This window comes from Galbitalea sp. SE-J8, from assembly GCF_030345695.1.
GTDB lineage: Bacteria > Actinomycetota > Actinomycetes > Actinomycetales > Microbacteriaceae > JAUASV01.
On sequence record NZ_JAUASV010000004.1, the window covers coordinates 57,672 to 173,014 of the forward strand.

Here is a 115,343-nt window from a genome sequence, read left to right on the forward strand (position 1 = left end):
GGCGAGCGAGCGCTCCCAGGAACGCCAGCGGCTCTCCGAGGCCGAGGGTCAGATCACGACGTTCCGCGCGCAGCTGCGCGGCGACCTGCGTCGCGGCGCGGTCACCGTCGAGACGGTCACGGTGCTCGCCCGGGGCCTCGCGGCCCTGCGCACCGAGGTGCTCGCGACGCTGCGCACGCCCTCCGCGTGAGCGCGGCTCCTCCCGCCGGTTGAGGAGCGCCCGAGCGCAGCGAAGTCGCGACCCCTCCGCTGGTTGAGGAGCGCCCGAGCGCAGCGAGGTCGCGACCCGAAACCACCCCTCCCCGCGATCAAACCACCATGGTTTCGAGACGCCGGCTCGCTGCGCTCGCGGGCTCCTCAACCAGCGGGACCGCGACGCGGGCTCCTGCGCAACCCGCGTCTCGAAACCACCCCTCACACGATCGAACCACCATGGTTTCGAGACGCCGACTCGCTGCGCTCGCGGGCTCCTCAACCAGCGGGAAGGCGACGCCGGCTCCTCAACCAGCGCGACCACCCAACCCCCGGAAGGCGCAGCGAGGTCGCGACCCGACCGCCGGTTGAGGAGCGCCCGAGCGCAGCGAGGTCGCGTCTCGAAACCACCCCTCCCGCGATCGAACCGTCATGGTTTCGAGACGCCGGCTCGCTGCGCTCGCGGGCTCCTCAACCAGCGGGACCGCGACGCGGGCTCCTCAACCAGCGCGACCGCGACGCGGGCTCCTCAACCAGCGCGACCACCCAACCCCCGGAAGGCGCAGCGAGGTCGCGACCCCTCCCGCCGGTGGAGGAGCGCCCGAGCGCAGCGAGGTCGCGTCTCGAAACCACCCCTCCCCGCGATCAAACCACCATGGTTTCGAGACGCCGGCTCGCTGCGCTCGCGGGCTCCTCAACCAGCGGGACCGCGACGCCGGCTCGCTGCGCTCGCGGGCTCCTCAACCCGTGTGCGGGCCCAGCCCGCGATGGGCGTAGGATCGCCGCTCGTGTCCAGCGATGTGCGGTCACCGAAGCGATGGCTCCTCGGTGAGCCGCTCCCCTCCGAGAAACTCGAGAGCCAACTCCTCCCGAAGCATCTCGCCCTCCCGATCTTCGCGAGCGACCCGCTCTCCTCGGTGGCGTACGCGCCGCAGGAGCTGCTGCTCATCCTCACCCTCGGCGGGCTGAGCTTCCTGACCTTCACGCCGTGGATCGCCGCGGCCGTCGTGGTCCTGCTCATCGTCGTCGTGCTCAGCTACCGCCAGCTCATCAGGGCGTACCCGTCGGGAGGCGGCGACTACGAGGTGGCGCGCACGAACCTGGGCGAGAAGGCGGGGCTCGTGGTGGCATCCGCTCTGCTCGTCGACTACGTGCTCACCGTCGCCGTGTCGGTCGCCTCGGGCGTCGACAACATCATCTCCGCGTTCCCGGCGCTCGGCGGCGTGCGCGTCGAGCTGGCCCTCGGCTTCATCGTGCTGCTCATCGCGATCAACCTGCGCGGCGTCTCCGAGTCGAGCAAGGCGTTCGCCGTGCCGACCTACCTGTTCATCGCGTCGGTCGCCGTCATGGTCGTCGTCGGGCTCGTGCGCACGGCCGCGGGCGCGGCGCCCGTGGCGTCGAGCGCGCACTACACGGTCGCGCACGAGGACGTCGTCGGCGCGGGCGTGCTGCTGCTCCTGCTCCGCGCGTTCGCGAGCGGATGCTCCGCCCTGACCGGCGTGGAGGCGATCGCGAACGGCGTGCAGGCGTTCCGCACGCCGAAGATCCGGAACGCGCAGCTCACCCTCTCCGCGATGGGCCTCATCGCGATCTGCCTGTTCGCGGGCGTCACGGCGCTCGCCCTCATCTCGGGCGTGCACTACGCGGAGAACGCGTGCCACCTCATCGGCTTCGCGCACTGCGCGACGGCACCGCAGCCGAGCGTCATGTCGCAGATCGCAGCGGCCGTGTTCGGCGGCAGCACGACCATCCCGTTCTACATCGTCCAGGTCGCGACGGCCGCGGTGCTGCTGCTCGCCGCGAACACCGCCTTCAACGGCTTCCCGCTGCTCGGCAGCGTGCTCAGCCGCGACACGTACGCGCCGAAGTCGCTGTCGACCCGCGGTGACCGCCTCGTCTACTCGAACGGCGTGCTCTCGCTCGGCGCCGCGGCGGCCGTGCTCATCGTGATCTACCAGGCGAGCCTGACGAACCTCATCCAGCTGTACATCATCGGCGTCTTCGTGAGCTTCACGCTCGGTCAGACCGGCATGGTCGTGCACTGGACCACGCTGCTCCGCGACGGCACTCCGGATCGCGGGGCCGTCATCCGCTCGCGCATCATCAACACGTTCGGCGCCGCACTCACCCTCACCGTGCTGGTGATCGTGACGATCACGAAGTTCACCCACGGCGCCTGGCTCGTGTTCGCGATCATGCCCGTGATCTTCGTGGTGCTGCTCAAGACGAACCGCTACTACCAGCGGGTCGAGCAGGACATCGCCGCGGATGAGACGGTGCAGTTCGGCGCGAACGCCGACCACGCGATCGTGCTCGTCGGCCGCCTGCAGAAGCCCATCCTCAAGGCCCTCGACTACGCGATCGCCGCTCGCCACGACTCGCTCGAGGCGATCCACGTCAACATCGACGACGAGGCGAGCGCGCGGCTCGAACACGACTGGGCCGCATCCGCCATCGGCATCCCGCTGCGCATCGTCGAGTCGCCGTACCGCGACATCTCGATGCCGCTCATCGCCTACATCAAGCACCACCGCGAGGAGCACGGCAGCGAGGTCATCACGGTGTACACGCCGCAGTTCCTCTACGGGCACTGGTGGGAGGGCATCTTCCACAACCACAAGGCGCGCCGCATCCGGCACAAGCTCATGCTGTGCCCGGGCGTCACGGTCGCCCTCGTGCCGTGGCTGCTCGACTCCACGCGCGCGCTCTACACGCGCACCGAGCGGCCGTTCCCCGGCCAGGACCGGCGCGGCGAGCCCGTGCGGCGCCAGCCGCTGCCGCGAGCGACCGCGCGGCCCGGACGGCGCTAGCCTGCTGCGGTGAGGGAGTTCGCCGCGGTCGTCGTCGGCGCCGCCCTCGGCACGGGCGCCCGCCTCGGACTCGACACGCTCGTGCCGCACGCCGGAACGCAGTTCCCCGTCTCGACCTTCGTCATCAACCTGGTCGGCTCGTCCCTGCTCGGCGTCGTCGTCGCGCGGCTCTGGCCCGTCGCGCCGGCGTGGCTGAGAGCGGGCCTCGGCCCGGGCTTCGTCGGCACGTTCACGACGTTCTCCGCCCTCGCGGTCTCGATCGTCACGATCACGGATGCCGGCGCCGCCCCCGTCGCGATCGCCTACGCGGCGCTGTCGCTCGTCGGCGGACTCGCGGCGGCGTTCGGCGGCCTCGCGGTCGGGCGGCGGGGGCTCGCGAGCGCCGCCGCCCGTCGCATCGGCCCGGACGTTCCGGGGGACGAGTGAGCGGGCCGCTGCTCGTCGCCGCCGTACTGCTCGCGGGCATCGTCGGGGCGCTCGCGCGGTGGCAGGTGTCGCGCGCGCTGGCTCGCCGCGTGCCGTGGGCGGTGCTCGTCGTCAACGTCGCCGGCGCGGGTGTCGCCGGCGCGGTGACCGCGGTCGCACCGGACGACTGGCGGCTCGTGCTCGTCACGGGACTGTGCGGTGGCATCACGACGTTCAGCACGTTCAGCGTCGAGACGGTGCAGCTCGTGCTCGACGGGCGCGTGCGGATCGCCGCGGCATCCGTCGCCCTGAACCTCGTGCTCGGAGTCGGCGCCGCGGCCCTCGGCTACCTGCTGCTCGCGGGCTGACGCCGCGTACGGCGCGCGCGTCAGCGGATGACGAGGCGCGGCGTCACGAGCCGGTGCAGCGGCGCCGAGGCCGCATCCGGACCGACGGTCCCCGGCGCGGGCCGCTCGACGAGCGTCGCACCGGAGGGGCCGAAGAGCAGCTCGAGGGCGCCCGCGGCCACCAGTTCGAGCGGCTGCTCGACGCTCGAGAGACCGAGGGCCGCAGCGACGGGTGTGTCGTCGAACCCGATCACCGGAGTCGGCCGCGCGTCCGGCGCCGGGGGCCCGAGGGCGAGCAGCGCCCCGAGGGCGAGGGAGTCGCTCGCGCAGACGATGCCGTCGAATCCGCCGCCGGTCCGCAGCGTCAGGTCGACCGCGGCGCGGGCCGCCTCGACGGCATCCTCCGCGATGATGGAGAGGTCGGGCGTCTCGACGACTGCGGCGGCCGCGAGCGCGTCGCGCCACCCCCGCCGCCGATCGTCGCCCGTCCCGGAGTGCGACGGCCAGCCCAGGTGGGCGATGCGACGCGCACCGGTCGCGAGCAGGTGCTCGGTCGCCGCCCGCACGCCCGCATACCCGTCGACGTCGACCCACGGATGCGGCGCCGCGTCGACGTCGTCCTCACCCCACGGCCGGCCGAACGTCACGAACGGCACGCCGTTGTCCACGAGCCAGCGCGTGCGCGGATCGTCGTAGAACGTCGACGTGAGCACGAAGGCGTCGACGTCGGCGCCGTCGCGCAGCCGGCGCACCTGGCGCACCTCGTCCGCGGGATCGCTCGCGGTGTAGAGCATGACGCGCAGGCCGCGCGCGTCGGCCTGCGCGGTGAGCGCGTGCAGGAACCGATCGAGCACCGCTCCCGAGATGCCGTCGGCCACCGGATCGAGACGGATGCCGATGGTCGAGCTCGCGCGCATCCGCAGTCGGCGCGCCGAGGCGTGCGGTCGGTAGCCGAGCTCCGCGATCGCGGCCTCGACGCGCGAACGCGTCTCGGGGCGCACGAGGTCGGGCGCGTTGAGCACGTTCGAGACGGTCTGACGCGAGACCCCCGCGGCGCGGCCGACGTCGTCGACGGTGGGCAGTCGCGTCATGGTCACCTCCTCGGCTTCCGCACGTTACCCCAGAGCCGTCACCGCGTCGATTGACACCCGAACGGGGGCGTCACTATCGTGCCGCTTGGGATTTGATCGATCAAACCAGCGCGATGGCGCACTGATTGGAACGTTCATACCCGCAATCGCGCACCGCCCGCGCCGCTTCGGCGCGGCACCCTCGAGGAGAGAAACAATGCAACGACGCATCTCGCGCTGGCTCATGGCCGGCGCCCTCGCCGCATCCGGAACGCTCGCGCTCTCGGCCTGCGGCTCCGGCTTCCAGAACACGCCCTCCGGCGGAGGAGCCACCGCCACGAGCGATCTCACCAGCTCCGACTCGGCCCTCACCGTGCTCATCGGCTCGAGCGGCGACGCCGAGACGCACGCCGTCCAGGCGGCGGTCGACGACTGGAGCCAGGACTCCGGCACCGACGCCAAGGTCGTCGCGGCGAGCGACCTCAACCAGCAGCTGTCGCAGGGCTTCGCGTCGGGCAAGCCCGCCGACGTGTTCTACCTGTCGACGGACGCGCTCGCCGGCTACGCGAGCAACGGCTCCCTGCTGCCCTACGGCGACCTGCTCGCGAACAAGGACGACTTCTACCCGTCGCTCGTCAGGAGCTTCACCTACGACGGCCAGTTCTACTGCGCCCCGAAGGACTTCTCGACGCTGCAGCTCGAGATCAACACCGCCATGTGGAAGGACGCCGGACTCACGGATGCCGACGTGCCGACCACGTGGGACGAGCTCTCGGCCGTCGCCAAGAAGCTCACGACCAAGGACCACGTGGGCCTCGGCATCTCGGGCGAGTACGCGCGCGTCGGCGCCTTCATGGTGCAGGCGGGCGGCAACCTCATGAACGACGACTCGAGCGAGGCGACCGCCGACAGCGACGCCAACGTCGAGGCCCTCACCTACCTGCAGTCATTGCTGAAGGACGGCAGCCTCAGATTCGCCGCCGACCTCGGCGCCGGCTGGGGCGGCGAGGCGTTCGGCACCGGCAAGGCGGCGATGACGATCGAGGGCAATTGGATCACGGGCGGCCTGAAGAGCGACTACCCGGACATCGACTACTCGATCCATGAGCTGCCCGCCGGCCCCGCCGGCAAGGGCACGCTGCAGTTCACCAACTGCTGGGGCATCGCCGCCGACAGCCCCAACCAGGCAGCGGCGCTCGACCTCGTCGAGAAGCTCACGAGCGCGGACGACCAGCTCGCGTTCTCGACCGCGTTCGGCCCGATGCCGTCGATCCAGTCGGCCGCCGACCAGTGGTCGAGCGCCAACCCGGACCTCGTGCCGTTCCTCGCGGGCGCGGACTACGCGAAGGGCGTGCCCACGGCCAAGGGCTCGGCCGACGTCGTGGCGGACTTCAACGGCAAGGTCGGCTCGCTCGCGACCGAGGACCCGAAGGCGATCCTCGCGGCCACGCAGAAGAACCTCGAAGCGCTGCTCGGGTGATGACGACCACCACCGAGCGGCCTCTGCGCGACGGAGGCCATCGCGGCCTCCGTCGCGGGGAGGCCGCCTCGGGGTGGCTCTTCACCGCCCCGATGCTCGTGCTGCTCGGCCTGTTCCTCGTCGTGCCCGTGCTCATGGCGCTCTGGGTGAGCCTGAGCGACTGGGGCGGCCGCGGCAGCCCGTTCTCGGGCGGGGTCGGCTTCGTCGGTCTCAAGAACTATGCGGCCGTGCTGCTCGGCGGCGGCCTCGCGGAGCAGGACTTCGGGATGTCGCTCAAGAACAACGCCTGGTACGTCGTGCTCGTCGTGCCGATCCAGACGGCACTGAGCCTGTTCCTCGCCGTGCTCGTGAACCGGCAGATCCTCAGGGGACGCGGATTCTTCCGCACCGCCTTCTACTTCCCGTCGGTGACGAGCTCGGTGGCGATCACCGTCCTGTTCCTGTTCCTGTTCTCGACGACGGGCGCGATCAACGCCGTGCTCGGCGCGATCGGCATCAACGGGCCGAACTGGGTCAACGACCCGCACGGCATCTTCCACTTCGGCGCGTCCTCCGGCCCCGCGTGGCTCGAGAGCGCGACGGTTCTCGACATCCCGCTCTGGGACTGGATCGGCGGGCCGAGCGTCGCCATGTGCATCTACATCGTGATGGCGATCTTCACGACGAGCGGCACGTTCATGCTGCTGTTCCTGGCCGCGCTGCAGAACCTCGGCGGCGACGTGCAGGAGGCCGCGATGGTGGACGGCGCGAACGGATGGCAGCGCTTCTGGCGCGTGACCCTCCCCCAACTGCGCCCGACGCTGTTCACCGTGCTCACCCTCGGCCTCATCGGCTGCTGGCAGATCTTCGACCAGATCTACACGGGCACGCGCGGCCAACCGGCCAAGACGACCATCACGCCGGCGTACCTGTCGTACACGTCGTCGTTCCAGGACCAGGACTGGGGCCAGGGCGCGGCGATCGCCTTCATCCTGTTCGTCATCATCGTGATCTTCACCCTGTTCCAGCGCTGGGTGCTGCGCGATCGGAGGGTGTCGAGGCGACGGATGCGGATGTATGAGGCCGCCGCGACGCGCGGGAGCGCGCGATGAGTGCCACGGCGACGCAGCAGCGCCGTCCGTCGACGAGTCCGGGGCGCAGCGGGCGGATCGTTGCGTCATCCGTCTTCTACGCCGTGCTCGTCGTGCTCGCGATCGTGTACATCTATCCGTTCCTCATCCAGGTGGTCACGAGCTTCAAGACCGACTCCGAGGCGGCGAGGGATCCGCTGTCCCTCGTGCCGCAGACCTTCACGACGGCCGCCTACACGCGACTGTTCCTCAGCAGCGACTTCCCGACCTGGTTCGGCAACTCCGCGATCGTGACGCTCCTCGTGACCGTCGGGCGCGTGTTCTTCGACTCGCTCGCCGGCTACGCGCTCGCGCGCCTGCGATTCCGGGGGCGCTCCGTCGTCTTCGCGGGCCTCGTCGCGGTCATGAGCGTGCCGACCGTCGTGCTGCTCATCCCGAAGTTCCTCGTGATCAACCAGCTGGGCATCTACGACTCGTACGCGGGCATGGTCCTCCCGCTGCTCGTCGACGCCGCGGGGGTGTTCATCATGAAGAACTTCTTCGAGTCGATCCCGGTGAGCGTCGAGGAGCAGGCGCGCATCGACGGCGCCGGCCCCTTCCGGCTGTTCTGGTCGATCGTGCTGCCGATGGCGCGTCCCGCGGTCGTGACGATCATCATCCTGTCGTTCCAGGGCTCGTGGAACGAGCTCGCGCACTTCATCGTGTCCACGCAGTCCCCCGACCTCACGACGCTCACGAAGGGCGTGGCGCAGCTCGCGAACGGTCAGCTCAGCCAGGGCAGGCAGTACCCGCTCAAGCTCGCCGCGGCGATCATCATGACGATCCCCGTCGCGATCATGTTCTTCGTCTTCCAGCGGCGCATCATGAACGCGAGCGAGGGGGCGGTGAAGGAGTGACCGCGGCCACGCCCACCATCCTCGCGACGTGCGGCGGGCTCGTGCCGGGCGACTGGCGCGAGACCGACTACGGCCCGCTGCTGCTCTACGCGATCGAGCTCGCCGGCGTCTCCGGGCGGGCACCGCGGGTCGCGCACGTCAACACCGCGGGGGGCGACCCGCGCGCGGTCGAGGGCCCCGAGCTCGAGGCGGCACGCGCCGCCGGTGTCGAGGCGAGCCACGTGCGGCTGTTCCCGCATCCTAACCACCCGGACCTGCGCGAGCACGTGCTCTCCCGCGACGTGATCTGGGTCTCGGGCGGCAGTGTCGTCAACCTGCTCGCGCTGTGGCGCGCACACGGGCTCGACGAGCTTCTGCGCGAGGCCTGGCGCGCGGGCGTCGTGCTCGCGGGCGGCTCGGCCGGGGGACTCTGCTGGCACCGCGGCGGCACGACGACGTCCTTCGGGCCCGAGGCATCCGTCGTCGTCGACGGGCTCGGCCTCGTCGACGGCTCGTTCAGCCCGCACGACGACTCTCAGCCGTCGCGGCGCCCCGCGTTCCAGCGCGCGGTCGACGAGGGCGCGCTGCCGCCCGGCGTCGCCGTCGAGGAGGGCGTCGGCGCGCTCTACCTCGGCGAGCGCGCCGTGCTCGCCGAGGTCGTCGCCGAGCGGGCGGACGCCGCAGCCTGGACCATCACGCCCCACCGCCCCGCCGCGCGGCTTCCCGCTCGCGCGCTCTCCTGACCCCACACCGGAGGTCCGCCATGCTCCAGCCCCTCCTTCACGACGAGACCGTCCTGCTGCGCGCCCCCGTGCAGGCCTGGCAGGCCCGCAACGGCACCATCGGCGGACGCGCCATCCACGGCCTCTGGTTCGGCGACGTGCGGATCGTCGCACACTCCTCGATCGCGATCGGCGGACGCGGCGGCGAGCACATCGCGACCCTCGAGCGCTCGGTCGACACGGCGTCGTTCGTGTCCCTGCTGCGGCACCTCGACGACGGCCCGACCGCGGACCCGCACGTGCGCGCCGTGCACACCCGCCAGGTGACGGCGGACGGCGTGCGGGAGACGATCCGGATCGAGAGCGACCTCGATCATCCGCTCTCCACGACCGTCGCGGTGCGGCTCGAGGCCGATCTCGCGAGCATGGACGCCGTCAAGTCCGGTCTGCCGACCCGCAGGGTGCGCATCGCGCACGACGGCGAGTCGGCGACCTGGCACGACTCCGCCGGAGCCGGCGCCGTGCTGCTCGCGCCCGGCGCGATTGCGACGGACGACGGGCCGTCCCTGGTGCTGACGTGGCCCGTCGATGTGCCCGCCCACGGTGTCGACGTGATCGCGTGGACCATCGCCGCGACCGACGAGCGCGCGGTCGTGCACGCCGCGCCGGGACCGGCGCCGTGGACGGCTCCGGCCGTCGAGGGCGACGACCGCCTGCGCCGGTGGGTCGACCGCGCGCTCGACGACCTCGACGCGCTGCGGCTCACCGCCGACCGGGCACCCGGCGAGCAGTTCCTCGCCGCGGGCAGCCCCTGGTTCTTCACGCTGTTCGGACGCGACTCGATCTGGGCCGCGCGCCTGCTGCTGCCGCTCGGCCCGTCGATCGCGGGGTCGACGCTGCGCGCGCTCGCGGCGCTGCAGGGCACGGCATCCGTTCCCGACACCGCGGAGCAGCCCGGCAAGATCATGCACGAGCTGCGGCGCGACACGCTCGAGATCCCGGGCGAGCGGATCGCGCTGCCGCCGCTCTACTACGGCACCGTCGACGCGACGCCGCTGTGGGTGTGCCTGCTGCACGACGCCTGGCGCGCCGGGCTGCCCGACGCCGAGGTCGAGGCGCTGCTGCCGCACCTCGAGAGGGCGCTCGCCTGGATGCGCGACTTCGGCGACAGCGACGGCGACGGCCTGCTCGAATACGTCGACGAGACCGGGCACGGGCTGTCGAACCAGGGCTGGAAGGACTCCGGCGACAGCGTGCAGTGGCGCGACGGCACCCTCGCCGAGGGGCCGATCGCGCTGTGCGAGGTGCAGGCCTACGCGTACGAGGCGGCCGTGCACGGCGCCGATCTGCTCGACGCGTTCGACCGCGACGGCGGCGATGAATGGCGCGACTGGGCGACACGGCTGCGCTCGCGGTTCCACGAGACGTTCTGGGTCGACGACCCCGACGGCGCCTACCCCGCGATCGCGCTGGACGCGACCAAGCGCGCCGTCGACACGGTCACCTCGAACCTGGGCCATCTGCTCGGCACGGGCCTGCTCGACGAGGCGCAGTCGGCGCTCGTCGCGGCCCGGCTGCTGTCGCCCGCGCTCGACTCGGGCTTCGGTCTGCGCACCCTGTCCACGGATGCCGTCGGCTACTGGCCGCTCGGCTACCACCGCGGCGCGGTGTGGGCGCACGACACGGCGATCGCGATCCGCGGGCTCGTCGCGGCGGGACACGACGCCACGTCCCTGGCCACGGGTCTGCTCGCCGCGGCCACGGCGTTCGACTACCGGATGCCCGAGCTGTACGGCGGCGACGGTGCGGACGAGGTGCCCCGCCCCATCCCGTACCCCGCCTCGTGCCGCCCGCAGGCCTGGTCGGCCGCCGCGGCGATCGCGGTCTGGGACGCCCTGCGCTGACGCAGCACGTCGTCGGGCGGACCCGCTCGGGCCGCTCGGCCCGCGGCGTACGACGCGCGCGGCTACGACGCGCTGTTGAACGCGAGCAGAGCGACCGACGCCGACGTCGCGATGAGGGCGATGAGCGCGAGCCAGCGCGGCGGCCCGGCCCAGGCGAGCAGCGCCGTCTCGCCGCCCACGACGCCGCCGACGGCCGGCACGAGCGGCTCGACGCGGTCGAGCGAGCCCGTCGTGGTGAGCACGACGAACGAGATCGCCACGATCGCCGGCAGCCAGACCACGATCGTGAGCGCGAGAAGCCAGCCGGTGCGGCGCCGGGTGAAGATGCGGCCGAGCGCGGCGAAGCCCAGCGCGACCGCGAGCACGGATGCCGCGGCGAGCAGGTAGTACACGCCGTGCCCGACGACGGCCGCGATGCCGAGCGTGCGCACGATCGGCGCGAAGACCGCGCCGACCCCCGCCGCGAGCAGCGCGTGCGTCCACGCCCGCCACTCGGCGATGCGGGCGAACCACGACCCGACGGTGCGGGAGGAGTCGTCGGCGGACGTGTTCATGGTCACGACTGTGCCAGACCGGACGGATGCCGCGCGCCATCCTGCGGGATGACCGTCACCGTGCGTCGTCGTCCGGCTCGACGCGCAGGAGGGCCTCGAACACCGCGAGCGGGTCCTCGTCGACGGGCGCGACGGCCGCATCCTCGCCCGAGCCCGCGGGCGCGACGGCCGCATCCGTGCCCGGGTCGACGCGGTCGGATGCCGCGGGCGCGGGGAGCGCGGCGGTGCCGAGATCCCAGACGAACGGCTCGCCGGCGGCCTCCTCGGAGGCGGCGGCCGCGAAGCCGACGATGTCGAGCGGCTCGCCAGGATCGTCGGCGTGCCCCTGCGCGGGCACGGCGACCGCGTCGCCGAAGTAGTCGAACGGGTCGGGCGTCGGGGCGGATGCGGGCTCGGTCGCGATGATCGGCGGCGTCTCGAAGTACACCGGCTCCTCGGTGCGCCGCTCGCGCGCGAGCCGGCTCAGGGTCGCGATCGCCTGCCGGGCGATCGTACGGCCGGCGCGATTCGCCCCGACCGTCGACGCCTGCGGTCCGTAGCCCGCGAAGAAGACGCGCGGCTCCTTCCACGACGTGCCCGCCGCGACGACGATGCCGCCCTCCCGCTCGCGCAGCTTCAGCGGGGCGAGGTGGCGAAGCTCCGGGCGGAACCCGGTCGCCCAGACGATGGCATCCGCCTCGAGGAACGCGCCGTTCGCCCAGCGCACGCCGTGCTCCTCGATCGAGGCGAACATCGGACGCGCGAGCAGCACGCCGCGCTCGATGCCGGCCTGGATGCGCCGGGTGCGCGGCACCCCGGTGCCGCTCACGATGCTCGGCAGCGCCTTGCCGGCGCGGGCGGCCTCGTCCTGCTGCTCGACCGCGGAGCGGCGGTCCTCGAGGCTCAGCTCGCCGTCGTCGCGCCAGTCGATCTCCCGGCGGCTCACCCAGCTGACCTGTTCCGCCACGCCCTCCAGCTCGAGCAGGAAGCCGATCGCGCTCGTGCCGCCGCCGACGACGACGACGCGCTGACCGGCGAAGTCGGCGGCATCCGTGTAATCGGTGGTGTGCACGTGGCGCCCGGCGAAGTCGCGCATGCCGGGGTACCACGGGATGAACGGCGCACCCCACGTGCCCGTCGCGTTGATGACGACCTCGGTCGTGACCCGCTGCTCGCCGTGGCCGTCGTCGAAGACGACCGCGAGGTGCTCCTGCTCGCGCTCGACGCGCGTGACCGCGGCCGGACGCACCACCTGGAACCCGTAGTGCTGCTCGTAGCGGGCGTAGTAGTCGGCGACGACACCCTTCGCGGGCGCCTTGCGGTCGGCGGTCTCGAAGCTCACGCCGAGCTCGTCCATCCCGGGCAGGTCGTTGATGCGGTGCGCGGAGCCGATGCGCAGCGCCTCCCAGCGGAACTGCCAGGCGCCGCCCGGCCCGGGACCACGGTCGAGCACGACGAACTCGTCGCCCGGGTCGAGACCGAGACGCTTCAGGTAGTAGGACACGGAGAGACCGGCCTGCCCCGCGCCGATCACGACGGCGGAGGTGTCGGTGCCGGCGGATGTCACCCGCCCACGTTACCCAAGGGCCCTGAGCGCGCGGGGTCGGGTGTTAGACTGCCGGTCAATCTTCTACACGTCTGTGCGCTGGACGCCCGTCGCTCCCGCACAACGCCGGACCGCAACTCACGAGGGGGTCATCGCATGGGGCGAGGCCGTCAAAAGGCGAAGCACACCAAGGTCGCCCGGGAGCTGAAGTACTTCAGTCCCGACACGAACTATGGTGCCCTCGAAAAAGAGCTCGGCACGCCGGGCGGGTCGCACTCGGGCGAGTGGCCCGAGTACGAGGACCCGCACGCCGACGAGTACGACGACGACACGGATGAGGACGAGACCGAGTCGGACGACTCGGTTCCGGAGCACCGCACCGCGTAGCTCCTGTGCCACGACACCGGCGTGTCCGCCTAGGATGCCGCACGTGATGTTCCCTCCAGTGCGCCTGTGAAGTCCGCGGATACGGGTGCCGTCCGCGAGTTCAACGCCGCGTTGACGTTGCGCGCGCTGTTCGATTCGGATGCTCCGCTCACGAAGACACGCCTCCACGAGATCACGGGCCTCTCCCGTCGCACGCTCGATTTCATCCTCGCGGACCAGCTCGCCACCGGCTGGGCGCGGGAGGCCGTCGTCGCGAGCCCGACGGCCGGGGCAGGGCGACCGCCCCGCGGCTACGTCTTCCACGCGGCGAACACGCTCATCGCGGGCGTGCACATCGACCACCACGAGGTGCGCGCGGTCGTCGCCGACACTCGGGGCGAGGAACTCGGTGAATGCCGTCGCTCGGTGGCCAACTGGGCGAATCCGCGCCTCACGCTCGCCGAAGCCGCGGCGGCCCTGCACGCCGCGGCCGACGACGGCGGGGTGTCCATCGACGCCGTGCGAGCGGCCGGGATCGCGGTCGGCGGCGTGGTGGACGGGACCGGCCGCATCATCAGCACCTACGAGGGCCCCGGATGGGCGGGTGTCGATGTCGCGGGCGCCTTCGCGAGCCACATCGACGGAGCCGTCATCGTCGACAACGACGTGAACCTGGCCGCGATCGCCGAGCACTGGAAGGGCGCCGCAGCCGACCAATCCAGCTTCGTGTGGCTGCTCGCGGGCAGCCGCACCCGCGCCGGGATCGTGATCGACGGCCGGGCCTTCAGGGGCGCCAGGAGCGCGGCGGGCGAGAGCGTCGACGGCGACGGCTTCAACACGCGCGAGATGCGCCTGAACGAGATCGGCGGCCTGAGCTCGCCCGTCGCCGCGGAACGCGAGGCGGCGACCCTCGTGCTGCGGCGCGCTGAGTCGGGCGACAGCGCCGCGTTGCGCATCGTGGACGACTTCGCATCGTCGGCCAGCGTGCTCGTGCGCGCGCTCACCTGGGTCGTCGATCCGCCCCTCGTCGTGCTCGGCGGCGGCATCGAGCGCGCCGCGGCGCTGCTCGTGCCGCGCATCGAAGCCGCGTTCGCCGAGCGCGCACTTCCGCCGATCGAGATCCGCCCGTCGGCACTCGGCTGGGACGCTCCGCTGCTCGGCGCACTTCGGGTAGCGCAGGAGCACGCCAAGGGTGTGATCTTCGGCTGATCGCGCCATTATGCGCATGAGGTCGCATAACTGCGGCCCGCGGCGCGCCGGCCTCCCGGTCTCCGTCGGGCCCGTTGATTCGGGCCGCGTGTTTCCGCTACGTAACGAATGTCGCCCGTCTATTGCGGGCTAGTTAATTCAAACGTCCTGCGCAAAATTGGCCGCCAAGTCTCCCCTACAGTCCACATCGCGGGGCTGCACGCACCCGTACCCGATCCGGTCCAGCCGGCCGTTCCGTTGAGGAGACAGATGCCCTTCCACCCGTTCCGCGCGTCCGCGATCCGTCGCGGCGCCGTGGTCGCCCTTGCCGCGGCGACCGCGACCGCCCTGCTCGCGGGGTGTTCCTCGTCCGCCGACCCGACATCCGACGACTCGGCCGGGCCGATCGCCGTGAGCTATCAGACCTCGTGGCTTCCCAGCGTCGACTGGGCGGGGTCGTACCTCGCCGACGAGGACGGCTACTTCGCCGATCACGGCCTCGACGTCGACGTGCTCCCCGGCGGCCCGGACATCGCATCGGAGTCGCTCGTCGCCGCGGGCACCGCGACGATCGGCACGAGCGGCGCCGACAACGTGGCCCAGGCGAACGCGCAGGGCGCCGACCTCGTGATCGTCGGCGCCGACTTCCAGGCCAACCCCTTCGAGGTCACGTCGCTCGCGACCGCCCCGCTCGCCGAGCCGAGCGACATGGTGGGCAAGAAGATCGGCGTCGCGACCGGCAACACGGTGCCGTTCCAGGCCTTCCTCACGGCGAACGGCCTCTCCGACAAGGACCTGACGATCGTGCCGGTCGGCTTCGACCTCTCGCCGCTCACGAGCGGCGAGGTCGACGGCATCGTCTCGTTCACCAGCGGGCGCACGGTGACGCTCGCCGGCCAGGGCATCGACGCGGTCGGCATGCGGTTCCAGGACTTCGGAATGCCCATGCTCTCGCACGTGTACTTCACCACCCGGGACGAGCTGAAGAGCCACCGTGACTCGATCGTCGGCTTCATCGCCGCTCAGATTCAGGGTTGGGATGCCGCGATCGCCGACCCGCAGGCGGCCGTCGACCTCACGATGAAGAAGTACGGCACCGATCAGGGGCTCGATGCGACGACCCAGGCCGCGCAGCTGACGTTCGACATCGACTCCATGGCGACCCCGGACGACAAGATCATCTGGATGTCCGACGACGCGATCGCCGACTCCGTCGCCACCCTCTCGTCGCTGGGCATCGACGGCGTGTCCGCCGACCTCTTCGACAACTCGGTCGTCAAGGACGCCTACGCGGAGCTCGGCGACCAGTGAGCGCCACGACCGCCGCCGCCCCGATCGGCGGATCGGGCGAGGGCTTCCGCCTCACCGGGGTCACCAAGACCTACGGGCGGGCCACGGACCGGGTCGCGGCGGTCGATGGGATCGACCTCACGACGGGCCGGGGAACGTTCATCGCGCTCCTCGGCCCGTCCGGCTGCGGCAAGTCGACGCTGTTGCGCATGCTCGCCGACCTGGAAGAGCCGACGAGCGGCACCGTGAGCGTGAACGGCCTGCCGAGTGCCGATCTCCGACGCACCCACCAGATCGGCCTCGCGCTGCAGGACGCGTCGCTGTTCCCGTGGAAGTCGGTGCGCGACAACATCCGCCTTCCCCGCCAGCTCATGCACCTGAACATCCCCGAGTCGCGGGTCACGGAGCTCATCGACCTCGTCGGTCTCACCGGCTTCGAGAGGGCCCGGCCCGCGCAGCTGTCCGGCGGCATGCGTCAGCGGGTGGCGATCGCTCGCGCCCTCGTCACCGAGCCGAGCGTGCTCCTGCTCGACGAGCCGTTCGGCGCGCTCGACGAGATCACCCGCCGGCGGCTCAATCTCGAGCTGCAGCGCATCTGGACGGAGCGGCCGAGCACGACCCTGCTCGTGACCCACTCCGTGTCGGAGGCGGCGTTCCTCGCCGACCGCGTCATCGTCATGTCGCCTCGCCCCGGACGCATCGTCGCCGACGTGACCGTGCCCCTCCCGCGCCCGCGCGACGAGTCCGTTCTGCGCGCTCCCGAGTTCCACGCCCTGTGCGACGAGCTGTCGGCCGCGCTGCACCCCGGGGTGCCGGCGTGACCGCTACGAGTGTGGCGCGCATCCGCTCTCTGCCCGGCGCGGGGGTCGCCGTGCCGATCGCCGCCGCTGCCGCACTGCTCGTGCTGTGGCAGGTCGCGGCGGTCACGGTGCTCGCGGGGAAGGGCGTGATCGCGGCTCCCAGCGCGATCATCGGCGAGATCGCCGGGCGACCGGCCGTCTACGCGACGGCCATCGGCGCGACCGTGTCGATCGCCGCGATCGGCTGGCTCGCGGGCAATGCCCTCGCGATCGTGAGCGCGCTCGTCTTCGTGCAGTTCCGCGTCGCCGAGCGCCTGCTGCTCGGCGTCGCAGTCGCCCTGGTGTGCGTCCCGCTCGTCGCGATCATGCCCATCCTGCAGATCGCGTTCGATCCGACCACCACACGAATCGTGCTCGCGGCGATCGCCGCCTACTTCCCGACGCTCATCTCGACGATGGTCGGACTGCGGAGCGCGGACCCGAATCAGCTCACGATGTACTCGTCATGGGGCGCCTCGCGGTTGCAGGCACTGCTCGGCGTGCGCGTGCGCAACGCGCTGCCCGGACTGTTCGCGGGCCTGCAGGTCGCTGCACCAGCGGCGCTGCTCGGCGCGATCCTCGGCGAGTTCATCGGCGCCCGGGCCGGCCTCGGCACGCTCATCGTCACCGGCCTGTTCACGCTCGACCTCGATATGACCTGGGCCGTCGCCGTCATCACGACCGCGATCACGACCACGCTGTTCTGGGCGATCGGCGCGATCGGCCGCCGTCTCACCCCGTGGGCGTCCACGATGTCGACGGGCGCCCCTCCCACCGCCGCGGTCGGCGGCGGCGCGAGGCGCGCACTCGTCGGTCTGGCGTTCGCGCTGGCGTCCATCGCGCTCGTTCTCGCCGCCTGGTGGGGATTCATCGCGGGCTTCGGCCTGAGCCCGTTCTTCGCGAAGACCCCGCTCGACGTGCTCGACTACCTGTTCCGGTCGGCGGGTGCCGCCGACAACCGCGCGATCATCGCCGCTGGGCTGTGCACGACCCTCGTGCACACGTTCGTCGGCTACACCGTCGGACTGGTCGTCGGCATCGTCACGGCGATCGTGTTCGTGGCGACACCGCCCGTCGAGCGCGCCGCCCTGCCTGTGCTCATGATGCTGCGGTCCGTGCCGCTCCCCGTGCTGCTCCCGCTCGTCATCATCGCCTTCGGCCGCGGTCTCGCGGGCGTCGCCGTCATCACCGCGATCGTGACGTTCTTCCCGACGCTCGCGAACACCGCCGCCGGCCTGCACCGCACTCCGCCCGACGCCCTGCTGCTGGCTCGCAGCTACGCGGCCGGGCCGCTGTCCACGTTCTGGCGCGTCCGCCTACCGTTCGCGGTGCCGTCGATGCTCGCCTCGGCGCGGATCGCCGCCCCCGCCGCGGTCCTCGCGTCGACGCTCGCCGAGTGGCTCGCGACCGGCGACGGCCTCGGCCACCTCATGGTGTCCGCACGTGCGAGTCAGCTGTTCAGCCAGCTCTGGTCGGCCGCGGTCGTCCTGACCGTCGTCTCGGTCGTCTTCTACGCGATCGTCTCCCGCGCCGAGCGCACCGTGCTGGCGCGCTTCGGCGCCGCCTGAACGCCGACCCACCCTCCCTCGAATCGAAAGAGCACCACCATGTCCGCACCCTGGTGGCGGGATGCCGTCATCTACCAGATCTATCCCAGCTCGTTCGCCGACTCGACCGGCTCGGGGATCGGCGACCTGCCCGGCATCACCGCGCGGCTCGACGCGATCGCCGAACTCGGCGTCGACGGGATCTGGCTCTCGCCGTTCTACCCCTCGCCGCGCGACGACCACGGCTACGACGTCGCGGACTACTGCGACATCGACCCGGTCTTCGGCACGCTCGCCGACTTCTCGGCACTCGTCGATCGGACGCACGACCTCGGCCTCCGCCTCGTCATCGACATCGTCCCCAACCACACGTCGTCGTCGCATCGCTGGTTCCAGGACGCGCTCGCATCACCGCCGGGCAGCCCGGCGCGAGCCCGGTACTTCTTCCGCGACGGACGCGGCGAGCACGGCGAGCTGCCGCCCAACAACTGGCGATCGGCGTTCGGCGGCGGCGCGTGGACCCGCGTGATCGAAGCGGACGGCAGTGCCGGCCAGTGGTATCTGCACATGTTCGCGCCGAGCCAGCCCGACCTCGACTGGCGCAACGGCGAGGTCGCGGACGAGTTCGACCGCGTGTTCCGGTTCTGGCTCGACCGCGGAGTCGACGGCTTCCGCATCGACGTGGCGCACGGCATGATCAAGGCCGAGGGGTTGCCCGACGAGGTGTTCCGGGACGACACCATGGGTCTCAGCGAGCTCGACGCGTACCACCCCCCGCAGTGGGCGCAGCCCGAGGTGCACGACATCGTGCGTCGCTGGCGTCGCACCGTGGACGAGTATCCCGGGGACCGTCTGCTGTGCGCCGAGGCCTGGCTCAAGCCGATCGCGGCGCTCGCGCAGTGGGCTCGCCCGGACGAGATGCAGCACGCGTTCAACTTCCCCTATCTCACGACCCCGTGGTCGGCATCCGCTCTTCGCGACGTCGTCACGGAGACGCTCGCAGCGTTCGACGCCGTCGGGGCCGCCTCCACGTGGGTGCTCTCCAACCACGACCTCGTGCGCCACGCGACGCGCCTCGCGGTGCCGGGGCCGTTCGTCATGGGCGACGGCATCGGCCCGCGCTCGCCGAACCGCGGCCACGACCCCGCCGAAGGGCTGCGCCGCGCCCGCGCGGCGACCGCGATCATGCTCGCCCTCCCGGGCAGCGCCTACGTCTACCAGGGCGAGGAGCTCGGCCTGCCCGAGGTCATCGATCTGCCCGACGACGCGCGACAGGATCCGACGTTCTTCCGGTCGGGCGGCGCGAGCTACGGACGCGACGGATGCCGCGTGCCGATCCCCTGGGAGGCCGACGCCCCCGGCTACGGCTTCAGCCCGACCGGCGCGTCCTGGTTGCCGCAGCCCGCGGACTGGGCGCCGCACGCCCGCGACGTGCAGCGGGCAGAACCCGACTCGACGCTCCACCTGTACCGGCGACTGCTCGCGGAACGCCGCCGACGATCGCTCGGCACGGCGGAGTTGCGCTGGCTCGACAGCGGCGCGGACGTGCTGGCGTTCACCGTCGGCGCCGTGACCGTGATCGCGAACCTGGGCTCGTCGCCGGTGCCCCTGCCGAACGGTCGTGTGCTCGTGTCGAGCTCCCCCGGGGTCGACGCGGAGCTGCCGCCATCGACCGCGGTGTGGCTGGCGCCCCAGCCGGCGTAGGCGCCTCAGCCGGCGTAAGCGCCGACGAGGCGCACCGCGCCGCCGTCGACGCCCTTCGCTCCCTGCTCGAAGCCGACGAGGTCGCGCGCGGTCGTCGACACCGTTCCCGCGACCCACGCCGGGATGCCGTCGAGCGCGAGCTTCGAGACGATCCCGTCGACCGCGTGCGGGGCGACGACCGCGATCATGCCGATGCCGAGGTTCCAGGTGCCCTCGGCATCCGTCAGCGCCATGCCGCCGAGGCTCGCGAGCACGCGGAACACGGGGCTCGGCGACCACGACGACCGGTCGAGCTCCGCCCACGAGCCGACGGGCAGCACGCGTGCGAGGTTCGCGGCGATGCCGCCGCCGGTCACGTGGGACAGCGCGTGCACCGCGCCGCCGAGCTGCGGGTCGCTGAGCAGGCGCAGCAGCGGGGCGGTGTAGAGCCGGGTGGGCTCGAGCAGCACCTCGCCGACCACGCCGCCGAGCTCCGCGGACGTGTCGCGGTAGCCGAGGCCGCGCTGGGCGAGGATGTGCCGCACGAGCGAGTAGCCGTTCGAGTGCAGCCCCGAGGAACCGAGGGCGACCACGACGTCGCCGTCCGCGACGCGGTCCGGGCCGAGCACCGCATCCGCTTCGACCGCGCCGACCGCGGCGCCCGCGACGTCGTAGTCGTCGGGACCGAGCAGGCCCGGGTGCTCGGCGGTCTCGCCGCCGACGAGCGCGGTGCGCGTCTCGGCACAGGCCCGCGCGATGCCCGCGACGATGTCGGCGATCCGCTCGGGCACGACCTTGCCGCACGCGATGTAGTCGGTCATGAACAGGGGCCTCGCGCCGACCACGACGATGTCGTCGACGACCATGCCGACGAGGTCCTGGCCGATCGTGTCGTGCTTGTCGAGCGCCTGGGCGATCGCGACCTTCGTGCCCACGCCGTCCGTCGACGTCGCGAGGAGCGGGCGGCGGTACGCCCGGAGGGCGCTCGCGTCGAAGAGTCCCGCGAAGCCGCCGACACCGCCGAGCACCTCGGGGCCGTGCGTGCGCCCCACCGCCGACTTCATGAGCTCGACCGCGAGGTCGCCGGCCGCGGTGTCGACCCCGGCATCCGTGTACGGGTTGGCCGGCGGGTTCGCGTTCACGGCGTCCACGCTAGCGGCTGAGCGCCTGCGTGCCGATGACGGCGAGGAGCGCGAGCTTCTCGGCATCCGTCGTCCCCGGCCTGGCGGTGAACACGAGCAGACGCTGCTGCGTCTCGGTGTCGAGGAGCGTCTGGCAGTCGAGCGTCATGATGCCGACCTCCGGATGCTGCAGCCGCTTGGAGAGCGGGTGCTTCTCCGCCACGTCCTGCCGCGCCCACAGTGTCGCGAACTCGGGCGAGCGCGCGAGCAGATCTCCCACGATCTCGCCCGCGCGCGAGGAGCGGCCGGAGCGGGCGTAGACGGACCGGAGCTGGGCGACGAAGGTCGCGCCGCGCTCGTCGTGATCGTCCTCGGGATAGACCTCGCGCGACACCGGGTCGGAGAACCAGGCGTGCACCGTCGAGCGCCCGAGCCCCGCGATCCGCGTGCGATCGCCGAACAGGCTGCGGGCGAGCGGCGTCTGCACGAGCACCTCCCCGAGCTCGGACATCACCTGCGCCGGCGAGTCGACGAGTCGATCGAGGATGCGGAGCATGCCCGGCGAGACGTGGTCCGAGACGCCGAGCCGCTCGGGAGCGGGGTGCCCCGCGAGCCGGAACAGGTGGTCGCGCTCGGCGGCGTCCAGCCGCAGTGCTCGCGCGAGCGCCGAGAGCATCTGGTCGGAGGGCTGCGAGCCGCGCGCCTGCTCGAGCCGGTTGAGGTAGTCGGTCGACATGCCCGCGAGCGCGGCGACCTCCTCGCGCCGCAGCCCACTCGTGCGGCGGCGCGGTCCGCGCGGCAGCCCGACGTCCTCCGGCCGCAGCGCCTCGCGGCGCGCGCGGAGGAAGGCGGCGAGTTCGGGGCGATCCACGCTGCCTATGCTCCGCGCCGCCCGCGCCCGGATCAAGGGAGCGGCGCTCCCCCGATGCGCGCGGCCTGGATGCGCTGCTCGCCGGCGCGCATCGTGGCGGGCATGACCACCATCACCCTCATCACCGGCGGGTCCCGCGGACTCGGCCGCGCATCCGCCCTCGCCCTCGCCGACGCCGGCACGGATGTCGTGCTCACGTACGTCTCGAACGGCGACGCCGCGGCATCCGTCGTCGCCGAGATCGAGGCGCGCGGACGCCGTGCCGTCGCCCTGCCCCTCGACACCACCGCGCCGGAGACGTTCCCGGCGTTCGCGGATGCCCTCCGCGCCGCGCTGTCCGCGACCTGGGGACGCCCCGACCTCGACGCCCTCTTCATGAACGCGGGCTACGCGGGCGACACGACGTTCGGCTCGATCGAGCGCGCCGACATCGACCGGCTCGTCGCCGTGCACTTCACCGGCGTCGTGCTGCTCACGCAGCAGCTCGCCGGCCTGCTCGCCGACGGCGGCCGCATCCTCAACGTCTCGACGGGACTCACGCGCAACCCCGCCAACCCGGCGTACTCGGTGTACGCGGCCGTGAAGACCGCCGTCGAGACGTGGAGCCTCTACCTCGCGAGGCAGCTCGGCGCCCGGCGCATCGCCGTGAACACGATCGCGCCCGGCGCGACCGCGACCGACTTCGCGGGCGGCGGCATCCGCGACAGCGAGGCGTACCGCGGCATGCTGCTGCCGACCGTGGCGATGGGCCGGATCGGCGAGCCCGAGGACATCGGCGCGGCCGTCGCCGCGATCCTCGACCCGCGGATGGCGTGGGTCACCGGCCAACGCATCGAGGCCTCCGGCGGCCAGCGCCTCTGACCCCCGGCGTCAGCCAGCGGGGCGGGTACCCGTGTGCGAGACTGAGACGTACCCGCTGCGGGTACGTCCCCCACTTCTCGGAGAAGCACCCTCCCCATGTGCGGCATCGTCGGCATCGTCTCCACTCAGCCGGCCAATCAGCAGGTCTACGACGCCCTCACCCTCCTGCAGCACCGCGGTCAGGACTCGACCGGCATCGCGACCGCCGAGGGCTCGATGTTCCACGAGCACAAGGTCAAGGGTCAGGTGCGCGAGGCGTACCGCACCCGCGACATGCGCTCGCTGCTCGGCACCATGGGCCTCGGCCACGTGCGCTACGCGACCCGCGGCGACGCCTCGAAGGAGCAGGAGGCGCAGCCGTTCTACGTGAACGCGCCCTACGGCATCGTGCTCGTGCACAACGGCAACCTCACGAACACCCGCGAGCTCACCAAGGAGCTCTTCGAGATCGACCGCCGCCACCTCAACACGAACAGCGACACCGAGCTGCTCGTCAACGTGCTCGCCCATGAGCTGCAGGCGCAGGTGCGCGGCACCGACCTCGACCCCGACCAGGTGTTCGACGCCGTCGCCCGCGTGCACGAGCGCGTCGAGGGCTCCTACGCGTCGATCGCGATGATCGCCGGACACGGGCTGCTCGCCTTCCGGGACCCGTACGGCATCCGTCCGCTCATCCTCGGCCGTCGACCCGCCGGCTTCGCCGGCTTCGACTGGGTCGTCGCGTCCGAGTCGCTCGTGCTCGAGGCGGGCGGCTACGAGGTCGTGCGCGACGTCGCCCCCGGCGAGGCGATCTTCATCACGCAGGGCGGGGAGATGTTCTCGCGCCAGTGCGCACCGCATCCGCGCCTCATCCCGTGCTCGTTCGAGTACGTCTACCTCGCGCGCCCTGACAGCATCATGAACGGCATCAGCGTCTATGACGCGCGCCTGCGCCTCGGCGACCGGCTCGCCGACACGATCGCGGAGTACACCCCCCGCGGCGACATCGACGTCGTCATGCCGATCCCCGACTCGTCGCGTCCCGCCGCGATGCAGGTGGCGCAGAAGCTCGGCGTGGAGTACCGCGAGGGTTTCTACAAGAACCGCTACGTCGGCCGCACGTTCATCATGCCCGGCCAGGAGCAGCGCACGAAGAGCGTCAAGCAGAAGCTCAACGCGATGGGCAGCGAGTTCCGCGGCAAGAACGTGCTCATCGTCGACGACTCGATCGTGCGCGGCACCACCTCGAAGGAGATCGTGCAGATGGCTCGGGACGCCGGAGCCAACAAGGTCACGTTCACGAGCGCCGCGCCGCCGGTGCGCTTCCCGCACGTGTACGGCATCAACATGCCGACCCGCCGTGAGCTCGTCGCCGCCGGCCGCAAGATCCCCGAGATCGCGACCGAGCTCGGCGCCGACTACCTGATCTACCAGGAGATCGCGGACATGAAGGACGCGATCCTCGAGGGCTCCGCGATCACCGACCTCGAGATGAGCTGCTTCGACGGGAACTACGTCACCGGATCGGTCACGCCCGAGTACCTCGCCTGGGTCGAGGCGAACCAGCTCAGCTGAGCGCACACCGCGGCGGCGCGTCATCGCGCGTCGTTCAGAACTCCTGAGAGAACGGCGCGGCGCGTCCGCGTGGGCCCCGACGCGCAGACCCCGCCGCGATTTCTCCGGAGTTCTGAGCGGGGCGGCGGCGTCAGTCCTCGAGCTCGCCCTCGAGCGGGGCAGCCTCCGTCGTCGCGCGCTCGGCGGCGACGGTGCGGGCGCGGCGGCCGGTGACGCGGTCCACGATGATCGCCACGACCGCGCCGACGACGACGCCCGCCGGGATGCCGAAGCACGAGAAGTAGGCGAGCAGCGGGAAGAAGCCGACCGTCTCGTCCGCCGGGAAGAGGCTCGTGAGCACGAGCGTCACGAGGAAGCCGAGCACTCCGCCCACGACGATGAACGCCCCGTACCTCGGCGCGCGCCGCACGCGCACCTCGTCGGTCGAGACGGTGGTCGGGCGCTCGGCGCCGTCGGAAGAGCTCACCCGTCCATTCTCGCCTGCTTCGCTCGCTCGCACCTCTCGCTCGCGGAACGCCTGCGTCACCGGAACACCGGCGTCACCGGGACGCCTGCATCACCGGGACGAACGACCCGAGGTCGGCGCGGGTGCCGGATGCCGCGACCGTCCCGCCGGCGAGCGCGGCGTCCCAGTCCAGGCCGCCGGTCGCGAGGGCGAGCCAGGTGGCGGCATCCGTCTCGACGACGTTCGGCGGGGTGCCGCGGGTGTGGCGCGGCCCCTCGATCGCCTGCACGGCGCCGTACGGCGGCACTCGCACCTCGACGGAGTTTCCGCGGTGCAGCTCGCCGAGCAGCTGCAGGGTGTAGCGCACGGCCATCGCCGTCGTGTCGCGCGGCGCGCTCGTGCCGGCGGCGTGGGCGCCGAGCGCGGCGACCACGGCATCCCGCCCGTCGACGTCGGGGATGCGCGCGCGTGCCACGCCCCCACGGTACGCGCGGTGCCGTGCGGCGCGGATGAGTGGTCGCGATCGGCCGCCGTCCGGCGTCGAGCGGTCCCCATGGGGACCGCCCGGCGGCAGGGCGGCGTCAGGCGTTGTCGCCGCCCGTGTCCGCGCGGCCCGGCCGCACGCCGTCGCCGCCCCACACCCAGCCCGCGACCTCGGGGATGTCCTCGCCGTGCTCGCGCGTGTACTGCCGGGCGCGCACGCGGGCGTCCGCGAACTCCTGGCGCACGCCCGCGTACCGCGCCGCGAGGCCCGGCACCCGGTCGATGACGTCCATGGCGAGGCGGTAGCGGTCGATGTCGTTGAGCATGACCATGTCGAACGGCGTCGTCGTGGTGCCCTCGTCCTTGAACCCGCGCACGTGCAGGTTGGGGTGCCCGGCGCGCTTGTAGGTGAGCCGGTGGATGAGCCACGGGTAGCCGTGGTAGGCGAACACGACCGGCTTGTCGCTCGTGAAGATCGCGTCGAACTCCGCGTCGGCGAGCCCGTGCGGGTGCTCGCCGGCGCTCTCGAGGCGCATCAGGTCGACGACGTTCACCACGCGCACCGAGAGCTCGGGGATGTAGGTCCGGAGCAGGGATGCCGCGGCCAGCGTCTCCATGGTCGGCACGTCGCCGGCGCACGCGAGCACCGCATCCGGCTCCTCGCCCTCGACCTCGGTGCCCGCCCAGGGCAGGATGCCGAGCCCGCGCGTGCAGTGCTCGATCGCCTGCTGCATGGTGAGCCACTGCGGCGCCGGCTGCTTGCCCGCGACGACGACGTTGACGTAGTCGGTGGAGCGCAGCACGTGGTCGTAGGTCGAGAGCAGGGTGTTGGCGTCGAACGGCAGGTAGACCCGCACGACCTCGGGCCGCTTGTTGACGACGTGGTCGATGAAGCCCGGGTCCTGGTGGCTCGCGCCGTTGTGATCCTGCCGCCAGACGTGCGAGCTCAGCAGGTAGTTGAGGGATGAGATGGGTGCGCGCCACGGCAGCTCCCGCGTCGTGTGCAGCCACTTCGCGTGCTGGTTGACCATCGAGTCGACGATGTGGATGAACGCCTCGTACGACGTGAACAGGCCGTGGCGGCCGGTGAGAAGGTAGCCCTCGAGCCAGCCCTCGCACTGGTGCTCGCTGAGCACCTCCATCACCCGGCCGATGCGGGACAGGTGGTTGTCGACGTCGATCGGGAGGTCGGCGGCGTCCCAGCGCTTGCCGGTCACCTCGTAGACCGCCTGCAGGCGGTTCGACGCCGTCTCGTCGGGCCCGAACAGCCGGAACGTCGTCGGGTTGAGGCGGATGACGTCACGCAGCCAGGCGCCGAGCACGGCCGTCGACTCGGCGTTGTGCGCGCCCGGCTCGGTCACCTCGACCGCGTATTCCCGGAAGTCGGGGAGGCGCAGCGGGGTGCGCAGCAGGCCGCCGTTCGCGATCGGGTTGGCGCTCATCCGCCGGTCGCCGTCCGGGGCGATCTCGACGGTCTCGGCCCGCGGCGCCCCGGCGTCGTCGAACAGCTCCTCGGGGCGGTACGACCGTAGCCAGTGCTCGAGGATGTCCCGGTGCGCCTCGCTCTCCCGGGCGCCGTCGAGCGGCACCTGGTGGCTGCGCCAGTTGTTCTCGGTCGGCTTGCCGTCGACCTCCCGCGGGCCCGTCCAGCCCTTCGGGGTGCGCAGGATGATCATCGGATAGGCGGGACGGTCGGTCGCGCCGGCCGCGGCATCCGCCTTGATCTGCGCGATCCGGTCGAACACCGCATCGAGCGTCTCGGCCATGCGCGCGTGCACGAGCATCGGGTCCTCGCCGTCGAAGCCGCCGGCCACGACGAACGGCTCGTAGCCGTAACCGCGCATGAGCTCGAGCAGCTCGCTCTCCGGGATGCGCGCGAGCACGGTCGGGTTGGCGATCTTGTACCCGTTGAGGTGCAGGATCGGCAGCACGATGCCATCCGTCGCGGGGTCGACGAACTTGTTCGAGTGCCAGGCCGTCGCGAGCGGGCCGGTCTCGGCCTCGCCGTCGCCGATGACGCACGTCACGACGAGGTCGGGGTTGTCGAACGCGGCGCCGTAGGCGTGGCTGAGCGCGTAGCCGAGCTCGCCGCCCTCGTGGATCGACCCGGGCGTCTCGGGCGCAGCGTGCGACGGGATGCCGCCGGGGAACGAGAACTGGCGGAACAGCCGCGTCAGTCCCTGCTCGCTGCGGTCGACATCCGAGTAGATCTCGCTGTAGGTGCCGTCCAGGTAGGCGGATGCGACCACGCCCGGCCCGCCGTGGCCGGGGCCCGCGACGAAGATCGAGTTCACGTCGCGCTCGCGGATGATGCGGTTCATGTGCGCGTAGATGAAGTTGAGCCCGGGCGTCGTGCCCCAGTGCCCGAGCAGGCGGGGCTTCACGTGCTCCGCGACGAGCGGCTCGCGCAGCAGCGGGTTGTCGAGCAGGTAGATCTGCCCGACGGAGAGGTAGTTGGCGGCGCGCCACCAGCGGTCGACGGCGTCGAGTGGCGCGGCCGCGCCGTGGTCGGCGGCGGGAGCGGATGCGGTTCGGGGGTCGGCAGCGATCGTGCTCATGCTGCGAGTCAACTCCCCCGGCCGGGGGATGGATAGGGACCTTCGCCCTATCGGGTCGATTCTGCCCTTCCAGGAGAGCGAATCCGCCGCGGCCCTCGCGCACCTCGCCCAGAGCGCGGATCGGCGGCTGGTGTCGTCGTGGCTGCTGCATACCGAGCTGCACTGCGCGACCGGCCGCCGCGGCGGGCTGGGAGCGGAGAGCCTCGCGGCCGTGCTCGCCGCGATCGACCTGGCCGACGTCATCCGCGGCGACCTGATCGCCGCCGGGACCCACGCGCCGTTGCGGGCGAACGACGCGATCCACCTGGCCGTGGCGCTGCGCCTGGGCGCGGACGAGATCGTCACCTACGACGCCGAGCTCGCGGATGCCGCCGCCCGCGCCGGCCTTCGCGTGTCCGCTCCCGGCGGCTGAGCGCATCCGTCGCCCCGGGCCTGGTCGCCGGGCGCCGCGACCCCGCGCTCCGGGCGCTCGGCTACCCTGTAGCGGTGCGCATCCTCGTCCTCGGATCGGGCGCGCGGGAGCACGCCATCGTCACCGCCCTGCTGAGGGAGCGGACGGATGACGGCAGTCCCGTGCACGAGATCACCGCAGCCCCCGGCAACGCCGGCATCGCCCAGGATGTCGCGACCGTGAAGCTCGACGCCTCGAACCCGTCGATCGTGCGGGACTACGCGCGCGACTACGAGGTCGACCTCGTGGTCATCGGCCCCGAGGCGCCGCTCGTCGCGGGCGTCGCGGACAAGCTGCGCGCCGTCGGCATCCCGGTCTTCGGCCCCGACCGCGCGGCCGCCCAGCTCGAGGGATCGAAGGCATTCGCGAAGCGGATCATGGACGCCGCGAACGTGCCGACCGGGCGGGCCGTGCGCGCGACCACGATCGACGAGGCCGTCGCCGCGATCGACGCGTTCGGCGCCCCCTACGTCGTCAAGGCCGACGGGCTCGCCGCCGGCAAGGGCGTCGCCGTGACCGCCGACCGCCGGCACGCGATCGACCACGCGACGTACTGGCTCCAGTACGCGCCGGTGCTCGTCGAGGAGTTCCTCGAGGGGCCGGAGGTGAGCCTCTTCCTGCTCAGCGACGGCCAGGTCGTCGTGCCGCTCAGCCCCGCGCAGGACTTCAAGCGCGTCGGCGACGGCGACACCGGTCCGAACACGGGCGGCATGGGCGCGTACTCGCCGCTGCCCTGGCTCGACCAGCTCGGGCTCGACGGCGACTTCGTCGACACCGTGATCGACACGATCGCGCAGCCCACCATCCGTCAGCTCGCCGCCGAGGGCACGCCGTTCATCGGTCTGCTCTACTGCGGGCTCATCGTCACGCGCACGGGCGTCAAGGTCATCGAGTTCAACGCGCGCTTCGGCGACCCCGAGACGCAGGTCGTGCTTCCCCGTCTCGAGACGCCGCTCGCCGCGCTGCTCCACGCCGCCGCGACGGGCGGCCTGGGGCGGCTGCCGTACCCGCGCTTCACGACCGACACCGCCGTGACGGTCGTGCTCGCGAGCGAGGGCTACCCCGAGGAGCCCGCCACGGGCCGCACCATCTTCGGCCTCGACGAGGCCGCGGCCGTGCGCGGCGTCACGATCGCGCACGCCGCGACCGCGCGCGTCGACGACCGCCTGGTCGCGACCGGCGGGCGCGTGCTCAGCGTCGTCGCGACCGGCGCCGACGTGCACGAGGCGCGCGAGCGCGCGTACGAGGCGATCGGCCGCATCCGTCTCGAGGGCGCGCACTACCGCACCGACATCGCGGCCGCGGCGGACCGCTCGTGACCGTCGTGATCCCGGGCTGGGAGCACGTCTACTCGGGCAAGGTGCGGGACCTGTACCGATCGGATGCCGCTCCCGGCCAGGTGCTCATGGTCGCGAGCGACCGGGTGAGCGCGTTCGACCACGTGCTCGAGCCCGGCATCCCGGACAAGGGCGTGCTGCTCACGACGCTCAGCCGCTGGTGGTTCGACCGGCTCGGGGTGCCCGACCACCTCGTGCAGCCGCAGGTCGTGCCCGCCGAGGTCGAGGGACGGGCGATGCTCGTGCAGGAGCTCGACATGCACCCGATCGAGGCGGTCGTGCGCGGCTACCTCGCCGGGAGCGGCTGGAAGGAGTACCGCGCGACGCGGACGGTGTGCGGCATCCCGCTGCCCGCTGGACTCGCCGACGGCGACCGGCTGCCCGAGCCGATCTACACCCCGGCGTGGAAGGCCCCGCAGGGCGAGCACGACGAGAACATCCCGTTCGAGCGCACCGTCGAGCTCGTCGGCGCCGAGACCGCGGCGGCGATCCGGGACGCCGCCCTCGACGTCTTCGCGCGCGCGTCCGCGATCGCCGAGGAGCGGGGCGTCATCCTCGCCGACACGAAGTTCGAGTTCGGAACGGATGCCGCGGGCACCCTCGTGCTCGCCGACGAGGTGCTCACGAGCGACTCGTCGCGCTACTGGGACGCGGTCGAGTACGCGGCCGGACGCCGGGGGCAGAGCTTCGACAAGCAGATCGTGCGCGACTGGCTCGCCGCGAACTGGGACGGGCGCGGCGCGCCCCCCGAGCTGCCTGCGGACGTCGTCGAGCGCACGGCGGCGCGCTACCGCGAGCTCATCGACCGCCTCACCCGGCGCGACGGCTGAGCGCGGGGGGTCGGGTCGGGTCGGTTCCGCTCGGTCCGGCCCGGCCCCGCCCGGTCCGGCCCGACCCCGCGCGGTCCGGCCCGACCCCGCGCGGTCCTGAGATCCCCGGCGCCCATGTCGGAAATGCAGGAGACCTCGTCAGGGGCGTTCCGGAGTTCGCGAGTATTGCTGGGTCGAGTGACGCCGGCGCTGACATAACGTGCGCGGCATCCTGCATTTGCGACATTGGCCGCGCTGGCACGCCGGCCGCACCCCGCGCCACGCACGCCCGCCCGCACCCGGCACTCACCCCGCACGCGGCACGCCGGCCGACCGGGTCAGGCGGGTTCGGTCGCGGGGACGCGCGGGCGGCGGGCGTAGGCGAACTGGAACGCGATGATCGCGAGCGCCGTGACCACCGCGGCGGCGACCGGGATCCGCTGCGCACCGAGCGCGCCCTGGACGGCGGCGCCGAGCGGCGGCGCGAGCGCGATGCCCGCGTACATCGCGGTCGTGAACCACGAGATCGCGATGCCCGACGTGGGCGGATCGATCGCGACGAGCCGGTGCTGCACGGGCACGACGGAGCCGAACGCGCTCAGCCCCCACAGCACGAAGAGCACGGCGGTGAACAGGAACGAGCCGCTCGCGAGCGGGATGAGCAGGAGCACCACGATCTCCGCGCCGAGAGCGGATGTCGCCACGACCCGGTTGCCGACGCGGTCGGTGAGGGGTCCCGAGAGCGCGTTGCCGACCACGCCGGCGATGCCGTAGCAGAGCAGCAGTCCCGCGAGGAGCGTGCCGTCGCCGCCGGTCGTGCCGCTCGTGACGGCCGAGCTGAAGATGTAGACGATGTTGAATCCCGCGGTGAGCAGCACGTTGGCGACGAGAGCGGCGATGAGGCGCGGCTCGCGCAACGGCGCGAGCCGCGCCGACCAGCCCGCCACGAGGGGCACCGGGATGTCGCGCACCCGCCACAGGATGAGGAGCGCCGTGACGACGCCGATGCCGACCACGATGAGGAGCGGCGTTCGCCATCCCGCGATCGACCCGAGCGCGGTGCCGAGCGGCGACCCGAGCGCCGTCGCGAGGCTGAAGCCGACCGCGACGAACCCGATCGCCCGGCCGCGCTGCTCGGGGCGCGCGATCGCCGCCGCGGCCGCGGTCGCCGCGGGCACGAGGGCGGCTCCGCCGACACCGGCCAGGATGCGGCCCAGCACGAACACGACGAGGGTCGGCGCGAGCGCCGCCAGGAGGCCGCCCAGGGCGAACACGAACAGCCCGCCGGCCATGAGCACGGTGCGGGACAGGCGCGGAAGCAGCATCGCGATCGCCGGGGCGCCGACCGCGACGACGAGCGAGTACCAGGTGATCGCGTAGCTGACCTGGCCGGGCGTCGCATCCAGGTGCCGCGCGATGTCGGGCAGCAGTCCCGCGATGATGAACGCGTTGGTGCCGACCGTGAACAGACCGATCGCGAGGATCGACAGCGGCGGGTAGATCGAGCCGCGGGAGTATGATGGTTCGACGTTCGTCATACCGTCACGATAACACGGTTCGACGCACATCGAACCATTGAAATCGTGATGCCATGACCGACGACTATCCCGCCCCCGCAGCCGACGACATCGAGCTCGTCGAGGTGCTCCGCGCGCTCGGCGACCCGATCCGCCTCGAGATCGTGCGCAAGCTCGCCGACGGCGAGCGACACTGCAAGACCACGGAGGAGTGGGACCTCGGCGTGCAGAAGTCGACGCTCTCGCACCACCTGCGCACGCTGCGCGAGTCGGGCGTGACCCTCACGATCGTCGACGGCCGCATCCACTGGCTGCAGCTGCGCCGCGCCGACCTCGACGCGCGCTTCCCGGGACTGCTCGACGGCGTGCTGACCGGGGTCGGCGACTAGCGAACGGCACACGCGCACGCCACGCCCGGCCGCCACACGCGGCCGCCACGCCCGGCCACAACGCCGCACGCCGCACGCCCCGCGCCCGCGCCTCACTGCGGATCGGGCGACTCGTCCGATCCGTCGGGCTCCGGTTCCGGGGGCGGCGCGAGGCCGTGCTCGCGCGTGAGCTCGACGCGCCGGTGCACGCCGAGCCGGTCGAGGAACCCGTCGTCGTGGCTCACCACGACGAGCGCGCCGCGGTAGCCGGCGAGCGCCTCGACGAGGCGGTCGACGCTCGCGAGGTCGAGGTTGTTCGTCGGCTCGTCGAGCAGCAGCAGCTGCGGCGGCGGGTCCGCGAGCAGCACGCGCGCGAGCGCGACGCGCAGTCGCTCCCCGCCGCTCAGCGTCGCCACGCGCTGCTCCACCGCGCGAGACCGCAGCAGGAAGCGCGCGAGCGCGGCGCGCACCTCGCCGGGTGCGGCATCCGTTCCGGCCCGCACAGCGTCGAGCACCGTCGTCTCGTCGTCGAGGTCGTCGAGCCGCTGGCGCAGGTAGCCCCGCTCGGCGATGACGCGCGCGACGTCGCCGCGGGCGACGCGCTCGAGCAGGGTCGTCTTGCCGACGCCGTTGTCCCCGACGATCGCGACGCGCTCGGGCCCGACGATCTCGAGCCGCCCGCGCTCGCCGTCGTCGACCTCGAGCACCCGGCGCCCGCCCGGCACGGCCGTGCCGGGCAGGTCGATGCGGATGACGTCGTCCTCCCGCACGGCGGCGTCGGCCTCGTCGAGAGCGGCCTGGGCTCCGGCCACCCGGTCGTCGAGCAGACCGCGCATGCGCCCGGCGCTGCCCTCCGCGGCGTTCGCCCGCGCGTTCGCGAGGATCCTCGGCAGCGAGTCGGCGGCCTTCCGCCCGGCGCGGTCCCGCCGGGCGATCTTCGTCTCCGCCTCGAGGCGCTGGCGCTTCTCGACGCGCAGGTCGTGCTCGGCGGAGCGCACCATCCGCTCGGCGGTCTCCTGCTCGGCCGCGATCACGGCCTCGTACCGCGAGTACGGCCCGCCGACGAAACGCAGCCGGTCGCGGTAGAGCTCGGCCGTCGTGTCGACCCGTTCGAGCAGCTCGCGGTCGTGGCTGACCACGAGGAGCGTGCCGCGCCAATCGCCGACGGCGTCGTGCAGCACGCTGCGGGCGCGGCGGTCGAGGTCGTTCGTCGGCTCGTCGAGCAGGGTCACGTCGGCGCGCGCGAGACGGATGCCGGCGAGCGCCGCGAGCATCGTCTCGCCCCCCGAGAGGGTCGACACCGGTCGCGCGAGGTCGGCGACGCGCACGCCGACCGCGTCGAGCTCCGCCGCGGCACGGTCGGCGATGTCCCAGTCGTCCCCGATGGCCTCGAACACGGCCTCGCTCGCGTCCCCCGCCTCGAGCGCGGCGAGCGCGTCGAGCGCCGGGCGGACGCCGAGCAGGTCGGCGACCGTGGCATCCGTTCGCAGGGCGAGGCCCTGGCGCAGGTAGGCGACCCGGCCGGGGACGGCGATCGAGCCGCCGGTGGGGGTGAGCTCGCCCGCGATGAGGCGCAGCAGGGTCGACTTGCCGGCGCCGTTGCGGCCGACGAGCGCCGTGCGCCCGCGGCCGAACGTGGCGGTGACGCCGTCGAGCACGGGCGCGCCGTCGGGCCAGGCGAAGCGGACGTCGACGAGGGTGATGGGGGTGGACGGCATGACGGACCTCGGGATTCAGCGGGATGCGCTGACGGAGGCTCGAAGGGTCGCTCGGACGTCAGCGCGTGGGCGCGGAGACGGAGCTGGTCTTCACCGGTTCACCGATCGTCGGGGACAGGACCCGGCAATGCTGCCACGCGCGCGCCCGCCGAGCAAGCCGACGGTCAGGCGCCGGAGTCGGCGGGCCGGCGGCGGGTGCGCAGCAGGAGCACGGCGAGCACGATCGCCGCGATGATCAGCACGCCCGCGGCGAGGGAGACGATGACGAGCGGGGCGGAGGACTCCGGCTCCGCGTCCTCGCCTCCGGTCGCGGGCGGGGCGGGCGTGTCCGCGGCGCCCGAGGGGGCCCGCGTCGGCGCGGGCGTCGGGTCCGCTCCGACCTTCGCCGCGCACCCCGCCGCCGTGGTCACGGTGAACGAGATCGGGTCGAACGCCGTGCCGGACTCGTAGTTCGGGAAGGCGACGTGCCCGGCATCCGTGAGCGCGGTCGGCACGTCCGATGCCGTGAGGGTCGTGCCGTCCGGGCTCACCCCGACGGTGCCGCCGGCGAGGTCGAGCGTGACGAATTGCACGGCACTCTCATCGATCTGATCGCCGTCCATGGTCGGGCCGCTCACGTCGAGCAGCAGGAGCGCCGTGTTCGCGTCGACGAACTGCAGCTGCGGGTTCGCGACCGTCGTGTCGAGCGCGCCGCCGTGACCCGTGAAGCGGATCGAGCCGGGGAACGAGACGAGCCCGGTGGAGCCGTTGTACGTGCCCGTGCCGCCGCTGAAGCCGAAGTCGGGCGTCGCGTACGTCGCTCCGTCGCCGACCCGCCACTCGCCGTTCGCGATCGTGCCGCTGATGTAGGCACGGAACGACTCCTTGAAGCCCCAGGTGATGCGTGCGGCCGTCACGGCGCACCGGTCGGCGGCGGGAGCGACGACGGTGAGCGGGGCGCCCCGATCGACACTGCCCTGGAGCGTGACGATGTGCGGGCCCGGCTCGAGCGTCGTCGGCAGCGCGCCGGTCCAGGTGACGCGACCGTCGGCATCCGCGGTGAGCGAGGTCGACAGCACGATGGGCCTCGAGTACACGACCGCCGCGATGCCCGCCTCTCCGCGGCCGAACCCGTCGGCTGTGACGCTGATCGAGTCGCCGGCGTGCAGGGTTCCGGGCGTGTCGACGGTCGCGCCCGCGCCGGCCGGCGGCTCGCTCGGCGCGGTGAACGTCGTGCGGTGGTAGGCCGCCGCGGTCGACGCCTGCGGCCGTGCCTTCTCGGGGGCGCCGATGGTGAACGAGATCGGATCCATCGCCGCGCCCACGGGGTAGAAGGCGCTGCCCCCGTACGAGAACGCGCCAGCGCCGGCCGCGGAGAGCGCGACGGGCGCGCCCGTGTACGACACCGCGCCGCGCTTCGTCGACCGTCGCGCCGCGCTCAGGTCGATCGCCGCGAACGGCACGCGCGCCCCGCCGTTCACGCGCAGCAGCAGCGTCGCCGCCCGCGCGTCGTCGACGCGCACGACGGGATCGGAGAGCGTGAGGTCGAGGATGCCGTGGTGGCCCGTGAACCGCACGGCACCCCGATAGGCGGTCGCGCCCGAGCGCTCGGCGTCGTCGTAGCCGCCCGCGCCCTTCTGCCCGAACCAGTACACGCCGCGCCGCTCGTCGGCTCCGCCGCGAAGCGTGATCGCACCCGCGGCGATCGGTCCCGTGACGTAGGAGCGGAACGATGACTTCACGCCCCACAGCAGCGAGCCGGACGCGGCTCCGCGCGAGGTCGGTGCGGGCCTGCCGGCCGACGCGGCGCCCGGAGTCGCGCTCGGGTCCGGCGTCGGCGCGCCGGGGGCGGCCGCCCCCGGAGCGGTCGCGCCGGGGGAGATCGCGCCGGGGGTGGTCGCGCCGGGCGGCGCGGGCGCGGGGGCCCCGGCGACGCTCACGACGAACGGCGTCGGCGCCTTGTCGGCATCGGTGACGGAGCCCGATGAGTACCAGTACGACGACAGTCCGGTGAGCTGGTGCACGTCGACGAACGACTGCGGCCAGGCGCCCCAGCCGGCGACCGAGCGATTCTGCGGTGTCGCACCGGCGGGCACCGCGATCGCGACACCCGCGTAGTCGGGCGCGACGACGAAGCCGTTCACGGCATCCGTCGTCACGCCGTGGAATGTCGCGAGCTGCACGTCCGGCACCGGGGTGATCGGCGCCTTCGCGGACGGGTCGCTGATGCTCGACGCGTACCCGCTCACCGTGACCGTGAGCGCGCCTGTGCCGTCGGCGTTCACGGTGAGCACGGGGTCGGAGAGGGTGAACGGCGCGAGGCCGCCGTAGAAGTTCACCGACCACGAGCCGGTCCACGTCACGACCGCGGAGCCGTCGGCCGCGAACGCGCCCCGCCCGTCACCGACCCGCACGAGCTGGGCAGCGGACCCGCCGGTGCCGACGTGGGCCGCGCGCGTGGCATAGGTCGCCGGGCTCTCGACCCCGGCCGCCGAACGCTGCACGATCGACACCGCCCCGGAGGTCGCGGCGTAGCCCGCCTCGGTGCCGTCCGACGCCCCCGCCGAGAAGTAGTCGCTCCCGCCGAAGAACGGCGCGCCCTGCATCTCGGCGTTGCCGCTCCACTCGAGCGTGAGGCCGTCGATGGACGTCGGCTCGGGGGCGGCGGTCGGCGCGCTCGCCGCGGTCGCCGCGGTCGCCGCGGGGAGCACGCCGACGCCGGCCAGCGCGGCGGCGAGCACGATCGGGAGCAGGCGGCGGGCGGCGAGACGCATGAGCACTTTCGGGGGGCGCGGAGTCCGGGCGGGCATCCGGATGACGCTCCAGGAAAGCAGGTAAGGCTTACCTAAGTCAACCGGATGCGGTCAGGGGACTCGCTTGTCGAGCTCGCGCACGAGCTCCCAGGCGCCGTCCTCATCGTTCGAGAGCACGACCAGGTCGACGTCGGCATCCGGGTAGCGGCGCAGCATCGCGCTCGCGCCGAGGCTCACGCCGTCGGCGTAGAAGGAGCGCACCGAGTCGTCGTCCTCCAGGTCGAAGCTCAGGCCGAACCCGTACGCGGTGTCCTCGTCGACGTCCACCTGCGGCAGCAGCAGCTCCTCGCCGAGCTCGCCCGGGACGAGCCGCCCGGTGAGCAGCGCGTCGAGCAGCCGGAGCAGATCGGGCGCCGTCGCCCACGCCCCCTCCGCGGGCCAGCCGACCTGCGGTGCGACCGCACGCGCCGCGGCGTCGCCCCCGACCGCGATCCGCTCGGGCTCGTCGCGCAGGTCGAGGAACCCCGAGGCGTCCATCCCCGCCTTCGCGAGCACGCTGCGGGCGATCTGCTCCCGGTAGGGCCGGCCGGTCGTCCGCTCGAGCGCGAGCCCGGCGAGCACGTAGCCGGCGTCGGAGTAGGCGACCGTCGTGCCCGGCTCGGCGACCGGCTCCTTCCCGACGAACAGCGGCAGCCAGGCATCCGTCGTCCCGAGGTCCGCGCCGGACCGCGCGGCGAACAGCGCCTCGTAGCTCTCGCCCGCCTCCTCGTCGGCGATGTCGGCGATCCCGCTCGAGTGCGTGAGCAGCTGCAGCAGGTCGACCGCGACCGGGACGCGGGTGCCCGCGAGCGCCGGCACGTAGTGGTGGATGCTGAGCTCGAGATCGAGCGCGCCCTGCTGCGCCTGCTGCAGCACTCCGATCGCGGTCAGCAGCTTCGTGATGCCCGCGATGTCGTAGCGCGTGTCGATCGTGGTCGCGACTCCGGGCCTCGCCTCACCGCGCGCGACGGAGAACACCTCGCGGCGCCCCTCCCGCACTGTCGCGACGCCCGCGAATCCCGTGTCGTCGAGGAAGGCGTCGAGGCCGGAGATGTCCACGTTCCGAGCCTACGGGCCCCTCTCTCCCCGCCTCCCCCGTCCGGTCGAGCTGCGTGCGCGTTCAGAACTCCGGATCGATGCGTCTCCATGACGCCCATTCCGCCCGGAAGCGGCCGCCGCGAGTCGATTGCACAGGAGTTCTGAACGCGCACTCGCCCGTCCCGCCCGCGGGAGCGCGGCCGGTAGACTCGGGGCCGTCCCCACCGCGCCAATCCCGGGAGAGCATCCGTGCCCACCATCGTCGTCGAGGTCATGCCCAAGGCGGAGATCCTCGACCCCCAGGGCAAGGCCGTTCTCGGCGCGCTCGGCCGTCTCGGCAAGACCGGCTACTCGGGCGTGCGCATCGGCAAGCGCTTCGAGCTCACGGTCGACGGCGAGGTGACGGATGCGGTGCTCGCGGAGGTGCGCGAGCTCGCCGACGACATGCTCGCGAACACGGTCATCGAAGACGTCGTGAGCATCGAGGTGCAGCCCTGATGTCGCCGCGCATCGGGGTCATCACGTTCCCCGGATCGCTCGACGACCGCGACGCGCAGCGCGCCATCCGCATCGCGGGCGCCGAGGCCGTCGCGCTGTGGCACCAGGACCACGACCTGCAGGGCGTCGACGCGATCGTGCTGCCCGGCGGGTTCAGCTACGGCGACTACCTGCGCGCCGGCGCCATCGCGAGCCACGCGCCGATCATGGCGGAGGTCGTCGACGCGGCGAACCGCGGCGTGCCCGTGCTCGGCATCTGCAACGGCTTCCAGATGCTCGCCGAGGCGCGCCTCATCGAGGGCGCACACACGCGCAACGAGCACCAGCAGTTCATCCGTCGCGATCAGAAGCTCAGCGTCGAGACCACGGCGACCGCCTGGACGAGCGGATTCGAGGCCGGGCAGGAGATCACCATCCCGCTCAAGAACGCCGACGGCCGCTTCGTCGCCGCGCAGGAGGTCATCGACCGGCTCGAGGGCGAGGGCCAGGTGGTGTTCCGCTACGTCGAGGTCAACCCGAACGGATCGATGAACGACATCGCGGGCGTTTCGAACGCGCGCGGCAACGTCGTGGGCCTCATGCCGCATCCGGAGCACGCGGTCGAGCCGGGCTTCGGCCCCGACACGCGCGCCGCGATGAAGAGCGGCACCGACGGGCTCGTCTTCTTCACGAGCGTCATCGAGGGGCTGCTCGCCCGCGCCCGTTGATCGCTCAGGGGACGCAACCCGTCGGAATAGGGCTGCCTATTCCCGCAGTTTGCGTCCCCTGAGCGTCGGCTTCAGCGCGAGGGCGGCTCAGCGCGCCGGCGGCTCGTCGGGCGTGCCCTGCGTGTCGGGCAGCGGGATCGCCGAGGTGAACGTCTGGGCGCGCTCCTCCGCCTCGGCGGAACCGGTGAACAGACCGCCGGTGTCGGTAGACGGACCGCGCCGGCGCGCCGGGGCCGAGTCGGCGGCGCGCGCCCGCTCCTCGACGAGCTGCACGCGCGTGAGCGGCAGGGCCGCGGCATCCGTCGTGTGCAGCCACTCCACCAGCTGCTCGCGCACGAGGCAGCGCAGGTCGAAGAGCGTCGGCGCGTCCTGCGCCGTGAGCAGGACGCGGATGCGCACGGAGCCGCCGACGGCATCCGTCACCTGCAGCACCTTCGCGCGGCCGTCCCACAGCTCGGTGCCGGCGAGAACCTCGTCGAGCCTGCGGCGCATCTCGGAGGGCGACACCCGCCAGTCGACGTCGAACTCGACGCTGCCGAGCAGCTCGCTCGACCGCCGGGTCCAGTTCTGGAACGGCGTCGTCGTGAAGTACGTCGACGGCAGCACCATGCGCCGGTCGTCCCAGATGTGCACGACGACGTAGGTGAGCGTGATCTCCTCGATCTTGCCCCACTCGGTCTCGACGATCACGACGTCGTCGACGCGCACGGCATCCGTGAACGCGATCTGCAGTCCGGCGATGACGTTCGCGAGCGTCGACTGCGCGGCGAGACCCGCGACGATCGAGACGACGCCGGCGCTCGCGAGCAGCGACGTGCCGACCGCCTGCACCTCCGGGAAGGTGAGCAGCGCGGCCGCGATCGCGATGAGCCAGATCACGACCATGATCAGCCGCCGCACGATCGCGATCTGCGTCTTCGCCCGCCGGGCGACGCGGTTGTCGCGCACGTCGGTGCGGTACCGGCCCATCAGCCGGTTGAGCAGGGCGCCGACGACGGCGCTCACGAACCACGCGGCGAGCACGAGCACGGCGATGACGAGGGCGTGCGCGATGCCGTCGCGCCAGTCCCGGTCGAGCGGCAGCGGACGCACGGCGATCGCGATCCAGACCGCCACGACGACGAGCAGGAAGCGGAACGGATGCCGCGCGCTCGACACGAAAGCCGCCGCACCGTCGTGCCGCCGCGCCGCCCGACGCGCGATCACCGCCACGACGATCATCACGACGATCGCGATGAGGAGGGCGGTGCCCACCGTGATGCCGGAGGCGATCCAACGGTCCCAGTCGTGCCTCATCCGTCGTCCTCCCGAGCGTGCGAACAGCGATCGGTCCAGGCTAGGGACGACGCGGCCGAGCACTCAGGGCGCGCGGAGGTTGACGCGCGCGACCGGTCGCCCCGGGCCCGTGCCCGCGGCCCGCGCGCCGGTAGGCTGGAGGCCGTGACCGACGCCACCACGCCTGCCGTTCTCGACACCGTGGCGAACGCCGCAGCCACCCCCGAGAGGCAGCAGCCGTACGCCGCCCTCGGCCTCAAGCCCGACGAGTACGAGCGCATCAAGGAGATCCTCGGCCGGCGTCCCACGAGCGGCGAGCTCGCGATGTACTCGGTGATGTGGAGCGAGCACTGCTCCTACAAGTCGAGCAAGCCGTACCTGCGCCAGTTCGGGCAGAAGGTCACCCCCGCCATGAAGAAGAACCTCATGGTCGGCATGGGCGAGAACGCGGGCGTCACCGACATCGGCGACGGCTGGGCCGTGACGTTCAAGATCGAGTCGCACAACCATCCGTCGTACATCGAGCCGTTCCAGGGCGCGGCGACCGGCGTCGGCGGGATCGTGCGCGACATCATCTCGATGGGCGCCCGCCCCGTCGCCGTCATGGACGCGTTGCGCTTCGGCCGGATCGACGACCCCGACACGGCGCGCGTCGTGCACGGCGTGGTCGCCGGCATCAGCTTCTACTCGAACTGCCTCGGCCTGCCGAACATCGGCGGCGAGACCTACTTCGACTCCGTCTACCAGGCGAACCCCCTCGTCAACGCGCTCGCGGTCGGCGTGCTGCGCCACGAGGACCTCCATCTCGCGAACGCCCGCGGCGTGGGCAACAGGGTCGTGCTGTTCGGCGCCCGCACGGGCGGCGACGGCATCGGCGGCGCCTCGATCCTCGCGAGCGACACGTTCGCCGAGGGGGGACCCACGAAGCGCCCCGCCGTGCAGGTGGGCGACCCGTTCGCCGAGAAGGTGCTCATCGAGTGCTGCCTCGAGCTGTTCCGTCTCGGGCTCGTCGAGGGCATCCAGGACCTCGGCGCCGCGGGCATCTCGTGCGCGACGAGCGAGCTCGCGTCGAACGGCGACGGCGGCATGTTCATCGAGCTCGACAGCGTGCTGCTGCGCGACCCCACGCTCACGGCCGAGGAGATCCTCATGTCGGAGAGCCAGGAGCGCATGATGGCGGTCGTCGAGCCCGCGAAGCTCGACGCGTTCCTCGAGGTCGTCGCCAAGTGGGACGTCGAGACGAGCGTGCTCGGCGAGGTCACCGACACCGGCCGCCTCGTCATCCAGTGGCACGGCGAGGAGATCGTCAACGTCGACCCGCGCACCGTCGCGGTGGACGGGCCGGTGTACGACCGGCCCGTGGCCTACCCGGCCTGGCTCGACGCCGTGCAGGCGGACACGGCATCCGTTCTCGAGCGTCCCGCGGGCGGCGAGCAGCTCAAGCTGCAGGTGCTGCGCCTGCTCGGCAGCGCGAACCTCGCCGACAAGCGCTGGGTCACCAACCAGTACGACTCGTACGTGCTCGGCAACACGGCGCTCACCTTCCCGGACGACGGCGGCATGGTGCGCGTCGACGAGGAGACCGGCCTCGGCTTCGCCGTCGCGACGGATGCCAACGGCCGCTGGTGCTACCTCGACCCGTACCAGGGCGCGCGGCTCGCGCTCGCCGAGGCGTACCGCAACGTCGCCGTCACCGGTGCGACGCCCGTCGCGGTCTCGGACTGCCTCAACTTCGGCAGCCCGGAGAACCCCGAGGTGATGTGGCAGTTCTCCCGCGCGGTCGCGGGGCTGTCCGACGCCTGCCTCGACCTGGAGATCCCGGTCACGGGCGGCAACGTGTCGTTCTACAACCAGACCGGCGACGTGCCGATCCACCCGACGCCGGTCGTCGCCGTGCTCGGCACGATCGCGGATGTCGCGGAGCGCATCCCGAGCGGCTGGCAGGACGAGGGCCAGAACATCTACCTGCTGGGCGAGACGCGCCTCGAGCTCGACGGCTCGGCCTGGGCCGGCGTCGTGCACCAGCACCTCGGCGGCCTGCCCCCGGCGGTGAACCTCGACCGCGAGCGCGCGCTCGCCGACCTCATCGCCGCGGGCAACGCGCAGAACCTCATCTCGGCCGCGCACGACCTCTCCGACGGCGGACTCATCCAGGCGCTCGCCGAGAGCGTGCTGCGCTTCGGCATCGGCGCGCGGGTGTTCCTCGGCGAGGTGCTGGAGCGCGACGGCGTCGACATCGCGACGGCGCTGTTCAGCGAGTCGACCGGCCGCGTGATCGTGAGCGTGCCGCGCGAGGACGACGTGCGCTTCCGCGGGCTGTGCGAGGGACGCGGCTTCCCCGTCGTGCGCATCGGCGTGACGGATGCCGGCTCGGCGCTCGAGATCCAGGACCAGTTCACGCTCAGCGCCGCCGAGCTCGTCGACGCCCACCGCGCGACGCTCCCGGAGCGCTTCGGCGCGGTCGTCGGCGCCTGACCCGTCCCCGCCCCTGACGGAGGAGGCACGCCGGCGCCGGTCCGCCCCTCGCGGCGCCTACTCCGCCGCGTCACCGCCCGCGAGGCGCTCGTGGTGGTGGATGACCTCCGCGACGACGAAGCCGAACCACTTCTCGGCGAACTCGGGATCGAGGTGCGACTCCTCCGCGAGGCGGCGCAGGCGCGCGACCTGCTCGCGCTCGCGCTCCGGGTCGCTCGCGGCGAGCCCCTCGCGGGCCTTGAGCACGCCGACCTTCTGCGTGAACTTGAACCGTTCGGCGAGCAGGTGGATGAGCGCGGCGTCGATGTTGTCGATGCTCTGCCGCAGCTCGACGAGCTCGGTGTGGGGCGCATCCGGCATGGTCCGAGACTAGCGCGCGGTCAATCCACCCAGACGACGATGCCCGTGATGCCGCTCACGACGGCCGCGATGCCGGCGCGCAGCGCCCGTCCCGCGCGCTCGTCGGTGAACGACGCCGGGTCGTAGTGGCTCGCGTTGCCGAGACCCTCACCACGGAATCCGGCGCCGGTCCAGTCGGCCGCGGTGACGTTGACGGTCGGCTCGGCGAGCTCGGCGCCGACGACGAGGAACTGCTGCGCGAGCACCACGGGCGTGAGCGCCGCGAGCGGATCGACGAGCTGCTCGCCGGCGCTGATGATGAGGTCGGGCTTCTTGTCGATGGCCGCGGTCACGGCGTCGAGCAGCGTCGAGGCCGACGTCGCCGTGACGGTCTCGAGGGCGACGTGCTCGTCGGTCGCCCACGACCGGATCGCGGAGACGAGTGTCGTCGTGGGGGCGTCGTCGCCGAACGTGACCAGCACGACCGAGTAGCCCGCGGGCGGGTGCACGTCGGCCCACGACCCATCGACCGGGTCGAGCGTGCCCTCGGGCGCCGGCGGGTGCGACGGATCCCAGAAGCCCGCGCCGAGCGCACTCGCCGCCGTGGTCGTGGCCGGGGCCGGCGTGTCGCTCGCCGGGATCGACGGCGTGCCCGACGCGCATCCCGCGATCAGCGCGGCGGCGGCAACGGCCACCGCCCCGGCGACGGACGAACGGATGCGGCGGGCACGGCTGATCACGGGGCGGGACTCCGGTTGGTGCTGGTTCGGGGCCGGCGCCGGTTCGGGGTGTGCGGAACGGCGCCCGGCTCGGGCTGCGCCCATCGAAGCACGTCGGCGCGCTCGAAGCCGTCGATCCGGGCGGTGTGCACGGATGCTTTGCCCAGCCGTCGACATCCGTTCACCCCGCGTTCGGGTGACACGAGAACCGTGATCGTGGGCATCCATCCCGCCCACACCCATCACGAAGGACAGGTCTAGTGATCACATCCCGTCCCGATGCCGCCCAGCGGCGTCGACACCTCGGACGCCGCGTCGGCGTCCTCGCACTGAGCGCCTCGCTGCTCGCCTCGGCGGCGGTCGCCGGCGGCGTCGCCACCGCCCAGGCGGTCAGCAGCATCGACACCGAGAAGCCGCTGACCGTGCTGCTCGGCGTGGGCGCCGACGAGTCCCAGCGCATCGCGTCCTGGTACTTCCACGACGGCACCCCGCAGGCGCTCGAGATCGAGAAGACGAGCGACCTCTCCGCGGGCGCGTTCAACGGCAAGAAGCGGGTCATCGCCGCCGCGACGGCCGCGAACACCGCGGCGGATGCCAGCACCGGCGCCAAGCAGGTGGGGTACTACAACTCGCACGCGACGATCGACGGCCTGCAGCCGAACACGACGTACTCGTACCACGTCGGCGCGGCGGACCACTGGTCGCCCACCTACACGATCACGACGAAGAGCTTCTCGGGCGACTACGACTTCCTGTTCTTCGGCGACCCGCAGATCGGCTCGTCGGGCGACGCGGTCGAGGACGGCGTCGGCTGGGCCGCGACCCTCAACTACGCCACGTCGGTCGACCCGCAGGCGGAGCTGCTCGTCTCGGGCGGCGACCAGATCGAGGTCGCCAACAACGAGGACCAGTGGGCGCAGTTCGCCGACCAGACGGACGTGCTCAAGCGCTACCCGTGGGCGTCGACGATCGGCAACCACGACGTGGGCGGCAAGGCCTACGAGCAGCACAACACGCTGCCGAACAACCTCAAGAACGCCGACTACTACCCGGGCGGCGCCACCTCGACGAACTCGGGCGGCGACTACTGGTACTTCTACAAGGACGTGCTGTTCATCGACATCAACTCGAACGCGTACGCGGGCGGGGCGGATGCGGCGCACGTGAACTTCATCAAGGGCGTCGTCGGCAAGGTCGGCCAGCGGGCCAAATGGACGGTGCTCGTGTACCACCACTCGATCTACTCGCCCGCCGACCACGCCAACGACCTCGACAACCAGCAGCGGCGGTACGACTTCACCACCGCGTTCTCGAAGCTCGGGATCGACCTCGTGCTGCAGGGCCACGACCACAGCTACACGCGCAGCTACGCGATCCTCAACGGCCACAAGGCGAACCCGGACGAGCAGCCCGCGCAGCCGGAGGTCTTCTCCGGTCCCGGCGGCGTCATCTACGTCACGGCGAACTCGGCATCCGGCTCGAAGTACTACGACCTGACGAAGCCCGACGCGAGTCAGAGCGACTACGGCCCCGACCCGCTCGACCCCACCGGCCAGCGCCACTGGGCGAACTCGGTCGAGAACCAGGAGCACGTGCGCACGTACGTGCAGGTCGGCGTCACGGACGACAAGCTCAACGTGCAGACCGTGCGCGCGGGTGACTGCGCGGCGCCGAACTCGGCCGTCGAGCTCAACCGGACGACCAAGCCGGGCTGCGGTGTCACGCTCGCGCCGGTCGCGATCGACCCCGTCACCGGCGCGGTCTCCGGTGGCGACGCGGCTCCCGTCGGCTCGCTCGTCGACCACTTCTCGCTGTTCAACGCGCTGCCCGCCAACACGGTGAGCCTCAGCACCTCGACCGACTCGGTCGAGGCCGGCTCGGCCGCGACCGTGACGCTCGCCGCGACCGTGGGTGGCGGCCTCGGCGCGCAGACCGGCTCGGTGACGTTCTACGACGGCGGGACCGTCCTCGGCGCGCTGCCGCTCGCGAACGGCTCGGCGAGCCTCACGATCCCGTCGTCCCTCGCGATCGGCGTGCACGCGCTGACCGCGAAGTTCTCGACGGGCTCGCTCTTCACGGGCGCGGACACCACGTCGGCGGCCGCGGCCCTCACGGTCACCGCCCCGCCGGAGCCCCCGGCCACGACGCCGACCAAGCCGGTCAAGAAGGTCGCGTCGAAGACCACCGTGAAGTGGTCCAAGAGCAAGGTCACCGTGACCGTCAAGGCGACCGGCCAGAAGGTCGCGGGATCGGCGAAGGTCTTCGACGGCTCCAAGAAGGTCAAGACCGTCAAGATCACCAAGGGCAAGGGCACCGCGAAGCTCAAGCTCAAGAAGGGCACGCACAAGCTCAAGGCCACCTTCGTCGCCACGACGAAGATCGCCGCGAGCACGAGCCGGACGATTCGAGTGCGCGCCTTCTGACCGAGACGCGCTAGACCGGGGGCCTCGCGGCAGCACGCCGCGGGGCCCTCGCCCGTTCGGGCGTCGGCGACTCGCGCTGCGCTCCGCCGCGCTGCGCGAGCAGGATGCCCACGATCACGACGATCGCCCCGAGCGGCTCGTGCCACGAGATCGCCTCGTGCAGCACGATGACGCCGAGCACGACGCCGACCACCGGGGTCAGGTAGGTCACGGTCGACGTCGCCGTCGGCCCCCAGGCGGCCATGACGTTGCCGTTCCACACGTACGCGAGGCCCGTGCCGAGGATGCCGAGCGCGAGCAGGGAGCCGACCACCCATCCGTCGAGCCGCACGGGGGTGAGCGCGATCGCGGGCGTGAGCACCGCCATGACGACCCCCGCCGAACCGATCGTGAGCGTCGCGTAGCGCACGCCCGAGACACCGTGCGGCAGGATGAACCGCTTCGCGTACGCCCCCGAGAACCCGTAGCAGAGCGTCGCGCCGAGACACGCGAACTGCCCGAGCAGGTCGCCGCCGAGCTGCGCCTGCCAGGGCGCGATGATCAGGACGACCCCGAGGATGCCGAGCCCCACGCCGAGCAGCTGCGGGGCCGAGACGCGCTCGACGCGGAACACGAGCACCGCCATGATGACCGTCATGATCGGCGTCGTCGCGTTGTAGATGCTCGCGAGCCCGCTCGTCACGTACTGCTCGGCCCAGGAGAACAGCAGGTGCGGGATGACGCAGAACGTCACTCCGAGCACGAGGAAGTGCAGGTAGAGCCGCGGGTTCCGCGGCAGACGGATGCGCGCCACGAGCACGATGACGACGAGGGTGAGCGTGCCGAGCAGCAGGCGCGTCCACGCGACCTGGGCGAACGACAGGCCGCCGAGCGCGACCTTGATGAACAGGAAGCTCGCGCCCCAGGTCACGCCCATCGCGACGAACTGCGCGGCGGTGGACAGGGTGGAGCGAGGCACCCCTCGACGCTAGTGCTCGCCTCCGACGCCGTCCGGCGAGAAACGGACGGGCTCTGCACCGAATCCCGCCAATCGCGCCTCTAGGCCGGCGCGCACCCGCGGCCAGTCGTCGATGATGATCGAGAACACGGCGGTGTCGCGCCAGGTGCCGTCGGCGCGACGCTTGTCGCGCCGCACGAGGCCCTCGAACGTGGCGCCGAGCTTCGCGATCGCGGCCCGGGAGCGGGCGTTGAGCTCGTCCGCCTGGATCTTCACGCGGCCGAACCCCGCGTCGAACGCGGCGCCGAGCAGCAGGAGCTTCGCCTCGGGGTTCACCGCGCTGCCCCAGACGCGGGGGTCGTATGCGGTCCAGCCGATGTGGGCGTGCTCGTTGGGCTCGTCGAAGTCCGCGAGCGTGCTCGTGCCGACGAGCGCGCCGGCATCCGGTCCGCTCGCGAGCCGCACGGCGTAGACGTTGCCGCGACCCCACGAGAAGGCCGTGGCCGCCCACGCGACGAACTCGTCGAGACCGGCGCGGTATCCGGCCGGTCCTCCGCCGAAGCCGCCCGCGAACACCTCGGGGCGGCCGATCGCCGCGTGCAGGGCGGGCAGGTCGGCATCCGTCAGCGCGTCGAGGCGGATGCGGCGGCCGACGAGGGGCGCGGACGGATCGGGGCGAACGGCCGACATCAGCCGATGAGGGGGTGGCGCTCGATGACCGCGTCGCGGCCGGGACCGGTGCCGATGACCGAGATGCGCGTGCCGCTCAGCTGCTCGATCGCGAGCACGTAGTCCCGGGCCGCGGACGGCAGGTCGTCGAACGAGCGGGCGCCCGAGATGTCCTCGCTCCAGCCGGGGAACTCCTCGTAGATCGGCGCCGCGTGGTGGAAGTCGGACTGCGAGACGGGAACCTCGTCGACGCGCTCGCCGTCGACGTCGTACGCGACGCACACCGGGATCCGCTCGAGGCCCGTGAGCACGTCGAGCTTCGTGAGCACGAGGTCGGTGAGGCCGTTGACGCGGCTCGCGTAGCGCACGATCGGCGCGTCGTACCAGCCCGTGCGGCGCGGCCGGCCGGTCGTGGTGCCGAACTCGAAGCCGCGGCTGCGCAGCCACTCCCCGGACTCGTCGTGGAGCTCGGTCGGGAACGGCCCCGCCCCGACGCGCGTCGCGTAGGCCTTCGCGATGCCGATGATGCGGTCCAGGCGCGTCGGCCCGACGCCCGAGCCCGTGGACGCGCCACCCGCGGTCGCGCTCGACGACGTGACGAACGGGTAGGTGCCGTGGTCGACGTCGAGCATGGTCGCCTGGCCGCCCTCGAACAGCACGTTCTCGCCGCGGTCGAGCGCCCGGTTGAGCAGCAGCGCGGCGTCGCCGACCATCGGGCGCAGCCGATCGACGTACGACAGCAGGTCGTCGACGATCTCGTCGACCGCGATGGCCCTCCGGTTGTAGACCTTCACGAGCAGGTGGTTCTTCTGCTCGAGAGCGCCCTCGACCTTCTGGCGCAGGATGTTCTCGTCGAAGAGGTCCTGCATCCGGATGCCGACGCGGTTGATCTTGTCGGCGTACGCCGGTCCGATGCCGCGGCCCGTGGTGCCGATCTGCCGCTTGCCGAGGAAGCGCTCGGTCACCTTGTCGAGCGTGCGGTGGTAGCCCGTGATGACGTGGGCGTTCGCGCTGATCACGAGGCGCGACACGTCGAGGCCGCGCGCGACGAGCGCCTCGAGCTCGTGGAACAGCACCTCGATGTCGACCACGACGCCGTTGCCGATGACGGGCGTGACGCCCGGCGTGAGGATGCCCGAGGGCAGCAGGTGCAGCGCGTACTTCTGGTCGCCGATGACGACGGTGTGTCCGGCGTTGTTGCCGCCGTTGAACTTGACGACGTAGTCGATGCTGCCGCCGAGCAGGTCGGTCGCCTTGCCCTTGCCCTCATCGCCCCACTGGGCGCCGACGATCACGATGCCTGGCATGGCGGAGCCTCTCGTTAGGAAACGGGATTACACCCGATTCTATCGGGCCGGGCACTGAGCACCCTCGGCAGAAAATTGCACACGAGTGTGCAAGATCGGAGTATGCTCGGATGCCATGACCGACACCGCGCGCCCCCGCAGCGATGCCGCCCGCAACCGCGAGCGCATCGTCGAGGCCGCGCGCGTCGAGCTCAACCGCGATCCGGAGGCGTCGCTCGACACCATCGCGACCGCCGCGGGCATCGGCCGCCGCACGCTCTACGGCCACTTCGCCACGCGCGACGCCCTGCTGCAGGAGCTGCTCGACCGCGGTGTCGCCCGCGTGCTCGCCGCGTTCGACGCGGACGCCGTGCGTCCGCATCCGGACCCGGTCCTCGACCTCTGCCTCATCGCCGTGACGCTCTGGCACGAGGTCGAGTCGACGCGCGTCATGACCCTGTTCGCCGTGCGCGGGCCGTTCCGGTCGCAGACCATCGCGGCGCTCGCGCGCGTGCGCGCTCGCGCCCTCGACGACGTGCGCCGCGGACAGGCGGGCGGCGGCATCCGCACCGACATCGACGACCGCACGCTCGCCCACCTGCTCGAGGAGGGCATCCTCACCGTGCTCGACGAGGCCACCACCGAGGGCCTCGACGACGAGACCGTGCACGGCGTGCTGCTGCGCCTCGTGCTCGGCCTGCTCGGCCTGGGCTGGCGCGACGCCGCCGCCCTCATCGACTCCACCCCCGCGCTCACCTGGAGAACCGCATGACCACCCTCGCCCTCACGGCCGTCGCCCTCGGATCGGGCGCCGCCGCCGAAGTGCCGCCGACCACCCTCGGCGCGGTCGACGGCGCCGTCACCGTCGTCGCCGTCGAGACCGACGAGCGGCCCATGCTGCTCTCGCTGCTCGCGGCGGGTCGCATGACCCCCACCGCGGGCACGGTCGCGATCGACGGACGAACGGATGCCGCGCACCTGCGCCGCGCCGTCGCCCTCGTCGACACCCCGTTCGTCGCCGAGCCCGTGCCCGGTGTCGCGCTCGCGACGATCGTGCGCGAGGAGCTCTCGTTCGCGGCACGCCCCACCTCGCGCTCGGCGGTCGACGCCGAGCTGGCCCGCCACGGGCTCGGCGAGCACCGCACGGTGCCCATCCGCGCCCTCGACACGGCCGACCGCATCCGACTGCTCGCGGAGCTCGCGCTGCTGCGACCAGCCGTACGCGCCCTCGTGCTCACCTCGCCCGAACGGCACGGCGGCGATCCGGGCGACTGGTTCGCCGCGCTCGCCGCCATCGCCGAACGGGGCCACGTCGTGCTCGTCGTGACGGATGCGCCCACGCGCGACCGCCTCATCCGTCTCGGCGCGGTCCCCGCGACCGCGCAGCCCTCATCCGCGCAGCCCTCGAACCAGGAGTCGTCGAAGTGAAGATCCTCCCCCTCGTGCGCGGCGAGTTCGCCCGCATCTGGTCCTCGCGCATGGGCCGCCTCTCGCTCGTCGCCCTCATGACGACGCCGCTGTTCTACGGCGGCCTCTACCTGTGGGGCAACCAGGACCCGTACTCCAACCTCGACCGCGTGCCCGCCGCCCTCGTGGTCGCCGACACCGGTACGACCGTCGACGGCTCGGCGGAGAACTACGGCCGCGAGGCGGCCGACGCGCTGCTCGACGACGGCTCGTTCGGCTGGCACGAGGTGAGCGCGACGGATGCCGCTGCGGGCGTCGAGAACGGAACGTACGACTTCGCGCTCGAGTTCCCGGCGGCGTTCTCGACCGACCTCGCGTCGGCCTCGTCGTCGGGCTCGTCGTCGGACTCGGGCTCCGGCTCGTCGTCGGACTCGGGCTCCGGGTCGGCGGCCGCGGACCCGGTACGCGCATCCCTCGTGCTGCGCACCAACGACGCCAACAGCTACCTCTCGACGACCATCGCCAAGCAGGCCGCCGCGACCGTGCGCACCGAGCTGCTCACGCAGGTCGGCTCGGCCGCGACGCAGACGCTGCTCGACTCGATCGGCGAGATCCGCGACGGCGTCGTCGACGCATCCGACGGCGCCGCGAAGCTCGCCACCGGCGCCTCGGACGCCGCCGACGGCGCGTCCTCCCTCGCCGACGGCACCGGGAGGCTCGCCTCGGGCGCGGCCGAGCTCGCCGACGGCACCGCCCGGGTGTCGTCGGGCGCCGCCGACCTCGCGTCGGGCGCGACGAGCCTCTCCGGCGGAGCGAAGAAGCTCGCCTCGAACGCGGCGACGCTCGCCTCCGGCGTGTCGTCGGCCGACCGGGGCGCCGCCGACCTCGCGACCGGAACCGCCCAGCTGTCGACCGGGGCCGCCACTCTGTCGTCGGGCCTGGAGACCATCGACACGTCGGTGGACGGGCTGCCCGCGTCGGCGAGCGCCCTCGCCACCGGCGCCGACCAGGTGTCGACCGGGATCGCGAACGCCGCGACGAGCTCGACGCAGCTCGCGACCGGCGCCGGCCAGGTGAGCTCCGGCCTCGCCGCGTTCCAGTCGGCCGTCGGCGCCGCGCTGCCGCCGTCCGCGCAGACGCAGCTCGCGGCCCTCGTCGCCGGGGCGCGCTCGGCGAGCTCGGGGGCGGCCCAGCTCGCGACCGGGCTCGGCACCCTCTCCGACGGCGCGACCCGGGTGGCGACGGGGGCCGGCGCCCTGTCCGCATCCGCGCCCGCGCTCGCGAGCGGCGTCCACTCGGCCGCGACCGGGGCGTCGGACCTCTCGTCGGGCGCGGCGACAGCCGCATCCGGTGCCGCGAGCCTGCACGCCGGCACGCGGAAGCTCGCCGCGGGCACCACGAAGCTCGCGGCGGGCGCGACGAAGCTCTCCGCGGGGGCATCGGATGCCGCCGACGGCGCGTCGAAGCTCGCGACCGGGGCCGCGTCCGCGGCATCCGGTGCGTCCACGCTGTCGGCGGGAGCCGCATCCGCCGCATCCGGAGCCGACTCGCTCGCCTCGGGCACGACGACGCTCTCGAGCGGCGCGACGAAGCTCTCCGACGCGCTCGCGGACGCGGAGCATCGGATCCCGGCGCAGACCACGGCGCAGAGGAAGGCGATCGCGGATGACGTGGGCGACCCGGTCGCGGTCGACCAGAAGGCGGTCACCGAGGCGTCGAGCTACGGCGCGGGCCTCGCGCCGTTCTTCGTGAGCCTCGCGGCGTGGATCGGCATCTACGCGCTGTTCCTCATCCTGCGGCCGCTGTCGCGCCGCGCGCTCACCGCGGTCAACCGGCCGTTCCGGGCGGCGTTCGCGGGCTGGCTCGCCCCGGCCGTGCTCGGCACCGTGCAGATGGTGGCGCTGTTCGGCATCCTCACGCTCGCGCTGCACCTGCCGATGGCGAACCCGGTCGGCGTGCTGCTGTTCATGGCGCTCACCTCGGTGACGTTCGCGGCGGTCGTGCTCGCGCTCAACGCGCTGCTCGGCTCGGTGGGACAGTTCCTCGGGCTCATCCTCATGCTCATCCAGCTCGTCACGGCGGGCGGCACGTTCCCGTGGCAGACCCTGCCCGCGCCGCTCGCCGCGATCCACCAGGTGCTGCCGATGGCGCACGCGGTCGACGGCATCCGCTCGCTCATGTACGGCGGATCGAGCGCCCAGCTGTGGGGCGCGGTCGGCGTGCTGCTCGTCTGGTTCGCGGGCGCCCTGCTCGCGGCGGTGCTCGCGGCGTGGAAGCAGGCGCGCTCGCGCTCGCTGCGCGAGGTGCGCCCGGCGGCGATCGGCGGCTGACCCCGCCCCGCCCCGCTCGCCCGGCCTCGCCCCGCCCCGCCCCGCCCGCTCGCCCGGCCCGGCCCCGCCCGCTCGCCCGGTGCAACGGATTTCACGGAGATCGGTGGGCTTCACCCCACACCGTGAGGCATCCAGGGCCTCGGCGACGCGAATCTCCGTGAAATCCGTTGTACCGGGCGGGGGGCCGGGCGGGCAGGGGGCGGGGGCCGGGGGGCCGGCGGGGCGGGTCAGGCGCGGGCGTGGAGGCGGATCCACTCGTGCATCACGATCGCCGCCGCCGCGCTCGCGTTGATCGACCGGGTCGAGCCGAACTGGCGGATCTCGACCACGTCCGCGGCGGCGGCGAGCGCCGCATCCGTCAGGCCCGGTCCCTCCTGGCCGAACAGCAGGATGCAGCGCTCCGGCAGCGGCGCGGCGTCGACCGGGTGCGACCCGGGCACGTTGTCGACGGCGACGATCGGCAGGCCGGCGCTCGTCGCCCAGGCGGCCAGGTCGTCGATCGTCTCGTGGTGCCGGATGTGCTGGTAGCGGTCGGTGACCATCGCGCCGCGCTTGTTCCAGCGACGGCGGCCGACGATGTGCACCTCCGCCGCGAGGAACGCGTTCGCCGTGCGCACGATCGACCCGATGTTCAGGTCGTGCTGCCAGTTCTCGATCGCGACATGGAACGGATGCCGCCGCGCGTCGAGATCGGCGACGATCGCGGCCACGGACCAGTACCGGTACCCGTCGCCGACGTTGCGCGTGTCCCCGTGCTCGAGCAGCTCGGGGTCGTACCGCTCCTCGGTCGGCCAGGCGTCGCGGCCGCCGGGCCACGGTCCGACGCCGTGCGTGCTGAGCTCGTGGCTCGGGTTGTCGCGGGGCGTCGCGTGCTCGTCCACGCCTCCGACGCTAGCGACTTCCCGCCCGCGGGACCGGCCCGGTCGACGATGCGCCGGCCGACCGGTCGCCCTCGTCGGGGGCGAGTCGCTGGCCGATCGGTCGCCAAGCCAGCGTCCGTCGAGCGCGGAATCGCCGGGACATCCGTGAGATCCGTTGCGGCGCGGGCGCGCGCCGGGCCTGTTAATCTCGCGAGCGTGTGGACCCCGGACTCGCCCGACCTCGTCATCGAGGGCGACAACCTCGCCGCGACCGCGACCCTCCCCGACGGCGCGTTCCAGCTCGTCTACCTCGACCCGCCGTTCAACACCGGGCGCCCGCAGCGTCGGCAGACGATCACCACGACGCGCACGACGGATGCCGCGGGGCCCGGCTCCCGCGTCGGGTTCAAGGGCCTCGCCTACGAGAGCGTCAAGGGCGCGCTGTACCGCTACGACGACGAGTTCGCGGACTACTGGGACTTCCTCGAGCCTCGCCTCGCCGAGGCATGGCGGCTGCTCGCCGGCACCGGCACGCTCTACCTGCACCTCGACTGGCGCGAGGTGCACTACGCGAAGGTCGCGCTCGACGCGCTGTTCGGCCGGGAGTGCTTCCTGAACGAGATCATCTGGGCCTACGACTACGGCGCCAAGTCCCGCCGCAAGTGGCCGACGAAGCACGACACGATCCTCGTCTACGTGAAGGACCCGGTCGCCTACTTCTTCGACAGCGCGGCCGTGGACCGCGAGCCCTACATGGCACCCGGCCTCGTCACGCCCGAGAAGGCGGCGCGCGGCAAGCTGCCCACGGATGTCTGGTGGCACACGATCGTGTCGCCGACCGGCCGTGAGAAGACCGGCTACGCGACCCAGAAGCCCGAGGGCGTGCTGCGGCGCATCATCCAGGCGAGCTCGCGCCCCGGCGACTGGGTGCTGGACTTCTTCGCCGGCAGCGGCACGACGGGGGCGGTCGCGGCATCCCTCGGCCGGCGCTTCGTGCTCGTCGACGAGAATCCGGATGCCGTGGCCGTCATGCGCGCCCGTCTCCCCGCCGCGGCACGCTTCGCCGCGATCGGCGCGGAAAGGCTGGGTGGATAGAGTGACCGGCATGAACCACCGCGGCGAGATCGAGTGCTGGCTCACCGACATGGACGGCGTGCTCGTGCACGAGAACGCCGCCATCCCCGGCGCCGCCGAGCTGCTGCAGCAGTGGCAGGACACCGGCGCCCCCTACCTCGTGCTCACGAACAACTCGATCTTCACGCCGCGCGACCTGAGCGCACGGCTGCGCTCGAGCGGCCTGCACGTGCCCGAGGACCGCATCTGGACGAGTGCCCTCGCGACCGCCGACTTCCTCGCGAGCCAGATCCCGGGAGGATCCGCGTTCGTCATCGGCGAGGCCGGCATCACGACGGCGCTGCACGAGGCCGGCTACATCATGACCGAGACCGCCCCGGACTACGTCGTCGTCGGCGAGACCCGCAACTACTCGTTCGAGGCGATCACGAAGGCCATCCGGCTCATCAACAACGGGGCGCGATTCATCGTCACGAATCCGGATGCCACCGGCCCGTCCGCCGAGGGCGTGCTGCCCGCCACCGGCGCGATCGCCGCGCTCATCACGAAGGCGACCGGCAAGGAGCCCTACGTCGTCGGCAAGCCGAATCCGATGATGTTCCGCAGCGCGATGAACCGCATCGGGGCGCACAGCGAGAACACCGCGATGATCGGCGACCGGATGGACACCGACATCATCGCGGGCATCGAGGGCGGCCTGTACACGATCCTCGTGATGACGGGCATCAGCGACCAGACCGAGATCGACCGCTACCCGTTCCGGCCCGACGAGGTGCTGCCGTCGGTCGCGTCGCTCGTGGCGGCCGACCCGATCGAGACCGAGAACTTCGAACCCGAGCTCTGACCCGCGGGGCGGGGCACGTCGCGGGACGGGTCCGCACCGCCGACCGGGCCCCGCGTCTTTACGGGGCCGGAGTCTCCGACGCGGAGCCGGATGCGGCATCCGTCGCCCCGACCGCGAGCGAGCCCTCGATCGGCTCGCCGCTCGATCGTGTGACGAAGCACGCGACCGAGTGGTCGCCGCCGTCCCACGCGGCCTGGTCGACGGCGTAGCTCGCGGCGAGCTCGAGGTCGTCGTACTCCTGGGCCGCGCCGTAGTCGATGAGCTTCGCGCTCGTGCACGCCTTCGTCGCGGCCGCGGCCATCTTGTCGCCCGGGTAGGCGTCGGCGGCGACGGTCGTGATCGCGACCAGCTGGGCGGCGTGCGGTGTCGCGCAGTCGACGACCGTGTAGTCGTCCTCCCACGCCGAGACGAACGGGTCGAGGCACTCGCTGCCCGCGAGATCGGCGAACGGATGCTCCCCCGGCTTAGCCGGCCCGACCGGCGGCGGCGCGGTGGTCGGCCCCGCCGACGGCGTCGAGGCCGCGGTCACCGGGCGCGCGGCGCCGGCACGCGAGCCGAGGGCGAAGGCGAGCACGACCACGAGCGCGGCGAGCACGACCGCCGCGACGATGAGCAGCACGATCTGGGGCGACACCCGGCGCGACCCCGCCGCGCGCACGGCGCCGGGCCGTGCATCCGGGGACGCCGCGCCCGACGCCCGACGCTCGACGCGCGGCTCGCGGGCGTCGCGGACCTCACGTCGCGGGATCTGGGCGAGGAGCGGCTCCTCGTCGTAGTGCTGGAACTGCTCGTCGCCGAACAGCGCGTCGAGCGGAGAGTCCGGTCCGCCCGCGCGCGGCGGCGGGGGCACGGCCGCCGTGACCGGTGGCGGTGCCGCGGTCGTCGATTGCGGCGAGAGCGCCTCGGTCGCGCCGTCGAGGGCGGGGTCGACGGCGGGTGTCCCCCATGGCAGACGCGGCGCGGGAGGAGCCGCGGGCTCGACGAGCGGCGGCGGGACCGGGGGGCCGGGGGTCCCGGCGCCGGGCACGGGCGCTGCTCCCGGCACGGGCGCCCCCGGCACGGGCACGCCCGACGGGGGAGCGCCGAAGCGGGCTGGATCCGCTGCGGAAGCCTCCGGCGCGGCACCGCCGGGCACGGCGCCCGTCGGTGGGGCGCCTCCGGGGCCGACGCCCGCCGGACCGATGCCCGCCGGGCCGACGCCCGCGGGACCGACGCCCGCCGGACCGACGCCTCCCGGACCGTTGCCGCGCGAGGCATCCGTCGGGTCCGGAACCGGGCCGGCGGCGTCGGCCGCGCGTGACCCGTAGGTGCTCGCGGGTGTCTGCCAGGGTGCGCCGCGCTGCACGTCGTAGGCCTGGGTGGGCTCGTCCCAGGCGGGGCCGGAAGCGGATGCCGCGGCGTCCGCCCCCGACGAGTCGGCTGGAGTCTGCGCGGTGCCCGGCCTCGGCGCCGGCCAGACGGCGGGCTGCGTCCAGGCCTGCGTCGGCTGGTCCCAGGTCGCGGCCGGCGGCTCCGGGGAGGCCGTCGACTCCGGGGGGACAGTCGGCTCGGGCGAGGCGGTCGGCTCCGGGGGAACGGTCGGAGCGGGGTACGCGGGCGGCAGCGACGGGCCCGGCCCGGCGGCCGGAGCGGCCGGCGTCGGCTGGCCCGGCAGGGGGTAGCGCGGCACGGACGTGTCCGCATCGGGCACGGGCGGGTACTGCCGGGTCGGCTGGCCGAAGTTCGCCGGCGCACCGGGAGCGGATGCCGCGGGCCAACCCGACGGAGCACCCGGCTGCGGCGGCACGGCCGACGCGGGCGGCACAGCCGACACGGGCGACGCAGGCGGCACAGCCGACCCAGGCGGCACGGCCGACACGGGCGACGCGGGCGGCGCAGCCGACGCGGGCGGAACCCCGGGCGGCGCCGGCACCTCGCCGGCGGGCCGAGCGCTGTCGGGCCGCCCCGTCAGGAAGGCGAACGGGTCGGCGGGGGCGGGCGCCGCATCCGTCGCCTCGTCCGGCTCCGGATTCTTCGGCGTCAGTCCCCAGTGGAAACTGTGCGGCTTCGACGACTCGTCGGTCACGCGAGCCCCAGGTCGGCGAGCCCGACGGCCGCGAAATACGGGTATCCCGCGGCCTCGATGGTCTCCTTGGCGCCGGTCGCGCGGTCGACGATGACGGCGACGCCCGCGACGATCGCGCCGACCTTCTCGAGCGCCTCGATCGCCTTGAGCGGGGAGCCGCCCGTGGTCGACGTGTCCTCGAGCACGATGACGCGCTTGCCGGCGAGGTCGGGTCCCTCGACCTGGCGTCCGCGACCGTGGTCCTTCGGCTCCTTGCGCACGACGAACGCATCGTAGCCGTAGCCGAGCGCGGCGCCCTGGTGCAGCACGGCGGTGGCGACCGGGTCGGCGCCCATGGTGAGGCCGCCGACGGCCGCGACGTCCGGGATGTCCTTGATCAGGTCGACCATGACGCGGCCGATGAGCGGGGCGACGCGGTGGTCGAGGCTCACGCGGCGCATGTCGACGTAGTAGGTCGCCTTCTTGCCGCTCGTCAGGGTGAAGTCGCCGTGGAAGACGGCATCGGCCTTGATGAACTCGATCAGCTGCTCGCGGTCGGACACGCGCGCCAGGCTACCCGACCGCCCTCCCCGCCGAAAACGCCGCCCGCGTCCCGAAAACGCCGCCCGCGTCCCGAAAACGAAGGAGAAGCGGATGCCGCGGGCCCGACACGCCGCGACGGGGCCGCGCACCGCATCCGTTCTCCTTCGTTTTCGGTGGGGCACGGGGACGCCTCCCGCATCGCCGGTCGCCGCTCGCCGCTAGCGTTGAGCCCATGCGCGTCGCGACCTGGAACGTCAACTCGATCCGTGCCCGCGTGACCCGCACCGTCGACTGGCTCGTGCGCGAGGACGTCGACGTGCTCGGCATGCAGGAGATCAAGTGCAAACCCGAGCAGTTCCCGGTCTCCGCGTTCGAGGACGCCGGCTACGAGCTCGTCATCGAGGGCCACAGCCAGTGGAACGGCGTCGCGTTCGCGAGCCGCCTGCCGATGACGGAGGTCGAGACGCACTTCGCCGGGCAGCCGGGCTTCCTCAAGGGGCACGAGGGACCCGACCTGCCGATCGAGGCGCGCGCGCTCGGCGTGACGGTCGGCGGCATCCGGCTGTGGTCGCTCTACGTGCCCAACGGGCGGGCGCTCGACGACCCGCACTACGTCTACAAGCTCGACTGGCTCGCCGCGCTGCGCGCCGAGAGCGAGCGCTGGATGGCGGCGCACCCCGGCGCGCCCCTCGCGCTCATGGGCGATTGGAACATCGCGCCGACGGATGCCGACAACGGCGACCCGACCGTCATCGAGGGCGTCACGACCCACGTCTCACCGGCGGAGCGCGCCGTGTTCGCGTCGTTCGGCGACATCGGCCTGACGGATGTCGTGCGCCCGCTCGTGCCCACCGGCTACACCTACTGGGACTACAAGCAGCTGCGCTTCCCCCGCAACGAGGGGCTGCGCATCGACTTCGTGGTCGGCAACGGTCCGTTCGCCGACCTCGTGACGGATGCCGCCATCCACCGCGAGGAGCGCAAGGGAGAGGCGCCGAGCGACCATGTGCCGGTCGTCGTCGACCTGCTCGACGACGCTCTCGCCGAGGGTGACGACGACCGGCCGATGATCTTCTAGGTCCGGTGGAGCCCCGCCCGAGCACGGTGAAGGCGCGCTTCGACGACAGGCTGCGTCCGCGCGACGACGGGACACAGCCGAGCTCGTCAGCCGTCGCACGCACGCGCCGTCGGGTGCTGTCCAACACACCGGCCCGATCGTTCAGGGCTGCCGGCGCCGAACTGATCGCGACGCCGGCCCGTTCGGCCACGTCGACGATCGTGACGGGTCTGGTCGTCCCCGCACCCTTCCGCCGGGCGGGCATCGACCGACTACGCGAGCAGCGCCGCCGCGAGCACGAGGATCGGCACCGAGCCGATCGTCGTGACGAGCACCGTGTCGCGCACGACCACGAGCCCTCGGCCGTAGCGCTGCGCGAACACGAACACGTTCTGCGCGCTCGGGAGGCCGGCGAGCAGCACGACCGCGAAGAGCTCCTGCCGCTCCAGGTGGAACACGAGCGCCCCGAGCACCCAGGCGAGCACCGGCATCACCACGAGCTTCAGGAACGAGGCGATCGCGACATCCGTTCTCCCGGTGCCGGGACGCAACGGGCGCTGGCCGCGCAGCGAGATGCCGAATCCGATGAGCACGAGCGGCACGGCCGCGCCGCCGATGATCGCGAACGGCTGCAGCACGGCATCCGGAACCGGGAGGTCGAACACCGAGATGAGCACGCCGACGACGGATGCGAGGAACAGCGGATTGACGAAAGGCCTGGTGATCGCGCGGCGCAGCGACCGCCGCTCGCCGGTGATGGTGTCGAGAGCCGCGAGCAGGAGCGGCTGGAAGATCACGAGCTGGAACAGCATCACGGGCACCGAGTACGCGGCGTTGCCGAGCACGTAGGCCGCGACCGGGAGCCCGATGTTGCCCGCGTTCTCGTACGCCGCGGCCGCTCCGGCGAGCAGCGCCTCCGGTGCACGGCGGCGGAACACGAGCGTGAGCGCGAGCACCGCCGCCGCGAACGCGACGATGGCCGCGACGCTCGTGATGACGAACAGTGCCGAGAACAGCCGGTGCACATCGGCGTCCGCGAGCACTGTCACGAGCAGGCACGGGTTGAGCACGAAGAACACGAGCCGGCTGATCGCCTGTGGCCCGTGCGCCCCGATCAGCTCGAACCGCCCGACGAGGTACCCGACGAGGATGACGACGCCGATGATCGCGAACCCCGTGAGTACCCCCGCCACGCCTCCATCCTCCCGCGCCCGGCGTGCCGAATGCGCCCGGATGACACCCCGCCGGTCGAGGAGCGCGGCACCCCGGCCCGCCGGACGAGGAGCGCGCGGCGTCCCTCCGCTGGTCGAGGAGCGCGCGACGTCCCTCCGCTGATCGAGGAGCGCGCGACGCAGTCGCCCGCGTCTCGAGACCACAACAACCCCACGCCAGCGCATGGTCTCGAGACGCCGACTCGCTCCGCTCGCGGACTCCTCGACCACCGGCCAAACCGATCAACGCAGCGCGGCACCCCGGCCCGCCGGTCGAGGAGCGCGCGGCGTCCCTCCGCTGGTCGAGGAGCGCGCGACGCAGTCGCCCGCGTCTCGAGACCACAACAACCCCACGCCAGCGCATGGTCTCGAGACGCCGACTCGCTCCGCTCGCGGGCTCCTCGACCACCGGCCAAACCGATCAACGGAGCGCGGCACCCCGCCGGACGAGGAGCCCGGCACCCCGGCCCGCCGGTCGAGGAGCGCGCGGCGTCCCTCCGCTGGTCGAGGAGCGCGCGACGCAGTCGACCGCGTCTCGAGACCACAACATCCCCACGCCAGCGGATGGTCTCGAGACGCCGACTCGCTCCGCTCGCGGGCTCCTCGACCACCGGCCAAACTGATCAACGCAGCGCGGCACCCGCCGACTCGCTCCGCTCGCGGGCTCCTCGACCAGCGGCCGAGTCCGTCAGCGCTGCGCGCGGTAGCGGGCGCGGTCCTCTGGCGGCAGGTGCTCGGTGGCGTAGGAGAGCGTCGTGCGTCCCATCGCGGCCGCGTGCGCGTCGAGGAAGGCGATCAGCTGCTCGCGCGAGACGCGCTTGCCGACCTCGCGCAGCATCCAGCCGACGGCCTTCTGGATGAGGTCGGTGCGTTCGCGCAGCATCCGTTCGGCGAGCTCGAGCGTCGTCGAGCCGTCGCCCGCCTTGATGAACGCGAACGTGGCGACGATCGCGATGCGGCGCTCCCAGAGGATGTCGCTCTTCGCGAGCGCGAACAGCGCGTTGCGCGGGCGCTCGAGCAGCCACTCGCCGAGGATGAACTCGGCCGAGGCGTCCACGAGGTCCCAGTTGTTCACCCGCTCGAGGCGCGCCGCGGTGAGGTACTGCTCGACGATGCGCTCGCGCGCCGGGTCGTCCGACGCCGCGCGGAACTGGAGCACGAGCACGAGCAGCGCGACCATGCGCTCCTCGTGGACCCCGCTCCACAGCAGCGCGTCGATGTCGCCGGGGTCGAGAGTCGCGAAGCGCCGCGCGATGCGCCGCGCCGCGGGCATGTCGACGCCGACGAACACGTCGCCCTCGCCGTACTCGCCGGGACCCGTCTTGAAGAACCGCGCGGCCGAGATGGCGCGGCCGTCGTCGGAGGCGTCCGCGACCGCCGCGCGGACCTCGTCGAGGCTGGGCACGACGCTCAGCCTAGGATCAGTCGGCAACGCTCAGCAGTCAGGCGCGATCGAACCGCAGCACGGCGTCGCGCCCGTGGCGCGTCTCACCGCGGAGGCGGTATCCGGCGTCGCCGAGCGCCGCGAGGTCGCTCGCCTGCGGCCCGAGGTACGCGACGTACCAGACGCGCGCGCCCCCCGACGCGAGGGACCGGCGCAGCGCGTCGCCCGCGAGGGCGGTGCCGCGCAGCCCGTCGCTGTCGCGGAAGTCCACGTCGACCCCGAGGTCGACGAGACCCTCGACATCACCCGGGTAGGCGTACCCGATCTCCCGCGGCAGGCGCCACGCCGGCGCCGCCTCGTCGTACAGGATGCCGTCGCCCGGCCGGGCGTCGCGGGCGAGCTGGGCGGCGACCGAGGCCCAGTCGCTGCCGTCCTTCGCGCCGGGCTGGCGCTCGGCGGCATCCGCCGGCACCGCCGCCGCCACGACGACCACGAGCAGCAGGACGCCCAACCACGCCCGCCGGGCGAGCACGCGATCGACGAGCCAGCCGACCGCGAGCGCGACGCCCGGGGCGGTGAACGTCAGATAGCGCGGCGTGAACACGGGCACCGCGAGCGTGAGCAGCAGAATCACGACGATCGGCACGACGACCCAGACCGCGGTGGCGATCCCGAGGGCGCGGGCGGCGTCGCCCGCCTCGGAAGCGGCGACCGCATCCGTCGCCCTCTGCGTAGCAGACCGAGAACGGATGCCGCGCGCGATCGCGAGCGCCGCAGCGGCGAGCAGCGCGCACCAGCCGACCACGGCCGGCAGCGGTCGCAGGAACCACGGCTCGACGAGCGCGTCGAGCACCGGCTCGCGCGAGCCGTTGACCCAGCCGATCTGGCCGCGCTGCGCGATCGCGACCACGACGACCGGCGCCGCGAGCAGCACGCCGAGCGCGGACCACGCCAGCACGCGAAGAGCGTGTCGGCGACCGGCGAGCGCCGCCGCGACGATCAGCGGCACCGCGACGAGGAGCGCCGTGTACACGAACGCGAGCATCGACAGCGCGAGCACGACGACGTAGAGCACGACCGATCGGCGGCGCGGCGCGGGACGCGCGATCCCGAGCGCGGCGACCACGAGCCACACGGCGAGCGCCGCGCTCAGCGCCGACGAGCGCGCCTCGGTCGCCGCCCACGACAGCCGCGGCAGGGAGACCACCACGACCGCGGCGAGCACGCCCCACCGCGTGCGGCCGGCGCGGCGTCCGAGCACGACGACCCCGGCCGCCGCGGCCCCGATCGCGAGGGCGCTGAGCGAGCGTGCGGCGAGCGGGTCGACCCCCGTGACCCCGAGCCAGAGGTGCAGCAGCGCGTAGTAGGCGCCGTGCACGCCGTCGGCGTGCAGCAGCATCCGCGCGAGCGAGGGCCAGTCGCGCTGGGCCGACATGAGGCTCACCGCCTCGTCACCCCACGCCGAGGGCACCCCCGCGCCGACGAGCGAGATCGCCGCGGCCCCGACACCGAGCGGAGCGGCGAGCGCGGCGGTCCTCACGCGCTCACGCTAGGGCACCTGCCGGTTGCGGGGGGCGGGGCCGCGTGCGCGCAGGATCGGAGCGCGAAGGCGCACGCGCGTTCGAGACCCGGGGACCGCCCGCAGCAAACCCGCGCGCGGGCGCAACCAAACGCATCCGTTCTCTCTCTAGCGTGGAGGTGACGCCGGATTCCTGCACGCGTCGCCCTGCCCGACGAAGGAGAAGGCCGCCATGACGCTCGCCGACACCGCCCGCGCCGGCGCCACCCCCGGCACCGCCGGCACCGCCGCCGCCGAGGCCACGCCCGCCGCCGAGCTCGCCGCCGACCCGGCCTGGGCGGCCCTGCGCGACGCCGCGACGGCGATCGCGATCACGCAAATGCAGGATGGCAGCGTGCCGGATGCCGCGGGTCGCCCGGAACTCCGCGGTCACGTCGAGACGATCACCGCCTCGGTCCTGCATTTCCGTGATGCGCTGCCCCACGACGCGGCCTACCTCGACGCGCTCGTCGCCGATCTTCGGCGCTGGGCCGACGGGGGGTTCGGCGTGCCCGACTTCCACGACTCGCTCGTCGCGTTCCGCCCGGAGCTGCACCGGGTCGACGGACTCGCGCACCTCGTCGTGTTCCCGATGTACACGCAGAACGGCAGCCCCGACCGCCGCCTCGAGGCCCTTCTCGTCGAGGTGATCTGGCCCGCGTTCATCGCCGAGCTCGAGCAGACCTGCACGAACGCGCTGTTCGTGCCGATCCGCTTCGTCGACTTCACCGCCGGCTACGACACGAACTCGGCGGTGCTGTTCCCCGAGACGGTCGCTATGCGCGCGATCCCGACGTTCACGTGGGGCGCGATCTTCGCCGACCGCGAGGCAGCACGGTTCCGGCGCGTGGTGACCGCGGCATCCGGGATCACGAAGCTCGAGCTGCCGGATGACGCGCGCCGCCTGCTCGACGACCAGGCGACGGCCGAGGAGACCTTCGTGATGTGGGACCTCATCCACGACCGCACGCACATGCGCGGCGACCTGCCGTTCGACCCGTTCATGATCAAGCAGCGGATGCCGTTCTTCCTCTACTCGCTCGAGGAGCTGCGCTGCGACCTCACCGCGTTCCGCGAGGCCGTGCGGCTCACTCGCGCCGAGGGCACCGACGAGGCTCCGACGGGCTCGGCCGACGTGATGAGGGACCGCGCGCAGCTCGTGCAGTACGCGATCCTGTTCGACCGCATCTTCCGCTTCCCGCTCACGGGCAGCCGCATCCGCAACTACGACGGGCTCGGCGGTCAGCTGCTGTTCGCCTGGCTGCACCAGCGCCACGTGCTGCGCTGGACGGATGTCGCCCTCACCGTCGACTGGAACGCCCTGCCCGAGGCGGTCATCGCCCTGAGCGACGCGATCGACGAGCTGTACTGGCGCTCGATCGACCGGCCGAAGCTCGCGCACTGGCTCGCCGCGTACGAGCTCGTGCGCGGCACCCTCGCGCCGCATCCGGCGTCGCGCTGGGCGCGCGGACTGCCCGACGAGGTGCTCGCCGGACCGCCGAAGGGCTACACGGATGCCGTGCTCGACGACGAGTTCCCGCTGTCGATGTTCTACGAGGCGCTCGGCAAGAAGCTCGCGGGCGTCATCGAGTCGACCGCGGGGATCACGGGCGCGACCGCCTGACGTGCGTCAGGCGTCCCCCGGCCGGGCTCCCCCGCGCGACGGAGGCGCACGGCATCCGTTGCTCCTAGCGTGGGGGCATGACGTCTGAGTGGGTGCGGCCGGCTCCCGACCGGCAGGGTGCGCGACGGGATGCGATCATCGCCGTCGCGCTCGGCGTCGGCATGGGCGTGCTCGCGCTGCTCTACGCGCGCATGGGCCTCTACCCCGATCCGGCGCCGGTGTGGGTGTCGGCGATCGTGATCGCCGCGCACACGCTGCCGCTCGCGCTGCGCCGCCGCTTCCCGGCCACGGTCGCCGTCGTCATCTCGCTCGCGTTCTTCGCGGCCCAGCGCCTGCACGTGCCGGAGCTGCTCGTGACGAACATCGCGCTGTTCCTGGCGCTCTACACGCTCGGCGCGTGGGGTCGCGATCGCCGCCGCGCGCTCGTCGTGCGCGCTCTCATCATCGTCGCCATGTTCGTGTGGATCGTCGTCGAGCTGCTCGTGTCGTTCAGCGATCCGAGCTACGGCTCGGGCCTGTCCCGCGGCGGCGTGTTCAGCCAGTACGCGGCGCTCGCGATCGTGCAGTTCCTCACCAACGCGCTGTACTTCGGCGCCGCCTACGTCTTCGGTGAGTCGTCGTGGCGCGCGGCCCGGGGCCGCGAGGAGCTCGAGGCCCGCACGGTCCAGCTCGCGGCCGAGCGCGAGCGCGCCGGACGCCAGGCCGTCGCCCTCGACCGGGTGCGCATCGCGCGGGAGCTACACGACGTCGTCGCGCACCACGTCTCCGTGATGGGCGTGCAGGCCGGCGCCGCGCGGCGCGTGCTCGACACGGATCCCGAGCAGGCACGCGCCTCGCTCGCCGCGATCGAGTCGAGCGCCCGATCGGCCGTCGACGAGCTGCACCGCCTGCTCGGCACGCTGCGCGCGGACGACGGCGCGACGGATGCGGCGGCACCGAACGCCGGCTCGTCGACGCTCGGCATCGCCCAGCTGTGCGAGCTCGTGGAGGCGTCGAGCGATGCGGGCGTGCCGACCACGCTCGCGACGGTCGGCGCCCCGCGGGTGCTGACCCCCGTAGCCGGTTACGCGCTGTACCGCGTGGCGCAGGAGGCGCTCACGAACACGCGCAAGCACGGCGGGGCGGGCGTGACGGCGGATGTGCGCATCCGCTTCCTTCCGAGCGGCGTCGAGCTCGAGGTGGCCGACACCGGTCGCGGCACCGCGCCGCACGACCCCGCCGGCCTCGGCCTCCTCGGCATGCGCGAGCGGGTCGCCGCCGCGGGCGGCGCCCTGCACACCGGGTTCCGCACGCGCGGCGGGTTCGTCGTGCGTGCCACGATCCCGGAGTCCGCCGGCACCCCGGAGTCACGGCGATGACGACACGCGTGCTGCTCGCCGACGACCAGGAGCTCGTGCGCGCCGGCTTCCGCATCATCCTGAACTCCGAGCCGGGCATCGCGGTCGTCGGGGAGGCCGCCGACGGCGCGGACGCCGTGCGCCTCGCCGCCGACCTGCGTCCCGACGTGATCTGCATGGACGTGCAGATGCCCGGCACCGACGGTCTCGAGGCGACGCGCACGATCGTCGCCGCCGATCCGCGCGCGGCGGTGCTCATGCTCACGACCTTCGATCGCGACGACTACCTGTTCGCGGCGCTCGACGCCGGGGCGAGCGGGTTCCTGCTCAAGACGGCGAGCCCCGAGGACCTCATCGCGGCCGTGCAGGTCGTCGCACGCGGCGACGCGCTGCTCTCGCCGAGGGTCACGCGACGGGTCATCGAGCGCGCCTCGGCCGACCGCGGCCACGCGCCCGCACCCGCCGCCCGGATCGACGAGCTCACCGACCGGGAGAACGAGGTGCTGCTGCTCGTCGCCGAGGGGCTCTCCAACGCGGAGATCGCCGCGCGCCTCGTCGTCGGCGAGGCGACCGTCAAGACCCACGTCTCCAACGTGCTGCGCGGGCTGGGGCTGCGCGATCGCATCCACGCCGTCATCTACGCCTACGAGAACGGCCTCACGACCGGCACCGCCGAGCGCTGACGGACCCAGAGCCCTGACGGACGCCGAGCGCTGACGGCGCCGCCTCCCCCGCGCGGCGGAGGCGCATGACCCGTCCGCGGGCGGAGGCGCGCGCGGCATCCGCTGCCTAGCGTGGACGGCATGCTGCGGATCGAGGGAGTGACCCGGCGCTTCGGCGACCGGACCGTGCTGGACGACGTGTCGTTCGACGTCGGCGGCGGGCGGATGACGGGGTTCGTCGGCGGCAACGGCGCGGGCAAGACGACGGCGATGCGCATCATCCTCGGCGTGCTCGCACCGCACGCGGGACGCGTGACGCTCGACGGCGACCCGCTCGACACCGCGCGTCGCGCGCAGTTCGGCTACATGCCGGAGGAGCGCGGCCTGTACCCCAAGATGCGGGTGCGCGAGCAGATCGCCTACCTCGGCCGGCTGCACGGCATGCCGAAGTCCGCCGCCGAGAAGAGCGCCGACGGGCTGCTCGACCGCCTCGGCCTCGCCGAGCGACGGAACGACAAGCTCGAGGACCTCAGCCTCGGCAACCAGCAGCGCGCGCAGATCGCCGCGGCGCTCGTGCACGAGCCCGAGGTGCTCGTGCTCGACGAGCCGTTCTCCGGCCTCGACCCGATGGCCGTCGAGGTCGTGCTCGGCGTGCTGCAGGATGCCGCGAGACGCGGCGCGCCGGTGCTGTTCTCGTCGCACCAGCTCGACATCGTCGAGCGGCTCTGCGACGACCTGGTCGTGATCGGCGACGGGCGCATCCTCGCCTCCGGGTCGCGCGAGCAGCTGCGGGCCCGCTACGGCGGCTCGCGCTACGAGCTGCAGTCCGCGGGCGACGTCGGCTGGCTGCGCGCCGAGCCCGGCGTCGGGGTCGTCGAGTTCGACGGCGGCTACGCGCTGCTCGAGATCGCCGACCGCGCGACGGCGCAGCGCGTGCTGCGCCGCGCCGTCGACGACGCGCCCGTCGATCGCTTCGGCCCCGTGCTGCCCACCCTGACCGAGATCTTCCGGGAGGTCGTGCGATGACCACGCGATACGTTCCGCCCACGTTCTGGCCCGGGGTGCGCCTCGTCGCCGAGCGCGAGCTCTCGACGCGCCTGCGCTCGAAGTCGTTCCTCATCTCGTCCGCGATCCTGCTCGCGGCCGTGCTCGTCTCGGTCGTCGTCGGCTCGATCGCGAGCGCGAACCCGTCGCGCACGACGCTCGCGGTCGCCGGCCCGATCACCGCGAGCATCCCGTCCGGCGCCTTCGACGTCACCGAGGTGACGGATGCCGCTGCCGCGGAGCAGCTGGTGCGAAGCGGCGACGTGGATGCGGCCGTCGTCCCCGACGACTCGGCCGCGGGCGTGCGCGTGATCGCGCTCGACGAGACGCCGGCCGACGTCGTCGCGGCGTTCAGCATCCGTCCCGACGTGCAGCTGCTCGACGCGACGGCCGCCGACCCGGCGATCGCCTACTTCGTGGCGCTCGGCTTCGGCGTGGCGTTCTTCATGGCGGCCATCACGTTCGGCCAGACGATCGCGCAGTCCGTGGTCGAGGAGAAGCAGAACCGGGTCGTCGAGATCCTGATGGCCACGACGCCCGCGCGCGTGCTGCTCGCGGGCAAGATCCTCGGCAACTCGATCCTCGCGTTCGCGCAGATCGCGCTCATCGCCGCGGTCGCCGGCGTGGGCCTCGTCGCGACGGGACAGGACGCCCTGCTGGCCGGCATCGGTCCGTCGATCGTCTGGTTCGTCATCCTGTTCGTGTTCGGCTTCGTCATGCTCGCCGCGCTCTACTCGGCGACCGCGGCGCTCGTCTCGCGGCAGGAGGACCTCGCCTCGGCCGTCTCGCCGGTGACGATGCTCGTGATGATCCCGTACTTCCTCATCGTGTTCTTCAACCAGAACGACACGGTCGTCGCGATCATGTCGTACGTGCCGTTCTCGGCCCCGATCGGCATGCCCGTGCGGATCTTCCTCGGCACGGCGCAGTGGTGGGAGCCCCTCGTCGCGCTCGCCGTGCTCATCGCCACGACCGTCGGGATCGTGGCCGTCGGCTCGCGGGTCTACGCGGGCGGTCTGCTGCGCACGGGCGGCCGGGTGAAGGTGCGCGAGGCGCTGCGCGGCTGACCCAGCCGGCTACCTCCTCACGACGACCTTCGACGTCGCGCTCGTCGACGGGGCGTAGTAGCCGCTGCCCGCATAGACCGCCTTGACCCGCCAGGTGCCCCTCGCGAGCTTCGGCAGCGTCACGCTCGCCCGGCCCTTCGCGAGGGTCGCCCGCACCTTCTTCGTGTGCGCCCCGGAGACGAGCGTCACGGTGACCCGGCCGGATGCCGCGGCGAGCCCGGCAGCCGCCGCGATCCGAACGGTCGCCCGGCCGGTCTTCCTCACGGTGGGCTTCTTCGTCACCGAGAGCTTCGGCGCGTGCGCCTTCGCGGCGGCGACGATCAGCGCGATCGACGTCGACGACGACCCCACCGCGGGGTCGCCCGCGTAGCCGATCGACACCGCGTAGCTGCCGGGCTTCACGGTGCGCGGGAGCGCGATCGTCACCGTGCCCGTGCCGACCGGCACGGTCCGGGACACGCCTGCGCCGCTCAGGGTGACCGAGCCGGTGAGGGCCGCGACGCCCGCGGGTCGCGCCACGGCGACGGACACCGGCGTCGACGTGCCGTAGCGCGCCGGGCTCGCCGCCGCGGTGACGGAGGTCGCCGACTGCGACACGGGAGCGAGCGGGGCCGACGTGGCGGTGACGGTTCCCGTCGTGCCCGACTTCGACGCGACCGAGCGGTAGCCGATGACCCCGCCGACCCAGGCGGCGTCGACGCCGAGCGTCGCACCGGTCGCGCCCGGGATCGCGGAGCCGTCGAGCAGCCACTGCCCCGCGACATCCGTCGGGTCACCGGTGAAGGCGCCGGGCGTGGCGACCAGGGTCGAACCGACGGTCGGGACGCCCGCGATCGAGGGCGCCGCCGCGATGCCGATGCCGAGCGAGGCGGGCAGGGTCGGGTCCGTCACGGCGAGCACGAACGACGTCCGCGACTCCGCTCGGGTGTCATCGCCCGAGTAGGCGGCCTCGGCGGCGTACTCGCCGGGCGGCGGGAGGATGTCGACGGTGCAGCTCGCCGTGCCGTCCGTCACCGTCGCCTGGCAGAGCACGTCCTCGCCGTTCGAGAACTGCACGAAGCCCGTGGCACCGGCGGGGGAGACGGATGCCGTGAGCACCGCCGGGGTGCCGAAGGTCGCGGTGGACCTCGGCACCGACACCGTCGTGACGTCGAGGTCCGGCACCGGCGTCGCCCGGACGCGCACGGTGCGCGAGGCCTGCGCGACGTTGCCGTTCGCGTCGCTCGCGCTGTAGACGAGCGTGTAGCTGCCGGGTGTCGCGGTGTCGACCGCGCCGGCCACCTGCACGGATGCGGTGACGTCGCCGTCGGAGTCGTCCGTCGCGGTGACGCCCGCGAGGGCGTCGAACGGCTCGTCCTGCGGCACGGTCGTGTCGGCGGGCAGCGTCAGCACCGGCGCGGTCGTGTCGCTGCCGGCGGCCGTCGCGACGAAGACGCCGCCGTACTGCTCGACGTCGCCGAGGTCCTCGCCCGCGGCGTTGCGGCTCGTCGCCGTCCACGCGTAGGTCGTGCCGCGGGTCAGTCCGCTCCAGGTCACCGTGGCCGGCCAGCCGGAGCGCGCGGTCGCCGTGCCGATGACGGTGGTCGTCGGCGTGACGACCGTGAGCGCGTCGGTGCTGAACGACGTGGTGCGGCTCGTCAGGTCGATCGGCACCGTGAAGTTCTCCTCGGCGCCGTTGTAGCGGCTCAGCGGGTCGTAGATGGTCGGTCCGAAGCGATCGAGCACGGGCGAGTAGCTGTCCACCGAGAGCGTCGACTTCGCGATGTCGACCTGCAGGAGCCGCAGGAACGACGAGCCGAGCACGAGCTTGTCCTCCGGCTTGTGATCGACGACGCCGTCGCCGTCCACGTCGATGCTCCCGTTCGTGCCGAACACGCACGACGGACAGCTGCCCGGCGTGAAGATCGTGCTGGCCGGCACCGTGTACGCCTGGTAGTCGGAGAGCAGCTCGACGACCTTGTGCGTGCTGTCGGTCGTGGCGATCGACTTGAGGTTGATGCCCGACCCGTGGCGGTGCCCGGCGAGCACGAGCACGATGTTCGGGTTCGTGGAGACCACCTTGTCGTAGAGCAGGTTCCCGTCGTCGGCGAGCGCGGCACCTCGACCGTCGGGATTGGTGGAGTAGGTGAGGTAGCCGTGGGTCATCAGGATGCCGTTGCGATCGTGGTAGCGCGCGAACACGGAGTTCGCCCAGTCGACCTCCTGCTGCGTGACGCCGTACGAGAGGCCGACGACGACGAAGTCGAGGCCGCCCGCCGAGAACAGCACGTAGCTGTTCTGGTTGTCGTGGCCGGGGCTCACGACGTGACCGGTGGCATCCGTCGTCTCATCCCACGCGTGATAGTCCGCGCCGGCCGGCCACCCCGCGGCCTGGGCGTACCAGTCGTCGGCCGTGAACGCCTCGCTGAACCGGGAGGCCGCGCCGTCCTCAACGCCGAGCTGGTTGTCATGGTTGCCCGCGATGACCTGGTTCGGGATGCCGCTGTCCGCGAGCGGTCCGAGTGCGCCGGACGCGAACGAGAACTCCTTCTGAACCTGCCCCTCCAGGCCGGGATAGAGCAGCGAGCCGTCCGACGCGGTCGCCTCCGGGTTGTAGTAGTCGTTGTTGATGAGATCGCCGGAGTTCGCGACGAACGCGATCTTGCGTGGTGCCGCGTTGTCCACCGTCCAGTCGACGGCATCCCGGTAGGCGGAGGCCCAGATGGCCTGCTCCTCCGGCGTCTCGACGCCGGAGGACGTCGGATAGCTGACGCTCGCCGGCCACTGCCCGGCACCTCCGGTCGCGCCCTCCGTCACGTACTGCGGATCGGTCCAGTGCACGATCGAGAAGTCGTAGTCGCCCGGGTCCTCGAAGTGGTCCTTGAGCGCCGCGGTGCCGGCACTCGCATCCCGCGGCGCGAGGTCGTCCGCGAAGGGGTCCTCGACGGCGACGAGCACGTGCACGAGCGGCGTGCCGCTCGACGCGTCGACGAGCGCCTCGGACAGGTCGCCGACCAGCACGGTGTCCCCGCCGGAGGTGCCGCGCGTGCTCGCGAGCTCGACCCAGGCGTCCTTCTCGACGCTCCACGCCCGGACGGTCGCGGTGCGCTCGGGGTCGACCGTGCCGCTCCACTGCACGCGCCGGTCATCACCGCTCGCGGGCACGGTCACGTCGAAGCGCTGGAACGGGATCTCGTCGTGCGACGCCACGCTGCCGGTCGTGTCGCCGTCGGCGACCTGCTCCCCGGTGAGCGCCGAGCCGTCGGTGTACGGGAACTCCAGAGCCGACGGCACCACGGGCACGATCCCCTGGAAGCCGCCGCTCGCCACGCTCGCCATCGCCCGCTCGAAGGTCGTCGTGACCTGGCCGCCGTCGGGGTCGGTCGCGGCGGCCGAGAGGCTCACCGTGCCGTGGCCCTGCCCGGTGTCGGTGCCGCCGCCGATCGGGATGCTCGACGACGTGAACGGGATGCGGTACTCGATCGGTGCACCGAAGAGGTCGGTCGCCGTGATGACGATCTCGTGCGCGCCGGCGCGCATTCCCGCGCCGATGAGCTGCCCGGGCTGGATGGGCCCGCCGTCGAGCAGGTAGCTCCAGCCGGATGCGGCCCCCTGGTTCTCGATGGTCGCGGAGAAGCGCACGGGCTTCGCGAGGCTCGCGTCGGCCGCGGGAACGCTCGCGGTGAGTGCGACGCCGCTGTCCCGGTCACCGAGGGTCGTGACGCTCAGGGCGTGCACCTGGTCGGCGTCGAGCACGCCGCTCCAGATGCGCGCCGCGGCGACCGTGCCGGCGCCGTAGAACTCGAGGTTGGCATTGGTGCCGACATCCGCGCCGATGACCCAGTACCGGTAGCTCGGCGGGGCCGTCGCGCCGGTCTTCGCCGACTCGCCGGCGAGCGACCCGCTGAGGTAGAGCTTCGCGGTGGTCCCGTCGTAGGTCGCGACCGCGTCGTACCAGAGACCCGTGCGCGCCGGTGCCGTCACCGCCACGGTGCTGCCGATGACGAAGCGGATGTTCCCGCCGCTGACGTCGATCGTGTATCCGCCGCCCTGCCGACCGGAGCACATCGCGTTGTTCGTCGCCGTCGGCAGGGTGCCGTCGAACCGGAAGGCGCACTCGATCGTGACGGTCGTCGTGATGTCGGTCGCGCTTCCGGAGTCCCACGGCTCCGACAGCGGATAGCGGATGCCCGAGGCCCCGTTGAAGGACGCGACCGTGCGGTCGAGCGCGGGGTCGGTGCTGTAGACGGGCGCCCCGATCACGGTGGCCGGGCGGTTCGCCGCGGCATCCGTCGCCGTGCCGTCGGCGAAGTCGACATCGAGCACGTCGGCGTCCGGAACGGTCGCGGGCTGCGGCCCGACGCGGCCCTCGTGCACGGCGAGCACCTGCTCCGCGGTCAACGGCGTGCTCCAGATGCTCGAGCGCGCGACGGCGCCCGTCGCGAACGACTCCCCCGCGCCCGCGGCCTTCGTGTCGGCGCCCACGAACCAGAACTGCGCCGCGGGCGTCGTGTTCCCGCCCGCCTTCGTGCCCGTGCCGACGAGGACGCCGTCGAGGTAGAGCGCCGCGTCGGTGCCGTCCCACGTCGCGACGACGTCGTACCAGGTGCCCGACGCGACCGGGTGCGTGATGACGACGGAGCCGGCCACCACGAAACGCAGACCGTCCTTGGTGATGTCGATCGAGTAGCCGCCGGTCTGGCGTCCGGAGCAGAACGCGTTGGTGCTGGTCGCCGGGCTCGGACCGTCGTAGCGCAGCTCGCAGCGCAGCGTGACCGACTCGAGGATGTTCTTCGGGTTGCTCGTGCTCCAGAGCGTGTCGGCGGGGAACCGGACTCCGGCCGAGCCGCCGAAGGTCGCGACGGTCGCGCCGATCGTCGCGTCGCTCTCGTAGCCGGGCGAGCCGATCGCCGTCGGCGCCAGTTGCTGCACGTGCTCGACGGGCGCGCCGCTCGCGAAGTCGACGTCGAGCACGTCGGGGGTCGGGGCGCTCGTCGGCTCGGCGCTCGCGGGCAGGGCGACACCGCTCGCGGCCCCCGCGGCGAGCGCGACGGCCGCGATAGCGGCGGCGGCGGAACGGATGCGGCGGCGGATGGCGGTGCGCACGGCAGAACTCCCTCGATCGGCTGCGCTCGCAGAAGCAGCGCGGGAATACGTTAGGGATGCTCGGTGAACCCCGGGTAACCCGAGCGTGTCGGGTCGGGGAGGATGGAGGGGTGACGAGACTGCACGACCCGGCCTGGCGCGGCTTCGCGAGCGACAACTACGCCGGCATCCACCCCGAGGTGCTCGAGGCGATCGCCGACGCGAACGGCGGGCACCAGGTCGCCTACGGCGACGACGTGTACACCGCCCGCCTGCAGGAGGTCGTGCGCGGCCACTTCGGCGAGCAGGCCGAGGCGTTCCCCGTGTTCAACGGCACCGGCGCGAACGTCACGGCGCTCACGAGCGCGCTGCCGCGCTGGGGCGCGGTCGTCGCCGCGTCGACCGCGCACATCAACACGGATGAGGGCGGCGCCCCCGAGCGCGTCACCGGCCTGAAGATCCTCACCGTCGACACCCCCGACGGCAAGCTCACCCCGGAGCTCATCGACCGCCAGGCCTGGGGTTGGGGCGACGAGCACCGCGCCCAGCCGCTCGCGGTCTCGATCACGAACTCGACCGAGCTCGGCACGGTCTACACGGTCGACGAGATCCGCGCGATCACCGAGCACGCGCACGCCGTCGGGATGAAGGTGCACCTCGACGGGGCGCGCATCGCGAACGCCGCCGCCGCGCTCGGCGCGCCGCTGCGCGCGTTCACGACGGATGCCGGCGTCGACCTCGTGAGCCTGGGCGGCACGAAGAACGGCATCCTCGCCGGCGAGGCCGTCGTCGCCGTGCACCCCGGCGCCGCCGACGGACTCGTGTACCTGCGCAAGTACACGATGCAGCTCGCGTCGAAGATGCGCTTCCTCTCCGCCCAGCTCGTCGCGCTCTACGAGGGCGACCTCTGGCTGACGAGCGCACAGCGCGCGAACGCGATGGCCGCCCGGCTGCGCGGTGCGCTCGAGGCGGCGATCGCATCCGGCGCCATCCGTCCGGACGCGCTCGGCTTCGCCCACCCGACGGACGCCAACGCGGTCTTCGCGCGGCTCGCGAACGGCGCGGCCGACCGCATCCGCGAGTCCTTCCGGTTCTACGACTGGGATCGCGCGGCCGGCGAGGTGCGCTGGATGGCCTCGTGGGACACCACGGAGACCGACATCGACGCGTTCGTCGCGGCGATCACCGCCGAGCTCGCGTAGCAGCGCGCCCGGCGGCGACCGACCGTCAGCTCGCGGGCGGCGCCGGGTCGGAGCCGGCGATCTCGCCGACCGTGAGACCGAGCACGGGCGCCGCCCCCGTGTAGCCCTCCCGGACCGCGGCCGCCTCCATGATGCGCTTGCGCTGCGAGAACCAGCCCACGATGAGCAGCGGGATGAGCACGACGAGCGACGCGAGCACCCATCGGCCGGTGCTCGTGAAACCGAGGGTGACGAGCACGAGCGCGAGGAAGGCGAGGGTGATCCACGAGGTCACCGGGGCCCCCGGCATCCGGAAGCTCGGTCGCGTCGCCTTGCCTTGCGCCGCCCAGGTGCGCAGCCGCATCTGGCACAGGATGATCGTGGCCCAGCCGCCGACGATGCCGAGCGCCGAGACCTCGAGCACCACCTCGAACGCCTCCGTCGCGCCGAGGAACGCGTTGAGCACAACGCCGAGCACCGTGATCGCGGCGGTGAGCAGGATGCCGCCGTACGGCACGCCGTTGCGGTTCATGACGCCCACGAAGCGCGGGGCCGAGCCGTTGGCCGACATCGAGCGCAGGATCCGGCCCGTCGAGTAGAGCCCCGCGTTGAGGCTCGAGAGCGCCGCGGTGAGCACGACGAAGTTCATGATGGATGACGCGACGGCGCCGACATCCGCTCCCCAGGCGTGCTGGAAGAACGTCACGAACGGCGACGAGTCGCTCGAGTAGGTGGTGTACGGCAGCAGCAGCGAGAGCAGCAGCACGCTGCCGACGTAGAACACGGCGATGCGCACGATGACCGTGTTGACCGCGCGGGGCATGACCTTCGCGGGCTCCGCGGTCTCGCCCGCGGCCGTGCCGACGAGCTCGATGCCCGCGTAGGCGAACACGACGCCGCTCACGGCGATGAGCGGCGCGAGCAGGCCGACGGGGAACAGGCCGCCGTTGTCGCCGACGACCGCGAACCCGGTGTCGCCGATGTCGGTGTGGTGCACGAACACCAGGAAGACGATGCCGATCACGAGGAACGCGACGAGCGCGGTGACCTTGATGAGCGAGAACCAGAACTCCATCTCGCCGAACAGCCGCACCGAGACGAGGTTGAGCGAGAGCACGACCACGAGGGCCACGAGCGCGGTCAGCCAGGTCGGCACGGCGGCGAGGAACGGCACGTACTGGCCCCAGAAGCGCACGTAGATCGCGACGGCGGTCGTGTCGACGATGCTCGTCATCGCCCAGTTGAGGAAGTACATCCAGCCGGCCGCGTAGGCGAACTTCTCGCCGTAGAACTCGCGGGCGTAGCTGACGAACGAGCCGGACGACGGCCGGTGCAGCACGAGCTCGCCGAGCGCGCGCAGGATGAGGAAGGCGAACACCCCGCACAGCAGGTAGACGAACATGAGCGCGGGGCCGTAGTCGTGCAACCGGCCGCCGGCGCCGAGGAAGAGGCCGGTGCCGATCGCCCCGCCGATGGCGATCATCTGGATCTGCCGCGGCCGCAGGGTCTTGTGGTACCCGGCATCCTCCCCCGCGAACTCGTGCTCGGCGTTGCCACGGTCGCCGGTGAGCTCCCGTTCGTTCTCCAGTTCGTCGGCGATGTCAGTCATCGGTCGGCTCCTCTCACGATGGGCGACCCGACGCCGGCCGGTTCGCGGATGGCCTTCCACGCTAGCGATCGGTGTGTTGCGCTCGGGTTACGAGTTCGCGCCGTTCGGATGACGGCGCCGGCCGCGGTAATGTCGGGTCCCATGAGCACGTACTCCGCCCGCGACGCCCGCCAGCTCTCGGTCCCCGACGTCCTCGGGGCGATCACGTTCGGGATGGCGCTCATCGTCGTCGTGTTCTGGCAGAGCTCGGCCGCGCTGCTGTGGCACGACGAGGTGCTCCGCACCTTCGGCTACCTCGTGCCGTGGGTGGCGCTCATCCTCACCGCACTGTTCACGATCCTGCTCACGCACGTGAAGCGCCCGGCGACCTGGCTGCCGATCCTCGCGATCATCCTGCTCTCGGTCTTCCACGCCATCCTCGGCGCCGTCTGACCCTCCCGGCGCCCGCCGCCGGTCGGGGCGCGCACCCCGGCCCGCCGACACGCTGGTCGAGGAGCGCGCACCCGCCCCGCTGGTCGAGGAGCGCGCACCCGCCCCGCTGGTCGAGGAGCGCGCGACGACGTCGCCCGCGTCTCGAGACCACACCACACCACCCCACCCGCACTAACGAATGGTCTCGAGACGCCGACTCGCTCCGCTCGCAGGCTCCTCGACCAACGCAAGCACCCCGAACCCGCCGGTCGAGGAGCGCGCGACGACGTCGCCCGCGTCTCGAGACCACACCACCCCACCCGCACTAACGGATGGTCTCGAGACGCCGACTCGCTCCGCTCGCAGGCTCCTCGACCAACGCAAGCACCCCCAACCCGCCGGTCGAGGAGCGCGCGACGACGTCGCCCGCGTCTCGAGACCACACCACCCCACCCGCACTAACGGATGGTCTCGAGACGCCGACTCGCTCCGCTCGCAGGCTCCTCGACCAACGGAGGCAGGCGCGGGCTCCTCGACCAGCGCAGGCGCGCGGGGTACTCGACCGGCGGAGGGGCGCGCTAGGCCGCGGCGGGCTCCATCCGCGTGACCGCGAGGTCGTCGCCCACGAGGTCGACGCGCACCGTGTCGCCGTCGCGGATGTCGCCCGCGAGCAGAGACTTCGCGAGCCGGTCGTCGATCTCGCGCTGCATGAGCCGGCGGAGCGGCCGCGCGCCGTACACCGGGTCGTAGCCGCGCTCGGCGAGCCAGAGCCGCGCCTCGGGCGTGACCGCGAGCGACAGCCGGCGGTCGGCGAGCCGCCGCTCGAGCCGGTCGATGTAGAGCGAGACGATCTGACCCAGGTCCTCCGCGGTCAGCGGCGCGAACACGACGATGTCGTCGAGGCGGTTCACGAACTCCGGCTTGAAGGCCTGGCGCACGAGCTCCTGCACGGCCTCGTTCTTCTGCTCCCAGGTGAGCGACTGGTCGACGAGGTACTGGCTGCCCAGGTTCGACGTGAGGATGAGGATGGTGTTGCGGAAGTCGACCGTGCGGCCCTGACCGTCGGTGAGCCGCCCGTCGTCGAGCACCTGCAGCAGCAGGTCGAAGACCTCCGGATGCGCCTTCTCGACCTCGTCGAGCAGGATCACGGAGTACGGGCGGCGCCGCACGGCCTCCGTGAGCTGTCCGCCCTGCTCGTACCCGACGTAGCCGGGAGGGGCGCCGACGAGGCGCGACACGGCGAACTTCTCGCCGTACTCGCTCATGTCGATGCGCACGAGCGCCTTCTCGTCATCGAACAGGTACGACGCGAGCGCCTTCGCGAGCTCCGTCTTGCCGACGCCCGTCGGGCCCAGGAACAGGAACGAGCCGGTCGGCCGGTCGGGATCGGAGATGCCGGCCCGCGTGCGCCGAACGGCCTCGGACACGGCGCGCACCGCATCCTTCTGTCCGATCAGTCGCTTGCCGAGCTCGTTCTCCAGCCCGAGCAGCCGCTCGGTCTCGCCCTGGCGCAGCTTGTCGACCGGGATGCCGGTCCAGGCCGCCACGACCGCCGCGATGTCCTCGTCGGTGACCTTCTCGTTCACCATCCGGGGTCCGGCCTGCTCGATCTTCTCGGCCGTCGCGATCTGCCGCTGGATGTCGGGGATGACCTCGTACTCGAGCTTCGAGACATCCTGGTAGCGCAGCTCGCGCAGGGCGCGGTCGCGCGCGATCTCGGCCTCGTTGAGGCGGGACTTGAGGTCGCCGACGCTGTGCAGGGAGCCCTTCTCCGCATCCCACCGGGCCTGCATGTCGTCCCGGCGCTTCTGGATCTCCGCCATGTCGGAGCGCAGCTTCTCGAGGCGCGCCTTCGACGCGGGGTCCTTCTCCTTCTTGAGCGCGAGCTCCTCGATCCGCATCCGGTCGAGCGCGCGGTTGAGCTCGTCGAGCTCGACGGGGTTGGAGTCGATCTCCATCTTGAGCCGCGACGCCGCCTCGTCGATGAGGTCGATCGCCTTGTCGGGCAGCTGCCGCGACGGGATGTAGCGGTTCGAGAGCACGGCCGCCGCGACGAGCGCGCTGTCGGCGATCGCGACCTTGTGGTGCGCCTCGTACCGGCCCTGGAGCCCGCGGAGGATCGCGATGGTGTCCTCGACGGATGGCTCCCCGACGTACACCTGCTGGAAGCGGCGCTCGAGCGCGGCATCCTTCTCGATGTACTCGCGGTACTCGTTGAGGGTCGTCGCGCCGATCAGACGCAGCTCGCCGCGGGCCAGCATGGGCTTGAGCATGTTGGATGCCGCGACCGAGCCGTCGCCGCCGCCCGCGCCCATGAGCGTGTGCAGCTCGTCGATGAACGTGATGATCTCGCCGTCGGATGCGTTGATCTCGGCGAGCACGGCCTTCAGCCGCTCCTCGAACTCGCCGCGGTACTTCGCGCCGGCGACGAGCGCGGCGAGGTCGAGCGAGACGAGCCGCTTGCCCTTGAGGCTGTCGGCGACGTCCCCCGCGACGATGCGCTGCGCGAGGCCCTCGACGACGGCGGTCTTGCCGACGCCGGGCTCGCCGATGAGCACGGGGTTGTTCTTGGTGCGGCGCGTGAGCACCTGACTGATGCGCCGGATCTCGGCGTCGCGTCCGATGACCGGGTCGAGCTTGCCGCTCTTCGCGATCGCGGTCAGGTCGACGCCGTACCGCTCGAGAGCGGACTTCTGCTCCTCATCGGTGCCGGGAGCGCCCTGCATGTTGGCCATTGCTGTCCTTCTCGTTCTGCTTCGTGGATGCGGTGACCGTGAACGTGGAGTCGTGGGTCACGAGGTCGGTGGGGCCGACGACGCGCGCGAGCTCGCGCCGGTAGCCGAGGTGGCTGTTGAACACCGTCCACAGCTGACCGCCGGGCCGCAGCACCCTGGCCGCGTCGGCGAACATCCGCTGCGCGAGGCCGGTGTGCACGGCCGCGCCGATGTGGAACGGCGGGTTGAGCACGATGAGGTCGGCGCTCGCGTCGGGCCGGGAGGCGAGTCCGTCGTCGCGCACGACCTCGACACGGTCGGCGACGCCGTTGAGCCCGGCGGTGCGGGCAGCGGATGCGACGGCCGCCCGCGACTGATCGGTCGCGGTCACGCGCAGCCCGGGCCGGGCGAGCGCGAGCGAGGCGGCGAGCACGCCCGTGCCGCATCCGAGGTCGATCGCATCCCGCGCGTCGGGTCTCGCCCTTCGGAGCACCGTGAGCAGCAGCCGGGTGCCGGCGTCGATCGAGGTGCCCGCGAAGACGCCGCCGAACGCCGCGACGCGCAGCCCGTCGTGCTCCCGCTCGCGCGGGACGGGCGGCGTGACTCGGCCCACGCCGCCCGTGACCGTGAGCACGCGCGACTTCTGGCGCGCGAGCGAGACGTCGACGCGATCGAAGTACCGCAGGAAGACGTCGTTCATCGCGACGGTCATGTGCTTGATGCGTCCGCCGGCGTAGACCGTCACGTCGGGCGCGGCCCACGCGGCGATCGCCCGGGCGATGTCGTCGAGCTCGTCGAGCGAGCGCGGCAGCTGCATGAGCACCGTGCGCGCGCCGGCGAGCAGCGTCTCGTCGAGCGGGTGCGAGTCGTAGCCGGTGAAGCCCGCGGCCCGGGCGTTGTGCCCGAGCGCCAGCTCGCCCAGCAGGTCGTCCTGGTAGACGCGGATGCTGTCGGCCGCGGCTCCCGCGGGACGCCCGGCGCCCATGGCCGCTGCGGCGCCCAGCGTGAGCGCGCCGTAGTTGTCGTTGATGACAACCAGCTCGGAACCCTCGCTCACGGGCCCGCTCGGCGCTGGCGCGCCAGCGCCGACGCCGGCGCGCCGCTCTGAGCTCCACCGCGCGAGGATCAGGCGGTCGCTCGCGTCCCACGCGAACAGGTTGTCGGCCTCCACGTCGGGGTAGCGCCGCAGCGACTCGAGGAGCATCGTCACGGTCGCCACACCACGATCTCGTTCGACCGATGCACGCGCGTGCCCGCCTTCAGCGACACGACGTCGCCGTCGGTGCGCGCCGCGAACACCCGGGCGCCGGGCTTCTGCAGCAGCTGCTCGGCGAGCGCGTGCTCGAGCTCGCGCACGCGCTCCGACAGCGCCGCGACCCGGTTCTCGAGCTGCAGGATGCGGCGGATGCCCTCGAGGTTGAGCCCCTCGCCGACGAGCGTGCCGATCTCCCGCAGCTGCGCGATGTCGCGCATCGAGTAGCGCCGCGACTTGCCCGCCGTGCGACGCGGGCTCACCAGACCGAGCCGGTCGTACTGCCGCAGGGTCTGCGGGTGCATGCCCGCGAGCTCCGCCGCCAGGGTGATGGCGAAGACCGGGGCGTGCTCGTCGAACGACGCGGCGTCGAAGGGCGTGGGCACGATCAGGCCTTCGCCTTCTCCAGCAGCGCCTCGCGCGGATTGTCGTCCGGGCTCGCGGCGGCGAACGCCTCGAGTGCCGCTGTCGCCTCGGCCGAGAGGTGCGACGGCACCGCGATCACGACGGTCGCGAGCAGGTCGCCCGTGCCCTTCGAGGTCGAGACGCCGCGTCCCTTGACCCGGAGGACGCGACCCGACGGCGTGCCCGCCGCGACCTTGAGCTTGACGACGTCGCCGGTCAGGGTCGGCACCTCGATCGTCGCGCCGAGGGTCGCCTCGACGAACGTGACGGGCACGTCGACGCGCAGGTTGAGCCCGTCGCGCTCGAACACCGGATGCGGTCGCACGGTCACGTCGAGCACGAGATCGCCGGGCGCGCCGCCGTCCGGGCTCGGCTCGCCCTTGCCCCGCAGCCGGATCTTCTGACCGCTCGCGACCCCCTCGGGGATGCGCACGGTGAGCGGCTTGGCGCGGTGCCCGACCGAGAGCTGCACGGTGTCGCCGGTGATCGCCTGGTCGAAGTCCAGGGTGATGCTCGCCGCGACATCCGCCCCCGGGGTGGGGCCGCCGGCGCCGCGGAAGCCGCCCGACGGCTGACCGAACCGGCCTCCGCCGAACATGCCACCGAGGATGTCGTCGTAGTCGCCCCCGCCCTGGGAGGTGCGGAACGTGGTGCGACCGCCGCCGCCCTGGTTGAACAGCCCGCTGAAGATGTCCTCGAACCCGCCGCCGGCCCCGGGCTGGCCGCCCGCCGTGAAGCGGGCGCCCGAGCCCATCGCGCGCACCTGGTCGTACTCGCGGCGCTGCTCCGGGTCGGAGAGCACCGAGTTGGCCTCGCTGATCTCCTTGAACCGGGCCTCGGCCGCGGCGTCGCCGGGGTTCGAGTCGGGGTGGTACTGGCGCGCGAGCTTGCGGTACGCCTTCTTGAGGTCGGCCGCGCTCACGTCCTTGGCCACACCCAGGACCTGGTAGAAGTCCTTGTCGAACCAGTCCTGACTTGCCATCTGTTCCTACTCGCTCCGGATCACTCCGCCGGGACCGCGACCGCGACCTTGGCGGCACGGATGACGCGCTCGCCGATCTTGTATCCCGGGTCGATCACATCCGCCACCGTCGAGCCCGTGGCACCCGGGGTCGGCAGCTGCACGACCGCCTCGTGCACGTGCGGGTCGAACTCCTCGCCCTGCTCGCCGATCTGCGTCAGCCCGAAGCGCTCGAAGCCGCCGCGGATCTTGTTCGCGACGAGCTCGAGCGGCCCGCCGGCCAGGTCGCCGTGCTTCTCGGCGCGGGACAGGTCGTCGAGCGCCGGCAGGAACGCCCGCAGCACCTCGGCGATGACCGCGTCGCGGTTGGCGGCGCGGTCGCGCTCGACGCGCTGGCGGAAGTTCACGAGCTCGGCCTGGGCGCGCAGCATGTCGGTGCGCATCTCGGCCACGATGTCGGCCGCCGTCGTGGAGAGCAGCGCCTCGTCGGCCTCGCTCAGCGCGGTGTCGGCCGGGTCCTCGGGGGCGAGGTCGTCGTTGCCGACCTCGCCCTCCTCGACCGGGTCCTGCTCGAGCGACGACTCCGCTGACGCGTCGGTCTCCGGGGTCTCCTCGGGCTTCTTGTCGTCGTCGGTCATCGGGTTCCTACTTCCGCTGTCCTGAGCCCGACGACGGGTTGGTCTCGTCGTCGTCCACGACCTCGGCGTCGACGATGTCCTCGTCGGAGTCCGTGGCCTCGTCGGCGGCGGTCGCGCCGGCCGTCTCGGTCGCCGCGTAGAGCGCCTCGCCGAGCTTCTGCTGGCTCGCGACGAGCGCGTCGTTCGCCGACTTCACGGCCGCCTCGTCGTCGCCCGCGAGCGCCGTCTTGAGCGCGTCGACATCCGCCTGCACGCTCGTCTTGACGTCGTCGGGCAGCTTGTCGGCGTTGTCGGCGATGACCTTCTCGGTCTGGTACACGAGCTGCTCGGCGCTGTTGCGCACCTCGGCGGCCTCGCGGCGGCGCTTGTCCTCCGCGGCGTGCTCCTCGCCCTCGCGCACCATCCGCTCGATGTCGTCCTTCGACAGCGAGCTGCCTCCGGTGATCGTGATGGTCTGCTCCTTGCCGGTGCCCTTGTCCTTCGCGCTGACCTGCACGATGCCGTTGGCGTCGATGTCGAAGGTCACCTCGACCTGCGGGATGCCGCGGGGAGCGGGCGCGATGCCGGTGAGCTCGAACGTGCCGAGCGCCTTGTTGTCGCGCGTGAAGTCGCGCTCGCCCTGGAAGACCTGGATGGCGACCGACGGCTGGTTGTCGTCGGCGGTCGTGAAGGTCTCGCTGCGCTTGGTCGGGATGGCGGTGTTGCGCTCGATGAGCTTCGTCATGATGCCGCCCTTGGTCTCGATGCCGAGGCTCAGGGGGGTCACGTCGATGAGCAGCACGTCCTTGCGCTCGCCCTTCAGCACGCCGGCCTGGAGGGCCGCGCCGACGGCGACGACCTCATCCGGGTTGACGCCCTTGTTGGGCTCCTTGCCGCCGGTGAGGCTCTTGACGAGCTCCACGACCGCGGGCATGCGGGTCGATCCGCCGACGAGCACGACGTGCGAGACGTCGGCGACCGAGATGCCGGCCTCGCGGATGACGTCGTGGAACGGCTTCTTGGTGCGCTCGAGCAGGTCCTTGGTGAGCTCCTCGAACTTGGCGCGCGTGAGCGTCTCGTCGAGGTTGGCCGGGCCGTTGGCGGTGAGCGACAGGTAGGGCAGCTGGATGTTGGTCGTGGTCGACGACGACAGCTCCTTCTTCGCCTGCTCCGCGGCCTCCTTGAGGCGCTGCTTGGCGATCTTGTCGTTGCTCACGTCGACGCCGGTCGACTCCTTGAAGCGCGTGACGAGCCAGTCGACGATGCGGTTGTCCCAGTCGTCGCCGCCGAGGCGGTTGTCGCCGGCGGTCGCGCGCACCTGGATGGTGCTGAAGTCGTCGTCCTTGCCCACCTCGAGCAGGGACACGTCGAACGTGCCGCCACCGAGGTCGAAGACGAGGATGAGCTCGTCGGCCTTGCCCTTGTCGAGGCCGTAGGCGAGCGCGGCGGCCGTGGGCTCGTTGATGATGCGCAGCACGTTGAGGCCGGCGATCTCGCCGGCATCCTTGGTGGCCTGGCGCTCGGCGTCGTTGAAGTACGCGGGCACCGTGATGACGGCATCCGTCACCGGCTCGCCGAGGTACTGCTCGGCGTCGCGCTTGAGCTTCGCGAGGATGCGGGCCGAGATCTCCTGCGGCGTGTACTTCTTGCCGTCGATGTCGGCCGTCCACGTGGTGCCCATGTGGCGCTTGACGCTCGAGATGGTGCGGTCGACGTTCGTGACGGCCTGGCGCTTCGCGGTCTCGCCGACGAGGACGTCGCCGTCCTTGGTGAACGCGACGACCGAGGGCGTGGTGCGGAAGCCCTCGGCGTTCGCGATGACGGTGGGCTCGCCACCCTCGAGAACGGAGACGACGGAGTTCGTCGTGCCGAGGTCGATTCCTACTGCTCGTGCCATTGCTGGTTCGCTCTCCTGGATTTCGTGTGGTTCTAGGTCTGGTGGTCGCGGTTCGCACCGTGACTTGAGTCGCGAGCTGTCAAGTTCGCGCCATCCCAGTGTGCGGCACCGCGCGCCCGGATGTCAAGTCGTTCTTGATACGATCCGACTCAACTTCTCCGGCGGGGCGTCGGCGGGCGGTTCGGCGGCATTCCGGCCACCCGCCGCCACTAGGGTGAGCGCCATGACGGATGCGCCCCCGCAGTCCCCGCCGCGCACGATCCCGCGCAGGCAGGTGATCTCGTGGGCGTTCTGGGACTGGTCGAACCAGCCGTTCAACACCGTCATCCTCACCTTCGTCTTCACGGCGCTCTACCTCGTCGGCGACGACTTCCTGCCGGTCGGCACGCCCTCATCCGGGCCGGCCTACGATCGCGCCGTCGCCGACCTGTCGAGCGGGCTCGGCCTCGCCATCACGATCGCCGGCATCGCCGTCGCCGTGCTCGCGCCCGTGATCGGGCAGCGGTCGGATGCCGCGGGCAACCGCAAGCGCTGGCTCGCGATCACGACGCTCCTCGTCGCGTTCGCCATGGGTGCGCTGTTCTTCGTGCAGGCCGATCCCGCCTACTTCGTGCTCGGCGTCGCCCTGGTCGGCGTCGGGAGCGTGCTCAACGAGATCGCCGGCGTGCAGTACAACGCCCTCCTGCCGCACGTGTCGACCCCCGCGACCGTCGGCCGCATCTCCGGCCTCGGCTGGGGACTCGGCTACATCGGCGGCATCCTCACGCTCGTCGTCGTGGTCGTGCTGAACGCGCTCGACTGGTTCGGGCTCGACACGTCGAACGGCCTCGCCTACCGGCTCATCGCCGTGGGCTGCATGGTGTGGGCGATCGTGTTCGCGATCCCGCTGTTCGTCAACGTGCCCGAGCCGCCCGCCGGGCCGGCGCGCGCCCGGGTGAACTTCTTCGCGAGCTACGTCGAGCTGGTGCGCGACATCGCCCGCATCTGGCGCGACGAGCGACAGCTGTTCTGGTTCCTGATCGCGTCGGCGGTGTTCCGCGACGGCCTGGCCGGGGTGTTCACGTTCGGCGCGGTCATCGCATCCGTCGTCTTCCACTTCAGCGCGCAGGACGTCATCGTGTTCGGCATCGCGGCCAACCTCGTCGCCGGGGTCTCGACGATCATCTCCGGCCGCTTCGACGACCGCTTCGGGCCACGCGCCGTCATCCTCACCTCGCTCGGCGCGCTCAGCCTCGTCGCACTCGTCGTGCTCGTCGGCCACGACGGCGGACAGACCCTGTTCTGGATCTTCGGCCTCATCCTGTGCTGCTTCGTCGGACCAGCCCAGGCCGCAGCACGCTCGCTGCTCGCGCGAGCCACCCCGGCGGGCCGAGAGGGGGAGGTGTTCGGCCTGTACGCCACAACCGGGCGCGCCGTCTCGTTCCTCACCCCCGCGCTCTGGACGCTCTTCATCTCCCTCTTCGGGGCGACCTACTGGGGCATCCTCGGCATCCTCATCGTGCTGCTCGCAGGCCTCCTGCTCACGGCGCTCGTACGCATCGGCGGCCGCGGCGCAGCGCGATCCTGAGGTCGCGCCCTAGCCACCGGAAGGAACATTCGGCACCACGTCGGCTACGTCCAGCCCTGCCCCGGCGTCGAACACGTAGAGCCAGTAGTCGTCACCGAAGACGACGCTGGTGGCTGAGTCCCGGTCGTGGAACGTCAGGGTAGATTTATCTCGGGCCTCGACCAAACCCCACTGGTTCGCTCGCTCACCAACGAACGCGTACTCGGAATCTCGGCCGAGATCATCGAGCGGGCCGTATGCGATACCGCCGGCAGGAGCAGGGTTATCCGGTTCACCCTATGAACAAATTATCCCACCGCGCTGAAGGAATTGGTATTCCAGCCCTCCAGGTTCAAGTGCCGCGGACTCTGTCGCTTCGCGCGCGTGACTCACGAGCCCTTTCCGCTTTATAGAAGCGACCGCTTCTGGTCCTGCCAACGAGTCGCAGCTGGCGGCGCCCTGGTACGTTGCCGTTATTGAGGGCGTCGGCTCGGGCGTTACGAACTCCGTGCGAAGGGCAGACCTTGCTTTCGCCCATTCGTCCGAGACGGCGGCGTGCATCAGCGTGCGATCCCCAATGGGCTCAAAGAGTGTGAACCAACCGCCTTCGATCCGGGGAGGACCCGAACAATCGGCGTCAGCGCGCGCGGCGGACGTGACTGCGGTTATCATTATGCGGTCTTCTGACTCATCGACCTGAGTCCCGATGTGCCCGCCACACCCGAGATCTGAGTCTCCATACCCGGCTACGTACGCAATGAACATCTGAGCGGAACGCCTATCGCTCAGGAGAACGGCCCACGGCGCACTCTCATTGTCACCAACGGGAACGAGCTGCTCGACGTTTTCCTCGTTCGCCGGGTGACGATATTCCGCGGTCATCGTCGATCCGTCATCTGGGTAGGCCTCCGCTAGTTGGGCCGCGCCTGGGGTGCCCGTCTCCGCGCACCCCGATACGACTAGCGAAAGCGCGATGGCACCCGCAAATTTCATCCGCGCATTGAACACTAGCGCCTCATTCGTATATAGGGTCAACGTGCAGATCGGCGCCCGCATAGGGATCGTGGCGATTATGGCTGGCTTGCCAGTCAATGCCATTGTTCGCTAGAAGAACCTTGGTGTCGAAGAACGTTGTGTTTGCATCAGACCATCCATACCAGTGTGCGGCCATAGAAAAGTGAAGGTGCGCCCCGTCTGCATAGTCGCCGGTGCTTCCGGTATACCCGATCGACGCACACTTTGCGACGGGCTGACCATTGGTCCACCATTGGCTGTAGAGATGAGCATACAGAGAGTAGAGGGTGGCCGTAGTCGCTGTCACACGAAGATAGTTGCCGTAATGGAGGTCATTCATCGCCGCGCCAGAGGCCGTGCCTCCATTCACAGCGAATACGAGAACCATCGATTCAGTGACGTGAGACCCTGTTCTGGATCTTCGGCCTCATCCTGTGCTGCTTCGTCGGACCAGCCCAGGCCGCAGCACGCTCGCTGCTCGCGCGAGCCACCCCGGCGGGCCGAGAGGGTCGAGCGAGCCGGGTGCGGCAGGCCGCGACGGGGGGCGGCCCGCGCCGATGGCCTGTTTCCGGGCCGCTCCCCCGCCGCTTCCCCTCCCCGGACAACGGAAATGCAGGAGCCCCCGCGAGTTCGCGCCGGTGCTCCCGCGTCACTGTGGGCGACAACGCGCGCATCCCGGCGCGCGCTCCTGCATTTCCGTGATTAGCCAGCGGGCATCCCCTGATCGCCTGAGGCATCTCCGTGGTCGCCGGCGGGCGCTGGCCGCGTGTCGGGGCCGGGCCGGGCGGGCGGGGTGCGGCCGATCCCCCGCCGCTTCCCCTCCCCGGACAACGGAAATGCAGGAGCCCCCGCGAGTTCGCGCCGCTGCTCCCGCGTCACTGTGGGCGACAACGCGCGCATCCCGGCGCGCGCTCCTGCATTTCCGTGATTAGCCAGCGGGCATCCCCTGATTGCCAACGGGCATCCCTGATCGCAGGCGGGCGCTGGCCGCGTGTCGGGGGCGGGGCGTAGCGTGCGGACATGATCGGCACATACGAGATGCTCATCGTCGACTGTCCCGACCCGAAGGCGCTCGCCCGGTTCTACTCCGAGCTGCTCGGCGCCGAGATCGTCGGGTGGGACGACGACTGGACCGAGATCGCCCGCGAGGGCGACGCCCATCCGCTCATGGCCTTCCAGCAGGTCGACCAGGAGTACTCCCCGCCGCAGTGGCCCGGCCAGGACAAACCGCAGCAGATCCACATCGACGTGCGCGTCGACGACTTCGACAGCGCCGAGCGGGCCGTACTCGAGCTCGGCGCGACCGACACGGGCGTCAAGGAGCGGGGCTTCCGGGTCTACCTCGACCCGGCGGGGCATCCGTTCTGCCTCATCCGGCCGAGCGATTAACGCGACCGCGGCGGCGTCACGTCCACGTGAACCCGATGCGTCATCCCGTGAGCACGGCCCGCGGCACCGCCACCCCGTCCCCGCGAGCACGCCCGGCCCCGCCACCCCGTCCCCGCGAGCACGCCCGGCCCCGCCACCCCGTCCCCGCAAGCGCGGCCGCGCTGTCACGTTCGCGCGAGCGCGGCTGCGCTGTCACGTTCGCGCAAGCGCGGCCGCGCTGTCACGTTCGCGCAAGCGCGAACCAGATGAGCAGCAGGGTCACGACGAAGCCCGTGGCGAAGTTGAGCCAGAGGAAGCGCCTCCAGCCGCGGTTCGCGTGCGCGCTGCCGACATCCGTGATGTTCCAGTAGACACCGCAGCTCACCGCGTACGGCAGCGCGAGAACGGATGCCAACGGTCCCGGCCACGAGGTCGCCAGCAGGAGCACGCCCGCGATCCAGTACGCGACGGCCGCCAGCCGCACCGTCGCGCGCGCGCCGAGCACGGTCGCGATCGACGCGATGCCGGCGTCGCGGTCGGGCAGCACGTCCTGCACGGCGCCGAACGCGTGGCTCGCGATCCCCCAGAGGAAGAACGCCGCGAGCAGCAGCCAGAGCTGCGGCGTGAATGCCGCCCCGGCGAGCACGAGCCCGTAGACCGCCGGCGACACGAAGTGCGTCGACGACGTGAGCGAGTCGAGGAACGGCCGCTCCTTGAAGCGCAGGCCCGGCGCCGAATAGGCGCCGACCGCGAACGCGCTCACCGCGAGCACGATCCAGGAGAGCGGATGCCGCACCCCGAGCACGACGAGCGCCACGAGGAACGGCGCATTGGTCACGATCGCGGCGACGAGGGTGACGCCGTGCATCCGCGGGTCGAGCAGGGCGCCCTCGACCCCGCCCTTGCGCGGGTTGCGCAGGTCGGACTCGTAGTCGAACACGTCGTTGATGCCGTACATCGCGAGGTTGTACGGCACGAGGAAGTACACCGTGCCGACGATCCACGCCGCGTCGATCGACCCGTTCGCGAGCAGGTACGCCGCCGCGAACGGGAACGCCGTGTTCACCCAGCTCAGCGGTCGGGACGAGACGAGCAGCCGCCGGATCATCCCTGGGACCCCCGCCGCGGCGAGAGCAGCGCCCACAGCGAGGGCAGCAGCACGGCCGCCGCGACCGCGTACGCGAAATCCTCGAGCGGAGCCGCGCCGACGAAGACCCCGCTGATGCGCGCGGGGTCGTAGGCGACGAGGCCGACGCCGATCATCACGTTGTCGAACACGACCGTCAGCAGCAGCAGGACGGCGAGACCCGCGGCGAGCGCCAGGGGACGCGGGGGCCGGCGCACGGCGAGCGCCACGAGTGCGACGACGACGACCGCGGCGAGGAAGACGGCGTCGAGAGCCCAGTACGTCATCCGTGCTCCCCGGTGTCGCGGGTCGTGGTTTCGAGACGCGGCCTCGCTGCGCTCGTGCGCTCCTCAACCAGCGGGATGACGCGCGCGAGCGCGCCGTAGGCGTTCATCGCCAGGTAGCAGAGCAGTGTGAGGAAGAGCACCTCCTCGAGCGGCAGCTCGGGCGCGAGCTGCACGCCGGTCATGAAGGCCGTCTCGCCGCGGAAGAAGATGCCGAGACGGATGCCGGCGACATCCCAGCCGAGGAAGAACACGACGCCGACGACGAGCACGATTCCGGCCCGGCGCGCCGAGTGCGGCGCCGGATGCCAGAAAAACAGCCGGAACCGGCGGTCGAGCACGACCATCCCGGCGAGCGCGATCGCGAGCGCGACCAGGTAGAGCGCGCCCACGTCAGCGCACCGCGTCCGTCGGGCCGAGCACGCCCGGCGGCGGGCCGAGCAGGCGCGGCAGCGATTCGAGCGGCTCGGTCGACGCGTCACCCGTGAGGCGCTTGACGAGCACCTCGGCGCTGATCAGGCACATCGGCAATCCGATGCCCGGGATCGTCGACCCGCCCACGTAGTACAGCCCCGCGACCCGCTTCGACGCATTGCGCGCGCGCCAGAACGCGCTCTGCCGCAGCGTGTGGGCTGGCCCGAGCGCCGTGCCACGCCAGGCGTTGAGCTCGCGCTCGAAGTCGCCCGGGCCCACGGTGCGCCGCACCCGGATGCGCGACGGGAGGTCCGGGATGCCGGCCCACGACGCGAGCTGATCGATCACCCGATCGGCGAGGGCTTCGATCTCCGCGTCGCCCCGCGCCCCTCCCTGCGGCACAGCCGTCACGCCGCCAGCGTCGCGCCGGAACCGGCCACCGGGGCCCACCTGCGGCACGGCCGCCACCTGCACGCGCGGCACAGGAACGCGCGGCACAGGCACGCGCGGCACCGGCGCGCGCGGCACCGGGGCGAGCGGCACGAGCACGAAGAGGTTCGTCGAGCCCTCGGGCGCGACATCCGGATCGATACCGCTCGGCTTGCACACGTAGAGCGACGCCGGCTCGGGCACCCGCGGATGTCGCCCGAAGATCGCGCCGAATCCGCGCTTCCAGTCGCGCGCGAACAGCAGCGTGTGGTGCTCGAGCTCGGGCACGTCGCCGTCGACGCCGAGGTAGAGCAGTAGCGCGGAGGGGCCGGGCGTGCGCCGAGCCCAGTACCGCTCGCCGTACGTCCGGGACTCGGGCGGCAGCAGCGCGGTCTCGGTGTGGTGCAGGTCGGCGGCGCTCACGACGACGTCCGCTGCGACGACCCCGGCATCCGTGCGCACGCCCGTCGCCCGTCCCGCATCGAGCACGATCTCGCGCACCGCGACGCCCGTGCGGATGTCGGCGCCGTTCGCCCGCGCGAGGTCGGCGATCGACTCGATCACCCGCGCGAACCCGCCCATCGGGTAGAGCACGCCGCCCTCGAGGTCGAGGTGGCTCATCAGGTGGTACATGCTCGGCGCCGCGAACGGCGACGTGCCGAGCAGCACGGCCGGGTACCCGAGGATCTGCCGCAGCCGCGGATCGCGCGCGACCCGGCGGGTGCGTCGCCAGAGCGGTGTGGTCAGGAGCGTCACGAGACGCGCGCCCCGCCGCACGACGTCGGGCGCGAACGACCGGCGGATGCGCGCGAACGTCGTGTACAGGAACCGCCGCTTCGCGAGCTCGTACGTCTCCGCCGCGCTGTCGAGGTACCGCCCGAGCCGCGCGCCGGCGCCCGGCTCGATCGCCTCGAACAGCGCGACGTTCTCCTCGCGCGACGCCGCGACGTCGACCGGCTCGCGCGACCCCTCGAAGAACACCCGGTAGCCCGGATCGAGGGTGACGAGACCGAGCTGCTCCTCGGCGCTCGTGCCGAGCAGCCGGTAGAAGTGGTCGAACACCTCGGGCATGAGGTACCAGCTGGGACCGGTGTCCCAGCGGTAGCCGGCATCCGTCCACGATCCCGCGCGACCGCCGACCTCGTCGCGCTGCTCGAGCACCGTGACCTCGTGTCCCTGCCGGCCGAGCAGCGCCGCGGACGCGAGCCCCGCGATGCCCGCGCCGATGATGACGATGCGGCTCACCGCGCACGCACCCAGGTCGTGGCGGCGATGCGGAGCTTCACCGGATGCGGCACCCGCACCCGCGAGCTGCGCACCGTGGCGGCGGGTGTCGCCCGCAGGCGGCGGCTGAGCTCGGCGAACAGCCCGTGCGCGAGGGCGACGGCCCGGCGGCATCCGCTCGGCAGCAGCGGGATGGCGGATGCCGCGACCGCGAGGTCCGCGTCGATGTCGTCGAGCAGGCGCAGCTTCGTGCCGTCGTCGAACGTGCCCGGGTCGACCCCTGGGAAGTAGCTGCGTCCGAGCCCGTCGAAGTCCGCGGCGAGGTCGCGCAGGAAGTTGACCTTCTGGAAAGCGGCGCCGAGGGCCCGCGCGCCCGGCGCGAGCGCGGCGTAGCGGGCATCGGCATCCGCTCCCGTCTCGGCGGATCCGGCGAGGAATGCGCGCACACACATCAGACCCACGACCTCGGCGCTGCCGTAGACGTAGCGCGCGAACCCGGCCTCGTCGTAGCGCTGCTCGGTGAGGTCGAGGCGCATCGACGCGAAGAACGGCGCGACCATGTCGCGGTCGATGCCGGTCTCGCGCGCCGTGCGGGCGAAGGCATGCACGACGAGGTTCGCGCTGAAGCCGTGCTCGATCGCGTGGTAGGTCTCGCGCTCGAGGGCGTTGAGCGCGCGGGCCCGCTCGAGCGGGTCGAGCCCGGCCTCGGCGGCCGGTCCGTCGACGATCTCGTCGGCGACGCGCACGAGGGCGTACACGTTCTCGATGTGCCGCCGCGAGCCCGGGTCGAGCATGCGGGCGGCGAGGCCGAACGACGTCGAGTAGCGACGGATGACTCCGCTCGCGGTCTGCTCCGCCACCTCGTCGTAGAGCGACAGCCGGGTCAGCGCGGTCACCGCGACCGCCCCTGGAGCACGCGCTGGCGTGCGGCGGGCACCGCCGCGCGTCCCGGCAGCGCGCGCGGGACGCGGCCGCGCGCACGCGCGGAGCACGCGCCGCGCCCGCCGCCCGCCCGGCGGCGCGTGGCTAGGCTGAGCACACGGCCGAGCACAGCGCCGACCCGCGCCGGCCGCTCGCGAGAGGACGTCGGCTCGCCCGAGCGCCGCGCGGTGGTCGTGCTCGTTCCGCCCGCCGCCTCCATCCCGTGAGAGTACCGTGACCGCATCTCAGCACCCGGAGCTCGTCGTGCTGCTCTCGGACGACGGTCAGCGCATCGGCACCGCGGACAAGGCGAGCGTCCACACCCGCGAGACTCCGCTGCACCTCGCGTTCTCGTGCCACGTGTTCGGCGCCGACGGGCGCGTGCTCGTCACCCGCCGCGCGCTCAGCAAGGCGACCTGGCCGGGCGTGTGGACGAACGCGTTCTGTGGCCACCCGACGCCCGCCGAGTCCCCCGTCGATGCGCTGTCGCGCCGCGCCGCCGACGAGCTCGGCATCCGCGTGACCGGGGTCGAGCTGATCCTGCCGGACTTCCGCTACCGGGCCGTCGACGCATCCGGCATCGTCGAGCACGAGATCTGCCCGGTCTACCGCGCGCTGACGACGGATGCCGTGGTGCCGAACCCGGCGGAGGTCGCGGAGTTCGCCTGGGTCGAGCCCGCGGCCCTCGCCGACGCGGTCGCCGCGGCCCCGTTCGCGTTCAGCCCCTGGTTCGGCTGGCAGCTCGAGCAGCTCGCGCGCCTCCGCCCCGACGGCTGAGCGGTCCGCGCCGCGCACCCGCGCCTCGCCCGCGCCCGTCGACCACCGGCTCACGTGCTCCAGGCGACGCCCCTCGAATCGGCGCCCGCCCCCGCACCGCGTTACCCTGCCGCCATGCCCTCCATCGCATCCGTCGTCGACCACACCCTGCTCAAGCCGGAGGCGACGCACGCCGACGTCGCCGCCCTCATCGCGGAGGCGGCCGAGGTCGGCGCCTACTCGGTGTGCGTCTCGCCCTCGATGCTGCCGCTCGCGGTGCCCCCGGGGCTCAAGGTCGCGGTGGTGTGCGGCTTTCCGTCGGGAAAGCACACCGCGCAGGTGAAGGCGTTCGAGGCAGCGGAGTCGATCGCGCTCGGCGCCGACGAGATCGACATGGTCATCGACATCGGGCTCGCCAAGGAGGGCCGTTTCGGCGAGGTGCAGTCCGAGGTGGCGGCCGTGCGCTCGGTCGTCCCGGCGCCGAAGGTGCTCAAGGTGATCATCGAGTCCGCCGCGCTGACGGATGCCGAGATCGTCGCGGTCAGCGAGGCTGCGGTCGCGGCGGGCGCCGACTTCGTGAAGACCTCGACGGGCTTCCACCCGGCCGGAGGAGCGTCGGTGGAGGCCGTGCGGCTCATGAAGCGGACGGTCGGCGACCGCGCGCAGGTGAAGGCGTCGGGCGGCATCCGCTCGCTCGCGGTCGCGCTCGCGATGATCGAGGCGGGCGCGAGCCGTCTCGGCGTCTCGGGGACCGCGGCGATCGTCGCCGAGGAGACCGGCGCGGCCGCCCCGCCCGCGGACGGCGCCCCGGGCTACTGACCTCCTCGGTGTGAGGACGATCTGCGCGCGTGAGGACGCCGCAGATCGACCTCACACGCACAGATCGTCCTCACACGCGACCGGGCACGAGCGGTCAGCCGCCGAGCGATCCCGCATCCGTCGCCGTGACATCCGTGCGGTGGAAGTTCTGGAACGAGCGGCTCGCCGTCGGCCCGCGCTGCCCGAGGTAGCGGTTGAGCCCGGGACCCGTGCCATACGGATGCTCGGCCGGCGACGACAGCTGGAAGAAGCACAGCTGCCCGATCTTCATGCCCGGCCACAGCTTGATCGGCAGGGTCGCGACATTGGCGAGCTCGAGCGTCACGTGCCCCGAGAACCCCGGATCGATGAAGCCCGCCGTCGAGTGCGTGATGAGGCCGAGCCGCCCGAGCGACGACTTGCCCTCCAGACGCGCCGCGATGTCGTCGGGCAGCGTCACCTGCTCGTACGTCGATCCGAGCACGAACTCCCCCGGGTGCAGGATGAACGGCCGCTCCGGATCGACCTCGATGAGCCGCGTGAGCTCGGGCTGATTCTCGGCCGGATCGATGAACGGGTACTTGTGGTTGTCGAACAACCGGAAGTACCGGTCGATGCGCACGTCCATGCTCGACGGCTGCACCATCGCGACGTCGAGCGGCGCGATCCCGATGCGCCCCGCCTCGATCTGGGCACGGATGTCGCGGTCGCTCAGCAGCATGCGCCCAGCATACGGAGCGCGTCGGCCGCGTTTCGCGGCGGGTTTCGACGCGGTCAGACCTGCGCCGCACCGCATCGCTGACCCGAGCGGAGTCACCGGGCGGCCGGCGCTCCCGCCCCGAACCGCAGCGGCGCGACCGGATCGTCGAGGTGGCGGCCACCGCGGTAGCGGGTCGCGATGTGATCCTCCGGCAGGCGGGGTCCGCGCCCGGACGCGCCGGCGGCTCTCGCGCAGTTCGCTGAATTCAGCGAGTAAATAGCGGGGAGAGGCTCCCGCGGGGCTCAGAGGGTGCGGGACGCGCCCGGAAAAGTGCTGGTCGGAGCGGATGACGGGAATCGAACCCGCGCTATCAGCTTGGGAAGCTGAAGTTCTGCCATTGAACTACATCCGCGAAGTGGTGCGGCGTCGAGCTTACCCGGTGCGGGCGAGGGCCTCGCTACCCTGACACGCATGCAGACGGAGCGCGGCCTCGATCGCCTGACGTACTTCACCGACGCGATCGCGGCGATCGCGATCACGCTGCTCATCCTGCCGGTCGTCGACCGGGTCGGCGAGGCGCAGGCCGAGGGCGCCGATGCGGCCGATTTCCTGCGTGAGAGCGTGCCGTCGCTGCTCGCGTTCGCCCTGAGCTTCGCGATCATCGCCCGGCTCTGGTTCGTGCACCACACCCTGTTCGAGCACGTGCGCGCATACACGCCCTCGTTGCGCTGGCTCAGTGTCGCGTGGGCGTTCACGATCGTGCTGCTGCCGCTGCCGAGCGCGATGATCGCGGGCTGGCCGGCCACATCCGTCGTCGTCGCGTTCTACATCGGCACGCTCACCGCGTCGAGCGCGGTGCTGCTCGCGATCGCCGCGATCGTGCGCCGCAGCACCATCGTTCAGGACCCCGGCAACCCGGTGCCGGCGAGCCGCGTGCGCACGAGCGCCGTGATCACGGCCGAGTTCGTCGTCGCGCTGCTGATCGGCACGCTCGTGCCGGACGTGAACTTCTTCGCGCTGTTCGTGCTGTTCGCGTCGCCGCTCGTGCGGTGGGCGCAGCGCGCGGCGCGTGCGGTGCGCGAAGCGCGCGCGGTGCGCGGGCGACGCTGAGACGGATGCCGCGGGGGCATCCGTCGACCGCACCGCGGGCGCGACTAAAGTCGTGCCATGCCGGAGCTCGTGCCCATCCCGTCACCGGGTGTCGCGCTCACCTACGGTGACGCGGGCGACGCGCTCGTCGTCGTGCTGCACGACGAGTACGGGCGCCTTCCCGGGCTCGAGCCGTTCGCCCAGGCGCTCGCCGCGCAGGGCTTCCGCGTCGCGGTGCCGGATCTGTACGAGGGCGTCGCGACCATCGATCCGCCGTCAGCGGCCGAGCTCTGCGGCCGGGTCGCGGACGACGACGTCATCGACACGATCGCGCGCATCGCCGACGCCGAGCGCGCGGCCGGCTCGGAGCGTGTCGGCCTGCTCGGCTTCGGCCCGGGCGGGCGGCTCGCGCTGCTCGCCGCGCAGACCGGGGCGGCGGATGCCGTGGTCGCCTACTACGCGTCCCTCGCCGACGAGGAGCACGGCCTCGTGCCCTGCCCGGTGCTGCTGCAGCTGCCCGAGACGCCGGACGATCCCGACGAGGTCGCGGCCTTCATCGAACGGCTCGGCGACCACGGCACCCCGGTGAGCTCGTTCCGCTACGCGGGCACGCGCGCCGGGTTCGCGAACGCCACGGCGAAGGAGAACTTCGACAAGAACGCCGCCGCGCTCGCGTTCGCCCGCTCGACGGCGTTCCTCGACGCGCACCTGGGCGACTGACCCGGCTCGCGCGGAGAGCGCCCGCTACCCTCGACGCGTGCCCCTCTCCTTCGCCCCCGAGATCGTCGGCGCCGTGCTCGCCCACATGAACGGCGACCACCCCGACGACAACCTGCTCATCGCGCGCGCGTTCGGCGATCCCGACGCCGAGACGGCGATGATGACGGACCTCAACGGCGACGAGGGGGTGTGGATCTTCACGGTCGGCGGCGATCAGCGCCTGCTCGAGGTGCCGTGGCCGAACGGTCCGATCAGCGAGCGCCCCGGCATCCGTCGTGAGGTCGTGGTGCTCTACGAGCGGGCCTGTGAGCGGCTCGGGGTGGCGCCGCGCCCGCACTGACCCCCTAAACTTAGGGTTACCTAACCAGGGAGCCCGCATGACCGTCATTCCGTTCTCACAGGCGCTGCGCGAGCGCACCCGCGGCGGCCACGCCGAGAGCGAGGGCGCGTCGTTCATGGATGACCTCATGACGGGCACGGGCTCGAAGAGCGACTACGTGTCCCTCGTGGTCCAGCACTACTTCATCTACGAGGCGCTCGAGGCCGCGAGCGCGCGGTTCGCCGTCGACCCGGTCGCGGCCGCGTTCATCGCGCCCGCCCTCATCCGTCTGCCCGCCCTCGAGGCGGACCTCGCCTTCCTGCTCGGCGACGGATGGCGCGACCGGATCGCGCCGCTGCCGACGACCGTGGCGTACGTGGCCCGCATCGACGAGGTCGCCGCCGAGGGCTGGGCCGGCGGCTTCGTCGCGCATCACTACACGCGCTACCTGGGCGACCTGTCGGGTGGGCAGATCATCCGCACGCTCATGCAGCGGCAGTTCGGCTTCGAGACGAACGGCGTGGGGTTCTACCTCTTCGATCAGATCGCGAAGCCGAGGGAGTTCAAGGATCGCTACCGCGAGCAGCTCGACACCGTCGCCTGGAGCGAGGCGGAGCGCGAGCGCGTGATCGACGAGGTCATGCTCGCCTACCGGTTCAACACGGAGCTGTTCAGCGACCTCGCCCACGCGAAGGATGCGGGCGCCGCGATCGCCTGACGCTCCGGCCGGGGGGTCCGTCCCCGTTCCCGTCCCGAATCCAGGTCGAGGGGACTACGCCCGGGCGCCGGGGATGGGGGCCACGCGGGACATGAAGCGCACGACCTCCGGGTCGACGATGATGTCGCTCGGGCGCAGCGGGCGCGTGAGGTACAGCCCGTCGAGCGACGTGAGCCGGGAGAGCGCGACGTAGGTCTGGCCCGGAGCGAACGAGCGCTGGCCGAGGTCCACGACGGCGCGGTCGTAGGTCTTGCCCTGCGACTTGTGGATGGTGACCGCCCAGGCGAGCCGCAGCGGGAACTGCGTGAACTCGGCCACGACATCCTTCGACAGCCGCTTCGACACGGAGTCGTACGAATAGCGGTATTTCTCCCACGTCGCGGGCGTCACCTCGTGCCGCTCGCCGTCGACCTCGACGCCCACGGTCGCGTCGATCGTGCGGATGGTGCCGATCGATCCGTTCACCCAGCGCTGATCGGGGTCGTTGCGCAGGAACATCACCTGCGCCCCGACCTTGAGCTCGAGCGCCTCGTCGGCCGGGTACGACCGGCCGCCGAAGTCGCCCTCGATCTCGGCGCGCGCGGTGAGCGAGCGTCCCGGCAGCCGGCCGAGGGCGGTCGCGTTGATCCGGTTCACCGTGGCGTTCGTCGTCGCGAGCGTGATGACGCTGCCGTCGGGCACCGCCCGGGCACCTGCGCCGTTGAGCGCCCCGGCGATCTCGGCCGTCACCATGCCGTGCCGCACGGCGTTCAGCATCCAGCGGAACTCGGGCTCGTTCTGCCGGTGCACGGTCGTGAGCTCGAAGATCGTGAGGTCGGTGTCGTCCCAGACGCGGGCGTCGAAGAACCAGATCGACCGGTAGCGGTCCGCGAAGTACGCCCGCTCCTCGCCGTCGCCGGGCACCGGCGCGAGCTGGTACGGGTCGCCGAACAGCACCACCTGCACGCCGCCGAACGGCAGCCGCGAGCCGCGGGCCTGCTGCAGCGAGCGGTCGATCGCGTCGAGCAGGTCGGCGTTGACCATCGAGATCTCGTCGATCACGAGCGTCTCGATCGTCGACAGCAGCCTGCGCGTCTGGGCGGTCTGCGGGATCTGCTGATCGGCGATCACCCCGATCGGCAGCCGGAACAGCGAGTGGATCGTCTGCCCGCCCACGTTGAGCGCCGCGACGCCCGTCGGCGCGGCGATCACGAGCTGCTTCGAGGTGTTCGCCGCGAGGTGGTTCAGCAGCGTGGACTTGCCCGTGCCCGCCCGGCCGGTGACGAAGATGTTGTCCATCGTCGTCTCGATGCGCTCGTAGACCGCCCGCTGCTCGGGCGACAGCTCTGCCGGCATCCGTCACCCTCCCCTGATCGTCGGACGCAGCACGATACCGTCGGACGGGGCACGACAACGGATGCCGCTACCGCGTGCCGCCGTCCACACGCGCGTCGTGCTCGGCCGCGCGCGCGAGCATCGCGTTGTACGCGTTGAGGTCGGCGTCGCCGTCGCGATCCGCCTTGCGGTCGATCCGCTTCTGCTCGCGTCCGTCGGCGAGGTACCACTGCACGGCGACGATCATCGCGACGATGACCGTCGGCACCTCGCCGATGCCCCACGCGATGCCGCCGCCGGTCTGCTGGTCGTCGATCGCGTTCGTGCCCCAGCCCATAGCGCCGTACCAGTCGGCGAGCAGCAGGCTCGTGCCGCTGAGCAGCGACAGCCCGAAGAAGGCGTGGAACGCCATCGTGCCGAGCAGCACGATGAGCTTCATCGGGTACGTCGCCTTCCTCGGCGAGGGGTCGACGCCCACGAGCGCGAACACGAACAGGTACCCCGTGAGCAGGAAGTGGATGGTCATCCACTCGTGCCCGACGTGGTCGAGCGTCGCCCAGCGGAACAGCGGCGAGTAGTAGAACACCCAGAGGCTGCCGGCGAACAGCACGGCCGCGACGATCGGGTTCGAGAGGATGCCGAAGAAGCGCGAGTGCACGAGCACGAGGATCCACTCGCGGCCGCCGCGGGATCCGTCGTCGCGCCGGTGGATCGCGCGCAGGGCGAGCGTGATCGGGGCCGCGGGCACGAGCAGCACCGGCACCGCCATCGTGAGCGCCATGTGCGCGCTCATGTGGGCGCTGAACAGGAATCGCTCGTAGACGTTGACGCCGCCGTTGGTCACGTAGAACAGCGCCGCGAGGCCGAGCAGCCAGAGCACGGTGCGGTGGATCGGCCAGCGGTCGCCGCGGCGACGCAGACGGATGACGCCCGCGAGATAGAAGGCCGCCGCGAGCACGCAGACCACGAGCCACAGCGAGTCGACGTTCCACAGCTCGACCAGCCGCGCCGGCGTGACGGGCGGCGGCAGCGGGCTGCCCGTGAGGATCTCGGCCGGGCTCGCTCCGTTGTCGGCCGACGCGGGCTGCTCGTCGACCGGCGTCGCCGTGCGCGCGAGCGCGGCCGCGACGCCCGACGCGATGCCCATGAAGGCGAGCTCGCCGACGACGAGCGTCCAGAACCAGGGCTTCTCGCGGCGGCCGGGGCGCAGCATCCGCCCGATGAGGAAGCGCCGCTGCACGATGCCGAACAGCCCAAGCGCGAGCAGCGCCGCGACCTTGACGAGCACGAGCACGCCGTACGGCGTCGCGAGCGCGGACAGCGTGCCGACCCGGATCGCGGCGCTGATGTAGCCCGAGATCGCGACGACCACGAAGCAGACGAGCGCGATCGACGAGTACCGCGGCAGCAGGGTCGCGACGCGACCGACTCCGAAGCGCACGGATGCCACGGCGAGCGTCGCGAGTCCCCCGACCCAGATCGCGGCGGCCGCGATGTGCAGGTAGATCGCGCTCGTCGCCGAGTCGTGGTCGGCGGTGCCGCCCGCGTGACCGCCGAGCGCGAGCGGGATGAGGCCGAGCACCGCGCCGATCGCGATGAGCGCGATCGCGGTGTGGTTGCGCACCGCGAAGCACAGCACGGTGAGCACGGCGCCGATGACCGTGGTCGCGAACAGCTGCTGGCCGAGCTGGTACTGCGTGAGGAACGTGCCGAGCACCTGGCCGAAACGGTCGTCGATCGACACCGTCTCCTCGGTCGTGTAGAGGAACGAGAGGAACGCGGTGAGCGCGCCCGCGACCGTCCAGATCGCGGCGGATGCGGCGGCGACGTCGAGTGCGGCGCCGTACTCGTCGGTGCGGGCCCGACCCGCGCGGGCCCGGTCGGCGCTGGCCCGGTCGGCGCTGCCCCGGTCGGCGCGGGTCCGGTCGGCGCTGCGCGCACGCTTCGGCGCGACGACGAACGTCGCGACGACGAGCGCGCCGATCGTTCCGGCCGCGCCGAGGTCGAGCAGCAGGTTGGCGAGCGGGAGCCCCCAGCGCACCACGGGACCGGCGCTCGAGAGCAGGCTCGGGTTCGCCCCGCCGCCGAAGGCGAGGGCCACGATCGCGGCGAGCGCCGCGACGAGCACGAGCACCGCCGGAGCCGCGATGCGCACTGCCCGATTCACCGGTACAGCCTAGTTCGCCGCCCCTGAGCGGATGCCCGCACCCCTCCGCTGCACCCTCCCGCCGGTCGAGGAGCCCGCGAGCGCACCGCCCGCTGGTCGAGGAGCCCGCGCCCGCACCGCCCGCTGGTCGAGGAGCGCCCGAGCGAAGCGAGGACGCGTCTCGAGACCAACCTTCGGCACAGGAGCAGTGGTGGTCTCGAGACGCGAGCGACTCCGCCGCGCGCTCCTCGACCAACGAACAGGCCCCCACCCGCCGGTCGAGGAGCCCCCGAGCGAAGCGAGGACGCGTCTCGAGACCACACCCCCCACCGGCACGGATACGTCATGGTCTCGAGACGCGAGCGACTCCGTCGCGCGCTCCTCGACCAACGAACAGGCCCCCACCCGCTGGTCGAGGAGCGCCCGAGCGAAGCGAGGACGCGTCTCGAGACCAACCTTCGGCACAGGAGCAGTGGTGGTCTCGAGACGCGAGCGACTCCGTCGCGCGCTCCTCGACCAACGAACAGGCCCCCACCGCCGGTCGAGGAGCCCCCGAGCGAAGCGAGCCGGCGTCTCGAGACCAACCTTCGGCACAGGAGCAGTGGTGGTCTCGAGACGCGAGCGACTCCGCCGCGCGCCCCTCGACCAACGAACAGGCCCCCACCCGCCGGTCGAGGAGCGCCCGAGCGAAGCGAGGACGCGTCTCGAGACCAACCTTCGGCACAGGAGCAGTGGTGGTCTCGAGACGCGAGCGACTCCGTCGCGCGCTCCTCGACCAACGAAGGGGGTCCGTCGCGCGCTCCTCGACCAACGGCGAAGGCGGGGGCGGAACGACGAAGGGCGCCGCATCCGTTGGGATGCGGCGCCCTTCCGTATCGCGCGGGGCGATGGGACTTACTTGGCGGCGGCCTTCAGCTTCGAGCCGGCGCTGACCTTGACACCGTTCGACGCGGCGATCTGGATCGCCTCGCCGGTCTGCGGGTTGCGGCCCGTGCGAGCGGCACGCGAGGTGCGCTCGAACGAGATCCAGCCCGGGATCGAGACCTTCACGTCGTCGGCGACGCTCTTCGAGACGACGGCGAAGAGCGCGTCGACGATGCCGTTGACATCCGCCTGGCTCTTGCCCGACTCCGCCGCGACCGCGGCGACGAGCTCGGAACGGTTGAGGGACTTGTCAGCCATGTGTGTCCTCCTCGGACGGTTGGGGGGTGACGCGCCCCGGGCCGTGAGGCCCGGAATGCCGGGGAAAACCTACCAGCTTGACTTCGTGATGCCGGGAAGCTCGCCACGGTGGGCCATGCCGCGGAAGCGGACACGGGAGATGCCGTAGCTCGAGAGGAAGCCGCGGGGGCGGCCGTCGATCGAGTCGCGGCCGCGCACGCGCACGGGCGACGCGTCGCGGGGGAGCTTCTGCAGGCCCAGGCGCGCGGCCTCGCGGGACTCGTCGGTGCCGTTCGGGTCGATGAGCGCCTTCTTCAGCTCCAGACGCTTCGCGGCGTAGCGCGCGACGATCTGAACGCGCTGGTCGTTCTTGGCGATCTTGCTCTTCTTGGCCATGAGACTTAGCGCTCCTCTCGGAATTCGACGTGCTTGCGCACGATGGGGTCGTACTTCTTGAGCACGAGACGGTCGGGGTTGTTGCGACGGTTCTTCTTCGTCACGTACGTGTAGCCCGTGCCGGCCGTCGAGCGGAGCTTGATGATCGGACGGATGTCCTGCTGCTTGGCCATTAGAGCTTGACCCCCTTGGCGAGCAGGTCCTTCACGACCGCCTCGATGCCCCGCGCGTCGATGACCTTGATGCCCTTGGCGGACAGCGTGAGGGTCACGTTCTTACGGAGCGACGGCACGAAGTACGTCTTCTTCTGGATGTTCGGGTCGAAGCGGCGCTTCGTCCGACGGTGCGAGTGCGAGATGTTGTGTCCGAAACCGGGAACGGCTCCGGTCACCTGGCAGACTGCTGCCACGGTTTCCTCCTGAGATGGCTACCGTGAGCCGCCCGGAGGCGGCTCACCCAAGGTCACTTGTCGGCGCACCCGCACCGGCTCACGCGAGTCCGGGCGCACATGGCAGCGGGGATCCGCCAGCCAAACGTCGAGTCTAGGCCGAACGGATGCGGTGCGGCAAGCTTCGGCTCGGCGGAACCACGGGCGCGATGCCTGATAATGGCATCGACCCCCGCCCTCTCCCGGACGACGGAGCCGATCCTCGTGTCCTTTCGCACGCGCCTGACCGCGCTGGCCTCCCGCGCGGTCCGCGCGGCGTACCGTCGCGCTCCGGTGGGCGGGCTCCCGGTCGGGCGCGCGCTGAAGACCGGCCTGTTCGACCTCGGATTCTACGTCGCCCAGACGGACATCGAGTTCGCCTCGGCGCGATTCGCCGCCCGGCACTACCTGCGCCGCGGGGCCGCGGCCGGACTGCTGCCACACCCGGTCATCGACCCCGACCTCGCCCACGACGAGGCGCGCGCGCTGCGGCTGGCCCGCGCGATGGCCAGCGGCCGCGTCGAGTCGCACCGGTTCGCGACCCGGTTCGCCTGGACCGCGTACGCGGCCATCGAGCCCACCGCGACGCGGCACCCGGGCGGGGTGGTCGGTCACTTCGCGACGCGCTCGATGAGCACGGGATCGCGCGTCGTCGCGCTCGACGGGACGACGGCGGAGTGGGAGCCGTCGACGCCGCGGCAGCTCCGCCGACGCCGACGCTGGGTGGCAGTCATCACGGCATCCGGGCTGTTCGACGCGCGGTACTACAGCGCTCAGCTCGGCGTCGAGTTCCTCTCCGGGCGCGCCGCGGTCTGGCACTACGTCACCCTCGGCGAGGCCGCCGGCTTCAGCCCGAGCCCACTGTTCGAGCCCCAGTGGTACAACCGGCGCCGCGGATCGCGCCGCGGCTCCGCGTTCGCCGACTACCTGACGCGCGGCCGCGAGCTCAGTCCGCACCCGCACTTCGACACCGAGCGGTATCTCGCCGCTCACCCGGCCGCGACGGCGCACGCGCGCGGCCCGCTCGGCCACTTCCTCGACGCGACCACGAGCACGACCACGACCGTGCCGTTCGACGACGCGACACCGCGCCGCAGCTGGTTCGTGCTGCGCAGCCAGCTGTTCGAGACCGCGCACCGGTTCGCGGCGAACACGGCCGCCCAGCGCTGGGCGGCACGCCGGCCGTGGGCGCCCGCCGCCGCGCGCGCCGAGAGCCGCCGCATCCGTCGTCTTCCCGCCCCGGGGCCGGACGCCACGGTCGCGGTGCTCGTGGATCTCGCCCTGGCCGGGGACGACCTCGCCGACACCCTCGCGACCGTGCGGGCGCAGACGCACCCCGCCGCGCAGCTCATCGCCGTCGGCACGCGCGCCGAGGCGAAGGCCGCGCGGCTCGGGCCGGACGCGCAGCACGTCGACGTCGACGAGTCGGCGAACCACGCCGAGCGCCTCGCCGCCGCCCTCGCCGAGGTCACCGCCGCGCACGTCTTCCCGTGGCACCCCGGCAGCCGCCTGCACCCCCGCTTCTTCGCCGACGCGCTCGCCGTGCTCGCCGACCGCGACGCCGAGCTCGTGTCGTGCGCCCTGGGCACCGGCCGCGCGCTCGACGCGACGGCGTGGGGCGCGCCGTTCGACGCCGAGGGGCTGATCTGGGGCGACAGCACCGCGATCACGACCACGGCCGTGCTCAGCACGCGTCTCGCCCGCGCGGTCGGCGGCTACCGCACCGATCTGCCCGAGACCGCCGAGTGGGACCTGCTGCTGCGCGCGGCCCCCGCCACGGTGCCCGCATTCGCCGCGGTGCGTCACGTCACGTGGCCCGACGCCGCACCGCCCGAGGAGCGCGGCGAGGTGCACGTCGCCCGGTCGCGGGCGATCACGGACTGGGCGGACGCCGCATCCGTCCCGCGTGTCGCAGACCGCGTCTCGCTGCTCGTGCCGGTCTACGAGAACTGGGAGCTCACCATCGACATGGTGCGCGCCACGCTCGACTCGGTCGACGGGCCCGACGTCGAGATCGTGCTGATCGACAACGGCTCCCGGCGCGCGATCGGCGCCCTCGTCGTCGCGGTGTGCGGGTACGACCCGCGCGTCCACTATCGACGGATGCCGCGGAACACCAACTTCGCGACCGGCTCGAACCTCGCCCTCCTCGCGAGCACGGGTGCCACCGTGATCTTCGCGAACAACGACACCGAGCCGGGCGGCGACTGGCTGGCTCCCCTCGTCGCGGCGCTCGAGGACCCGGCCGTGCGTGGCGCACAGCCGCTGCTGCGCTACCCGAACGGCACCGTGCAGGCAGCCGGCACGATGCTCATGCGTGCGACGCTGCCGTGGCACTTCCTGCAGGGCCACCCGGTCGAGGACGTGCTCACCGCCGACGTCCGCACGTTCGACGCGATCACCGCGGCGTTCTTCGCGGCCCGCGCCGACGAGATCATCGCCGTCGAGGGCTTCGACGCGCGCTACGAGAACGGCATGGAGGACATCGACCTGTGCCTGCGCCTCACCGAGCGCTTCGGCGGCGACTTCCGCGTCGCGCTGGAGGCCGAGGTGCTGCACAAGGAGAGCCAGACGGAGGGCCGGTTCGAGCGCACGCCCTACAACCGCGTGCTGTTCCTGGAGCGCTGGGGCGAGCGGATGCCGGCCCGGCCCGATCGCGCCGCGTACCAGGCGGCGGGCCTGCGCTACGTCTCGTACCGCACTGTCCGCGCTCACCGCTCCCGCCTCGCGCGCACCGGGATCGTGCAGCTCGAACGTCCCCCGCGTACCGTCGTCGACGGACCCGCGGCCGGCCTGCCCGCACTGCGCTGGGCGATCAAGATCGCCGCGCACGGCGATGCGCGCGGCGACGTCTGGGGCGACACGTTCTTCGCCGCCGACCTCGCGCGCGCGCTGCGCGACCTCGGGCAGGAGGTGGTCGTGGACCGCCGGCTGGCCCACGTGCGACCGGAGTCGGACTACCTCGACGACGTCGTGCTCGCCCTGCGCGGACTCGAACAGGTGCCCGTGCAGCCGGGCGCGACGAACCTGCTGTGGGTGATCAGCCATCCGGAGCTCGTGACCGAGCGCGAGCTGCACTCCGGCTTCGACGTCGCCTACGCGGCGAGCGCCGGGTGGGCGAGCGCCGCATCCGAGTGGAGCGGGCGCGCGGTGCGCCCGCTGTTGCAGGCGACCGACCCGCAGCGGTTCCACCCCGGCGCGGTCGACGACGAGCTCGCCGCCGACACGCTCTTCGTCGGACGCACGCGCAAGGTCTTCCGGCCGATCGTGCGCGATGCGATCGCCGCCGGCGCCGACCTCGCGATCTTCGGCGACGGCTGGGACGCGTACCTCGACGAGCCCGGCCGCTTCGTGCGCGCCGACCACCTCGACAACGCCGAGCTCCCGCGTGCCTACCGCAGCGCGCGCATCGTGCTCAACGACCACTGGACCGAGATGGCCGAGCTCGGCTTCGTGTCGAACCGGCTGTTCGACGCGGCCGCCTCGGGGTCCCTCGTGGTGAGCGACGCCGTCGCCGGGCTCGACGAGCTCTTCGGCCCGCTCGTGCGCGTCTACGACGGCGTCGACAGCCTCGCGACCCTGCTCGCGACGGATGCGCCGGGCTGGCCGAGCGCGGACGAGCGCCGCGCGATCGCCGAACGCGTCGCCCGCGAGCACTCGTTCGCGGCGCGCGCCCGCACACTCCTCGCGGACGTGCTCGACGTCCGCGGCATCGAGCACGACCTCCGCTGACCCGCGCCCACCCCGCCGGTCGAGGAGCGCACCACCCCGCCGGTCGAGGAGCACACCACCCCCGCCGGTCGAGGAGCACACCACCCCGCCGGTCGAGGAGCGCGCGACGAAGTCGCCCGCGTCTCGAGACCACCCGCCGACCCACCACAAACGAACGGTCTCGAGACGCGACCTCGCTACGCTCGGGCGCTCCTCGACCACCGGGGGGGCACGGCCGCGCCGCGCGCGGGCGTGCCTCGACCACCCGCAACACCAGCGCACCAGTCCCGCGACACACCCTCGCCCCGCCCCACGCCCACCCCGCCGGTCGAGGAGCACACCACCCCCGCTGGTCGAGGAGCGCGCGACGAAGTCGCCCGCGTCTCGAGACCACCACAGCCGAGCCGTCCGCAAACGAATGGTCTCGAGACGCGACCTCGCTACGCTCGGGCGCTCCTCGACCACCGGGGCCGGGGGGCACGACCCCGCCGCGCTCGGGCGCTCCTCGACCACCGGGGCCGGGGGGCACGGCCCCGCCTCGCTCGGGCGCTCCTCGACCACCGGGACGCTGACGCGCCGGTCTCGAGGAGCGTCAGCGCGGACTACGAGCGCGCGAGCCTCGACCGCAGGGCCCGCGCGACGCGGGTCGACCAGCTCGGCCGGGTGTCCCCGCGCTCGACGTCGCGCGCGGCCGCGAGCTGGCGCTTGAGCCGGTCGCGCGCCCGCGTCGCCTCGGCGAGGCGCACCTCCGCCTTGCGGGCGCGCTCCTTGAGAGCACGGTTCTCGAGCACGTACTCGCCGAGGGCCGCGGCACGCTCGAGCTCGAACGGGAGCAGCAGCTCGGCGAGCTCGGCGCCCCGGTCGTGGTCCTCGGCCGTGGCGAGGCGACCGTCCGCGCTCTCGAGCACGGCCGCGAGCAGCTCCGGTCGGCGCGCCTCGAGGGACTCGAGCGAGCGCACGAGCGAGTCGTCGAAGACGAAACCCTCCCCGGCATCCGCTCCGGGGGCCGTCACGCGCGGGTGCCGGTAGACGTAGAAGTCCCAGAGCAGGCCGGCACGCAGCCGGCGGTAGTCGCGCATGCCGTGGTGATTCGGGCTCGGGCGCAGCGTCGGATTGGCCTCGTAGGCGACGCCCGTCACCTCGACCTTGTGCGCGTACTGCTCGTAGGAGCGCCACGGATAGTGCAGCACCTCGAGGGCGAGCCCCGGCTCCGGCTCGCCCGTGCTCTCGAGGTTGACGGAGTGGTTGCCCTGTCGCACCGAGACGTCGGCGAATCCGACGTGGATGGCGTCCGCCGTCGGCTGCGCGTGCAGCCCCGCGGTGCGCATGAGCGTCTCGTCCGCGCGCTCGTCGCGGTACACGAGGCGCCGCAGGCCGGCTCCGCGCTCGGCGGCCTCGCCCGTCATGTTGATCACGGGCACGTTCCAGGTCTGCAGCCCGGTGGGGATGCGCTCGAGCGCGTCCCGCAGCGTCAGCGAGCGGTCGACCGGCAGCCAGAACTCGTCCGCATCCGCGTTGAGCACCCAGTCCGCGCGGTGCACGGTCGAGGCGCGTCGTGCCATCTGCGTGACGACGGACCCCTGCTGCTTGCGCTGCACCGGGTCGTCGTGCAGTTCGACGACACCGAGCTCCGCGTACGCGGCGAGCACCTCACGGGTGCCGTCGACCGAGCCGTTGTCGGTCGCGATGACGAGATCGACGCCCTGCGCGAGGTGATGCTCGACCATGGCGGCGACGATGTCGACCTCGTCGCGCACCATCAGCGTCATCACGAGCTTCACGCCCCCGATTGTAGGGGTGGGGACGCGACGGCGGGGCGAACGCTCCAGGGGTGCGGAACGGCCGCCTACTCCTCCGCGGCGTCGGGTGTCGGCAGGTACTGGTCGCGCTGGATCGGACTCGCGCGGAACAGCTCGCGCGGCACGTCGTCGCGCTCCCACAGCGGCAGGTGGATCCAGAGGTCGTCGCCGACGACCTCCATCGGGAAGTCCGCCGGCTCGCGCCCGCCGCGCTCGGTGAACTCGACCGCATCCGCCCGTCGGTCCTCCTCGATGAGGAAGAACAGGATGCGGTGCTGCGCCGAGATCTCCTCCCAGACCCCACGCTCGCGGGCCATCGCCGCGAACTCGCGGATGCCCGAGCGCAGCTGCGCCCAGTACGCGTCGTCCGCGTCGACGAGACGACCGGTCGTGGTGCCGAAGTCGAAGCGCAGCAGCTGCAGCAGACGGGTGTCGGCGACGGCGTCGCCCGCACGCTCCCGGAGGATGCGCACGGCCTCGCGCGCGGTCGAGAACCGGTCGCGCAGATTCGCGACCGTGCCGAGCTGCTGCGTCATCGAGGAGCGGTCCTCGCGCAGGCGCCAGCCGACGACCGGCCGCTGCAGCATGTCGATGTGGCGCGCGGAGCCGTACGCCTTCGCGCTCACCACCTGGTCCTGGTAGAAGCCCGGCTCGGGAAAGGTCTTCACGTAGTCGTCCCAGAACGAGCGGACGTACATCTTCGACCACTGCACCGCGTTGACGAGCACCCGCGGGTAGCCGCGCACGGTGAAGTGCTCGCGATCCTTGTTGTGGGCGTTCGTGATCCACACGCGCGGCGGCTCGAGCTCGCCGTCGCGGATGCGCTCGTACGAGCCGACGACGAAGTCGCTGCCCGAGCGCTTCAGCGACGCCACCATCTCGGCGTACGCACCCGGCAGCAGCACGTCGTCGCTGTCGAGGAAGGTCAGGTACTGCCCCTTGGCGCGGTGGAGGCCGTAGTTGCGCGCGCGATTCACGCCGCCGTTGGGGCGGCGGTACACGCGCAGGCGACGGTCCTCCTTCGCGAGGCGCTTCAGGATGGCGGGCGTGCCATCCGTCGACGAGTCGTCGACGACGATCACCTCGAGCCGCCGGTGGCTCTGGTCGAGCACGCTCCGAACGGCCTCCTCGATGTACGACTCGACGTTGTACGCGGGGACGATCGTGCTCACGAGGCCGGGCTGCCGCTCGCGGCGGATCGCGCGGCCGAGTCGCGCGAGCGCGCGCTGCACCGTGCTCGGGCGGGGGATCGGCGCGCCCGGCTGGCCGGGCAGCGCCGACGGCGGCCACACGGGCGTCGGGCGAGCGGATGCCGGCTCGTCCGCCCGGGCCACGATGAGCCGCTCGACGAAGCGCTCGCTCGACCTGCCGTCGCACGCGGCCATGAAGTCGGCCACGAACCGGTCGAGTGCGGCCGTGTCGAGCTCCGGGCGGGCGAGGGCCTCGATGAGCTCGGCGGTCGTGCGCGTCACCGGACCGGCGAGGTAGCGCTCGAACGGGTAGTAGAAGTCGCGCGCGCCCTGGTAGTCCTCGAGGTCGGGCACGTGGAACACAATCGGCCGACGCAGCAGCGCGTACTCGAAGATGACCGACGAGTAGTCGGTGACGAGCGCGTCGGCGGCGAACAGCAGCTCGTTGATCTCGCGCTCCGCGGAGACGTCGACGAACTGCGGCCGGTCGGAGTAGATGTCGGGCGCCTCCCGCACGAACGGGTGCATCTTCACGAGCAACACCGTGTGGTCGCCGAAGGCCGCGGCGAGCGCGTCCCAGTCGATGATCGCGGGGTCGAAGTACGCGACCCGCTGGCCGTTGCCGCGGAACGTGGGCGCGTACAGCACGACGCGCTGCTCGTCACGGATGCCGTACTGGGCCCGCACGCGGGCGCGTGCGGCGGCGGCGTGGTCGGGGTCGAAGAACACGTCCGTGCGCGGCACGCCGAGCGCGTGCACGCCCTCGATCGGCATCCAGAACGCCTCGGCGTAGTCGCGACGGATCCGCTCGGAGCTGACGATGGCATCCGTGTACCCGCGGTGCGTGATCGAGTCCTCGGCGGGGCCGCCCGGCAGGCCGCGGCGGCTGTAGCCGACGCGCTTGAACGCGCCCGCGGCGTGCCAGGCCTGGATGAGGTGCGCGCCCTCGCGCATCGTGAGGCGGTAGACGTACGGGATGAAGTCGTCGACGACGATGAACTTCGACGTCGCGATGAGGTACGGCAGCCGGATGGCGTCGCGCCAGTGGCGCTGCGCGGAGAGGTTGGCGCGCAGCACCGTGCGCACCGTGAACTCCGGATGCGTCGCGGTGAGCTCGCGCACGATGAACTCGAGGTTGCCCGAGAGCACCGCGCGCGAGTCGGAGAGCACGAGCACCTGGCGACGCTTGAGCGGCAGCAGTTTCGCGAGCGAGAAGATGAGCCACGCGCGGCCGTAGCGGCCCGGGCGGAAGAGCGGCAGTGCACGCACGCGTGTGAGAATGGACAACGAATTCCACCTGCTCGAGTCGGTCGGTGACGCACGACGCGCGGAACGATCATCCCGTCCGCGCGCGGGCACTGTCAAAAGCGCATGTGGCCCCCACCACCACCGCTCGCGACTCCCGTCAGAAAGTCGGCACTGTGTCCCCAACCTCCGGGTCTCGAATCCTCCTGCGCGCCGGCAAGTCGCCGTTCGACGTGATCGATCCCGTGTCCTCCCTCGAGGACTACCCGTCCGGCGTGTTCGGCAAGAACGTCGGCAACCTCGTCTTCAGCGACTCGATGCACCGCATCCTCTCGACGCCGGGCACCGAGGTGCTGCCCAACACGTTCCTCGGCGAGCGCACGGGCGTCACCCAGCCCTACCTCGACCGCATCAACGGCGAGTTCGACCACTTCGTCATCCCGCTCGCGAACGCGTTCCGCGTCTCGTTCCTGCAGAACCTCGACCTTCTCACCGACACGATCCTCGGGCTCAGGATCCCCGTCACGGTCGTCGGCGTCGGCGTCTCGGGCGGCGGCGGCAGCCTCGACAAGCAGGTCACGGACGTGCCCGACGAGCTCAAGCGCGGGGTCAAGCGCTTCGTCGACGCCGTGCTCGACCGCTCGGCGACGATCGGCGTGCGCGGCGAGAACACGCGGGTGTTCCTCGACAGCCTCGGCTACGGCGACTCCGTGGTCGACGTCATCGGCTGCCCGTCGCTCTACCGCTGGGGCGGCGACCTGCGTATCGAGAAGAAGGTCGAGAAGCTCAGCCAGTCGAGCGCCATCTCGATGAACATCTCGCCCTACGTGCCGCGGATGGGGCAGGCGTCGCTCTTCCACGCCAAGAAGTACGCGAACCTCATCTACATCCCGCAGGACCTCGAGACCCTGCGCCTGCTCACCTGGGGCACGAACCCCGCGACGTTCAACCCCAAGATGCCGACGAACGACGCGCATCCGTTCTACACGGATGACCGCATCCGCTTCTTCGTCGACTCCCGCACCTGGATCGACGAGCTGCGCGAGCGCGAGTTCTCGTTCGGCACGCGCATCCACGGCAACATCGCCGCGCTCATGGCCGGCACGCCCGCGCACGTGCTCGTGCACGACACCCGCACGCAGGAGCTCGCGGACTTCCACGAGATCCCGTACACGCTCGTCTCCGACCTGCCCGAGCGCATCGACGCCGCGCGCATCTACGAGGCCAGCGACTACAGCCGCTTCAACGCGGGCCACCGCGCTCGCTTCGAGAACTTCACGGCGTTCCTCGCGAAGAACGGGATCGAGCACGTCTTCGAGGAGGGCAGGGCGAACCCGGAGTACGACGAGGCGCTCGCCGCCCTCCCGCTGCCGGGCGCGGTGCGCCGCATCCCCGCCGAGCAGCAGGGCGTCGCCGACCGGCTGCGCTGGATGCACGACCAGCTGCCCGCGAATCGCGACCGGGAGAACTACCGCTTCACCGCACCGGTGCCGCACGTCCGGCCCTCGGCGCCGCAGCGTGTGGGCCTCGTGAGCCGCGCCGCCAGCCGCGTCATGCGCGGCATCCGCGGCTAGGCGACCGGCACGCCCCGATCGGGGGTTTACCCGAGCGAGCACCCCCGGGCTATCGTCGATGGCGTTATGCGCGCACTTCGAACCATCACCGCGGTCGCGGTCGCCGCAGCCCTCGCGCTCGGCACCGCCGCCGTGTCCGCCCCCGCGGACGCGGCGTCCCCCACCGGCCACAAGCACCTCACGGCCGTCGAGGCCCCCGGCGGCAGGATCGCCGTGAAATGGGGCGCCACCACCGGCGTGAAGTCGTACCGGGTAGTCGTCGCCGGCTCGCCCGACATGAAGGCGACCCCCAAGACCTACACGATCAGCAAGAAGAAGACCTCGGCGACCGTCGCCCCGGCGAAGTACGCGGGCGCGAACTCCGGCAACTACTCCTTCGTGCGCGTCTACGCGATCAAGAAGAACGGCAAGGTCGGCGAGTCGCCCTACGTGAAGGTGCGCCTCTCGGGCGCGGACGCCCAGCCGCCCGCCGGCGACGCATCCGTCGCGGTGGCGACCTTCAACATCCGCACCGGCGAGGCGACCTCGGGCCCGTCGTGGGAGAGCCGACGCGACGCCGTGGCCGCGCAGATCGCGAGCAGCGGCGCGGCCGTCGTCGCGATCCAGGAGGCCGGCTACAAGATCGGCGCCTGCCGCGTCGTCGTCACGGCCTTCCCGGGCGGCAAGACCAAGGCGAAGGACTGCTTCTGGCAGTTCGAGGACCTCGAGGCCAGGCTGGGCGGTCAGTACCGGCTCGTCAGCTCGACCGAGTACGCCAGCGGTGCCGGCGCGCTCGGCAAGGAGAGCACGCGCATCCTCTACGACCCGACGAGGGTGACCCTCGGCGACCAGGGCTTCTTCGCGCCATCGAAGGTGGACAAGAACCTGCAGTACGTGCCCTGGGCGCACTTCACCGACGTCGCGTCGGGCAAGCCGTTCACGTTCGTCGCCGTGCACCTCGCGAACAACGCGGCGGGCAAGAAGGAGGCCGCGTGGTCGAAGCTGCGCGCGCAGCAGGCGAAGAAGGTCATCGCGTTCGCGAAGTCGCAGCTCGGCTACGGCCAGGTCATCGTCGCGGGCGACATGAACTCGAACATGTACACCCTCCCGGCCAATCTCGTCGACCAGGAGTTCGTGCGGGCCGGCGCGTTCGACGCGTACGCGACCCACGACAACCAGAACGAGTTCTACGCGACGTTCAACGAGTTCAAGGCGCCCAAGGCGTCCGCGTCGCGCACGGACTACATCTTCACGTTCGGCGTGAAGGGCTCCTACTCGTACAAGAACTGGATCACCCGGGCGAAGCTCTCGGACCACTTCATGCAGTCCGCGATTCTGCCGATCTGACGCTGCGGCGCCCCGGCGCGCACCGCCTGTCGTCTCGAGCTCGACGAGAAGCGACCCGGTCAGCGCGCGGCGGCCGCGTAGGCCGTCGCGGCCCCGCGCACGGCGTCGAGGTAGGAGTCGGCCGGGTTGTACGAACGGATGGCGCGCTCCCACGCCGCGCCGCCCCGCAGGTCGGCGCCGGGCGCGCACAGGTAGCGCGCCGCCGCGACGCTCGCGTCGTACAGGTTCTGCGGATCGGCGACCCCGTCGCCCGACGCGTCGACGCCGTCCGCTCGCCAGGTCGAGGGCAGGAACTGCAGCGGTCCGATCGCTCGATCCCAGCGGTCGTCGCCGTCCCACGCGCCGCCGTCGGTGTCGGCGATCGCGCCGTACAC

At 72.2% G+C, this 115,343-nt stretch carries 97 protein-coding genes, 1 tRNA gene and 2 pseudogenes (2 of these 100 cut by a window edge); 49 read left to right on the forward strand and 51 right to left on the reverse strand.

Annotated features, from left to right (window positions below):
• From QT381_RS04260 to QT381_RS04275, 4 genes are all read left to right on the forward strand, one after another.
• Positions 1-190 carry the end of a PadR family transcriptional regulator gene (locus QT381_RS04260; protein ID WP_289247490.1) on the forward strand. Its footprint begins 431 nt before the window's first position, so only the last 190 of its 621 coding nucleotides appear in the window; its start codon lies off the left edge, out of view; its stop codon occupies positions 188-190.
• A gap of 769 nt (positions 191-959) precedes the next feature.
• On the forward strand, positions 960-3,002 hold the full coding sequence (locus QT381_RS04265) for an APC family permease (RefSeq protein ID WP_289247491.1): 2,043 nt from the start codon (positions 960-962) through the stop codon (positions 3,000-3,002).
• A gap of 9 nt (positions 3,003-3,011) precedes the next feature.
• Positions 3,012-3,428 (forward strand): fluoride efflux transporter FluC, encoded by a 417-nt coding sequence (locus QT381_RS04270; RefSeq protein ID WP_289247492.1) that lies wholly within the window; start codon positions 3,012-3,014, stop codon positions 3,426-3,428.
• Positions 3,425-3,775 (forward strand): fluoride efflux transporter FluC, encoded by a 351-nt coding sequence (locus QT381_RS04275; protein ID WP_289247493.1) that lies wholly within the window; start codon positions 3,425-3,427, stop codon positions 3,773-3,775. The genes QT381_RS04270 and QT381_RS04275 overlap by 4 nt, the downstream gene beginning before the upstream one ends.
• Positions 3,776-3,795: 20 nt before the next feature.
• On the opposite strand, the gene QT381_RS04280 is transcribed toward QT381_RS04275, so the two are convergent.
• A complete protein-coding gene (locus QT381_RS04280) occupies positions 3,796-4,845 on the reverse strand; it encodes a LacI family DNA-binding transcriptional regulator (RefSeq protein ID WP_289247494.1) in 1,050 nt (349 codons plus the stop codon).
• 196 nt (positions 4,846-5,041) lie between these two features.
• Here QT381_RS04280 and QT381_RS04285 point away from each other — a divergent pair, with 196 nt between their 5' ends.
• The 5 genes from QT381_RS04285 to QT381_RS04305 are packed head-to-tail and all read left to right on the forward strand — an operon-like array spanning position 5,042 to position 10,875.
• Positions 5,042-6,304, forward strand: coding sequence for a sugar ABC transporter substrate-binding protein (locus QT381_RS04285; protein ID WP_289247495.1), 1,263 nt, complete (start codon positions 5,042-5,044; stop codon positions 6,302-6,304).
• Positions 6,304-7,395 (forward strand): carbohydrate ABC transporter permease, encoded by a 1,092-nt coding sequence (locus QT381_RS04290; RefSeq protein ID WP_289247496.1) that lies wholly within the window; start codon positions 6,304-6,306, stop codon positions 7,393-7,395. The genes QT381_RS04285 and QT381_RS04290 overlap by 1 nt, the downstream gene beginning before the upstream one ends.
• Positions 7,392-8,270, forward strand: coding sequence for a carbohydrate ABC transporter permease (locus QT381_RS04295; RefSeq protein ID WP_289247497.1), 879 nt, complete (start codon positions 7,392-7,394; stop codon positions 8,268-8,270). Before QT381_RS04290 ends, QT381_RS04295 begins: the two co-directional genes overlap by 4 nt.
• Complete coding sequence (locus QT381_RS04300) at positions 8,267-8,992, forward strand: Type 1 glutamine amidotransferase-like domain-containing protein (protein WP_289247498.1); 726 nt, start codon at positions 8,267-8,269, stop codon at positions 8,990-8,992. The genes QT381_RS04295 and QT381_RS04300 overlap by 4 nt, the downstream gene beginning before the upstream one ends.
• Positions 8,993-9,012: 20 nt before the next feature.
• Positions 9,013-10,875 carry a glycogen debranching N-terminal domain-containing protein gene (locus QT381_RS04305; protein ID WP_289247499.1) on the forward strand — a complete coding sequence of 621 codons (1,863 nt, stop codon included), beginning with the start codon at positions 9,013-9,015 and terminating at the stop codon, positions 10,873-10,875.
• A gap of 62 nt (positions 10,876-10,937) precedes the next feature.
• On the opposite strand, the gene QT381_RS04310 is transcribed toward QT381_RS04305, so the two are convergent.
• Together QT381_RS04310 and QT381_RS04315 are read right to left on the reverse strand one after the other, a co-directional pair.
• On the reverse strand, positions 10,938-11,429 hold the full coding sequence (locus QT381_RS04310; protein WP_289247500.1) for a hypothetical protein: 492 nt from the start codon (positions 11,427-11,429) through the stop codon (positions 10,938-10,940).
• A gap of 55 nt (positions 11,430-11,484) precedes the next feature.
• Complete coding sequence (locus QT381_RS04315) at positions 11,485-12,975, reverse strand: NAD(P)-binding domain-containing protein (RefSeq protein ID WP_289247501.1); 1,491 nt, start codon at positions 12,973-12,975, stop codon at positions 11,485-11,487.
• Between the two features lie 135 nt (positions 12,976-13,110).
• On the opposite strand from QT381_RS04315, the gene QT381_RS04320 reads away from it, so the two are divergent.
• The 6 genes from QT381_RS04320 to QT381_RS04345 all read left to right on the forward strand — a co-directional run bounded on the left by QT381_RS04320 (position 13,111) and on the right by QT381_RS04345 (position 19,888).
• Positions 13,111-13,341, forward strand: coding sequence for a DUF3073 domain-containing protein (locus QT381_RS04320; RefSeq protein WP_289247502.1), 231 nt, complete (start codon positions 13,111-13,113; stop codon positions 13,339-13,341).
• A 66-nt stretch (positions 13,342-13,407) separates the two neighbouring features.
• On the forward strand, positions 13,408-14,529 hold the full coding sequence (locus QT381_RS04325; protein ID WP_289247503.1) for an ROK family protein: 1,122 nt from the start codon (positions 13,408-13,410) through the stop codon (positions 14,527-14,529).
• 249 nt (positions 14,530-14,778) lie between these two features.
• The gene (locus QT381_RS04330; RefSeq protein WP_289247504.1) at positions 14,779-15,819 is read left to right on the forward strand and encodes an ABC transporter substrate-binding protein; all 1,041 of its coding nucleotides are present in this window, start codon (positions 14,779-14,781) and stop codon (positions 15,817-15,819) included.
• Positions 15,816-16,619, forward strand: coding sequence for an ABC transporter ATP-binding protein (locus tag QT381_RS04335; RefSeq protein ID WP_289247505.1), 804 nt, complete (start codon positions 15,816-15,818; stop codon positions 16,617-16,619). Before QT381_RS04330 ends, QT381_RS04335 begins: the two co-directional genes overlap by 4 nt.
• Complete coding sequence (locus QT381_RS04340; protein ID WP_289247506.1) at positions 16,616-18,205, forward strand: ABC transporter permease; 1,590 nt, start codon at positions 16,616-16,618, stop codon at positions 18,203-18,205. Before QT381_RS04335 ends, QT381_RS04340 begins: the two co-directional genes overlap by 4 nt.
• Positions 18,206-18,244: 39 nt before the next feature.
• Entirely contained in the window at positions 18,245-19,888 is a 1,644-nt protein-coding gene (locus QT381_RS04345) for a glycoside hydrolase family 13 protein (protein ID WP_289247507.1), read from the forward strand.
• A 5-nt stretch (positions 19,889-19,893) separates the two neighbouring features.
• Here QT381_RS04345 and purM read toward each other — a convergent pair whose 3' ends face one another.
• Positions 19,894-21,009, reverse strand: coding sequence for a phosphoribosylformylglycinamidine cyclo-ligase (purM, locus tag QT381_RS04350; protein ID WP_289247508.1), 1,116 nt, complete (start codon positions 21,007-21,009; stop codon positions 19,894-19,896).
• A 10-nt stretch (positions 21,010-21,019) separates the two neighbouring features.
• Positions 21,020-21,859 (reverse strand): helix-turn-helix transcriptional regulator, encoded by an 840-nt coding sequence (locus QT381_RS04355; protein ID WP_289247509.1) that lies wholly within the window; start codon positions 21,857-21,859, stop codon positions 21,020-21,022.
• Positions 21,860-21,961: 102 nt separating this feature from the next.
• On the opposite strand from QT381_RS04355, the gene QT381_RS04360 reads away from it, so the two are divergent.
• Positions 21,962-22,720 carry an SDR family NAD(P)-dependent oxidoreductase gene (locus QT381_RS04360; protein ID WP_289247510.1) on the forward strand — a complete coding sequence of 253 codons (759 nt, stop codon included), beginning with the start codon at positions 21,962-21,964 and terminating at the stop codon, positions 22,718-22,720.
• Positions 22,721-22,816: 96 nt separating this feature from the next.
• Entirely contained in the window at positions 22,817-24,274 is a 1,458-nt protein-coding gene (purF, locus tag QT381_RS04365; RefSeq protein ID WP_289247511.1) for an amidophosphoribosyltransferase, read from the forward strand.
• A 130-nt stretch (positions 24,275-24,404) separates the two neighbouring features.
• Here purF and QT381_RS04370 read toward each other — a convergent pair whose 3' ends face one another.
• The 3 genes from QT381_RS04370 to QT381_RS04380 all read right to left on the reverse strand — a co-directional run bounded on the left by QT381_RS04370 (position 24,405) and on the right by QT381_RS04380 (position 27,760).
• The gene (locus QT381_RS04370) at positions 24,405-24,740 is read right to left on the reverse strand and encodes a hypothetical protein (RefSeq protein WP_289247512.1); all 336 of its coding nucleotides are present in this window, start codon (positions 24,738-24,740) and stop codon (positions 24,405-24,407) included.
• A 73-nt stretch (positions 24,741-24,813) separates the two neighbouring features.
• Entirely contained in the window at positions 24,814-25,194 is a 381-nt protein-coding gene (locus QT381_RS04375; RefSeq protein ID WP_289247513.1) for a sterol carrier family protein, read from the reverse strand.
• Between the two features lie 106 nt (positions 25,195-25,300).
• Positions 25,301-27,760, reverse strand: a complete 2,460-nt coding sequence (locus QT381_RS04380; RefSeq protein ID WP_289247514.1) for a phosphoketolase family protein — start codon at positions 27,758-27,760, stop codon at positions 25,301-25,303.
• Positions 27,761-27,788: 28 nt separating this feature from the next.
• Between QT381_RS04380 and QT381_RS04385 the strand changes: the two genes are divergently transcribed.
• The 3 genes from QT381_RS04385 to QT381_RS04395 all read left to right on the forward strand — a co-directional run bounded on the left by QT381_RS04385 (position 27,789) and on the right by QT381_RS04395 (position 30,378).
• The gene (locus QT381_RS04385) at positions 27,789-28,172 is read left to right on the forward strand and encodes a PIN domain-containing protein (RefSeq protein ID WP_289247515.1); all 384 of its coding nucleotides are present in this window, start codon (positions 27,789-27,791) and stop codon (positions 28,170-28,172) included.
• A gap of 74 nt (positions 28,173-28,246) precedes the next feature.
• A complete protein-coding gene (gene purD / locus QT381_RS04390) occupies positions 28,247-29,530 on the forward strand; it encodes a phosphoribosylamine--glycine ligase (RefSeq protein WP_289247516.1) in 1,284 nt (427 codons plus the stop codon).
• The gene (locus QT381_RS04395) at positions 29,527-30,378 is read left to right on the forward strand and encodes a phosphoribosylaminoimidazolesuccinocarboxamide synthase (RefSeq protein ID WP_289247517.1); all 852 of its coding nucleotides are present in this window, start codon (positions 29,527-29,529) and stop codon (positions 30,376-30,378) included. Before purD ends, QT381_RS04395 begins: the two co-directional genes overlap by 4 nt.
• Positions 30,379-30,695: 317 nt before the next feature.
• On the opposite strand, the gene QT381_RS04400 is transcribed toward QT381_RS04395, so the two are convergent.
• Complete coding sequence (locus QT381_RS04400; protein WP_289247518.1) at positions 30,696-31,895, reverse strand: MFS transporter; 1,200 nt, start codon at positions 31,893-31,895, stop codon at positions 30,696-30,698.
• A gap of 53 nt (positions 31,896-31,948) precedes the next feature.
• On the opposite strand from QT381_RS04400, the gene QT381_RS04405 reads away from it, so the two are divergent.
• Entirely contained in the window at positions 31,949-32,263 is a 315-nt protein-coding gene (locus QT381_RS04405; protein WP_289247519.1) for an ArsR/SmtB family transcription factor, read from the forward strand.
• Between the two features lie 92 nt (positions 32,264-32,355).
• Here the strand turns inward: QT381_RS04405 and QT381_RS15795 are convergent, their stop codons facing one another.
• The 4 genes and pseudogenes from QT381_RS15795 to QT381_RS04420 all read right to left on the reverse strand — a co-directional run bounded on the left by QT381_RS15795 (position 32,356) and on the right by QT381_RS04420 (position 37,790).
• Positions 32,356-33,243 carry an ATP-binding cassette domain-containing protein gene (locus QT381_RS15795; RefSeq protein WP_502877442.1) on the reverse strand — a complete coding sequence of 296 codons (888 nt, stop codon included), beginning with the start codon at positions 33,241-33,243 and terminating at the stop codon, positions 32,356-32,358.
• 216 nt (positions 33,244-33,459) lie between these two features.
• Positions 33,460-33,960, reverse strand: a pseudogene (locus QT381_RS15800) (ATP-binding cassette domain-containing protein); the annotation flags it as partial.
• Between the two features lie 164 nt (positions 33,961-34,124).
• Positions 34,125-36,749 carry an HtaA domain-containing protein gene (locus QT381_RS04415; RefSeq protein ID WP_289247521.1) on the reverse strand — a complete coding sequence of 875 codons (2,625 nt, stop codon included), beginning with the start codon at positions 36,747-36,749 and terminating at the stop codon, positions 34,125-34,127.
• 54 nt (positions 36,750-36,803) lie between these two features.
• Complete coding sequence (locus tag QT381_RS04420) at positions 36,804-37,790, reverse strand: serine hydrolase domain-containing protein (RefSeq protein ID WP_289247522.1); 987 nt, start codon at positions 37,788-37,790, stop codon at positions 36,804-36,806.
• 228 nt (positions 37,791-38,018) lie between these two features.
• On the opposite strand from QT381_RS04420, the gene purS reads away from it, so the two are divergent.
• Together purS and purQ are read left to right on the forward strand one after the other, a co-directional pair.
• Positions 38,019-38,267, forward strand: coding sequence for a phosphoribosylformylglycinamidine synthase subunit PurS (gene purS / locus QT381_RS04425; RefSeq protein WP_289247523.1), 249 nt, complete (start codon positions 38,019-38,021; stop codon positions 38,265-38,267).
• Entirely contained in the window at positions 38,267-38,974 is a 708-nt protein-coding gene (purQ, locus tag QT381_RS04430; protein ID WP_289247524.1) for a phosphoribosylformylglycinamidine synthase subunit PurQ, read from the forward strand. Before purS ends, purQ begins: the two co-directional genes overlap by 1 nt.
• 87 nt (positions 38,975-39,061) lie before the next feature.
• Here the strand turns inward: purQ and QT381_RS04435 are convergent, their stop codons facing one another.
• The gene (locus QT381_RS04435; RefSeq protein WP_289247525.1) at positions 39,062-40,270 is read right to left on the reverse strand and encodes a mechanosensitive ion channel family protein; all 1,209 of its coding nucleotides are present in this window, start codon (positions 40,268-40,270) and stop codon (positions 39,062-39,064) included.
• A 144-nt stretch (positions 40,271-40,414) separates the two neighbouring features.
• Here QT381_RS04435 and purL point away from each other — a divergent pair, with 144 nt between their 5' ends.
• Positions 40,415-42,724: a phosphoribosylformylglycinamidine synthase subunit PurL gene (purL, locus tag QT381_RS04440; RefSeq protein WP_289247526.1), complete on the forward strand. Its 2,310-nt coding sequence runs from the start codon at positions 40,415-40,417 to the stop codon at positions 42,722-42,724.
• Positions 42,725-42,781: 57 nt separating this feature from the next.
• Here purL and QT381_RS04445 read toward each other — a convergent pair whose 3' ends face one another.
• Both QT381_RS04445 and QT381_RS04450 read right to left on the reverse strand, forming a co-directional pair.
• On the reverse strand, positions 42,782-43,084 hold the full coding sequence (locus QT381_RS04445; protein ID WP_289247527.1) for a chorismate mutase: 303 nt from the start codon (positions 43,082-43,084) through the stop codon (positions 42,782-42,784).
• Between the two features lie 20 nt (positions 43,085-43,104).
• Entirely contained in the window at positions 43,105-43,803 is a 699-nt protein-coding gene (locus tag QT381_RS04450) for a type 1 periplasmic-binding domain-containing protein (RefSeq protein ID WP_289247528.1), read from the reverse strand.
• Between the two features lie 239 nt (positions 43,804-44,042).
• On the opposite strand from QT381_RS04450, the gene QT381_RS04455 reads away from it, so the two are divergent.
• Positions 44,043-46,205, forward strand: coding sequence for an Ig-like domain repeat protein (locus tag QT381_RS04455; protein ID WP_289247529.1), 2,163 nt, complete (start codon positions 44,043-44,045; stop codon positions 46,203-46,205).
• Positions 46,206-46,215: 10 nt separating this feature from the next.
• On the opposite strand, the gene QT381_RS04460 is transcribed toward QT381_RS04455, so the two are convergent.
• The 3 genes from QT381_RS04460 to QT381_RS04470 are packed head-to-tail and all read right to left on the reverse strand — an operon-like array spanning position 46,216 to position 49,118.
• Positions 46,216-47,163 carry a DMT family transporter gene (locus QT381_RS04460; protein WP_289247530.1) on the reverse strand — a complete coding sequence of 316 codons (948 nt, stop codon included), beginning with the start codon at positions 47,161-47,163 and terminating at the stop codon, positions 46,216-46,218.
• Between the two features lie 9 nt (positions 47,164-47,172).
• Positions 47,173-47,832, reverse strand: a complete 660-nt coding sequence (locus tag QT381_RS04465) for a GNAT family N-acetyltransferase (protein ID WP_289247531.1) — start codon at positions 47,830-47,832, stop codon at positions 47,173-47,175.
• A complete protein-coding gene (locus QT381_RS04470) occupies positions 47,832-49,118 on the reverse strand; it encodes an adenylosuccinate synthase (RefSeq protein WP_289247532.1) in 1,287 nt (428 codons plus the stop codon). Before QT381_RS04470 ends, QT381_RS04465 begins: the two co-directional genes overlap by 1 nt.
• A gap of 115 nt (positions 49,119-49,233) precedes the next feature.
• Here QT381_RS04470 and QT381_RS04475 point away from each other — a divergent pair, with 115 nt between their 5' ends.
• From QT381_RS04475 to QT381_RS04485, 3 genes are read left to right on the forward strand one after another with little or no spacing between them, the layout of a single operon-like run.
• Positions 49,234-49,869 carry a TetR/AcrR family transcriptional regulator gene (locus tag QT381_RS04475; protein ID WP_289247533.1) on the forward strand — a complete coding sequence of 212 codons (636 nt, stop codon included), beginning with the start codon at positions 49,234-49,236 and terminating at the stop codon, positions 49,867-49,869.
• The gene (locus QT381_RS04480; RefSeq protein ID WP_289247534.1) at positions 49,866-50,525 is read left to right on the forward strand and encodes a hypothetical protein; all 660 of its coding nucleotides are present in this window, start codon (positions 49,866-49,868) and stop codon (positions 50,523-50,525) included. The genes QT381_RS04475 and QT381_RS04480 overlap by 4 nt, the downstream gene beginning before the upstream one ends.
• Complete coding sequence (locus QT381_RS04485) at positions 50,522-52,834, forward strand: YhgE/Pip family protein (RefSeq protein ID WP_289247535.1); 2,313 nt, start codon at positions 50,522-50,524, stop codon at positions 52,832-52,834. The genes QT381_RS04480 and QT381_RS04485 overlap by 4 nt, the downstream gene beginning before the upstream one ends.
• Positions 52,835-53,061: 227 nt before the next feature.
• On the opposite strand, the gene QT381_RS04490 is transcribed toward QT381_RS04485, so the two are convergent.
• On the reverse strand, positions 53,062-53,715 hold the full coding sequence (locus QT381_RS04490; RefSeq protein WP_289247536.1) for a TrmH family RNA methyltransferase: 654 nt from the start codon (positions 53,713-53,715) through the stop codon (positions 53,062-53,064).
• Between the two features lie 195 nt (positions 53,716-53,910).
• Here QT381_RS04490 and QT381_RS04495 point away from each other — a divergent pair, with 195 nt between their 5' ends.
• Both QT381_RS04495 and QT381_RS04500 read left to right on the forward strand, forming a co-directional pair.
• Positions 53,911-54,789 carry a DNA-methyltransferase gene (locus tag QT381_RS04495; RefSeq protein WP_289247537.1) on the forward strand — a complete coding sequence of 293 codons (879 nt, stop codon included), beginning with the start codon at positions 53,911-53,913 and terminating at the stop codon, positions 54,787-54,789.
• A gap of 10 nt (positions 54,790-54,799) precedes the next feature.
• Positions 54,800-55,612 (forward strand): HAD-IIA family hydrolase, encoded by an 813-nt coding sequence (locus QT381_RS04500; RefSeq protein ID WP_289247538.1) that lies wholly within the window; start codon positions 54,800-54,802, stop codon positions 55,610-55,612.
• A gap of 58 nt (positions 55,613-55,670) precedes the next feature.
• Here the strand turns inward: QT381_RS04500 and QT381_RS04505 are convergent, their stop codons facing one another.
• Together QT381_RS04505 and pyrE are read right to left on the reverse strand one after the other, a co-directional pair.
• The gene (locus tag QT381_RS04505) at positions 55,671-57,677 is read right to left on the reverse strand and encodes a septum formation family protein (protein ID WP_289247539.1); all 2,007 of its coding nucleotides are present in this window, start codon (positions 57,675-57,677) and stop codon (positions 55,671-55,673) included.
• Positions 57,674-58,219, reverse strand: a complete 546-nt coding sequence (gene pyrE, locus QT381_RS04510; RefSeq protein WP_289247540.1) for an orotate phosphoribosyltransferase — start codon at positions 58,217-58,219, stop codon at positions 57,674-57,676. The genes QT381_RS04505 and pyrE overlap by 4 nt, the downstream gene beginning before the upstream one ends.
• A gap of 212 nt (positions 58,220-58,431) precedes the next feature.
• Between pyrE and QT381_RS04515 the strand changes: the two genes are divergently transcribed.
• Positions 58,432-59,277 carry an exodeoxyribonuclease III gene (locus tag QT381_RS04515; RefSeq protein ID WP_289247541.1) on the forward strand — a complete coding sequence of 282 codons (846 nt, stop codon included), beginning with the start codon at positions 58,432-58,434 and terminating at the stop codon, positions 59,275-59,277.
• Between the two features lie 76 nt (positions 59,278-59,353).
• On the opposite strand, the pseudogene QT381_RS04520 reads toward QT381_RS04515, so the two are convergent.
• The 4 genes and pseudogenes from QT381_RS04520 to QT381_RS04535 form a co-directional block, all read right to left on the reverse strand.
• Positions 59,354-59,521, reverse strand: a pseudogene (locus QT381_RS04520) (LacI family DNA-binding transcriptional regulator); the annotation flags it as partial.
• Positions 59,522-59,528: 7 nt separating this feature from the next.
• Entirely contained in the window at positions 59,529-60,449 is a 921-nt protein-coding gene (locus QT381_RS04525; protein WP_289247542.1) for an AEC family transporter, read from the reverse strand.
• Positions 60,450-61,155: 706 nt separating this feature from the next.
• The gene (locus QT381_RS04530) at positions 61,156-61,872 is read right to left on the reverse strand and encodes a DNA alkylation repair protein (protein WP_289247543.1); all 717 of its coding nucleotides are present in this window, start codon (positions 61,870-61,872) and stop codon (positions 61,156-61,158) included.
• A 37-nt stretch (positions 61,873-61,909) separates the two neighbouring features.
• The gene (locus QT381_RS04535; protein ID WP_289247544.1) at positions 61,910-63,391 is read right to left on the reverse strand and encodes a glycosyltransferase family protein; all 1,482 of its coding nucleotides are present in this window, start codon (positions 63,389-63,391) and stop codon (positions 61,910-61,912) included.
• A 211-nt stretch (positions 63,392-63,602) separates the two neighbouring features.
• On the opposite strand from QT381_RS04535, the gene QT381_RS04540 reads away from it, so the two are divergent.
• From QT381_RS04540 to QT381_RS04560, 5 genes are all read left to right on the forward strand, one after another.
• Positions 63,603-65,033 carry a DUF6421 family protein gene (locus tag QT381_RS04540; RefSeq protein WP_289247545.1) on the forward strand — a complete coding sequence of 477 codons (1,431 nt, stop codon included), beginning with the start codon at positions 63,603-63,605 and terminating at the stop codon, positions 65,031-65,033.
• 77 nt (positions 65,034-65,110) lie between these two features.
• Positions 65,111-66,391, forward strand: coding sequence for a sensor histidine kinase (locus QT381_RS04545; protein WP_289247546.1), 1,281 nt, complete (start codon positions 65,111-65,113; stop codon positions 66,389-66,391).
• Positions 66,388-67,053, forward strand: coding sequence for a response regulator (locus QT381_RS04550; RefSeq protein ID WP_289247547.1), 666 nt, complete (start codon positions 66,388-66,390; stop codon positions 67,051-67,053). The genes QT381_RS04545 and QT381_RS04550 overlap by 4 nt, the downstream gene beginning before the upstream one ends.
• A 120-nt stretch (positions 67,054-67,173) precedes the next feature.
• Positions 67,174-68,058: an ABC transporter ATP-binding protein gene (locus QT381_RS04555; protein ID WP_289247548.1), complete on the forward strand. Its 885-nt coding sequence runs from the start codon at positions 67,174-67,176 to the stop codon at positions 68,056-68,058.
• The gene (locus tag QT381_RS04560) at positions 68,055-69,143 is read left to right on the forward strand and encodes an ABC transporter permease (protein WP_289247549.1); all 1,089 of its coding nucleotides are present in this window, start codon (positions 68,055-68,057) and stop codon (positions 69,141-69,143) included. Before QT381_RS04555 ends, QT381_RS04560 begins: the two co-directional genes overlap by 4 nt.
• A gap of 9 nt (positions 69,144-69,152) precedes the next feature.
• Here QT381_RS04560 and QT381_RS04565 read toward each other — a convergent pair whose 3' ends face one another.
• Complete coding sequence (locus QT381_RS04565) at positions 69,153-74,228, reverse strand: LamG-like jellyroll fold domain-containing protein (RefSeq protein ID WP_289247550.1); 5,076 nt, start codon at positions 74,226-74,228, stop codon at positions 69,153-69,155.
• Between the two features lie 110 nt (positions 74,229-74,338).
• Here QT381_RS04565 and QT381_RS04570 point away from each other — a divergent pair, with 110 nt between their 5' ends.
• Positions 74,339-75,409, forward strand: coding sequence for a threonine aldolase family protein (locus tag QT381_RS04570; protein ID WP_289247551.1), 1,071 nt, complete (start codon positions 74,339-74,341; stop codon positions 75,407-75,409).
• A 25-nt stretch (positions 75,410-75,434) separates the two neighbouring features.
• Here the strand turns inward: QT381_RS04570 and QT381_RS04575 are convergent, their stop codons facing one another.
• Positions 75,435-76,997, reverse strand: coding sequence for an amino acid permease (locus QT381_RS04575; RefSeq protein ID WP_289247552.1), 1,563 nt, complete (start codon positions 76,995-76,997; stop codon positions 75,435-75,437).
• Positions 76,998-77,138: 141 nt separating this feature from the next.
• On the opposite strand from QT381_RS04575, the gene QT381_RS04580 reads away from it, so the two are divergent.
• Positions 77,139-77,429 (forward strand): hypothetical protein, encoded by a 291-nt coding sequence (locus QT381_RS04580; protein WP_289247553.1) that lies wholly within the window; start codon positions 77,139-77,141, stop codon positions 77,427-77,429.
• A 557-nt stretch (positions 77,430-77,986) separates the two neighbouring features.
• Here the strand turns inward: QT381_RS04580 and QT381_RS04585 are convergent.
• From QT381_RS04585 to dnaK, 6 genes are read right to left on the reverse strand one after another with little or no spacing between them, the layout of a single operon-like run.
• The gene (locus QT381_RS04585) at positions 77,987-80,143 is read right to left on the reverse strand and encodes an ATP-dependent Clp protease ATP-binding subunit (protein WP_289247554.1); all 2,157 of its coding nucleotides are present in this window, start codon (positions 80,141-80,143) and stop codon (positions 77,987-77,989) included.
• Complete coding sequence (locus QT381_RS04590; RefSeq protein WP_502877443.1) at positions 80,109-81,332, reverse strand: class I SAM-dependent methyltransferase; 1,224 nt, start codon at positions 81,330-81,332, stop codon at positions 80,109-80,111. The genes QT381_RS04585 and QT381_RS04590 overlap by 35 nt, the downstream gene beginning before the upstream one ends.
• Positions 81,329-81,760, reverse strand: coding sequence for a heat shock protein transcriptional repressor HspR (locus tag QT381_RS04595; protein ID WP_289247555.1), 432 nt, complete (start codon positions 81,758-81,760; stop codon positions 81,329-81,331). The genes QT381_RS04590 and QT381_RS04595 overlap by 4 nt, the downstream gene beginning before the upstream one ends.
• Before the next feature lie 2 nt (positions 81,761-81,762).
• The gene (locus tag QT381_RS04600; RefSeq protein WP_289247556.1) at positions 81,763-82,761 is read right to left on the reverse strand and encodes a DnaJ C-terminal domain-containing protein; all 999 of its coding nucleotides are present in this window, start codon (positions 82,759-82,761) and stop codon (positions 81,763-81,765) included.
• Between the two features lie 20 nt (positions 82,762-82,781).
• Positions 82,782-83,378 carry a nucleotide exchange factor GrpE gene (locus QT381_RS04605; protein ID WP_289247557.1) on the reverse strand — a complete coding sequence of 199 codons (597 nt, stop codon included), beginning with the start codon at positions 83,376-83,378 and terminating at the stop codon, positions 82,782-82,784.
• 7 nt (positions 83,379-83,385) lie between these two features.
• Positions 83,386-85,254, reverse strand: coding sequence for a molecular chaperone DnaK (gene dnaK / locus QT381_RS04610; protein ID WP_289247558.1), 1,869 nt, complete (start codon positions 85,252-85,254; stop codon positions 83,386-83,388).
• A 223-nt stretch (positions 85,255-85,477) separates the two neighbouring features.
• Here dnaK and QT381_RS04615 point away from each other — a divergent pair, with 223 nt between their 5' ends.
• Entirely contained in the window at positions 85,478-86,821 is a 1,344-nt protein-coding gene (locus QT381_RS04615; protein WP_289247559.1) for an MFS transporter, read from the forward strand.
• A 994-nt stretch (positions 86,822-87,815) separates the two neighbouring features.
• On the opposite strand, the gene QT381_RS04620 is transcribed toward QT381_RS04615, so the two are convergent.
• Entirely contained in the window at positions 87,816-88,202 is a 387-nt protein-coding gene (locus QT381_RS04620) for a M23 family metallopeptidase (RefSeq protein ID WP_289247560.1), read from the reverse strand.
• Positions 88,203-88,834: 632 nt separating this feature from the next.
• Between QT381_RS04620 and QT381_RS04625 the strand changes: the two genes are divergently transcribed.
• Positions 88,835-89,203, forward strand: a complete 369-nt coding sequence (locus tag QT381_RS04625) for a VOC family protein (RefSeq protein WP_289247561.1) — start codon at positions 88,835-88,837, stop codon at positions 89,201-89,203.
• Positions 89,204-89,423: 220 nt separating this feature from the next.
• Here the strand turns inward: QT381_RS04625 and QT381_RS04630 are convergent, their stop codons facing one another.
• The 5 genes from QT381_RS04630 to QT381_RS04650 are packed head-to-tail and all read right to left on the reverse strand — an operon-like array spanning position 89,424 to position 93,555.
• Positions 89,424-90,290 carry a prenyltransferase gene (locus QT381_RS04630; protein ID WP_289247562.1) on the reverse strand — a complete coding sequence of 289 codons (867 nt, stop codon included), beginning with the start codon at positions 90,288-90,290 and terminating at the stop codon, positions 89,424-89,426.
• Positions 90,287-90,595 (reverse strand): lycopene cyclase domain-containing protein, encoded by a 309-nt coding sequence (locus QT381_RS04635; protein ID WP_289247563.1) that lies wholly within the window; start codon positions 90,593-90,595, stop codon positions 90,287-90,289. The genes QT381_RS04630 and QT381_RS04635 overlap by 4 nt, the downstream gene beginning before the upstream one ends.
• Positions 90,592-90,984, reverse strand: a complete 393-nt coding sequence (locus QT381_RS04640; RefSeq protein ID WP_289247564.1) for a lycopene cyclase domain-containing protein — start codon at positions 90,982-90,984, stop codon at positions 90,592-90,594. Before QT381_RS04640 ends, QT381_RS04635 begins: the two co-directional genes overlap by 4 nt.
• Position 90,985: 1 nt before the next feature.
• Entirely contained in the window at positions 90,986-92,680 is a 1,695-nt protein-coding gene (gene crtI / locus QT381_RS04645) for a phytoene desaturase family protein (RefSeq protein ID WP_289247565.1), read from the reverse strand.
• A complete protein-coding gene (locus tag QT381_RS04650; protein WP_289247566.1) occupies positions 92,677-93,555 on the reverse strand; it encodes a phytoene/squalene synthase family protein in 879 nt (292 codons plus the stop codon). The genes crtI and QT381_RS04650 overlap by 4 nt, the downstream gene beginning before the upstream one ends.
• Before the next feature lie 259 nt (positions 93,556-93,814).
• Here QT381_RS04650 and idi point away from each other — a divergent pair, with 259 nt between their 5' ends.
• Both idi and deoC read left to right on the forward strand, forming a co-directional pair.
• Positions 93,815-94,357 (forward strand): isopentenyl-diphosphate Delta-isomerase, encoded by a 543-nt coding sequence (gene idi / locus QT381_RS04655; RefSeq protein ID WP_289247567.1) that lies wholly within the window; start codon positions 93,815-93,817, stop codon positions 94,355-94,357.
• 114 nt (positions 94,358-94,471) lie between these two features.
• Positions 94,472-95,155, forward strand: a complete 684-nt coding sequence (gene deoC, locus QT381_RS04660; RefSeq protein WP_289247568.1) for a deoxyribose-phosphate aldolase — start codon at positions 94,472-94,474, stop codon at positions 95,153-95,155.
• A 94-nt stretch (positions 95,156-95,249) separates the two neighbouring features.
• Here deoC and dcd read toward each other — a convergent pair whose 3' ends face one another.
• Positions 95,250-95,855 carry a dCTP deaminase gene (dcd, locus tag QT381_RS04665; RefSeq protein ID WP_289247569.1) on the reverse strand — a complete coding sequence of 202 codons (606 nt, stop codon included), beginning with the start codon at positions 95,853-95,855 and terminating at the stop codon, positions 95,250-95,252.
• Between the two features lie 320 nt (positions 95,856-96,175).
• Positions 96,176-96,246: transfer RNA gene (locus QT381_RS04670), tRNA-Gly, on the reverse strand.
• 59 nt (positions 96,247-96,305) lie between these two features.
• Here QT381_RS04670 and QT381_RS04675 point away from each other — a divergent pair.
• From QT381_RS04675 to QT381_RS04690, 4 genes are read left to right on the forward strand one after another with little or no spacing between them, the layout of a single operon-like run.
• Complete coding sequence (locus tag QT381_RS04675) at positions 96,306-96,944, forward strand: TMEM175 family protein (protein ID WP_289247570.1); 639 nt, start codon at positions 96,306-96,308, stop codon at positions 96,942-96,944.
• A 57-nt stretch (positions 96,945-97,001) separates the two neighbouring features.
• Positions 97,002-97,643: a dienelactone hydrolase family protein gene (locus QT381_RS04680; RefSeq protein ID WP_289247571.1), complete on the forward strand. Its 642-nt coding sequence runs from the start codon at positions 97,002-97,004 to the stop codon at positions 97,641-97,643.
• A gap of 37 nt (positions 97,644-97,680) precedes the next feature.
• Positions 97,681-97,983: a DUF2470 domain-containing protein gene (locus QT381_RS04685; RefSeq protein WP_289247572.1), complete on the forward strand. Its 303-nt coding sequence runs from the start codon at positions 97,681-97,683 to the stop codon at positions 97,981-97,983.
• Between the two features lie 37 nt (positions 97,984-98,020).
• A complete protein-coding gene (locus tag QT381_RS04690; RefSeq protein ID WP_289247573.1) occupies positions 98,021-98,680 on the forward strand; it encodes a biliverdin-producing heme oxygenase in 660 nt (219 codons plus the stop codon).
• A 54-nt stretch (positions 98,681-98,734) separates the two neighbouring features.
• Here the strand turns inward: QT381_RS04690 and QT381_RS04695 are convergent, their stop codons facing one another.
• From QT381_RS04695 to rpmB, 6 genes are all read right to left on the reverse strand, one after another.
• Positions 98,735-100,015, reverse strand: a complete 1,281-nt coding sequence (locus QT381_RS04695; RefSeq protein WP_289247574.1) for an ATP-dependent DNA helicase — start codon at positions 100,013-100,015, stop codon at positions 98,735-98,737.
• Between the two features lie 67 nt (positions 100,016-100,082).
• Positions 100,083-102,161: a bifunctional copper resistance protein CopD/cytochrome c oxidase assembly protein gene (locus tag QT381_RS04700; RefSeq protein WP_289247575.1), complete on the reverse strand. Its 2,079-nt coding sequence runs from the start codon at positions 102,159-102,161 to the stop codon at positions 100,083-100,085.
• An 873-nt stretch (positions 102,162-103,034) separates the two neighbouring features.
• On the reverse strand, positions 103,035-103,322 hold the full coding sequence (locus tag QT381_RS04705) for an HU family DNA-binding protein (protein ID WP_289247576.1): 288 nt from the start codon (positions 103,320-103,322) through the stop codon (positions 103,035-103,037).
• A gap of 69 nt (positions 103,323-103,391) precedes the next feature.
• Complete coding sequence (gene rpsN, locus QT381_RS04710) at positions 103,392-103,697, reverse strand: 30S ribosomal protein S14 (protein ID WP_289247577.1); 306 nt, start codon at positions 103,695-103,697, stop codon at positions 103,392-103,394.
• Between the two features lie 5 nt (positions 103,698-103,702).
• Positions 103,703-103,870: a 50S ribosomal protein L33 gene (gene rpmG / locus QT381_RS04715; RefSeq protein WP_289247578.1), complete on the reverse strand. Its 168-nt coding sequence runs from the start codon at positions 103,868-103,870 to the stop codon at positions 103,703-103,705.
• Positions 103,870-104,106, reverse strand: coding sequence for a 50S ribosomal protein L28 (gene rpmB / locus QT381_RS04720; protein ID WP_289247579.1), 237 nt, complete (start codon positions 104,104-104,106; stop codon positions 103,870-103,872). The genes rpmG and rpmB overlap by 1 nt, the downstream gene beginning before the upstream one ends.
• 312 nt (positions 104,107-104,418) lie before the next feature.
• Between rpmB and QT381_RS04725 the strand changes: the two genes are divergently transcribed.
• Positions 104,419-107,856, forward strand: coding sequence for a glycosyltransferase family protein (locus QT381_RS04725; RefSeq protein WP_289247580.1), 3,438 nt, complete (start codon positions 104,419-104,421; stop codon positions 107,854-107,856).
• Between the two features lie 581 nt (positions 107,857-108,437).
• Here the strand turns inward: QT381_RS04725 and QT381_RS04730 are convergent.
• Both QT381_RS04730 and QT381_RS04735 read right to left on the reverse strand, forming a co-directional pair.
• Positions 108,438-109,616: a glycosyltransferase family 2 protein gene (locus tag QT381_RS04730; protein WP_289247581.1), complete on the reverse strand. Its 1,179-nt coding sequence runs from the start codon at positions 109,614-109,616 to the stop codon at positions 108,438-108,440.
• Between the two features lie 65 nt (positions 109,617-109,681).
• Entirely contained in the window at positions 109,682-112,093 is a 2,412-nt protein-coding gene (locus QT381_RS04735) for a CDP-glycerol glycerophosphotransferase family protein (protein WP_289247582.1), read from the reverse strand.
• Positions 112,094-112,245: 152 nt separating this feature from the next.
• Between QT381_RS04735 and QT381_RS04740 the strand changes: the two genes are divergently transcribed.
• The gene (locus tag QT381_RS04740; protein WP_289247583.1) at positions 112,246-113,643 is read left to right on the forward strand and encodes a polysaccharide pyruvyl transferase family protein; all 1,398 of its coding nucleotides are present in this window, start codon (positions 112,246-112,248) and stop codon (positions 113,641-113,643) included.
• Between the two features lie 66 nt (positions 113,644-113,709).
• The gene (locus tag QT381_RS04745; protein ID WP_289247584.1) at positions 113,710-114,969 is read left to right on the forward strand and encodes an exonuclease/endonuclease/phosphatase family protein; all 1,260 of its coding nucleotides are present in this window, start codon (positions 113,710-113,712) and stop codon (positions 114,967-114,969) included.
• A 59-nt stretch (positions 114,970-115,028) separates the two neighbouring features.
• Here QT381_RS04745 and QT381_RS04750 read toward each other — a convergent pair whose 3' ends face one another.
• Positions 115,029-115,343 carry the end of a lytic transglycosylase domain-containing protein gene (locus tag QT381_RS04750; protein WP_289247585.1) on the reverse strand. 558 nt of this gene lie beyond the right edge of the window, so the window shows 315 of its 873 coding nt (coding positions 559-873); the start codon falls outside the window, past its right edge; its stop codon occupies positions 115,029-115,031.

Excerpts from the sequence above, each read along its gene's own strand:
- QT381_RS04445 (WP_289247527.1), bottom strand. The coding sequence starts at position 43,084 with ATGCCGGATGCGCCCCACACCGAGCTCGTCGAGCTGCGGCAGAGCATC.
- QT381_RS04550 (WP_289247547.1), top strand. The coding sequence starts at position 66,388 with ATGACGACACGCGTGCTGCTCGCCGACGACCAGGAGCTCGTGCGCGCC.
- QT381_RS04360 (WP_289247510.1), top strand. The coding sequence starts at position 21,962 with ATGACCACCATCACCCTCATCACCGGCGGGTCCCGCGGACTCGGCCGC.
- QT381_RS04695 (WP_289247574.1), bottom strand. The coding sequence starts at position 100,015 with ATGCCGGCAGAGCTGTCGCCCGAGCAGCGGGCGGTCTACGAGCGCATC.
- QT381_RS04745 (WP_289247584.1), top strand. The coding sequence starts at position 113,710 with ATGCGCGCACTTCGAACCATCACCGCGGTCGCGGTCGCCGCAGCCCTC.
- dnaK (WP_289247558.1), bottom strand. The coding sequence starts at position 85,254 with ATGGCACGAGCAGTAGGAATCGACCTCGGCACGACGAACTCCGTCGTC.
- QT381_RS04615 (WP_289247559.1), top strand. The coding sequence starts at position 85,478 with ATGACGGATGCGCCCCCGCAGTCCCCGCCGCGCACGATCCCGCGCAGG.
- dcd (WP_289247569.1), bottom strand. The coding sequence starts at position 95,855 with ATGCTGCTGAGCGACCGCGACATCCGTGCCCAGATCGAGGCGGGGCGC.
- QT381_RS04415 (WP_289247521.1), bottom strand. The coding sequence starts at position 36,749 with ATGCCCGCCCGGACTCCGCGCCCCCCGAAAGTGCTCATGCGTCTCGCC.
- QT381_RS04385 (WP_289247515.1), top strand. The coding sequence starts at position 27,789 with ATGGATAGGGACCTTCGCCCTATCGGGTCGATTCTGCCCTTCCAGGAG.
- QT381_RS04380 (WP_289247514.1), bottom strand. The coding sequence starts at position 27,760 with ATGAGCACGATCGCTGCCGACCCCCGAACCGCATCCGCTCCCGCCGCC.
- QT381_RS04465 (WP_289247531.1), bottom strand. The coding sequence starts at position 47,832 with ATGTCGGCCGTTCGCCCCGATCCGTCCGCGCCCCTCGTCGGCCGCCGC.
- QT381_RS04625 (WP_289247561.1), top strand. The coding sequence starts at position 88,835 with ATGATCGGCACATACGAGATGCTCATCGTCGACTGTCCCGACCCGAAG.
- QT381_RS04280 (WP_289247494.1), bottom strand. The coding sequence starts at position 4,845 with ATGACGCGACTGCCCACCGTCGACGACGTCGGCCGCGCCGCGGGGGTC.
- QT381_RS04545 (WP_289247546.1), top strand. The coding sequence starts at position 65,111 with ATGACGTCTGAGTGGGTGCGGCCGGCTCCCGACCGGCAGGGTGCGCGA.
- QT381_RS04345 (WP_289247507.1), top strand. The coding sequence starts at position 18,245 with ATGTCCGCACCCTGGTGGCGGGATGCCGTCATCTACCAGATCTATCCC.
- QT381_RS04585 (WP_289247554.1), bottom strand. The coding sequence starts at position 80,143 with ATGGCCAACATGCAGGGCGCTCCCGGCACCGATGAGGAGCAGAAGTCC.
- QT381_RS04405 (WP_289247519.1), top strand. The coding sequence starts at position 31,949 with ATGACCGACGACTATCCCGCCCCCGCAGCCGACGACATCGAGCTCGTC.
- QT381_RS04600 (WP_289247556.1), bottom strand. The coding sequence starts at position 82,761 with ATGGCAAGTCAGGACTGGTTCGACAAGGACTTCTACCAGGTCCTGGGT.
- QT381_RS04320 (WP_289247502.1), top strand. The coding sequence starts at position 13,111 with ATGGGGCGAGGCCGTCAAAAGGCGAAGCACACCAAGGTCGCCCGGGAG.
- QT381_RS04575 (WP_289247552.1), bottom strand. The coding sequence starts at position 76,997 with ATGACTGACATCGCCGACGAACTGGAGAACGAACGGGAGCTCACCGGC.
- rpmG (WP_289247578.1), bottom strand. The coding sequence starts at position 103,870 with ATGGCCAAGCAGCAGGACATCCGTCCGATCATCAAGCTCCGCTCGACG.
- QT381_RS04265 (WP_289247491.1), top strand. The coding sequence starts at position 960 with ATGGGCGTAGGATCGCCGCTCGTGTCCAGCGATGTGCGGTCACCGAAG.
- QT381_RS04500 (WP_289247538.1), top strand. The coding sequence starts at position 54,800 with ATGAACCACCGCGGCGAGATCGAGTGCTGGCTCACCGACATGGACGGC.
- QT381_RS04435 (WP_289247525.1), bottom strand. The coding sequence starts at position 40,270 with ATGAGGCACGACTGGGACCGTTGGATCGCCTCCGGCATCACGGTGGGC.
- rpsN (WP_289247577.1), bottom strand. The coding sequence starts at position 103,697 with ATGGCCAAGAAGAGCAAGATCGCCAAGAACGACCAGCGCGTTCAGATC.
- QT381_RS04605 (WP_289247557.1), bottom strand. The coding sequence starts at position 83,378 with ATGACCGACGACGACAAGAAGCCCGAGGAGACCCCGGAGACCGACGCG.
- QT381_RS04635 (WP_289247563.1), bottom strand. The coding sequence starts at position 90,595 with ATGACGTACTGGGCTCTCGACGCCGTCTTCCTCGCCGCGGTCGTCGTC.
- QT381_RS04400 (WP_289247518.1), bottom strand. The coding sequence starts at position 31,895 with ATGACGAACGTCGAACCATCATACTCCCGCGGCTCGATCTACCCGCCG.
- QT381_RS04305 (WP_289247499.1), top strand. The coding sequence starts at position 9,013 with ATGCTCCAGCCCCTCCTTCACGACGAGACCGTCCTGCTGCGCGCCCCC.
- QT381_RS04560 (WP_289247549.1), top strand. The coding sequence starts at position 68,055 with ATGACCACGCGATACGTTCCGCCCACGTTCTGGCCCGGGGTGCGCCTC.
- deoC (WP_289247568.1), top strand. The coding sequence starts at position 94,472 with ATGCCCTCCATCGCATCCGTCGTCGACCACACCCTGCTCAAGCCGGAG.
- purQ (WP_289247524.1), top strand. The coding sequence starts at position 38,267 with ATGTCGCCGCGCATCGGGGTCATCACGTTCCCCGGATCGCTCGACGAC.
- QT381_RS04290 (WP_289247496.1), top strand. The coding sequence starts at position 6,304 with ATGACGACCACCACCGAGCGGCCTCTGCGCGACGGAGGCCATCGCGGC.
- QT381_RS04675 (WP_289247570.1), top strand. The coding sequence starts at position 96,306 with ATGCAGACGGAGCGCGGCCTCGATCGCCTGACGTACTTCACCGACGCG.
- QT381_RS04515 (WP_289247541.1), top strand. The coding sequence starts at position 58,432 with ATGCGCGTCGCGACCTGGAACGTCAACTCGATCCGTGCCCGCGTGACC.
- QT381_RS04620 (WP_289247560.1), bottom strand. The coding sequence starts at position 88,202 with ATGGTTCTCGTATTCGCTGTGAATGGAGGCACGGCCTCTGGCGCGGCG.
- QT381_RS04680 (WP_289247571.1), top strand. The coding sequence starts at position 97,002 with ATGCCGGAGCTCGTGCCCATCCCGTCACCGGGTGTCGCGCTCACCTAC.
- QT381_RS04690 (WP_289247573.1), top strand. The coding sequence starts at position 98,021 with ATGACCGTCATTCCGTTCTCACAGGCGCTGCGCGAGCGCACCCGCGGC.
- QT381_RS04475 (WP_289247533.1), top strand. The coding sequence starts at position 49,234 with ATGACCGACACCGCGCGCCCCCGCAGCGATGCCGCCCGCAACCGCGAG.
- QT381_RS04540 (WP_289247545.1), top strand. The coding sequence starts at position 63,603 with ATGACGCTCGCCGACACCGCCCGCGCCGGCGCCACCCCCGGCACCGCC.
- QT381_RS04310 (WP_289247500.1), bottom strand. The coding sequence starts at position 11,429 with ATGAACACGTCCGCCGACGACTCCTCCCGCACCGTCGGGTCGTGGTTC.
- QT381_RS04705 (WP_289247576.1), bottom strand. The coding sequence starts at position 103,322 with ATGGCTGACAAGTCCCTCAACCGTTCCGAGCTCGTCGCCGCGGTCGCG.
- QT381_RS04555 (WP_289247548.1), top strand. The coding sequence starts at position 67,174 with ATGCTGCGGATCGAGGGAGTGACCCGGCGCTTCGGCGACCGGACCGTG.
- QT381_RS04580 (WP_289247553.1), top strand. The coding sequence starts at position 77,139 with ATGAGCACGTACTCCGCCCGCGACGCCCGCCAGCTCTCGGTCCCCGAC.
- QT381_RS04295 (WP_289247497.1), top strand. The coding sequence starts at position 7,392 with ATGAGTGCCACGGCGACGCAGCAGCGCCGTCCGTCGACGAGTCCGGGG.
- QT381_RS04470 (WP_289247532.1), bottom strand. The coding sequence starts at position 49,118 with ATGCCAGGCATCGTGATCGTCGGCGCCCAGTGGGGCGATGAGGGCAAG.
- QT381_RS04285 (WP_289247495.1), top strand. The coding sequence starts at position 5,042 with ATGCAACGACGCATCTCGCGCTGGCTCATGGCCGGCGCCCTCGCCGCA.
- QT381_RS04330 (WP_289247504.1), top strand. The coding sequence starts at position 14,779 with ATGCCCTTCCACCCGTTCCGCGCGTCCGCGATCCGTCGCGGCGCCGTG.
- purF (WP_289247511.1), top strand. The coding sequence starts at position 22,817 with ATGTGCGGCATCGTCGGCATCGTCTCCACTCAGCCGGCCAATCAGCAG.
- QT381_RS15795 (WP_502877442.1), bottom strand. The coding sequence starts at position 33,243 with ATGGTGCGCTCCGCCGAGCACGACCTGCGCGTCGAGAAGCGCCAGCGC.
- QT381_RS04630 (WP_289247562.1), bottom strand. The coding sequence starts at position 90,290 with ATGATCCGGCGGCTGCTCGTCTCGTCCCGACCGCTGAGCTGGGTGAAC.
- QT381_RS04480 (WP_289247534.1), top strand. The coding sequence starts at position 49,866 with ATGACCACCCTCGCCCTCACGGCCGTCGCCCTCGGATCGGGCGCCGCC.